Annotated in this window: 114 protein-coding genes (1 of these 114 only partly in view); 52 read left to right on the top strand and 62 right to left on the bottom strand. The window is 63.7% G+C overall.

Translation table 11 applies throughout. The features are described 5' to 3' along the window. From FJV43_RS06940 to xoxF5, 3 genes are all read right to left on the bottom strand, one after another. Positions 1-663, bottom strand: the 5' portion of a protein-coding gene (locus FJV43_RS06940; protein ID WP_239625648.1) for an S-(hydroxymethyl)glutathione dehydrogenase/class III alcohol dehydrogenase. It extends 447 nt beyond the left edge of the window; only the first 663 of its 1110 coding nucleotides appear in the window; the start codon lies at positions 661-663; its stop codon lies beyond the left edge, outside the window. Between the two features lie 61 nt (positions 664-724). Continuing rightward, complete coding sequence (locus tag FJV43_RS06935; protein ID WP_028177982.1) at positions 725-1216, bottom strand: c-type cytochrome, methanol metabolism-related; 492 nt, start codon at positions 1214-1216, stop codon at positions 725-727. A gap of 122 nt (positions 1217-1338) precedes the next feature. Continuing rightward, on the bottom strand, positions 1339-3144 hold the full coding sequence (gene xoxF5 / locus FJV43_RS06930) for a lanthanide-dependent methanol dehydrogenase XoxF5 (protein ID WP_239629342.1): 1806 nt from the start codon (positions 3142-3144) through the stop codon (positions 1339-1341). A 513-nt stretch (positions 3145-3657) separates the two neighbouring features. On the opposite strand from xoxF5, the gene FJV43_RS06925 reads away from it, so the two are divergent. Continuing rightward, entirely contained in the window at positions 3658-4626 is a 969-nt protein-coding gene (locus tag FJV43_RS06925) for a helix-turn-helix domain-containing protein (protein ID WP_239625646.1), read from the top strand. A gap of 110 nt (positions 4627-4736) precedes the next feature. On the opposite strand, the gene FJV43_RS06920 is transcribed toward FJV43_RS06925, so the two are convergent. The 4 genes from FJV43_RS06920 to FJV43_RS06905 form a co-directional block, all read right to left on the bottom strand. Further along, entirely contained in the window at positions 4737-5726 is a 990-nt protein-coding gene (locus tag FJV43_RS06920; protein WP_239625645.1) for a tripartite tricarboxylate transporter substrate binding protein, read from the bottom strand. A 171-nt stretch (positions 5727-5897) separates the two neighbouring features. Beyond that, on the bottom strand, positions 5898-6833 hold the full coding sequence (locus FJV43_RS06915) for a transporter substrate-binding domain-containing protein (protein WP_239625643.1): 936 nt from the start codon (positions 6831-6833) through the stop codon (positions 5898-5900). Further along, positions 6830-7186: a cytochrome c gene (locus FJV43_RS06910; RefSeq protein ID WP_239625641.1), complete on the bottom strand. Its 357-nt coding sequence runs from the start codon at positions 7184-7186 to the stop codon at positions 6830-6832. The genes FJV43_RS06915 and FJV43_RS06910 overlap by 4 nt, the downstream gene beginning before the upstream one ends. A gap of 11 nt (positions 7187-7197) precedes the next feature. After that, positions 7198-8862 carry a methanol/ethanol family PQQ-dependent dehydrogenase gene (locus FJV43_RS06905; RefSeq protein ID WP_239625639.1) on the bottom strand — a complete coding sequence of 555 codons (1665 nt, stop codon included), beginning with the start codon at positions 8860-8862 and terminating at the stop codon, positions 7198-7200. Between the two features lie 348 nt (positions 8863-9210). Between FJV43_RS06905 and FJV43_RS06900 the strand changes: the two genes are divergently transcribed. The 5 genes from FJV43_RS06900 to FJV43_RS06880 all read left to right on the top strand — a co-directional run bounded on the left by FJV43_RS06900 (position 9211) and on the right by FJV43_RS06880 (position 11863). Beyond that, positions 9211-9609 (top strand): calcium-binding protein, encoded by a 399-nt coding sequence (locus FJV43_RS06900; RefSeq protein WP_239625637.1) that lies wholly within the window; start codon positions 9211-9213, stop codon positions 9607-9609. Between the two features lie 145 nt (positions 9610-9754). Next, positions 9755-10084 (top strand): hypothetical protein, encoded by a 330-nt coding sequence (locus tag FJV43_RS06895; RefSeq protein WP_239625635.1) that lies wholly within the window; start codon positions 9755-9757, stop codon positions 10082-10084. Positions 10085-10303: 219 nt separating this feature from the next. Beyond that, positions 10304-10384, top strand: coding sequence for a pyrroloquinoline quinone precursor peptide PqqA (gene pqqA, locus FJV43_RS06890; protein WP_008562446.1), 81 nt, complete (start codon positions 10304-10306; stop codon positions 10382-10384). Between the two features lie 221 nt (positions 10385-10605). Next, positions 10606-11475: a hypothetical protein gene (locus FJV43_RS06885; RefSeq protein WP_239625633.1), complete on the top strand. Its 870-nt coding sequence runs from the start codon at positions 10606-10608 to the stop codon at positions 11473-11475. A gap of 178 nt (positions 11476-11653) precedes the next feature. Continuing rightward, the gene (locus tag FJV43_RS06880) at positions 11654-11863 is read left to right on the top strand and encodes a hypothetical protein (RefSeq protein ID WP_239625632.1); all 210 of its coding nucleotides are present in this window, start codon (positions 11654-11656) and stop codon (positions 11861-11863) included. An 11-nt stretch (positions 11864-11874) separates the two neighbouring features. Here the strand turns inward: FJV43_RS06880 and FJV43_RS06875 are convergent, their stop codons facing one another. The 5 genes from FJV43_RS06875 to FJV43_RS06855 are packed head-to-tail and all read right to left on the bottom strand — an operon-like array spanning position 11875 to position 15559. Further along, positions 11875-12222, bottom strand: coding sequence for a hypothetical protein (locus tag FJV43_RS06875; RefSeq protein WP_239629340.1), 348 nt, complete (start codon positions 12220-12222; stop codon positions 11875-11877). 26 nt (positions 12223-12248) lie between these two features. After that, positions 12249-13043, bottom strand: coding sequence for a pentapeptide repeat-containing protein (locus FJV43_RS06870; RefSeq protein ID WP_239625630.1), 795 nt, complete (start codon positions 13041-13043; stop codon positions 12249-12251). A 48-nt stretch (positions 13044-13091) separates the two neighbouring features. After that, positions 13092-13832: an ABC transporter ATP-binding protein gene (locus FJV43_RS06865; RefSeq protein WP_239625628.1), complete on the bottom strand. Its 741-nt coding sequence runs from the start codon at positions 13830-13832 to the stop codon at positions 13092-13094. Beyond that, positions 13822-14559 (bottom strand): ABC transporter permease subunit, encoded by a 738-nt coding sequence (locus FJV43_RS06860; protein ID WP_028181811.1) that lies wholly within the window; start codon positions 14557-14559, stop codon positions 13822-13824. The genes FJV43_RS06865 and FJV43_RS06860 overlap by 11 nt, the downstream gene beginning before the upstream one ends. Position 14560: 1 nt before the next feature. Continuing rightward, complete coding sequence (locus tag FJV43_RS06855; protein ID WP_239625626.1) at positions 14561-15559, bottom strand: ABC transporter substrate-binding protein; 999 nt, start codon at positions 15557-15559, stop codon at positions 14561-14563. An 87-nt stretch (positions 15560-15646) separates the two neighbouring features. Here FJV43_RS06855 and FJV43_RS06850 point away from each other — a divergent pair, with 87 nt between their 5' ends. After that, positions 15647-16006: a hypothetical protein gene (locus FJV43_RS06850; protein WP_239625624.1), complete on the top strand. Its 360-nt coding sequence runs from the start codon at positions 15647-15649 to the stop codon at positions 16004-16006. Positions 16007-16123: 117 nt separating this feature from the next. On the opposite strand, the gene FJV43_RS06845 is transcribed toward FJV43_RS06850, so the two are convergent. Next, the gene (locus tag FJV43_RS06845; protein ID WP_239625622.1) at positions 16124-16942 is read right to left on the bottom strand and encodes a quinoprotein dehydrogenase-associated SoxYZ-like carrier; all 819 of its coding nucleotides are present in this window, start codon (positions 16940-16942) and stop codon (positions 16124-16126) included. 53 nt (positions 16943-16995) lie between these two features. Beyond that, the gene (locus FJV43_RS06840) at positions 16996-17919 is read right to left on the bottom strand and encodes a quinoprotein relay system zinc metallohydrolase 2 (protein WP_239625620.1); all 924 of its coding nucleotides are present in this window, start codon (positions 17917-17919) and stop codon (positions 16996-16998) included. A gap of 124 nt (positions 17920-18043) precedes the next feature. Here FJV43_RS06840 and FJV43_RS06835 point away from each other — a divergent pair, with 124 nt between their 5' ends. Both FJV43_RS06835 and FJV43_RS06830 read left to right on the top strand, forming a co-directional pair. Beyond that, positions 18044-18928 carry a substrate-binding domain-containing protein gene (locus tag FJV43_RS06835; RefSeq protein ID WP_239625618.1) on the top strand — a complete coding sequence of 295 codons (885 nt, stop codon included), beginning with the start codon at positions 18044-18046 and terminating at the stop codon, positions 18926-18928. Next, positions 18925-19485 carry a PQQ-dependent catabolism-associated CXXCW motif protein gene (locus FJV43_RS06830; protein WP_239625616.1) on the top strand — a complete coding sequence of 187 codons (561 nt, stop codon included), beginning with the start codon at positions 18925-18927 and terminating at the stop codon, positions 19483-19485. Before FJV43_RS06835 ends, FJV43_RS06830 begins: the two co-directional genes overlap by 4 nt. A 56-nt stretch (positions 19486-19541) precedes the next feature. On the opposite strand, the gene FJV43_RS06825 is transcribed toward FJV43_RS06830, so the two are convergent. The 6 genes from FJV43_RS06825 to FJV43_RS06800 form a co-directional block, all read right to left on the bottom strand. Beyond that, positions 19542-19844 carry a copper-binding protein gene (locus FJV43_RS06825; RefSeq protein ID WP_061883464.1) on the bottom strand — a complete coding sequence of 101 codons (303 nt, stop codon included), beginning with the start codon at positions 19842-19844 and terminating at the stop codon, positions 19542-19544. Between the two features lie 125 nt (positions 19845-19969). After that, positions 19970-20578, bottom strand: a complete 609-nt coding sequence (locus tag FJV43_RS06820; RefSeq protein ID WP_239625614.1) for a hypothetical protein — start codon at positions 20576-20578, stop codon at positions 19970-19972. Next, the gene (locus FJV43_RS06815; RefSeq protein WP_239625612.1) at positions 20575-21423 is read right to left on the bottom strand and encodes an ABC transporter permease; all 849 of its coding nucleotides are present in this window, start codon (positions 21421-21423) and stop codon (positions 20575-20577) included. Before FJV43_RS06815 ends, FJV43_RS06820 begins: the two co-directional genes overlap by 4 nt. Beyond that, positions 21420-22229 carry an ABC transporter ATP-binding protein gene (locus tag FJV43_RS06810; RefSeq protein WP_239625610.1) on the bottom strand — a complete coding sequence of 270 codons (810 nt, stop codon included), beginning with the start codon at positions 22227-22229 and terminating at the stop codon, positions 21420-21422. Before FJV43_RS06810 ends, FJV43_RS06815 begins: the two co-directional genes overlap by 4 nt. After that, complete coding sequence (locus FJV43_RS06805; RefSeq protein WP_239625609.1) at positions 22226-23164, bottom strand: YVTN family beta-propeller repeat protein; 939 nt, start codon at positions 23162-23164, stop codon at positions 22226-22228. The genes FJV43_RS06810 and FJV43_RS06805 overlap by 4 nt, the downstream gene beginning before the upstream one ends. A 218-nt stretch (positions 23165-23382) precedes the next feature. Further along, positions 23383-24564 (bottom strand): ABC transporter substrate-binding protein, encoded by a 1182-nt coding sequence (locus FJV43_RS06800; RefSeq protein ID WP_239625607.1) that lies wholly within the window; start codon positions 24562-24564, stop codon positions 23383-23385. 60 nt (positions 24565-24624) lie between these two features. On the opposite strand from FJV43_RS06800, the gene FJV43_RS06795 reads away from it, so the two are divergent. Beyond that, entirely contained in the window at positions 24625-25197 is a 573-nt protein-coding gene (locus FJV43_RS06795; protein WP_239625604.1) for a DUF3280 domain-containing protein, read from the top strand. A gap of 145 nt (positions 25198-25342) precedes the next feature. On the opposite strand, the gene fghA is transcribed toward FJV43_RS06795, so the two are convergent. Next, positions 25343-26188, bottom strand: coding sequence for an S-formylglutathione hydrolase (gene fghA / locus FJV43_RS06790; protein ID WP_239625602.1), 846 nt, complete (start codon positions 26186-26188; stop codon positions 25343-25345). A 69-nt stretch (positions 26189-26257) separates the two neighbouring features. Beyond that, positions 26258-26878: a response regulator transcription factor gene (locus FJV43_RS06785; protein WP_239625600.1), complete on the bottom strand. Its 621-nt coding sequence runs from the start codon at positions 26876-26878 to the stop codon at positions 26258-26260. Positions 26879-27085: 207 nt separating this feature from the next. Here FJV43_RS06785 and FJV43_RS06780 point away from each other — a divergent pair, with 207 nt between their 5' ends. Both FJV43_RS06780 and FJV43_RS06775 read left to right on the top strand, forming a co-directional pair. Beyond that, complete coding sequence (locus tag FJV43_RS06780) at positions 27086-28444, top strand: histidine kinase (RefSeq protein WP_239625598.1); 1359 nt, start codon at positions 27086-27088, stop codon at positions 28442-28444. A gap of 38 nt (positions 28445-28482) precedes the next feature. After that, positions 28483-28881, top strand: a complete 399-nt coding sequence (locus tag FJV43_RS06775; protein ID WP_239625597.1) for a calcium-binding protein — start codon at positions 28483-28485, stop codon at positions 28879-28881. Between the two features lie 16 nt (positions 28882-28897). On the opposite strand, the gene FJV43_RS06770 is transcribed toward FJV43_RS06775, so the two are convergent. Together FJV43_RS06770 and FJV43_RS06765 are read right to left on the bottom strand one after the other, a co-directional pair. Next, the gene (locus tag FJV43_RS06770) at positions 28898-29590 is read right to left on the bottom strand and encodes a response regulator transcription factor (RefSeq protein WP_239625595.1); all 693 of its coding nucleotides are present in this window, start codon (positions 29588-29590) and stop codon (positions 28898-28900) included. Positions 29591-29636: 46 nt separating this feature from the next. Beyond that, positions 29637-31802, bottom strand: a complete 2166-nt coding sequence (locus FJV43_RS06765; RefSeq protein WP_239629338.1) for a PQQ-dependent dehydrogenase, methanol/ethanol family — start codon at positions 31800-31802, stop codon at positions 29637-29639. Positions 31803-32157: 355 nt separating this feature from the next. Between FJV43_RS06765 and FJV43_RS06760 the strand changes: the two genes are divergently transcribed. After that, positions 32158-34596 (top strand): TonB-dependent receptor, encoded by a 2439-nt coding sequence (locus FJV43_RS06760; RefSeq protein ID WP_239625593.1) that lies wholly within the window; start codon positions 32158-32160, stop codon positions 34594-34596. 143 nt (positions 34597-34739) lie between these two features. Here FJV43_RS06760 and FJV43_RS06755 read toward each other — a convergent pair whose 3' ends face one another. From FJV43_RS06755 to FJV43_RS06735, 5 genes are all read right to left on the bottom strand, one after another. Continuing rightward, positions 34740-35630 carry an SDR family oxidoreductase gene (locus FJV43_RS06755; protein WP_239625591.1) on the bottom strand — a complete coding sequence of 297 codons (891 nt, stop codon included), beginning with the start codon at positions 35628-35630 and terminating at the stop codon, positions 34740-34742. Between the two features lie 4 nt (positions 35631-35634). Then, positions 35635-36552, bottom strand: a complete 918-nt coding sequence (locus tag FJV43_RS06750; protein ID WP_239625590.1) for an MBL fold metallo-hydrolase — start codon at positions 36550-36552, stop codon at positions 35635-35637. Between the two features lie 91 nt (positions 36553-36643). Next, positions 36644-37849, bottom strand: a complete 1206-nt coding sequence (locus tag FJV43_RS06745; RefSeq protein WP_239625588.1) for an NAD(P)/FAD-dependent oxidoreductase — start codon at positions 37847-37849, stop codon at positions 36644-36646. Between the two features lie 121 nt (positions 37850-37970). Continuing rightward, the gene (locus FJV43_RS06740) at positions 37971-38240 is read right to left on the bottom strand and encodes a hypothetical protein (RefSeq protein WP_239625586.1); all 270 of its coding nucleotides are present in this window, start codon (positions 38238-38240) and stop codon (positions 37971-37973) included. 97 nt (positions 38241-38337) lie between these two features. Next, positions 38338-39297, bottom strand: a complete 960-nt coding sequence (locus FJV43_RS06735) for an AraC family transcriptional regulator (protein ID WP_239625584.1) — start codon at positions 39295-39297, stop codon at positions 38338-38340. 298 nt (positions 39298-39595) lie between these two features. Between FJV43_RS06735 and FJV43_RS06730 the strand changes: the two genes are divergently transcribed. From FJV43_RS06730 to FJV43_RS06705, 6 genes are all read left to right on the top strand, one after another. Beyond that, entirely contained in the window at positions 39596-39763 is a 168-nt protein-coding gene (locus FJV43_RS06730) for a hypothetical protein (protein WP_162832023.1), read from the top strand. 62 nt (positions 39764-39825) lie between these two features. Next, positions 39826-40233 (top strand): hypothetical protein, encoded by a 408-nt coding sequence (locus FJV43_RS06725; RefSeq protein WP_239625582.1) that lies wholly within the window; start codon positions 39826-39828, stop codon positions 40231-40233. Between the two features lie 271 nt (positions 40234-40504). Further along, the gene (locus FJV43_RS06720) at positions 40505-42076 is read left to right on the top strand and encodes a hypothetical protein (RefSeq protein WP_239625581.1); all 1572 of its coding nucleotides are present in this window, start codon (positions 40505-40507) and stop codon (positions 42074-42076) included. 171 nt (positions 42077-42247) lie between these two features. Beyond that, complete coding sequence (locus tag FJV43_RS06715) at positions 42248-43711, top strand: GH1 family beta-glucosidase (protein ID WP_239625579.1); 1464 nt, start codon at positions 42248-42250, stop codon at positions 43709-43711. A 263-nt stretch (positions 43712-43974) separates the two neighbouring features. Further along, on the top strand, positions 43975-45207 hold the full coding sequence (locus FJV43_RS06710; RefSeq protein WP_239625577.1) for an acetyl-CoA C-acetyltransferase: 1233 nt from the start codon (positions 43975-43977) through the stop codon (positions 45205-45207). A gap of 343 nt (positions 45208-45550) precedes the next feature. After that, entirely contained in the window at positions 45551-45853 is a 303-nt protein-coding gene (locus FJV43_RS06705) for an HU family DNA-binding protein (protein ID WP_035705209.1), read from the top strand. Positions 45854-45923: 70 nt separating this feature from the next. Here FJV43_RS06705 and FJV43_RS06700 read toward each other — a convergent pair whose 3' ends face one another. The 5 genes from FJV43_RS06700 to FJV43_RS06680 all read right to left on the bottom strand — a co-directional run bounded on the left by FJV43_RS06700 (position 45924) and on the right by FJV43_RS06680 (position 49907). Continuing rightward, positions 45924-46079, bottom strand: coding sequence for a hypothetical protein (locus FJV43_RS06700; protein ID WP_162832024.1), 156 nt, complete (start codon positions 46077-46079; stop codon positions 45924-45926). Positions 46080-46084: 5 nt separating this feature from the next. Continuing rightward, positions 46085-48466, bottom strand: a complete 2382-nt coding sequence (lon, locus tag FJV43_RS06695) for an endopeptidase La (protein WP_239625576.1) — start codon at positions 48464-48466, stop codon at positions 46085-46087. Between the two features lie 8 nt (positions 48467-48474). After that, a complete protein-coding gene (locus tag FJV43_RS06690) occupies positions 48475-48858 on the bottom strand; it encodes an Hsp20/alpha crystallin family protein (RefSeq protein WP_027574581.1) in 384 nt (127 codons plus the stop codon). A 165-nt stretch (positions 48859-49023) separates the two neighbouring features. Continuing rightward, positions 49024-49590 (bottom strand): ferritin-like domain-containing protein, encoded by a 567-nt coding sequence (locus tag FJV43_RS06685; protein ID WP_239625574.1) that lies wholly within the window; start codon positions 49588-49590, stop codon positions 49024-49026. A 110-nt stretch (positions 49591-49700) separates the two neighbouring features. Next, positions 49701-49907, bottom strand: a complete 207-nt coding sequence (locus FJV43_RS06680) for a hypothetical protein (protein WP_131870947.1) — start codon at positions 49905-49907, stop codon at positions 49701-49703. 281 nt (positions 49908-50188) lie between these two features. Here FJV43_RS06680 and FJV43_RS06675 point away from each other — a divergent pair, with 281 nt between their 5' ends. Together FJV43_RS06675 and FJV43_RS06670 are read left to right on the top strand one after the other, a co-directional pair. Continuing rightward, positions 50189-50842, top strand: a complete 654-nt coding sequence (locus tag FJV43_RS06675) for a class II aldolase/adducin family protein (RefSeq protein WP_239625572.1) — start codon at positions 50189-50191, stop codon at positions 50840-50842. Between the two features lie 12 nt (positions 50843-50854). Then, positions 50855-52642: a chloride channel protein gene (locus FJV43_RS06670; RefSeq protein WP_239625571.1), complete on the top strand. Its 1788-nt coding sequence runs from the start codon at positions 50855-50857 to the stop codon at positions 52640-52642. 7 nt (positions 52643-52649) lie between these two features. On the opposite strand, the gene FJV43_RS06665 is transcribed toward FJV43_RS06670, so the two are convergent. Next, a complete protein-coding gene (locus FJV43_RS06665) occupies positions 52650-52901 on the bottom strand; it encodes a DUF2798 domain-containing protein (RefSeq protein WP_008565736.1) in 252 nt (83 codons plus the stop codon). A 291-nt stretch (positions 52902-53192) separates the two neighbouring features. Here FJV43_RS06665 and FJV43_RS06660 point away from each other — a divergent pair, with 291 nt between their 5' ends. The 4 genes from FJV43_RS06660 (at position 53193) to uraD (ending at position 57112) form a co-directional block, all read left to right on the top strand. After that, positions 53193-53609, top strand: coding sequence for a hypothetical protein (locus FJV43_RS06660; protein ID WP_239625569.1), 417 nt, complete (start codon positions 53193-53195; stop codon positions 53607-53609). Between the two features lie 1258 nt (positions 53610-54867). Beyond that, positions 54868-55281 (top strand): DUF3830 family protein, encoded by a 414-nt coding sequence (locus FJV43_RS06655; RefSeq protein ID WP_131870951.1) that lies wholly within the window; start codon positions 54868-54870, stop codon positions 55279-55281. Then, positions 55282-56217, top strand: coding sequence for an allantoinase PuuE (gene puuE / locus FJV43_RS06650; protein WP_239625567.1), 936 nt, complete (start codon positions 55282-55284; stop codon positions 56215-56217). A gap of 7 nt (positions 56218-56224) precedes the next feature. Continuing rightward, the gene (uraD, locus tag FJV43_RS06645; RefSeq protein WP_239625566.1) at positions 56225-57112 is read left to right on the top strand and encodes a 2-oxo-4-hydroxy-4-carboxy-5-ureidoimidazoline decarboxylase; all 888 of its coding nucleotides are present in this window, start codon (positions 56225-56227) and stop codon (positions 57110-57112) included. A 162-nt stretch (positions 57113-57274) separates the two neighbouring features. On the opposite strand, the gene FJV43_RS06640 is transcribed toward uraD, so the two are convergent. Both FJV43_RS06640 and FJV43_RS06635 read right to left on the bottom strand, forming a co-directional pair. Beyond that, positions 57275-60001: a molybdopterin cofactor-binding domain-containing protein gene (locus FJV43_RS06640; RefSeq protein WP_239625564.1), complete on the bottom strand. Its 2727-nt coding sequence runs from the start codon at positions 59999-60001 to the stop codon at positions 57275-57277. Beyond that, positions 59998-60825 carry an FAD binding domain-containing protein gene (locus FJV43_RS06635; RefSeq protein WP_239625563.1) on the bottom strand — a complete coding sequence of 276 codons (828 nt, stop codon included), beginning with the start codon at positions 60823-60825 and terminating at the stop codon, positions 59998-60000. The genes FJV43_RS06640 and FJV43_RS06635 overlap by 4 nt, the downstream gene beginning before the upstream one ends. Before the next feature lie 153 nt (positions 60826-60978). On the opposite strand from FJV43_RS06635, the gene FJV43_RS06630 reads away from it, so the two are divergent. Beyond that, entirely contained in the window at positions 60979-62328 is a 1350-nt protein-coding gene (locus tag FJV43_RS06630) for an 8-oxoguanine deaminase (RefSeq protein ID WP_239625561.1), read from the top strand. Between the two features lie 109 nt (positions 62329-62437). Here the strand turns inward: FJV43_RS06630 and FJV43_RS06625 are convergent, their stop codons facing one another. The 5 genes from FJV43_RS06625 to FJV43_RS06605 form a co-directional block, all read right to left on the bottom strand. Further along, a complete protein-coding gene (locus tag FJV43_RS06625) occupies positions 62438-63514 on the bottom strand; it encodes a BMP family ABC transporter substrate-binding protein (RefSeq protein ID WP_239629337.1) in 1077 nt (358 codons plus the stop codon). A 78-nt stretch (positions 63515-63592) separates the two neighbouring features. Next, a complete protein-coding gene (locus tag FJV43_RS06620; RefSeq protein WP_239625560.1) occupies positions 63593-64510 on the bottom strand; it encodes an ABC transporter permease in 918 nt (305 codons plus the stop codon). Further along, positions 64497-65588, bottom strand: coding sequence for an ABC transporter permease (locus tag FJV43_RS06615; RefSeq protein WP_239625558.1), 1092 nt, complete (start codon positions 65586-65588; stop codon positions 64497-64499). The genes FJV43_RS06620 and FJV43_RS06615 overlap by 14 nt, the downstream gene beginning before the upstream one ends. Further along, positions 65572-67161, bottom strand: coding sequence for an ABC transporter ATP-binding protein (locus FJV43_RS06610; RefSeq protein WP_239625557.1), 1590 nt, complete (start codon positions 67159-67161; stop codon positions 65572-65574). The genes FJV43_RS06615 and FJV43_RS06610 overlap by 17 nt, the downstream gene beginning before the upstream one ends. A gap of 204 nt (positions 67162-67365) precedes the next feature. Continuing rightward, on the bottom strand, positions 67366-67851 hold the full coding sequence (locus FJV43_RS06605; RefSeq protein ID WP_239629335.1) for a nucleoside deaminase: 486 nt from the start codon (positions 67849-67851) through the stop codon (positions 67366-67368). Positions 67852-68238: 387 nt separating this feature from the next. Here FJV43_RS06605 and FJV43_RS06600 point away from each other — a divergent pair, with 387 nt between their 5' ends. Continuing rightward, entirely contained in the window at positions 68239-69513 is a 1275-nt protein-coding gene (locus FJV43_RS06600; protein ID WP_239625555.1) for an allantoate amidohydrolase, read from the top strand. Between the two features lie 97 nt (positions 69514-69610). Further along, a complete protein-coding gene (locus FJV43_RS06595) occupies positions 69611-70996 on the top strand; it encodes a hypothetical protein (protein ID WP_239629333.1) in 1386 nt (461 codons plus the stop codon). Between the two features lie 8 nt (positions 70997-71004). On the opposite strand, the gene FJV43_RS06590 is transcribed toward FJV43_RS06595, so the two are convergent. Next, positions 71005-71223, bottom strand: coding sequence for a hypothetical protein (locus FJV43_RS06590; RefSeq protein ID WP_035678447.1), 219 nt, complete (start codon positions 71221-71223; stop codon positions 71005-71007). Positions 71224-71574: 351 nt separating this feature from the next. Here FJV43_RS06590 and FJV43_RS06585 point away from each other — a divergent pair, with 351 nt between their 5' ends. Next, positions 71575-71757: a hypothetical protein gene (locus FJV43_RS06585; protein WP_131870963.1), complete on the top strand. Its 183-nt coding sequence runs from the start codon at positions 71575-71577 to the stop codon at positions 71755-71757. A gap of 19 nt (positions 71758-71776) precedes the next feature. Here FJV43_RS06585 and FJV43_RS06580 read toward each other — a convergent pair whose 3' ends face one another. From FJV43_RS06580 to FJV43_RS06570, 3 genes are all read right to left on the bottom strand, one after another. Continuing rightward, the gene (locus FJV43_RS06580; RefSeq protein WP_239625553.1) at positions 71777-73153 is read right to left on the bottom strand and encodes a VWA domain-containing protein; all 1377 of its coding nucleotides are present in this window, start codon (positions 73151-73153) and stop codon (positions 71777-71779) included. A 5-nt stretch (positions 73154-73158) separates the two neighbouring features. Then, positions 73159-74106, bottom strand: a complete 948-nt coding sequence (locus FJV43_RS06575; protein ID WP_035678446.1) for a MoxR family ATPase — start codon at positions 74104-74106, stop codon at positions 73159-73161. Positions 74107-74254: 148 nt separating this feature from the next. Then, positions 74255-74455, bottom strand: a complete 201-nt coding sequence (locus FJV43_RS06570; protein ID WP_212375101.1) for a hypothetical protein — start codon at positions 74453-74455, stop codon at positions 74255-74257. A gap of 223 nt (positions 74456-74678) precedes the next feature. Between FJV43_RS06570 and FJV43_RS06565 the strand changes: the two genes are divergently transcribed. Beyond that, positions 74679-75653, top strand: coding sequence for a quinone oxidoreductase (locus FJV43_RS06565; RefSeq protein WP_239625551.1), 975 nt, complete (start codon positions 74679-74681; stop codon positions 75651-75653). Positions 75654-75691: 38 nt separating this feature from the next. On the opposite strand, the gene FJV43_RS06560 is transcribed toward FJV43_RS06565, so the two are convergent. Further along, entirely contained in the window at positions 75692-75967 is a 276-nt protein-coding gene (locus tag FJV43_RS06560; RefSeq protein ID WP_239625550.1) for a hypothetical protein, read from the bottom strand. Positions 75968-76077: 110 nt separating this feature from the next. Beyond that, on the bottom strand, positions 76078-76686 hold the full coding sequence (locus FJV43_RS06555) for a S24 family peptidase (RefSeq protein ID WP_027576185.1): 609 nt from the start codon (positions 76684-76686) through the stop codon (positions 76078-76080). Positions 76687-76848: 162 nt separating this feature from the next. On the opposite strand from FJV43_RS06555, the gene FJV43_RS06550 reads away from it, so the two are divergent. Further along, positions 76849-77382 (top strand): GcrA family cell cycle regulator, encoded by a 534-nt coding sequence (locus FJV43_RS06550; protein WP_239625548.1) that lies wholly within the window; start codon positions 76849-76851, stop codon positions 77380-77382. Positions 77383-77427: 45 nt separating this feature from the next. Then, positions 77428-78003: a hypothetical protein gene (locus tag FJV43_RS06545; protein ID WP_239625546.1), complete on the top strand. Its 576-nt coding sequence runs from the start codon at positions 77428-77430 to the stop codon at positions 78001-78003. A gap of 45 nt (positions 78004-78048) precedes the next feature. Here FJV43_RS06545 and FJV43_RS06540 read toward each other — a convergent pair whose 3' ends face one another. Further along, positions 78049-78405 (bottom strand): hypothetical protein, encoded by a 357-nt coding sequence (locus tag FJV43_RS06540; RefSeq protein WP_239625544.1) that lies wholly within the window; start codon positions 78403-78405, stop codon positions 78049-78051. A 617-nt stretch (positions 78406-79022) separates the two neighbouring features. On the opposite strand from FJV43_RS06540, the gene FJV43_RS06535 reads away from it, so the two are divergent. Together FJV43_RS06535 and FJV43_RS06530 are read left to right on the top strand one after the other, a co-directional pair. Next, on the top strand, positions 79023-79208 hold the full coding sequence (locus tag FJV43_RS06535) for a hypothetical protein (protein WP_239625543.1): 186 nt from the start codon (positions 79023-79025) through the stop codon (positions 79206-79208). 132 nt (positions 79209-79340) lie between these two features. Further along, positions 79341-79682, top strand: coding sequence for a phasin (locus FJV43_RS06530; protein WP_028178910.1), 342 nt, complete (start codon positions 79341-79343; stop codon positions 79680-79682). A gap of 190 nt (positions 79683-79872) precedes the next feature. Here FJV43_RS06530 and FJV43_RS06525 read toward each other — a convergent pair whose 3' ends face one another. The 3 genes from FJV43_RS06525 to FJV43_RS06515 form a co-directional block, all read right to left on the bottom strand. Continuing rightward, positions 79873-80190 (bottom strand): cytochrome c, encoded by a 318-nt coding sequence (locus tag FJV43_RS06525; RefSeq protein WP_239625541.1) that lies wholly within the window; start codon positions 80188-80190, stop codon positions 79873-79875. Between the two features lie 291 nt (positions 80191-80481). Further along, a complete protein-coding gene (locus FJV43_RS06520) occupies positions 80482-81312 on the bottom strand; it encodes an alpha/beta hydrolase (protein ID WP_239625539.1) in 831 nt (276 codons plus the stop codon). 149 nt (positions 81313-81461) lie between these two features. Further along, positions 81462-83258: a POTRA domain-containing protein gene (locus FJV43_RS06515; protein WP_239625538.1), complete on the bottom strand. Its 1797-nt coding sequence runs from the start codon at positions 83256-83258 to the stop codon at positions 81462-81464. 130 nt (positions 83259-83388) lie between these two features. Between FJV43_RS06515 and FJV43_RS06510 the strand changes: the two genes are divergently transcribed. Then, complete coding sequence (locus FJV43_RS06510) at positions 83389-84639, top strand: FecR family protein (protein ID WP_239625536.1); 1251 nt, start codon at positions 83389-83391, stop codon at positions 84637-84639. A 60-nt stretch (positions 84640-84699) separates the two neighbouring features. Further along, on the top strand, positions 84700-87441 hold the full coding sequence (locus FJV43_RS06505) for an EAL domain-containing protein (RefSeq protein WP_239625535.1): 2742 nt from the start codon (positions 84700-84702) through the stop codon (positions 87439-87441). A gap of 15 nt (positions 87442-87456) precedes the next feature. Here FJV43_RS06505 and FJV43_RS06500 read toward each other — a convergent pair whose 3' ends face one another. Then, positions 87457-87717: a hypothetical protein gene (locus FJV43_RS06500; RefSeq protein ID WP_239625533.1), complete on the bottom strand. Its 261-nt coding sequence runs from the start codon at positions 87715-87717 to the stop codon at positions 87457-87459. A gap of 208 nt (positions 87718-87925) precedes the next feature. On the opposite strand from FJV43_RS06500, the gene rocF reads away from it, so the two are divergent. Then, on the top strand, positions 87926-88903 hold the full coding sequence (rocF, locus tag FJV43_RS06495; RefSeq protein WP_239625532.1) for an arginase: 978 nt from the start codon (positions 87926-87928) through the stop codon (positions 88901-88903). A gap of 176 nt (positions 88904-89079) precedes the next feature. Beyond that, entirely contained in the window at positions 89080-89364 is a 285-nt protein-coding gene (locus FJV43_RS06490) for a hypothetical protein (RefSeq protein WP_035676369.1), read from the top strand. A gap of 3 nt (positions 89365-89367) precedes the next feature. On the opposite strand, the gene FJV43_RS06485 is transcribed toward FJV43_RS06490, so the two are convergent. The 5 genes from FJV43_RS06485 to FJV43_RS06465 all read right to left on the bottom strand — a co-directional run bounded on the left by FJV43_RS06485 (position 89368) and on the right by FJV43_RS06465 (position 93634). Beyond that, complete coding sequence (locus tag FJV43_RS06485) at positions 89368-90582, bottom strand: mandelate racemase/muconate lactonizing enzyme family protein (RefSeq protein ID WP_239625530.1); 1215 nt, start codon at positions 90580-90582, stop codon at positions 89368-89370. A gap of 137 nt (positions 90583-90719) precedes the next feature. Next, positions 90720-92006 (bottom strand): divalent metal cation transporter, encoded by a 1287-nt coding sequence (locus FJV43_RS06480; RefSeq protein WP_239625528.1) that lies wholly within the window; start codon positions 92004-92006, stop codon positions 90720-90722. A 229-nt stretch (positions 92007-92235) separates the two neighbouring features. Then, complete coding sequence (locus FJV43_RS06475; RefSeq protein ID WP_035676373.1) at positions 92236-92421, bottom strand: hypothetical protein; 186 nt, start codon at positions 92419-92421, stop codon at positions 92236-92238. A 229-nt stretch (positions 92422-92650) separates the two neighbouring features. After that, positions 92651-93301: a hypothetical protein gene (locus FJV43_RS06470; protein ID WP_239625527.1), complete on the bottom strand. Its 651-nt coding sequence runs from the start codon at positions 93299-93301 to the stop codon at positions 92651-92653. Between the two features lie 12 nt (positions 93302-93313). Beyond that, on the bottom strand, positions 93314-93634 hold the full coding sequence (locus tag FJV43_RS06465) for a hypothetical protein (RefSeq protein WP_239625525.1): 321 nt from the start codon (positions 93632-93634) through the stop codon (positions 93314-93316). 482 nt (positions 93635-94116) lie between these two features. Between FJV43_RS06465 and FJV43_RS06460 the strand changes: the two genes are divergently transcribed. From FJV43_RS06460 to FJV43_RS06450, 3 genes are all read left to right on the top strand, one after another. Next, entirely contained in the window at positions 94117-94344 is a 228-nt protein-coding gene (locus tag FJV43_RS06460) for a hypothetical protein (RefSeq protein WP_239625523.1), read from the top strand. A 432-nt stretch (positions 94345-94776) separates the two neighbouring features. Then, complete coding sequence (locus tag FJV43_RS06455) at positions 94777-95025, top strand: hypothetical protein (protein ID WP_239625521.1); 249 nt, start codon at positions 94777-94779, stop codon at positions 95023-95025. 144 nt (positions 95026-95169) lie between these two features. Continuing rightward, the gene (locus FJV43_RS06450; protein WP_239625520.1) at positions 95170-95439 is read left to right on the top strand and encodes a hypothetical protein; all 270 of its coding nucleotides are present in this window, start codon (positions 95170-95172) and stop codon (positions 95437-95439) included. On the opposite strand, the gene FJV43_RS06445 is transcribed toward FJV43_RS06450, so the two are convergent. Next, complete coding sequence (locus FJV43_RS06445; RefSeq protein WP_239625519.1) at positions 95433-95693, bottom strand: hypothetical protein; 261 nt, start codon at positions 95691-95693, stop codon at positions 95433-95435. The genes FJV43_RS06450 and FJV43_RS06445 overlap by 7 nt on opposite strands. Next, positions 95657-95857 (bottom strand): hypothetical protein, encoded by a 201-nt coding sequence (locus FJV43_RS06440; protein WP_239625517.1) that lies wholly within the window; start codon positions 95855-95857, stop codon positions 95657-95659. The genes FJV43_RS06445 and FJV43_RS06440 overlap by 37 nt, the downstream gene beginning before the upstream one ends. 799 nt (positions 95858-96656) lie before the next feature. On the opposite strand from FJV43_RS06440, the gene FJV43_RS06435 reads away from it, so the two are divergent. The 3 genes from FJV43_RS06435 to FJV43_RS06425 all read left to right on the top strand — a co-directional run bounded on the left by FJV43_RS06435 (position 96657) and on the right by FJV43_RS06425 (position 100249). Continuing rightward, on the top strand, positions 96657-97442 hold the full coding sequence (locus tag FJV43_RS06435) for a DUF4261 domain-containing protein (RefSeq protein ID WP_239625515.1): 786 nt from the start codon (positions 96657-96659) through the stop codon (positions 97440-97442). Positions 97443-97666: 224 nt separating this feature from the next. Further along, positions 97667-98302, top strand: a complete 636-nt coding sequence (locus FJV43_RS06430; protein ID WP_239625514.1) for a DUF1629 domain-containing protein — start codon at positions 97667-97669, stop codon at positions 98300-98302. 327 nt (positions 98303-98629) lie between these two features. Continuing rightward, positions 98630-100249, top strand: a complete 1620-nt coding sequence (locus FJV43_RS06425; RefSeq protein WP_239625512.1) for an AHH domain-containing protein — start codon at positions 98630-98632, stop codon at positions 100247-100249. Positions 100250-100387: 138 nt separating this feature from the next. Here FJV43_RS06425 and FJV43_RS06420 read toward each other — a convergent pair whose 3' ends face one another. Then, positions 100388-101911 (bottom strand): FAD-dependent monooxygenase, encoded by a 1524-nt coding sequence (locus FJV43_RS06420; protein ID WP_239625510.1) that lies wholly within the window; start codon positions 101909-101911, stop codon positions 100388-100390. 701 nt (positions 101912-102612) lie between these two features. Between FJV43_RS06420 and FJV43_RS06415 the strand changes: the two genes are divergently transcribed. From FJV43_RS06415 to FJV43_RS06390, 6 genes are all read left to right on the top strand, one after another. Further along, positions 102613-102951: a hypothetical protein gene (locus FJV43_RS06415; RefSeq protein WP_239629331.1), complete on the top strand. Its 339-nt coding sequence runs from the start codon at positions 102613-102615 to the stop codon at positions 102949-102951. Between the two features lie 491 nt (positions 102952-103442). After that, positions 103443-103823, top strand: coding sequence for a hypothetical protein (locus FJV43_RS06410; RefSeq protein WP_239625508.1), 381 nt, complete (start codon positions 103443-103445; stop codon positions 103821-103823). 210 nt (positions 103824-104033) lie between these two features. After that, positions 104034-104933, top strand: a complete 900-nt coding sequence (locus FJV43_RS06405) for a hypothetical protein (protein ID WP_239625506.1) — start codon at positions 104034-104036, stop codon at positions 104931-104933. 18 nt (positions 104934-104951) lie between these two features. Continuing rightward, positions 104952-106238 (top strand): phage terminase large subunit, encoded by a 1287-nt coding sequence (locus FJV43_RS06400; protein ID WP_239625505.1) that lies wholly within the window; start codon positions 104952-104954, stop codon positions 106236-106238. A 588-nt stretch (positions 106239-106826) separates the two neighbouring features. Then, positions 106827-107603, top strand: a complete 777-nt coding sequence (locus FJV43_RS06395; RefSeq protein WP_239625503.1) for an Ivy family c-type lysozyme inhibitor — start codon at positions 106827-106829, stop codon at positions 107601-107603. 192 nt (positions 107604-107795) lie between these two features. After that, complete coding sequence (locus FJV43_RS06390) at positions 107796-108797, top strand: hypothetical protein (RefSeq protein ID WP_239625501.1); 1002 nt, start codon at positions 107796-107798, stop codon at positions 108795-108797. Positions 108798-108948: 151 nt separating this feature from the next. On the opposite strand, the gene FJV43_RS06385 is transcribed toward FJV43_RS06390, so the two are convergent. Continuing rightward, positions 108949-109158 carry a hypothetical protein gene (locus FJV43_RS06385; protein WP_239625500.1) on the bottom strand — a complete coding sequence of 70 codons (210 nt, stop codon included), beginning with the start codon at positions 109156-109158 and terminating at the stop codon, positions 108949-108951. A gap of 38 nt (positions 109159-109196) precedes the next feature. Here FJV43_RS06385 and FJV43_RS06380 point away from each other — a divergent pair, with 38 nt between their 5' ends. Both FJV43_RS06380 and FJV43_RS06375 read left to right on the top strand, forming a co-directional pair. Continuing rightward, complete coding sequence (locus FJV43_RS06380; protein ID WP_239625498.1) at positions 109197-110000, top strand: complement resistance protein TraT; 804 nt, start codon at positions 109197-109199, stop codon at positions 109998-110000. Positions 110001-110046: 46 nt separating this feature from the next. Continuing rightward, complete coding sequence (locus FJV43_RS06375; RefSeq protein ID WP_239625496.1) at positions 110047-110622, top strand: hypothetical protein; 576 nt, start codon at positions 110047-110049, stop codon at positions 110620-110622. The last annotated feature ends 771 nt before the right edge of the window (positions 110623-111393 follow it).

Genomic DNA, 111393 nt, shown 5'->3' with positions numbered 1-111393 from the left:
GTCGTTGATGTCGACGCCGATGATCTTGTCGGCGCCGGCCATCTTGGCGCCCTGGATCACGTTGAGGCCGATGCCACCGAGGCCGAACACGACCACGTTGGAGCCCGGCGTGACCTTCGCGGTGTTGACGACGGCGCCGACGCCGGTGGTGACGCCGCAGCCGATGTAGCAGCTCTTGTCGAAGGGGGCGTCCTCGCGGATCTTGGCGACCGCGATCTCGGGCAGCACGGTGAAGTTCGAGAAGGTCGAGCAGCCCATGTAGTGGTAGACCGGCTTGCCCTTGTAGGAAAAGCGGCTGGTGCCGTCGGGCATCACACCCTTGCCCTGCGTCGCGCGGATCGCGGTGCAGAGATTGGTCTTCTGGCTGAGGCAGCTTTTGCACTGCCGGCATTCCGGCGTGTAGAGCGGGATGACGTGGTCGCCCGGCTTCACCGAGGTCACGCCAGGGCCGATCTCGCGGATGATGCCCGCACCCTCATGCCCCAGGATCGACGGGAAGATGCCCTCGCTGTCGAAGCCGTCGAGCGTGTAGGCGTCGGTATGGCAGATGCCAGTGGCCTTGATCTCGACTAGGACCTCGCCGGCCTTTGGGCCTTCCAGATCGACTTCGACGATTTCGAGCGGCTTCTTGGCCTCGAAGGCGACGGCGGCGCGTGTTTTCATAGTAAGACTCCTCAGATTCTCATAGGACGCCAAGAGGTGGTCTCGGCAGTCCTCGTAACGTTCATTTGTTGCCCATGCAGGCGTCTTCCGCCTTTTTGTACGCCTCTGTCTTCTCCTCCTTCTTGGCGGGACGCTGCCGGCCCCATGCTTCGGTGGAGCGGGCGCGCAGATAGACGTACAGGTCGTCCATGTAGCAGGCGACGTTCGGGTTGTCGCCGAAAGCAGGCATGACGTTTTCCTGCGCGGTCGAGATGTTCTTGCGGCCGGAGGCGACCACGCCGAGGAAGTCGCCGTAGCTCATGGACTTGACCGAATCCTTGAGCGCCGGCGCGTAGGTGGAGCCCATGCCGTCGGGGCCATGACAGACGTGGCAGTCGGAATGATAGCGGCGGTATCCGGAATAGGTGAACCAGTCCACGGTGCCGTCGGCCGAAATCTTGTAGGTCGGAACCCCTTCCTTATCGAGCCACTTTCCGTCGTCTTCCTTTTTCACTGCGGTGGGGTCGCCCGGACCGTCCGCGACCGCAATTCCTCCGGACGCAACCAAGATCATCGCAGCAATGACAGAGCAGATTTTACGCAAGAGATTTTTCCTCGAGGAGCCCGGTGGGACCCGGTGGGAGACGAGCCGGCGCGTGGAGTTGATCCACGCGCCGGAGCGATGCAGAGCGAGGCCTAGTTCGGCAGCGAGAACACGGTCAGCGTACCGCCGAGTGCCGTGTAGTTGCTGAGGGCCGCGTAGCCGCCGACTGCGCCGAGACCTGCGGTCGGATCGGTCAGACCTGCCGCCAGGCCGATGCCGGCCCAGCCACCGACGCCGGAGAGCACGGCAACGTACTGCTTGCCGTTGTTCTCATAGGTGGTGACGTTGCCGATGATGCCCGAGGGAGTCTTGAACTTGTAGAGCTCCTTGCCGGACTTGGCGTCGACCGCCTTCAGGTAGCCTTCGAGCGTGCCGTAGAACACCACGCCGCCTGCCGTTGCGAGCGCACCCGACCAGACCGAGAACTGCTCCTTGTTCGACCAGACGATCTTGCCGGTCTTGTTGTCCCAGGCGATGAAGTTGCCCATGTGGCTTTCACCCGGGGGCGGGTACATCGAGAGCGTCGCGCCCACATAGGGCTGGCCCGCGGTGTAGCTCACCTTGAACGGCTCGTAGTCCATGCAGACGTGGTTGGTCGGGACGTAGAACAGCTGCGTGTCCGGCGAGTAGGCTGCCGGCTGCTCGTCCTTGGTGCCGAGCGCGGCCGGGCAGATGCCCTTGGTGTTCTTGTCCTCGCCGCCGTGCTCGGTCGAGTATTGCGCGACGACCTTTGGACGGCCGTAGGTCGGCGAGTTCTTGTCCATGTCGACGCCGCTGGTCCAGTTCACCTTCGGGTCGTACTTCTCGGCGACCAGCAGTTCGCCGCTCTCGCGGTCCAAGGTGTAGGCGAGGCCGTTGCGGTCGAAGTGCGTCAGCAGCTTGCGGGGCTGACCGTTGATCTGCTGATCGGTGAGGATCATTTCGTTGACGCCGTCATAGTCCCACTCGTCGTGCGGCGTCATCTGGTAGACCCACTTCGCCATACCGGTGTCGGCATCGCGCGCGAAGATCGTCATCGACCACTTGTTGTCGCCGGGACGCTGCTTCGGGTTCCAGGTCGAGGGATTGCCCGACCCGTAGTAGACGAGGTTCAGAGCGGGATCGTAGGAGATCCAGCCCCAGGTGCAGCCGCCGCCGATCTTCCACTGGTCGCCCTGCCAGGTCTTTAGCGAGGAATCCGCGCCGACCGGCTTGCCGAGCGACATTGTCTTGGCGGGATCGAGCTTGATCTGATCGTCCGGACCCTCGGAATAGGCGCGCCAGGCCTGCTTGCCGGACTTGAGGTCGTATGCGGTGAGGTGGCACTGCACGCCGAACTCGCCGCCGGAGATGCCGACCATGACCTTGTCCTTGACGACCAGAGCCGCCGAAGTGCCGGTCTCGCCCTTCGCCGGATTGCCGTTGGTTGCCGACCACGCGACCTGACCGGTCTTGGCGTCGAGCGCGACGAGGTTGGTGTCGGCCTGATGCAGGATGATCTTGCCGTCCCCGTAGGACAGGCCGCGATTGACCGTGTCGCAGCACATCACCGGGATGACGTTCGGATCCTGCTTCGGTTCGTACCTCCAGACGATCTTGTTCTCGTTGGAAAGGTCAATGGCGTAGACCTTGTTCGGGAACGGCGTGTGGACGTACATCATGTTGCCGATGATCAGCGGGCCGCCTTCATGGCCGCGCAGCACGCCGGTCGAGAAGGTCCAGGCGACCTGGAGCTTGCCGACGTTCTGAGCGTTGATCTGGTTCAGTTTGGAATAGCGGGTGTTGGCATAGTCACCCGCCGGCATCACCCAGTCCTTCGGGTTCTGCGACATCTTGATCAGCTCGTCGTTGGCTGAAGCGCTGCCGACGGCGAGAGCCGCCGCGGAGCCGAGATAGGTCGCCAGTAGCACCTTGCGCATAGTCATTCCTCCGTTGGTCTCGTTTATTGTTTCCGAAGCATTGCTCGACCGCCGGGCTTCTCGTCCGGCGTTTGCTCGTGCAGGGCGGTCACGATTGGGACCAGAAACGATGCTGTGCTGTTTCCTCCTCCTGATGAGAGCCACGGGTCCACGTGCAGGAGCGGCCCGTTTTTATTGTTCCTGCCGCAATCCCTAACGACTTAGCCATCGGGAAACTTGCCCGAGAGGGAAGCCAGTTTGCTCGACAGCGCACGGGGGCAAAGATTTTGATTTTGCAGTAGCGAATTCAGTCGTTTCCGCGCCGCGACGGGCCGCGCTCAACGCTCAGGTTCCCCTTGACGGCGCTGCAACTAAGGCGGAGGATTAAGTTTCAAGAGTGGCAATGGAACGGTGGCGCTTGTTCCACAAGATCGCTCAAATTCGAGGTAAACGTCACGCAATCACGGCTGAGGGCTCCGGCAGCGCTGGTCGCGATTCGCGTCGAATCTCCGGATCAAACCAGTGGCTGGATTAATGTCCGACACAATTCACACGCTCTCGACGACCGGAATGACGCCGAAGCGGCAGATCCAGAGCTGGATCGACGGGTTGACGAGCCTGTGCGGGCATTTCGACGTCGATCCGCTGGAGGCGTCCTCGCTGGAAGGTCGCATCGACTACACCAGCGTCTCGCGTCTGAAGCTCTGCCAGATCGAGGTGAGCCAGCATCGCATCGCGCACACGCTTGCGCGCGCCAAGGCCAATGAACACCCATACATCAAGATCCACTTCCAGACCTACGGGGTGTCTTATTTCGAGCAGGAAGGCCGTCACATCGAAATCAACCCCGGCGACATCATCGCCTACGATGTCTCCTGCCCGCATTCGATCATCAGCCCAGCCTTCACGCGTCATGACGTGGTGATCGTGCCGAAGGCCCTGCTTCGCGACCGCGGCTTCCCATCGCAGCGGATGCCCGCCTGCAAGCTGTCCTCAAAAACAGGCACGGGGCGGATCGCCCATGATTTCGTCCACGCAACCTTTGACGAGGCGGCAAAGCTGTCGGCCAACAGCGCGGTCGGCGTCGCTGATTCCCTGATAGACCTGCTGTTGCTGCCGCTGCGCGAGGCCGACACGATGTTCGATCGTGTCGGGCCCGAAGCGATGTATGTGCGCGCGCAGTTCTTCATCCGCGAGCACTTGCGCGATCCGGATCTGTGCATCGACCAGATCTCGGCCGAGCTCGGCTGCTCCAAGCGCTACCTGCACATGCTGTTCTCGGAGCGCGGCACCACGGTCAGCGACTACATCTGGCAGGCGCGGTTGCAGAACTGCCGCCAGGAGCTCGAGGCCCACGCCGGCAAGACCATCACCGACGTCGCGTTCTCGTGGGGCTTCTCCAGCTCATCGCATTTCAGCCGCGTGTTCCGGAAATATTTCGGCGTGGTGCCGTCCTCGATCCACAAGGCGCAGCAGGGCGCGGCGGCCTCGGGCGAGCACTAGGCGTTGTCGAGCGAATGCTCCAAAGCATGATCGGGAAAAGTGCGCCGCGGTTTTGCGGAAAGATCATGCCCAAACTGCAACCTGAAGCGCGACGGCAATGGTCCTGAGGTTCAGGCCGGCTCGAGGCCGAGCGACCGTGCGCTCTCGATCCAGATCGGCAGCTCGCGCTGGTACAGCGCGTTGGTTTCCTTGAAGCCGATTGCAGGTTCGAGCACGAAAGTCGCGAGAACCTCCTTCACCTTCGAATCGCCGTTGGCGGCGACACAGAGCTCGGCGAGGCGATCGACCACGGGCTGCGGCGTCGCCTTCGGCACGGCCCAGCCGGTGAACCCGCTCACGGTGAAGAATTTCGACGTCGCGCCCTGTTCGGGCAACGTCTTCACGTTCGGGATCGCGTCGACCTTCTTCGAATGCACGGCGAAGACGGTGCCGCGGTCGCTTTGCAGGACCGACTGCGCGGCCGTGTAGCTGCCCATGGCGGCATCGAGCGTGCCTTCGAGCATGCCCGTCCACATCGGCGCTTCGCCGCGATAATGGACCGGCTCGATATTGAGGCCGTACTGCTTGTTGAGCTCGTTGATCGTCATGTGGGGGGCTGAGCCCGCGCTGTAGGTGCCGAAGTTCACCTTGCCGCTCTTGCGCGCGAAGGCGACGAAATCCTCCAGCGTCTTGACGCCGGTTTTCGGGTTCGCCACCAGCAGCAGGCCGGCGCCGGGAATGACGCTGACGAGCGCCAGATCCTTGTCCATGTCGTAGCCGGGATTTTTCATCACCACCCGGTTCATGATGTAGGTGGTCGAGATCGAGCACAGGATGGTGTGCCCGTCGGGCTCGGCGCGGGCGACCTCGGCCGTGCCGATCGCGCCGGAGGCGCCGGGCTTGTTCTCGACGACGACGGTCTTGCCGACCTGCTTGGAGATGAATTCGCCATAGGCGCGCGCGAGCAGGTCGGTCTGTCCGCCGGCGGGATAGCTGCAAATCATGCGAATCTGCCGCGCCGGCCACGTGCCTTGCGCCGAGGCGCCGCGTATGACGAATGGCATCGCCAGTGCAGTGGTACCGGCGGCGATGAAGTGGCGGCGATCGAGTTTGGCGGACATGATTCTCTCCCAGATTTTTGCGGAACCTACTGCATCAAGCTGGCGCCGGGCATGGCCGGCAGGCGAGACAGATTGGCGCATGATGCGTGCGCAGCGCGCAGGGAGTACGTGCCCGGGCGCAGGCTCTGCGGGGCGTCACTGCGTGCCGTCCGGACATCAGCGCGCTTGCAATCACCGCTGAATGATTTGCGTCCAGACGTCGCCCAGAATCGCTGGCTCCCGCGGCGGCAGATAGGTGAGGCCGGCCTGCTTGCCGAATTCGGCGATCTTGCCTTCGGCGGCAAGCTGGCCGAGCGCCTTGTTGACGGCCTCGATCAGCGCGCCATCGCTGGCGAGCCCGACATAGCCGCGATTGGCCCCGATCGGGTAGTAGTAGCCGGACGCCGTGATCGCCGTGTCGGGATGCGCGGCGCGATGGGCGTCGAAGCGGGCAAGATCGATCAGAGTCGCGTCATGGTCGCCGCGCTGGAGCGCGCCGAGGAGGTCGTCGCGACCGGGGACGAGATGGGTGATGCTGTCGATCAGTCGGCCCTTGTCGAAGGTCATCAGGATGGCGTCGCCGAGCGACCCGCTTTCGATGACGAGACGAAGGCCGGCGAGGTCGCCGATGTCGGCGATCTTGCGGCCGCGGGCCTTCGGCCCGAGCACCACCGTCATCGGCGAATAGACGTAAGGCCGGCTCGGCGCGAGCACGCCCAGCGGGACGCGGCGCCGCCGATCGTCGCGTGTGGCCCCGGCGAAATCCGGCAAGCGCGCCGTCTTCATCCCGGGCACGACGAGCGAATCCTGCGTCAGCGCGTAGCTGCCGACGAGGGAGCACCGCCCATCCGAGAGCAGCGCATTGGCCTCGAGCTGCGGGCTGGAATCCTCATCCAGCCTGCTCTCGAACCATTGGATCACGAGCGGCCGTCGCAGGCGTTCGGCCACGGCCTGCGCCAGCAGCACGTCGAAGCCGGCATCCGGCTTGCCCTTTCGATGCATCGACAGCGGCGGCCGGTCTTCATCGAGACATATCTTGAGCGGATCCTCGGCGGCGGCCGCGCTCGCACCGAGAGGCGCTGCCAAGAGGATCGCCGCGACGCTCCAGATGGAGAGGCATCGTCTCATGGCTTTCTCCGGCTGGAGACGAACGCCCAGAGATTCCCGATCTCGTCGTCGGAGAGGATGTCGCCCCAGGGCGGCATCTTGTTGTTCTTGCCGTTCTTCACCGTGGTGACGAAGCGCACCTTGTCGTCGGGAATGGCGCGCAGGTCCGGCGTGATGGTACCAGAGTTCATCAGATTGGGGCCGTGGCAGTGCGAGCATTTCGAGGCATAGGTCGACTTGCCATGGTCGATCTGAGCCTGCAATGGATTGCCGTTCGCGTCGTCAGCGGCACGAACGGTCGCCGCAAGCGCGACCGTCAGCACCGCGACGGTGGCGAGGTTCGCCACCGTCTTGTGAGAGAACAGTTTCAGCATTGCACCCGTGGTTACTGCTTGACTGCAAAGACCCAGAGCGAACCGCCGGGCGGCACCTGAGCCAACCGCTCGTCGCCGGAGAACAGCGAGTAGACGCCGCCATAGCCGCTCGTCACGGCGACATACTGCACGCCATCCTGCTGCCAGGTCACGGGCTGTCCCTCGATGCCGGAGCCGGTCTGGAACTGCCAGAGCTTCTTGCCGGTGTCGGCGTCGAAGGCCTCGAACTCGCCGGTCAGTGCGCCTGAGAACACGACGCCTCCGGCCGTCGACAGCACGCCCGAGAAGCGCGGAATGTCGCTCGGCGCTTCCCACTTCGATTTGCCGGTCATGGGGTCGATGGCCTTGAGATGACCGCGCGGCCCGTCCCCGTACTCCCAGAGGTCGGTCAGATCCATGCCGAGATACCATTCACCCTGCTTGTAGGTGACGGGCTCGGTCTTGTACCTGCCGCCGAAGGCGAGCGTATTGGCATACGCAAGGCCGGTCTGCGGATTGAACGACATCGGCTCCCAGTTCTTGCCGCCGAGGATGGACGGATAGACGGTGACCTTCTTGCCCTCGCGGGCGTCCTTGGAAATGTCGGTCTCGATCGGACGTCCGGTCTTCATGTCGATCCCGGTCGCCCAGTTGACCTTCACGTACGGGTTGGCCGCGAGCAGCTTCCCGTTGGTGCGGTCGAGCACGTAGAAGAAGCCGTTGCGGTTGGCATTCATCAGCGTCTTGGTCGGCTTGCCCTCGACGTTCACATCGGCGAGCACCATCTCGGCCACGGCGTCGTAATCGAATGGATTGTTCGGCGAGAACTGGTAGTGCCACTTGATCTTGCCGGTCTTCGGATCGAGCGCCAGCACCGAGCAGGTGTAGAGATTGTCGCCGGGCCGGACCGCAGAATTGAACGGGCCGGGATTGCCGATGCCCCAATAGATCGTGTTCAGTTCCGGATCGTAAGAGCCCGTGATCCAGGTCGAGCCGCCGCCGAGCTTCCAGGTGTCGCCCTTCCAGGTGTCGCCACCGGGCTCATCCGGCGAGGGGATCGAATGGGTACGCCAGAGATGCTTGCCCGTCGCAGGATCCCAGCCGTCGATGAAGCCCCTGGTGCCGAATTCCGCGCCGGAGATGCCGGTGATGACGACGCCGTCGGCAACCAGCGGGGCCACCGTCATCGAATAGCCTTCCTTGATGTCGGCCGCCTTCTGCCGCCACAGCTCCTTGCCGTTCTTCGCGTCGATTGCAATCACGTTGGCATCGAGGGTCGTACGGAACAGCTTACCTTCATGGATCGCGACGCCACGGTTGATGATGCCGCAGCAGACGATTCTCGGCGTCTCGGCGGGATACTCGATCTTGCTCTTCCAGATCTGCTTGCCGGTCTTGGCATCGACTGCCATGGTGGCATTGTGCGAGGTCACATAGATGACGCCCTGATAGACGATGGGCTGGGATTCCTCGCTACGATCGTCATTGAAGCTGTAATTCCAGATCGGGACGAGGTTCTTGACCGTATCCTTGTTGATCTGGTTCAGCGTTGAGAACCGCTGGAGATTGTAGCCCATTCCATAATTGAGAACGTTCGACGTGTCGGTCGCACCCTTGACCAGCTGCTCGGTGGTTTGTGCATTTGCACAGCTTGACGCAAGCATGACGAGGCCTGCGGCCATCGCAAAGCGTTTCATCCGTTCCTCCCAATATGCGCGCCTTTTGACGCTGCGATTGCAACATTCCGCCTGAAAGCAAAACACGTCAATACGAAAGTCGTAAGTGCCGTGCCGATATCGTCGGACGCGGGGTGTCGGTCACCTTACGGAAACCTTACGAAAGCAACTTCCACTTGTGCGGAGACGCTGAGAAAATTCCGCGCTACGAAGCGGTCCCGGGGTGCAGGCACGCCGGCGGCGCGGCCGGGTCCTCCCGGGTTGTGGCGCGCGCAAGTTGCAAGTCCGGACTTGAACCAAGGCCTGCTTGCGGATTTAAGTCGTTTCTGTCCCCGTCGATTTGGGGGGCTCATCGTCAGGGAGGTCTAGATGATTTCGCGTCGTTCAATTGCCCTTGCCCTTGCGCTTACGATTGCATTGTCAGCCGGTCCGGCGTGGTCGGCCTCTGGCAACGCGGTCAAGATGTTCGACACCGACAATGACGGCACGCTCGATCTTGCCGAGGTGAAGAAGGTGGCCGCCGCAATGTTCGCAAAGCTTGATCCCGATCGTGACGGCACGCTTGATGCGCGCGAATTGCGCGGACGGTTGTCGGCGAAAGAGCTCGCCGCCGCCGATCCTGACCGTGACGGGACGCTTACGCTGGACGAATATCTGTCCGTGGTCGAACAACGCTTCAACGCGGCGAATCCCGACAAGGACGGAACGCTGGATGCGAAGGAGCTGAACTCGCGCGCCGGCCGCAGCCTGCTGCGATTGTTACGGTGAGCGGGGCAATCGGAACTGACGTGACGAGGGCCGTGTTTGCGATCATTCCGGCCTGACGCCCGGGAACATCGGGCTGCCCAGCCTGTTTTCTCCGCAACGTCCTGCCTGGCGCCGGGGCTGCGCGGCAGGCGAAGAGGAGATGCAGATGAACACAAAACGTTCCGTTCTTGCTGCCTGCGCCATCCTGACATTGAGCGCCGGCGTTGCCGTCGCCGGCCCGTGCAACACCGGTAGCGCCAGCACCGACAAGGATGCCGGTTCTGGTCCGGTCACCGTGGGCTCCGCTCAATCGCACTCGCCCAGTTCAACGAGTGATACCAGCCAGCATCCGCCGACCAGCACGATGAATCGTGCAAGCGGTGAAACGCCGGCTTCGTCCGAGGATGCGCAGCGGCAAATGCAGAGTGAGCCGACCGCCGCCCAGCGCGCCGAAGGCGCCAAGCCGAATACCGAAATAGCCGACAAGGGCTGCTGACGGCGCCGCTGTCGACCAGACGCGCGGTGCGTTGCACAAGTTGTTGTCTCGCTGGTCGTGCTTGACCAAGAGAGAACTGGTTTTGTCCGAGAGAGAAATGCAGTGGCGAAGAATCGACACAGACGCGCTCGGCAGTCCAATCGAGGCTTGAACTGCACCTGACGCAGCCCTACGTTTTGCGCCGCGCGATGTCGCGCTCAATACCTTGGGAGACCCCGAATGGCTTGGAAAGCTCCGAAGATCGTGGAAGTGCCGGTCGGCATGGAAATCAACATGTACGCCTGCGCTTCGCGCAAGTAAGACTGACGACCTGCCGCGGCCTCGATGGCGAGCGCCGTCGAAGCCGCGGCAGTGTCGGATTTCGGCCTGGTCTCATCGTGCTTTGCGATGGACGCCAAGCGGCACGTGCGCAGGCTTCGACCTCTCCACCAAAATCTCGACCTTGCTCTGCCGCAGTGTGCTACGCTGATGCTCGGTGAGCGTTGCTGCTGCATCATAGCGGCGCGCCTTCGGGGCACGGGATGGGCGGCAGAGCCTGTAAGTTCTGGCTGGTGATCGGGTGCGCGATCGTGCTGGCGCCGGCACGCAGCAGCGCTGAGGAAGGCTTTGATACCGAGCACATTTTCGGCTTCATGATCGGCACCGATGTCGGCAATGTCGGCGAGCGCGAATTCCAGACCCAAACGACAGGGCGCTTCGGCAAAGGCGGGGCGGCGTATCGCGCGCTCGAGCACGAGGTCGAGATCGAGGTGGTGCCACTGCCGAACTTTCGTATCGAGGTCGGCGGCACCGCCAGCTTGCACGACATCACCGGCGTCCCTGATATCGACGACCGCCGCCAGTTCAACTTCCAGGGCGCCTCGCTCGACCTGCGTTATCGCCTGCTCGATCGCGACCGCGCACCGTTCGGCTTCACCATCGCTGCCGAGCTGCACGGCGACCGCATTGACGAGACCAGCGGCGCGAAAGGGCGAATGTACGGCACCGAGTTCACGCTGGCCTTCGATCGCGAACTGATCCCGAACTTCGCCATCGGCGCCCTCAACCTGATCTATCAACCGGAATGGGCGCGCCTCGAGGTTGGAGGAATATCCGAGAAGAGCTCAACGATCGGCGCTGCGTTTGCCGGCCTGGTGCGCGTGCGGCCGAATGTGCTGCTCGGTGGCGAGTTGCGCTATTTCCGGCAATATGAGGGGATCGGCCTCGGAGAATTTGCAGGCCAGGCCCTGTTCGTCGGCCCCACCGCATATTTCCAGCTATCCGAGCGCTCGCGGCTGACCTTGAGTTGGAGCATGCAGGCCTGGGGACGTCCGGCCGGATCGGGCGGCAATCTGGACCTCGTCAATTTCGAGCGGCACCAGGCCCGGATGGTGTTCGGGATCAACTTCTAGCTGCGAGACCGTCGTGGCGGGGACAAGCACGGGCACCTCTGGGGAATTCGGCGTTTTGCGTCGCAAAAGGGATGAGGCGGTTCCCATCGCCATTCCTCACCTCCGCTTGAAACTTTCCCCCTCCTTGCAACGTAATCTTTCGTGCTAATCTCCAGCGCCCCTTGCGAGAGGATCCGGCATGAACCCGATTGACCTGGTGGTGACTGTGTGTGCGGTACTCTCGCCTGCGACCTGCGAGGAACAGCATCTGATGTTCAACTATTCCGGGTCGCCCCGCCAATGCGTGATGGCCGCGCCGCCCTATATCGCGCAATGGGTCAGCGAGCATCCGAAGTGGCAGGCGGTGCGTTGGCGCTGCGAATATCCACACCCGAACGACAGGGCATAGGGCGCCCCGCGCTACTTCGTGCAGTCCTTCAGATCCTTGTCGGCGATCGAGAACACGGCGTCCGCCTTGATCTCGATGTCGCGGACGATGCACTGCCGCGCGTCGGGATAGCTGACCTTGGCGTCATAGCGGCCGGGCTCGACACCGGTGATGCGCAGCCGCTCGTCGTGGTCGACCTCCTTGTCCTTGTCGTTCAAGCACTGGTTCGGACCCCAGTCGGTCTTGCCGGCCGGCGCGAGCTGGAAGCCGGAGATCGTCTCCGTCGTCAGGTTCCAGAGCCTTACGCCCTTGCCCTTGGTCTGCGCGGCGGCGTCGCCGGCAAGCGTCGACAACGCGATCAATGCCAGTACCCAACGCATCAAGCAGTCCTCCCACAGGCGCGCCGTCATTCCCTGATCAGGCGTTCGCGGTTCTTTGCCTTGTCGAAATTTTTGGCGCGGTCAAGGCCGATCGGCGCGATCAGCTTCGTCGAGGCGAGATCGGCGCCGTCGAAATCGGCGTCGATGACGATGGCGCCGGTCAGATCGGCTCCGCCGAGTTGGGCGTTTTTCAGCGATGCACCGCTCAGGTCGGCGCCCCTGAGGATCGCGAATTCAAGGTCGACGCGCGACAAATCAGCGTTGCGCGCGTTCAGCCGTTCCATATTGGCGGATCTCAGCACCGCGCGCATCAGCCCCATCGACTGGTTGCGCATGTCGGCACCGAGATGCGCATCCGCGATCGACGTGCCGACCATGCTCGCGCCGGTGAGATCTGCCGTGATGCGCGCACCAGTCAGATCGGCGCCGTCGAGGCGAGCACGTGCCATCTGTGAAGCGAACAAATTGGCGCCCTTCAGACTCGCGCCCGTGAGATCTGCGTCCAGCAGCCACGCCTGATCGAGGATCGCCCCATCAAGCCGGGCACCGGCGAGTTTCGTCTTGTTGAGCCGTGCCGCACGGAGAATTGCGTTGGCGAGGTCGAGACCACTGAGATCGAGCCCCGATAACCGCTTGCCGGTCAAATCGGCGGGGGCGCCGGCGCTCGCTTTGGCCAGCGCGGCCTCGACCTCCTGCCGGCTCATTTCGGCGGAGACCATGGCGGGTGACGTCAGATCGAGATCGCGCATCATGTCCTGCGCGCGCGTCGTTGTCGCGAGCAGAGCAAGGCCAAGTGCCGTCAGGGCGATCCTTCGCTTCATCAGCAGACTCCGCTGCGACCCAATTTAGCACGGGCCTCGCGCGGTTGCCTATGAGACATCCCGCCCGGCGTGAACGCCGCCTTGTTCCGGCTGGATGCGCCGTGCAAGCTCGGTCCTGATCGCCGCAATCTCGGCTTCGCTGCGCGCGGCGCGCGGGATGGCGATCGGAAGCTCCTGTACGATCCGTGCGGGACGCGGCGACAAGAAGAACAGCCGGTCGCCGAGCCGGATCGCATCGTCGAGACTGTGGGTGACAAGCAGCGTCATCATCGGACGGCTCGCGACCAGCGTTGCGATCTCGTCGCGCAAACGGCCGGCGAGCGCATCGTCGAGCGAGGCGAGGGGCTCGTCGAGCACCAGGAGATCGGGCTCGACCGCGAAGGCACGGGCGAGTGCGACGCGGCGGGCAAGGCCGAGCGACAATTCGCCGGGAAAGTGGCTGCGATGCGCTTCCAGCTCCAGGATCCGGAACAGCTCCGACAGCTTCGCGTCGGAAACCTCCGGGGCTGCAAGCCGTACATTCTGCTCGACCGAGCGCCACGGCAGCAGCCGCGGCTCCTGGAACACCATGCCGATCCGCGCCTCCGGCGGTCGCGCGACGCGGCCTGCAAAGTCGTGGTCCAATCCGAGGATGATGCGCAGCATCGTGCTCTTGCCGCAGCCGGACGGGCCGATCAGCACGCCGACCTCGCCGGATTGAAGCGCGAACTGGACCGGCGCCAGCACCTCGTGCGTTCCGCCCGCGGCACTCCTGAAGGTCTTTCCTGTGATCTCGACCTCAAGCCGCACGGGGCCGCCACCGGTTTGCGCGGGCTTCGAACGGCTGCACCAGCAAGGTTTCGATGACGAGCACGACGGCGGCGAAGGTCAGGGAATAGGCCAGCAGCCGCGGCGTGTCGAACAGCTGGAAGGCGACGCCGATCTCGAAGCCGACGCCGTTCGGACGACCCAGGAGCTCGGCGACCAGCACGATTTTCCACACCAGGGACAGCCCGGAGCGCGCGGAGGCCGCGATATAGGGCGCAAGCTGCGGCAGCACGACGTGGCGGAAGGCGCGCCAGCGCGGCATCGCGAACACGCTCGCCATCTCGTCGAGCGAGCGGTCGAGCGCGCGCGCGCCCTCGCGCAAGGTGACGATGGCGGTCGGCAGCTTGTTGATGGCGATCGCCGCGATCGCGGCGGCCTCGGTGAGCCCGGCCCAGATATAGGCCAGTACGATCACGACCAGCGCCGGCAAATTGAGCAGCAGGATCAGCCAGGGATCGCCGAGCCGGTCGGCGAGCTTCACCCGGCCCATCAGGTAACCGATCGCGCTGCCGAGCGACATCGCCAGCACGAAGGCGAGCGTGACGCGTGCCAGCGTGGCGCCGAGATGCAGGAACAGCGCGCCGGATGAGGCTTCCGCGATCATGACCTGGAGCACGGCCGACGGTGAGGGCAACTTCGCGCCGCCGACGAACAGCGCGGCGGTCCACCAGATTGCGAGGAACAGGGCGAACGAGAGAAGACGCAGCACCTCAGTCTCCGGGGACTGCGTGATAGAACGTGCCGGGGTCGAGCTCGGCTGCAGGGCCAACGAGTTCGCGGCCGCCGATCTCGGCCAGCACGCGGTAGAGCACGCGTGCGTCCTTCTCCTCGTCGTCGATGCTCCGACGCGGGATGCCGTCGCGGTAGCGGTCGCGGTAGGTCTTGAGGACGGCCGGATCGGTGGTGCCGGTGAGCGGCGCGACCTTGTCCCAGGCCGCATCCGAGGTCGCCAGCAGCTCTTTGGCCTTGCGGGTCATCGCGATGAAGCGCGCCACGGCGTCGCGATGGCTCGCGGCCCAGCTCTCGTCGAAGACATAGCCGACGGCGGAGACAGCACCCTTGGCGCCGAGCTTCGGCAGGATGTCCTCGATACCCGCGAGGCGACGAAAACCTTTGGCTTCGAGCTGGGCGCAGAAATTCCAGAAATTGAGGCTCGCATCCATCTCGCCGTCGAGCGCCTTCGCGGCGATCAAGGGCGGGGCGCCATAGACGATGGTTGCCTCCGACCTCAGGTCGATGCCGTCCTGTTTCATGCGCGCCTGGAGCAGCAACCAGCTCTTGTCGATCGCCCCGCCGGCGACGGCGAGCTTGCGGCCCTTGAGGTCGGCGAGCGTCTTGATTGGAGAAGCCGCCGGAACCATCACTGCGCCCAACGCGCTCGAATAGGGATAGAAAGTGAGCTTGGCGCCCAGCGCACGCTCGCGCGACACCCACAGCCAGTCCGACAGGATGATGTCGGCGCTGCCGGCGCGCATCGCGATCTTGCCGGCCTCGGTGCTCGCGAGCTCGGTGACCTCCAGCGACAGGCCGGCCTCCTTGTCGAGGCCGCTCGCACGGATTGCGGCCAGCTCCCAGGAGAATGTTCCGGTCTTCTGCACCGCAAGGCGGATCGCATCCGCGGCGCGGCCGGGCGCGGCGAGCGCCAGCGCCAGCGTCGTTGCGAGCGCCAATGTTCGACCAAATGCCCTTGTCACACCGAGTGCTCTCATCACCTTGTGAGCCGTTTCCTCTGACGGAGTGCTTTTCAGGACAATACGCATAGCATAGCCTTGGTCGCAACCAGCGGGAGGATGCGCATGAATCTGGCGGGACAGCTACGACCGATTGTCGCCGCATTGGTGATGCTGGCTGCGAGCGCGTGCGTGGCACGGGCCGAGGAGGTCAATGACTATCCCACCTCGGCGCGCGCGGAGTATGTCTATGGCTGCATGAAGGCCACCGGCGAGACGCGGGCTGCGATCGAGCAATGTTCCTGCTCGATCGACGTGGTGGCTTCGATCATGCCCTACGAGCGCTATGTTACCGCCGAGACCGCGCTCAGCATGTCGCAAGTGCGCGGCAATCTCGGCGTCCAGTTCCGGACCTCGGAGCAGGCGAACTCGGCGGTGAACGATTTGAGGCGCGCGCAGGCGGAAGCCGAGGTGAGGTGTTTCTAGTTTGCTGCCGTCATTCCGGGGCGCGCGAAGCGCGAACCCGGAATCTCGAGATTCTCTGGTGCGCAATTGCGCACCAGAGTTCGGTCCTGCGGACCGCCCCGGAATGACGGCTCGCTATCACGTCCCCGGCTTCTCCACATCCCACTCGTTGCGGAACACGTGCCCGTCCGTGTCCTTTGCTTCCGCGCGGAAACGCTTGGCGCCGTTGGAGACATACGTGAAGCGCAGATTGGGATCCTCCGAGATCGAGATGCCGCCTTCCATCGACAGCACGGGGCTGTCGTCCTGCGTCAGCTTCAACTGGTTGATGAAGAACGCGGGAATGTAGAGCTGCGTGACCTGGTCCATCTGGAGCCCGGAATTGTTGGGATGGCCGATCATGACCTGCGCCTCGCGCACGCGGCTCGCCGGCGCATCCTCGCGCGCGAACTGGCGATAGCGCATCTGGCCGAGCCGGTTCCTGGCTTCCTCGACGTTCTTGCCCGCCGGTGCCGAGCAGCCGCCGGACGCTTTCACGTAGGTCTTGGACACATAGAGCTGACCGTCGCTGAGCTCGGCGACCGCGTGGACATCGGTGTAATTATTGACGCGCACGCGTGTCGAGATCTCCGTGACATTGGCGTCGGGCCCGAGTTCGAACTTCGCCGCCATCGGCGCCGGATTGCGGTCGATCACCAGCGTGATCGAACGGATGCGCCGCGCATCGCCGGGCGACAGCTTGCTGCGCAAGGTCACCGGCACGATGGCCGCGTCTTCGGCGCGATACGGCATCTCGATGCCGATGACGGCGCTGCCGTCATTCATCGGACGGTTGCTGAAGATGTCCTGCACCAGGCCGGGCCAGGGATCATAGGCCTCTTCCGCCTGTGCCGGCATCGCGAAAGCGAGGCCGAGCAGGAGGGCGGTGAGGGTCAGGCGGCGTGTGCATCCCGTCATGGTCGTCATCCCGCGCGGCCGAAACAGTCGTCAGGTGCAGCCTAGCGCGCCCGCTACTCCCATTCAATTTCAGAGAATGCTGCAGTTGCGTTGCGGGCGTTGTAGTCGTCGAACAGCTGCCAATGCGGCCGTTCCGACGCGGCCGCCTTGTCTGCGGCGGCTCGGATCGGCTCGCCGTTCTTGTTCAGCGTGCGGACGTCGGACAGCAGCGTTGACAGGTAGCGCCGTTCATCGATCAGCGCCGCGGGCCAGTCGCTCACGGGGCCGTGACCGGGAACGACGCGGAGCGCCGGGATGGCCTCAAGCCGCTTCAATGTCTCGAGCCAGCCGCGGATGCTGCCGTCCATGACCGGAATGTGGCGGAGAAAGACCAGGTCGCCAGCAAACAGGGTCCTGGTCGTCTCGTCGTACACGATCAAGTCGCTGTCGCTGTGTCCGGCCGGCCAGGCGCGCAAGCTCAGGCGGCGCGAACCGAGATCGAGGGTCATCGTGTCGGTCACGAGCAGGGTCGGGGCAATGATCTTGACGGGATCGATCAGTTCGCTGCCCATGATGCGACGGAAATTGTCGAGATAGAACGGCCCCCGCGTCGCAAATGCCTGCGGCAGCTTGCTGTGCCCGACGAAGCTCGCCCCCTCCGCAACGAAGGCGGCATTGCCGAAGACATGGTCGGGATGGCCGTGGGTGTTGATGACATAGCGGATCGGCTTGGGCGTGCGGGCCCGCACGGCGGCCAGCAGCGCCTCGCCTTCGCGAAGGCTGCCGCCGGTGTCGATCACGGCCACGGCCTCATCGCCGACGATGAAGCCGACATTGGCGATGTCGCCTTCGTTCTCGCGGGTCATCAGGGCGACGGTCCCGGAGTGTACGAAGATTCCCGGTGCGACTTCGCTCACAGGCAATTCGGCGGCCCAGGCGCATGCTAGCGTGGCCCGGAACAGGGACAAGGCTGCGATCATCAGAGCGACGCGAGACACTTTTCTGCCTCAGTTCAAAGGGTTCTCATTGCACTGCAACAAAGCAAAGCCAGCACAAAGTTGGCACACGTGGCGCATCATGCGTTGCATGGATAACATCCAATCAAAACGAGGAGGAAGCGCGATGACGGAGGCCGGACGACATCGTCGCTGGTTGTTTTCACTGTGGGTCGTGGTCGCATCCTGTGCGTTCGGCGATGTCGCCGTCGCGCAGACCAGCGAGACCGGCGATCTCTCATTCGAGTTGGTCGATCCCAAGGTGTTGCGCGTCTGCGCCGATCCGCGCAATCTGCCGTTCTCCAACGAGAAGGGCGAGGGGTTTGAGAACAAGCTCGCCGAATTTCTTGCGGACAAGCTCCAGAAGAAGCTCGACTACGTCTTCTTTCCGCAGGCCACCGGTTTCGTGCGGATGACGCTGGGTGCGCATCGCTGCGACGTTATCATGGGCTTCCCGCAAGGCGACGACCTCGTGCAGGGCACCAATCCCTACTACCGCACGAGCTATGCGCTTGTCTCGAAGGCCGGCAGCGGGCTTGAGGACGTCGACACGCTCGAGGACCCCAAGTTGAAGGGCAAGCATGTCGGCATCGTCGCCGGCACACCGCCGGCGACCAACATGGCGCTGGCCGGCCTGATGGGCGATGCAAAGCCCTATCCACTGATGATCGACACGCGCTTCGACAATTCGGCACAGGCGATGATCAATGACCTCGCCGCCGGAAAGATCGACGCCGGCGTGTTGTGGGGGCCGATGGCCGGCTACCATGCGAAGAAGGCCGGCTCTTCGCTCCATGTCACGCCGCTGGTGAAGGAGACCAGCGGGCCGAAGCTGGTCTATCGCATCGGCATGGGCGTGCGCCCTGCCGACCAGAACTGGAAGCGGCAGCTCAACAAGCTGATCCAGGACAACCAGGGCGAGATCAACAAGATCCTGCTCGATTTCGGCGTACCGCTGCTGGACGAGAGCGACCGGCCGCTCGGCGCGGAGGCGGCCAAGAAAACGCCATGAGACGACCGCTTGCCGCTGTGGTCGTCGTTGCTCTGCTCATGGCACCGGCGTCGGCGCAGCAGCAGGAGCCGTTCGAGCCCGAAGGCTATCGCACCGACAATTATCGCGCGCCGGTGCCGGCGACGCTTGCCGGCGCGCGCGTGCTGACGACCGAGGAGGCGGAGGCGATATGGCGCGCGAACAGCGGCGCGTTCGTCGACGTGATGCCGCGCCCGCCGAAACCGAAGAACCTTCCCGAGGGCACGGTGTGGCGCGATGCGCCGCGCCGGAACATTCCGGGCAGCATCTGGCTGCCTGACACCGGCTACGGCACGCTGCCGCCCGCCATGGATGATTATCTCCAGCGCGGCCTCGCGCGCGCCTCGCGCGGCAACAAGGCCGCATTGCTCGTGATCTATTGCCTCGCCGATTGCTGGATGTCCTGGAACGCCGCCAAGCGTGCGCTGGCCTACGGCTATTCCAACGTCGCCTGGTACCCCGACGGCACCGACGGCTGGGAGCGCGCGAAGCTTCCGACCGATGACGCGCAGCCGGAGCCGCGGCCCGAGCAATATTGATCAGCGAAGATGCGCTTCCTCTCTCCGCAAGCAGAGAGAGGGTAAGCGCAGTGCTGCTACTTCTGCTTCTGCAGCTTCGTCAGCGTTCCCGTGCCGTTCGTCTCGGTGGCCGTATAGTTCACCCTGTCGCCGGCATGAACGGCATCCAGCATCGCGGCATCCTTGGTTTTGTACTCCTGGAGTGCGCCGGCGCTGCCAGCGCTGGCGCCGACCGTCCCTTTCTGCGTCTGCTGGATCGAAATCGTGCCGTTGAGACGGTCGATCCGCGTGATCGTTCCGGTCATGTCTTCGGCAAATGCGCTGGATGCGAGCAAGCTAAGGGCCGCAGCGCCCGCGAAGATGAATCTTGTTGTTCCCATCGAGGCCTCCCGACGTATGGGGTTCACTTCGACAAGGCATCCTGGATCGATTTGGTTCCGGCAGATAGCTCGGCAAAAGGTTAACGATTGCGGAACTTTCGCGAAAGCCGTCAGCGAGGCTGCCGCTATTCCATTTCCTGCTGGATCACGCGGCCGAGCGCGAACAGGCGCTGGTCGATCGTGGTTGGAACCTCGCAAACGAAGCGCACCACCTTGGTGCGGTCCTCGAAGATACGGGTCTTCCAGATCAGCTCGTTGCTGAGCGCCTCGACCTTGGTCTCGTCGCGGGGTGTCGCGCCTTGCAGGGTGTGGAGTTGGAGCGTTTCCTCGCGAATCTTGTCGGCCGCCTCGCGCTGCTTCCGGCTGACGCGTTCGAGCCCGTTCATGACCTGCGAGCGCTGAGCATTGAGCGTGTCGAACAGGCCGGCAAATAGCAGCTTCGCATTCGCCGCCTTGTCGGAACCGGAGGCGGCCAGAAACTCCTTCACCGATTTCTCGGCCTCGTCCAGCGGCGTCTTGCGCGCCGCCAATTTTGCGACCAGCGCGCTGACCTTGGCGTCGTCCTTCCATTTGTTCTGGACATCGTCGAGCGGCGGACCGGCCCACACGGCGGCCAGGGAGATCTCCGGCACCTTGGCCTGGGTACAGGGCCAGTCCGGATAGCGCGGATCGGCCGCGCGCGCGGTCGTGCCGGACAGCGCGACTACCAGGGCAGCCAGGAGCCAAACCTTCATCCTTCGCCTCCCGCAGGCCCGCGTCGCGCCAGCCCGCGCGAGGGATCATAGGCCAAAATCGCTCCGACCATGAAGACGATTGTGCAGCTTGCCACCACCGCCAGCGAGATCCAGTTGATCTGCCCGTATAGCGCGAAGCGGATCAACTCGACCGCATGGGTGAACGGATTGGCCTCGCAGAGATAGTACAGATAAGGGCTGCCCTCCTGCACCCGCCAGAGCGGGTAGAGCGCGGAGGAGGCGAAGAACATCGGGAAGATCACGAAGTTCATCACCCCGGCGAAGTTCTCCAGCTGCTTGATGCCCGAGGAGATCAGCATGCCGAGCGAGCCCAGCATCAGCCCGGACAGGATCAGCGCCGGCAGCACGGTGAGGTAACCCCAAGGCGGCGGGGTGATGTCCCAGAGCCAGGCGATCAGCAGAAATGCGTAGACCTGGAGCAGCGACACCGCGGTGCCCGCGAGCAGCTTGCAGAACAACAGGAATCCGCGCGGCAGCGGGCTCACCAGGAGCGTGCGCATGTTGCCCATCTCGCGGTCATAGACCATCGAGAGCGAGGATTGCATGCCGTTGAAGAGCTGGATCATCGCCATCAGCCCAGGCGCGATATAGACCTCGTAGAGGATGTAGGTCTCGTAGGGCGGGATGATGGAGATGCCGAGCACCTGGCGGAAGCCGGCGGCAAAGATGAACAGCCACACCAGTGGGCGCACCAGCGCCGAGACGAACCGCTCGCGCTGATGCAGGAAGCGCAGCCCCTCGCGCCAGACGATGCCGGTGAGGCAGGTCAGGTACTCCTGGACGGAGAAGCCGCGCGGGGTGTCGCGCGTGGTGATGCTGCTCATGCGCCGCCTCCCGGCATCACCTGCGCGCCGGTCAGGCGCATGAAGGCGGTGTTGACGTCCTGCGCGCCGGCCTCCGCGATGACGCGGCTCATCGGCCCCTTCGCCAGCACCTTGCCCTGGTGCAGCACCACGAGATCGTCGCCGGGATTGATCTCGTCGAACAGGTGCGTGGCCCAGAGCACCCCGATGCCCTGATCGGTCACGAGCTGGCGGACATGGTTGATGATGTCGGCGCGCGCCTTGACGTCCAGGCCGACCGTAGGCTCGTCCAGCAACAGCAGCCGCGGCCGGTGCAGCAGCGCCCGCGCAATCTCCAGCCGCCGCATCTGGCCGCCTGAGAGATCGCGGACCTTGCTGCCGGCGCGCTCTTCGAGCCCGATGCGGCCGAGCAGTTCGGCGCTGCGCGCGGCGGCCTCGCGGCGGCTGATACCGTGCAGCGCGGCGTGATAGAGCAGGTTCTGCGTCAGCGACAAATCGAGATCGAGCGTACGCGGCTGGAACACGACGCCGAGCAGCCGGAGCGCCTCGCCGGGGCTCTTGCTGATGTCATGACCGAAGATGGCGACACGGCCGGACTGGATGCCGAACAGGCGCGTGACGAGCGAGAACAGCGTGCTCTTGCCCGCGCCGTTCAGCCCAAGCAGCGCAGTGAAGCTCGCGGGCTGGACATTGAAGGAGACGTCCATCAGCGCGCGGCGCGGCCCATAGGCGTGGCCGACGCCGTCGATCGCCAGCGCCGGCACGGCGGCGGGATCGGGCCCTGGTGCGGCGTCGTGTGGTTCGGCGATCGGGGCAGGGCTGGTCATGGCGCGATCGTGACGCCCCAGGGCAGTTCGCCCACCTGAATGGTCTTGATCACTTTCTGTGCGGCCACGTCGATGACCGAGACGTCGTTCGACACGCCATTGGTGGTGAGCAGGTACTTTTCGTCCGGCGTGAACGCCACGTGCCAGACGCGCTGCCCGACCAGCAGGTATTTCGTCACCTTGCGCGAGGCGACATCGACCACGGCGATGCGATTGGCGGGGCCGAGCGCGATGAAGGCGGTCCTGTCGTCCTTGGTCATGCCGATGCCGACGGGCTGGATCGCTTCTTTCCGCAGGCCCGGGATCTCGAAGGTGACCTTGCCGATCACCTCGTGCTTCCTGGGATCGATGATCGACACGGTCCCGCCGATCTCCGAAGATACCCACACTTCCGAACTGTCATGCTTGAACTCGGCGAAGCGCGGGCGGGCGTCGACCAGCACGTTGGCGACGATCTGGCGCGAGGCGGTGTCGATGAAGTGCGCCATGTTGGTCGTCTCGGACGTGTTGATCAGCGTCTTGCCGTCGGGGCTGATGGTCATGCCCTCGGGCTCGACGCCGACCTGGATATCGCCGAGGCGTGCGCGCTTCTCGAGATCGATCACGGTTACCGTGTTGTCGTTCTCGTTGGCGACATAGAGGATCTTGCCGGCGGCATCCTGCGCGAACAGCTCGGGATCGGGCCCGGAGGGCAAGCTGTCCACCACGCTTTGCGTCTTGGCGTCGATCACCTGGATGGTGTCGTCGTCGCCGACCGCGACCAGCACGAACTTGCCGTCGCGCGTGAAATCGATGCCGCGCGGGCGTTGGCCGACCTTGATGGTCTTGGTCACGGTCCAGGTGTCGGTGTCGATCACTGAGACCGTGTTGCTCTTCTCGTTCGAGACATAGGCGATGAAGGCGTGTGCGGGCGCTGCGGCGGTCGCCAGAACCATCAGCAACGCTGCTCTTAGCAGGTGCGATCTCCGTCCGCGGGCGGTCCTCACCTCCCCCGCTTGCGGGGGAGGTCGTATCGCATCGACAGATGCGATACGGGAGAGGGCTCTCTCCTCTTGGGGGTTCTCGCGAGCGGAGAGATCCTCTCCCCAACCCTCTCCCGCACGCGGGAGAGGGAGCGCACCATCTCTGCGGAGGCTCCGTCGCATCACTTCGCTCACTTCAGCTTGCATTTGCTCTCCGGACGATCGTAGCCGAGCGTGTCGAGCTCGGAGACCTGGTGCAGGAATCCCTCCTGCGGCGACACCGACACCACCATGCGGCCGTCGACCAGCAGGATCGGCTGGCGCAGCTGCAAGTTCCAGTCGCGCAAGGTAAGCCGCGTGCCCTTGAACGCGGCGACGGAGAAGTCCGGGCCCTTGATGAAATCGGTCACCTTCTTGACGTCGCCGGAATTGGTGCGCGAGGTGGCTTCGCCGATCATGCGCACCGCGGTCCAGGCCTGCATGTCGAGCGCGGTCATGCGCCGCGAATTCAGCTTGAAGAAGCGGTTCTGCATCTGGATCGCGCCCCACTGGTCCTGCGCGGCGTCCCAGCTGCGCGGCACCAGTCCGGCCGAGCCCGCGACGGGCCGCGCATCCCAGGTGCGATAGGGCAAATAGGCGCCGAACACCTCGCTCTCGTCGGCGGCGACCAGCACGTCATAGGCCGGCGCCTGCTGAGTGAAGACAGGCATCTGGCGCTGGATCAGTGTCACGCCGCTATCGGTACGGCGTGCGCCGCCTTTGTCTTCGAAGGTGCGCTCCTGCACGATCTTGGCGCCGAACCGCGTGGCGGTGCGCCGGAGCGCATCGGCGAACAGCTTGTCCTCGTCATGGGAGCCGACCACGAGCAGCCAGCGCTTCCACTGCTTCCACACCAGGTATTGCCCGAGCGCGTCGGCGAGCATTGCCCGGGTCGGGGCGGTATGGATGACGTTGGCGCGGCAATCGGCCTCGCGCAGCCGTTCGTCGATGGCGCCGACGTTGAACAGCAGCGTGCCGCGGTCGCGTAAGGCGTCCGAGACCTTTAGCAGCGCATCGGCCGGCAGGTCGGTGACGATGAAGCCGTTCTTTTCGGCGAGCGCGGACGCCGCCTGCACAACGTCCTCGCCTTCCTTGATGCGGCGCTCCTCCAGCGTAAAGCGCTGGTTGAGGAATTTCCCGGTGGTGTTGTTGTCTTCGATGGCGAGGCGGGCGCCGGCAACGCCGTCATTCTCGGCGGGCTGCTCGACCAGGGACAGCGTCGATCTGGTGCCGGCGATGCCGAGATAGCCGACGCCGATCGTGACGGGGTCGGCCGCGAGCGCGCTCGTTGCGGCAAGACTCCAGCCGATCAGGCCGGCCAACCATCGGATCATGTTTCCTCCAGGTGTTCTCCCCGGCTTGACCGCCGGTGGAGAATTGTTTCTGCTTCAAGCATGACCGATTTGGCCCGCCTTGCAACCCCGCATTTCGTCCTCGCGCGCGCGAGACCGGGAATCACGATTATGCGAGCACTGATCTGTTTCTCGGCTTTGCTGTTGACGGGCTCGGTCGCGCTCGCAGATCCGCCGAAACTCGCGGTGTTCGATTTCGAGCTGATCGACACCAGCCTGCCCGGCGAGTTCTACGGCTCGAAGCCCGAGCAGGCGCGGCTCGAGCGCATCAGCGAGCAGCTCCGCAAGGAACTGGCGGATTCAGGCAAGTTCCAGATGCTCGACATCGCGCCGGTTCGGGATGCCGCCCGTCACGCGAATCTGCAGGCCTGCGGCGGCTGCGACCTCAAGCTTGCCGGACAGCTCGGCGCCGACCTGGAGATCACTGGCCTGGTGCAGAAGGTCTCGAACCTGATCATCAATCTCAACATCTATTTGCGCGACGTGAAGACCGGCGACATGATCACCGTCGCCAGCGCCGACATGCGCGGCAACACCGACGAATCCTGGTCACGCACGTTGAGCTATCTGGTCCGCAACCGCCTGCTGGCGCCGAATTACGGGAGGCCGGAGTAGAGGCTCGGCGAGCGCCGCTGCACCCACTTCGCTTGCGGGAGGTGGCTCGCCGCGCAGCGGCGAGGCGAGCGAGGGGCCTCCATGCGCGCGCCACCTTCTCCCACAAGAAGGGAAGGAAGCAGCGTGCGCGTGTGGCGCGCAGAGATCACGCCGTCAATCTCGCCGCATGCCAGTGCAGATGATCGCTCATGAACGTCGAGATGAAGTAATAGCTGTGGTCGTAGCCCACCTGCCGGCGCAGCGTCAGCGGGATATTGGTCTTGGTGCAGGCCTCCTGCAGCAGTTCCGGCTTGAGCTGCTCCTTCAAGAAATTGTCGGCATCGCCATAGTCGACCAGGAAGCCCGAGAATTTCGCACCGTCCTCGATCAGTGCCACCGTATCATGGTTGCGCCAGGTATCCCTGTTCGGCCCGAGATAGCCGGTCAGGGCCTTGATGCCCCAGGGCACCTGCGAAGGCGCCACGATTGGCGCGAAAGCGCTTGCCGCGCGAAACCGGTGCGGGTTGCGCAGCGCAACCGTCAGCGCACCGTGACCGCCCATCGAGTGACCCATCACCGATTGCCGCTTGACGTCGACTGGAAAGTGTTCCGCGATCAGCTTGGGCAACTCGTCGGTGACATAGCTCCACATCCGATAGTTGCGCGCGAACGGCTCTTGCGTCGCGTCGACGTAGAAACCGGCCCCTAAGCCGAAATCATAGGCGTTGTTGGCATCGCCAGGCACGTCCGGCCCGCGCGGTGAGGTGTCCGGCGCGACGAAGATCAGGCCAAGCTCGGCGCAGGCTTTGCGGAATTCGCCCTTCTCCGTGACATTGGCATGCGTGCAGGTGAGCCCGGAGAGGTACCAGACCACGGGTAGTTTGGCGTCGCTCGCGTGCGGGGGAACGTAGACCGAGAACACCATGTCGGTTCCGGTCGCCTGGCTTGCATGGCGGTAGACGCCCTGCACACCGCCATAGGATTTATTCGTCGAGACGGTCTGGATCGTCATGCCTGAAACTCCGTGGCATCTCACCACATCAACATTGCAACGCTTGTGTGACCGAAATTTGTGGCGTCGTCAGGCGACGCCACTGTCGATCGCCAGCCGCACCAGCTCGACGGAGGTTTTCACCCCGAGCTTCTGGCGCATGATGGACGAGGTATTGGCAACCGTCTTGTAGGACGATTGCACCAGCCAGGCGATCTCGGACAGGCTCTTGCCGGCGCTGAGCAGCCGCAGGATCTCCATCTCGCGCGCATTCAGCTTCGACAGCGGGCTTTGCGCCAGCGTCGGCCCTGCAAAGGCGATGCTGCGCGCGATCGCGGTCGGAAGGTACGTGCCGCCACCGCCGACGGCGCGGATCGCCTCGACGAGATCGTCGGGATCGCCGGTCTTGGAGACATAGCCTTTGGCGCCGCACTCGATCGCCCGCGCGGCGAACGCAGGATCGTCATTCATGCTGAACATGATGATGCGGGCGTCGGGCGCGCGCTCGAGGATGCGGCGCGCGAGCTCGAATCCGGAGACGGTCGGCAGGTTGATGTCGATGATGCAGAGCTCGGGGCGCTCGACGATGAAGACGCACTCGCCGTCTTCGGCGTCGGCGGCCTCCAAAATCTCGATCTCGCCCTCGTCCGCCAGCACGGCACGGCAGCCGGAGGCGACAATGGGATGATCGTCGACGATCAGAATGCGCATAGGCGTTCCCCGCGACAGCGCGTTTCCCGTGTTGGAATTTGCCTGTTTTGCGCCGCACGCTGCCGGCATGAGGAGCTGCGCGTCTCATGTGGCCTCATGCAACCCGGCTGGGATTGCTGTACGCTTCCGATTAGATATCCGGCGCTTCGCCTCTGTCAACGTCATCGGACAGGCGCGGGCATCCTTCGCGAGGCACAGGCGATACCAATGTGGCGAAATTTATCCTTGCGCGGGCGCATCAACCTCTTGCTGGCGCTGCTGCTGGCGCTGGGGCTCGCCGTCAATATCGGCCGGCAGGTCGCGGAGGCCGGGCCGCGCGTGCAGGCCGAGGACCAGAGCGTGATCCGCCTTGCCCGAGAGTTCATCGAGATGATCGTGGCGGATCTCAACGAGGCCCCCGATCCGGATGCCAGGCTCAACCAGATCGCGCGCGATCTCAGCCGCCTGCGCCACGTCAGCATCACGCTTCGGGACGCCGGCGGCCATCCGCTGACGCCCCCCCGGGCCGATGCCGACGCCGACACGCGCGCGCCGCCGACCTGGTTCGTCGCCCTGGTTCATCCCGAGCAGACCGCGGTCAGCGTGCCGGTCTCGATCCAGGGCAAGCCCGGCTCGCTATTGATCACCTCGCATCCCGACGACGAGATCGCCGAGATCTGGGACGGGATCGTGACCCAGCTCGAGGTCGGCTCGGTGATCGCGCTCGCGCTGTTCTTCCTGATGATGAACGTGGTCGGCCGGGCACTGGCACCGCTCCAGTCTCTGGCGGAGGCAATGGGGAAGCTCGAAGGCGGACATTACGATGCCCGTGTCGCGCCGGGCGGCGCGCCGGAGCTCGCCGCGATCTGCACCAAGCTCAACCACCTTGCTGCGACGCTTGGTGAGGCGGTCGAGGACAAGCGGCGTCTTGCCGAGCGTGCGGTGTCGCTTCAGGATGTCGAGCGCAAGGAGATCGCGCGCGAGCTCCATGACGAGTTCGGGCCTTACCTGTTCTCGCTGCGCGCGCATGCGAGCGCGCTGGCGAAGCTGGCGGACGGACGCGACCCGAGTGCGGATGCCGTGCGAAAACATGGCAGCGCCATGCTGGAGCAGATCAATGCACTCCAGCAATTCAACCGCCGCGTGCTGGAGCGCCTTCGGCCCGTGGGCCTTGCCGAGCTCGGCTTGCGCAAGGCGCTCGAATCCCTGTCGCGGCTATGGCGGCAGTCGCATCCCGACGTCGCGATCGAGACCGTGATCTCGCCGGCGCTCGGCCCGACCGGCGAGACGGCCGATCTCACCATCTATCGTATCGTGCAGGAGGCGCTCACCAATGTATTCCGCCACGCCGGTGCGACCGCGGTCAATGTCGTCATCGAGCCGGTGGAGCAGATGACTCACGACGGCCGCGGCTGCGCCCGGGTGCGGGTCAGCGACAACGGGCGCGGCATGGAGCCGGGGCAGAAGCTCGGCTTCGGCCTCGTCGGCATGCGCGAGCGGATCCTGGCGCTGGGCGGCACGCTCAACGTCGTCTCCGGCGATGCCGGCCTGACCGTGGAGGCCTTGATTCCGACTGCCTCGTCCTGATCTGAATGTGACGTCTACGACCTCCGGGAGAGCTCGAAATGCCGAAATTTGGCCGGTGGATGGTCCCGGTTCTGGCTGTCGTGATGGTGTCGGGATCTGCGCTGGCGGCTTCTCGCGGTGATCCCGTCAAGAAGTTCGATACCGACAGCGACGGGACGCTGGACCATATCGAGGTCAGGAAGGCGGCGACGGCGCTTTTCGCCAGGCTCGACCCGGATCACGACGGCACGCTGGACGTGCGGGAGTTGCGGGGCAGATTATCCGCCAAAGAGATCGCGGCCGCAGATCCCGACCACGATGGAACGCTCTCGGTGAATGAATATCTCGCCATCGTCTCTCAGCGCTTCGACGCAGCCGATCCGGATCACGATGGAACGCTGGATGGGAGAGAATCGATGACGCCTGCCGGACGCGCGCTGCTTCAGCTCCTGCAATAAACCGGCGGCTCGCGCGTCAGTTCGAGCTATCTGCGCCGCCCGCAAGCTCGCGCGCCCGGCGGAGCAGGTCGCTCGTGCGACGGATACCGAGCTTGGTCCTCGCCTGCTTGATCAGCCGGGCGACGGCCCGGGGCGTGATGACCAGCTCTTCGGCGATCGCAGAATATGAATTTCCCTGGCCAAGCAGGCTGAGCGCCTCTCGTTCTCTGCGCGTGAGTATGGCGACGTTGCCGGAGTCGACGTGATCGGGCAGGGGCACGCCGCGCAAATTGATCCGCTCGTCGACATAGCGATGGCCGAGCCGGACCTGACGCACCGCCTTTGGCAGTTCGTCCGGCGGAGAGTCCTTCAGCAAATATCCGATGGCTCCCGCCTTGATCGCGGACGCGACGATATTCGCGTCCGCATGCATGCTGAAAACCAGGATGCGGGCGAGCGGCGCATCCGAGGAGATGCGGTGCAGCAAGTCGACGCCGCCGAGTGCTTCTCCCGGAAAAGTCAAATCGAGGATGACGACCCCGGGCCGGTACTCCAGAAATGCTGCATAGCCGCTCGGCACATCGCGCGCAGCGACCACGTCCTCGACGTCCCCCAGCACGATGCGACAGGCTTCGGCAATGATGGGATGGTCGTCGACGACGAGTATGGGACTCAAGGGGTCTCTCTGAAAGGCATGATGTTTCAAAGGATTGAGGCGTGTCGCGAGCATCGGGTGAGCCGGCTGCGGCAATGCCTGCCGCAGCCGTATCGCCGCGTCACTTCTTCGGCCGTATTGCGTCGGCGGTGCCCTGGATGAAGGCCTGAATCTTCACGACATCGGCTTCCGTCAGCTTGCCCGTGAAGTCCGGCATGCCCTTGTCGCGGAACGGTCCCTTGAACACGATGTTCTTGAGGTTGGCGATCTCCTCCGCCGGCACGTAGCCGAGGTTGCGGACGTTGCCGCCCCTGTCGACGCCGGGCACGCCATGGCAGGTGGCGCAGGCGGCGACATAGAGCGCCGTGCCTTCGGGCACGTCCTTCGGATCATACTTCACGCCCTGGAGAAGGCCTTCGGTCTGGTACTTCACGAATTCCGGCAGCGGCGCCTTGCCGTTGAGCGCGAACGTGTAGACCGTCCCGGGACTTTGCCGCTCGGTCGCCCGCTGCGCCATGCCATAGACTCCGCCCCAGCCGACGGCGATCGAGACATACTGCACGCCATCGAGCATGTAGGTCGAGGCTGCAGCGACCACGCCGGTGCCGGTCGGCGTTTCCCACAGCGTCTTGCCCGTCGTGGCGTCATAGGCGACGAAACGACCATCCGCGGTGCCCTGGAACACCAGGTTTCCGGCCGTGGTCAGCGTGCCGCCGTTCCATGGCGAGGGGTATTCGACGCGCCAGGCTTCCTTCTGCCTGACCGGATCCCATGCGACGAGGCGTCCGAACGGAAGACTCTTGGGCGGCTCTCCGTTGAGCACGAAGCCGACATTCCAGCCGGTGGCGCCGCCGAATTTGCCCGGCGTTGCGGCATTCTGCTTGAACTTCTTTTCCGGAATGAGGTTCAGCGGCACGTTCTGGGCCGGCAGATAGACCAGCCCGGTTTGCGGGTTGAACGACATCGGATGCCAGTTGTGGGCGCCGTAGGGTCCCGGGATCGAGTCGTAGGCCGCGTCGCCGCGCGCGGCCGGCACCTCGATCGGGCGGCCGTTGGCGTCGTAGCCGGTGGCCCAGTTCACATCGACGAAATTCTTCGCCGAGATGAATTTGCCGTTGGTGCGGTCGATCACGAAGAAGAAGCCGTTCTTGGGCGCGTGCAGGATGACCTTGCGCGGCGCGCCGTCGATGCTGATGTCGGCGAGGATCATCGGCTGGGTCGAGGTGTAGTCCCAGTGATCGCCGGGCGTCTCCTGATAGTGCCAGGCGTATTTGCCGGTGTCGGCGTTCAGCGCCACGATCGAGGCGAGATAGAGATTGTCGCCTCCGGCGGGGCTGCGCACGTTCCGGTTCCAGGGCGAGCCGTTGCCGGTGCCGATGTAGACGAGGTTGAGATCGGGATCGAAGGTGATGGTGTCCCACGGCGTGCCGCCGCCGCCGTTGAGCCAATACTGGCCGGCGGGATCCCAGGTCTTGGCCGCCTTCTCCATCGACTCGTCCTCGAACGGCTTCGACGGATCGCCGGGGACGGTGAACCAGCGCCAGAGCTGGTTTCCGCTCTCGGCATCGTAGGCGGTGACGTAGCCGCGCGCGCCATATTCGGCGCCGCCTTGTCCGATCACGACCTTGCCGTTGAAGACGCGCGGCGCGCCGGTGATGGTGTAGGAATGCTCGTGGTCGATCAGCGTGTCCTTTTCCCAGACCTTCTTGCCGGTTGCCGCGTCGAGCGCGATCAGGCGGCCATCATAGGCGGCCACGAACACCTTGCCCTTGTAGAGGGCAACGCCGCGGTTGACGACGTCGCAGCAGCCCTTGTAGCCGAGCTCGCGGTTGACTTCCGGATCGAAGGTCCAGATGCGCTTGCCGGTTCGCGCATCGATAGCATGCACGACGCTCCACGAGGCGGTCTGGTACATGATGCCGTCGACGACGACCGGCGTCGCCTCGACGCCGCGCGAGGATTCGAGATTGTAGGACCAGACCAGGCCGAGGCCTTTGACGTTGTCGCTCGTGATCTGATTGAGCTTCGAAAAGCGGGTCTCGGCGTAGTCGAGACCGATCGTCGGCCAGTTGTTGGACGTTGCGGTATTGGCCTCGATGTAGGCGCCGTCGACCTGCGAGGTGATGGCCTTGATGCTCTCCGGCGTCGGGGTCTTCGCGGAATCCTGCGCAGACGCGGCGGTGATGGATGCGGCGAGGCCCAAGCCTGCGAGAAGACCTACGACAAGATTGCTGCGGACTGGCCGAGCCGATGAATATCGAGCGGAAAAGCGGTCCCCCCACGTCATCATTTTCCTCCTGTATTCTTGATTGCCGTAAAGGCACCCCGCCCGCGAGGGCGGGGTGAGTCTACGGATGAATGACTCGCGATCGGATCGCGATGTCGAGCCAAGGATTGCACGAAGGTCTTTCGCGAGGTTCGGCAAAAAGTCTCGCGGCGGCCGGGAATAGTTCCCGGTCGCGCCCGATGAGGCTCGCGCAGCCGTTGGACGGACCGGGAATAATTCCCGATTTGGTCGGGAATTCGTGCGCCGGACCGGGCGGACCTTTTACGGCTGGTGCTCTTCGGCTGTTGGCCTGTATCGTTCGCCTAACCGGCGGGGAACCGAGAGAGCCGGACGATACGGGTGGAGGCGGGCAGGAATGGGCGTTCGTGGTCTGGTCATCATTTCAGTTTCCACGGGAATGGTCTTTGCGACTGATGCTGTTGCCGCTCAGGACGAGGAGACCAACGTCCAGAACCTGCCGCCGGTCGAGGTGGCGGCGCCGCCGCCTTCGGCGGCGAGGCGCGTCGCACCGGCGCGACCGGTCGCGCGCGTGGGGACGCCGGGCTCCGCCGCCCCGAGGACACGGCTTTATGTCTATCCGACCTCGCCGGGCACGGGCAGGGGTCTCGATGTCGACAAGGTCCCGTCGGCGATCAATGCCGTCGATGCCAGTCAGATCAAGCGCACCAATTCGCCGAATATCGCCGATGCCCTGCAGCAGTACGTGCCCGGCGTCAGCATCAACGAAGTGACCGGTAATCCTTTTCAGCCCGATATTCAGTTTCGCGGTTACGTTGCTTCACCTCTGGCCGGGACGCCGCAAGGGCTCGCCGTCTATCAGAATGGCGTGCGCATCAACGAGGCCTTCTCCGATATCGTCAATTGGGATCTGATTCCGACGGCTGCGATCCGGTCAGCGGTCGTGGTGACCAACAACCCGGCGTACGGCCTGAATGCCCTCGGCGGCGCCATCGATCTGCAGATGAAGAACGGTTTCAACTATCAGGGTGCCGAAATCGACATCATGGGCGGCTCGTTCGGTCGCATTCAGGGTTCTGCGCAATGGGGCAAGCAGGTCGATGGAAACTGGTCTGTCTATGGTGCACTCGAAGGCATTCACGACAACGGCTTCCGCAATTTCTCGTCATCGGACGTCCGGCGCTTCTACGGCGACGTCGGCTATCGCTTTGAAGGGAACGAATTTCACCTCAATGGTGGCGTCGCCAACAATTCGCTGGCTGGTCCCAGTACTGTTCCGGCCGAATTGCTCCAGCAATATTGGGGGGCCACCTACACGACGCCACAGACCATCTCCAACAAGGTCGCTTACCTCAACTTGACCGGCAAGGTGGAGGCGACGCCGACCTGGACCTTTGAGGGCACGGCACGCTTGCGGCGCTTCAAACAAAGTACGGTCGACGGTAACCCGACCGATACCCTGCCTTGCGACGATCCAACCCTGTTGTGCTTTGACGATGATGACGTCCCAGCATTCGGCCTGAATGGCGTGCAGCTCGCCAACACCTTTGGGCCTGGTGCCATTCTCAGCCAGATCGATCGCACCAGCACAAGGTCAACCTCGTTTGGCGTGTCCGGACAGGCGACCAACACAGATCAGGTGTTCGGTCATGACAACCGTTTCGTCATTGGCGCAAGCTACGACCTCAGCAACACGCAATTCAACGGCAGCACGGAACTGGGAACAATAGGCACGAACTACGTCGTCACGGGCAGCGGGATATTCCTGGGCCAGTCAGGCGAGCCGACATCAATCGGCCCGGTATCGCTGCGCACCGTCAACCAGTATCAGGGACTTTATGCGCTGGACACGTTCAACGTGACGGATCGCTTTGCGGTTTCCGGAGGTGGGCGGTTCAATGCGGCCCATATCTCGCTGATGGACCAGCTCGGCACCGCGCTCAACGGCGAGCACGATTTTTATCGCTTCAATCCCATCATCGGGGGCACCTTCAAGATTACGCCCGAAATAACAGCCTATGCCGGCTACTCCGAAGCCAACAGAGTGCCGACACCGCTCGAGCTCGGCTGCGCCGATCCGGCGCGGCCGTGTATCATCGGACAATTCCTGGTCGCCGACCCTCCACTAAAGCAAGTGGTATCCAAGACGGTGGAAGCGGGCTTCCGCGGTACGAAGGAGCTGATGATCGGTTCGCTCGGATGGAAGATCGGCGCCTTCCGGGCCACCAACTACGATGACATCGTCGCGACCCCGATCCCGGGCTTGACCGGTTTCGGCTTCTTCCAGAACGTTGGTCGCACGCGCAGGCAGGGGCTCGAAGCCGAGGTGAGCCTGAAGTCGAACGTGCTGCAGTTCCAGGCGAGCTATGCATTCCTCGATGCGCGCTTCCTCGATGCGCTAACGCTGGGCTCGGATAGCCCGTTCGCAGACGCCGACGGCAATATCCAGGTCTTGCCGGGCAATCAGATTCCGCGCCTGCCGCGCCATCTCATCAAGGCCAGCGTCGAATACGCAGTTACCGATGTCTGGAAAGTCGGTGGCGACGCGCTCTTTGTCTCAAGCCAGTTTTTCGTTGGCGACGAATCCAACCAGTTTCCGCAGTTGCCGTCCTACGCGGTTTTCAATCTGCACACGTCCTATCAGGTCACGAAGAACGTTCAGCTCTATGGTCGCGTCAACAATATCTTCGACCACCGCTACTCGACACTCGGCACCTTCTTCGATCGCGACGCCCTGCCCAACTTCACCAATGGCGGCGCGGAGTTCGTCGACCCGCGCTCGCTGAGCCCGGCGAGGCCGCGCGCGTTCTATGCGGGCATGCGCGTGACGTTCTAGGCGTATACGAAGCGCAGCGGATTCAATGCTGGCGCAGGTCTCAAAGCGCGAGGCGATTGGGATGATTCGTTGTCGCGCTTTGGGTTATTCTTCGGGCATGATCGTTTCGGCAAGCCGCACACTTTTCCGGATCGGGGTCTGAACTAGGCCAGTCCCAGGCCACCATCGACTGCGAGAACTTGGCCCGTCATCCATTGTGAGGCGGGACCTGCAAGCTGCACGATCCATCGCGCGATGTCATCGGGAACGCCGCGCCGCCCGAGCGGAATTCGCGTGCGCTCTTCGTTCTTGACGGCTTCTGCCGCTTCCGCGGACAATCCCATCATTCCGGTCAAGGCGCCGGATTCGGTCGGGCCGGCCGCGATCGCGTTCACCCTTACTCCAAGTGGCGCGAGTTCGAGCGCCCAGCAGCGTGTCAGGTGTTCCAGCGCCGCCTTGCTTGCGGCGTAGTGGGACAGTCCCGCGGCCGGCCGGTGACCAAACGTCGAGGAGATGTTGATGATGGTGCCCCGCGTTGCCTGCAGGTGAGGAAGGGCGGCGCGGGCCAGCAGGCTCGGACCGACCACATTGACGGAAAAGATGGCCGTGATCCGCTCGGCCGCGGCATCCGACAACGGAAGGATGGCTCCCGCGCCGGCGTTGTTGACGAGCGTGTCCAGCCGGCCCCATCTGCCGATCGCCTCGGCGATGGTCCGCCCGGCGTCTTCTGCGGAAGCGGTATCTGCAATCAGGCCCGCGATGTTCTGATGCTCCGCCATCGTCTTCTCAATAGGCCCGGCACGACGGCCGGTGATGAGCACTTTGTCGCCTTGGTTGGCGAGGCGGAGAGCTGCGGCTCGACCGATGCCGGAACTGCCGCCGGTGATGATCACGACTTTGTTTTCTTGCATGTTCGTTCGCGTGGTTGCGCCGTTCGAAATCGCCGGAGCGATCGTAGACCAACGCTTCGGCTTCGACGGCTCAGGGCATGTGGAGTCCCCGGGGCGCAAACGCATCGCGATGAGCGCGCGCCCCGGTTTGGATTCGTCCGGCAAGCGCTCAATAGTCCCAGGACACGGGCACCCAGCGGAAAGCGTCGCCGGCAACAGCGACATGACCAACGGACGGGAACGGCATATGCGTGGCCACCAGCAGTTCGCGGTTCGCCGCAAGCTCCCGCAAAAGGTTCACTCTGACGCGGGCGGCTTCCTCGGGATCGTGTTCGAAGCCGTTGTGCCAGTCAGGATGTTCGAATCCGACGGTGAACACGAGGTCGCCGGCGAATGTCAGTCGCTCGCCGCCGGAGGTCAGGCGGACCACGCTGTGCCCGGGGGTGTGACCGCCGGTGCGGCAGACCACCACCCCCGGCGCGACCTCGAACTCGGCGTCAAACGTCCGGAGCTGGTTGTGGTATTCGTGCGCGAACCGCTTGGCCGTCTGTCGAAGTGCGTCCGGGAAGCCCGGCGGCATGGAGACGCGGGAGAAATCGGGCGACTCCCAGAACTTGACTTCGGCGGCTGCCACATGGATTCGCAGGTCCGGACGCAGCCGGTCTTTCACGCCCTCGACGAGCAACCCGCCGACATGGTCCATGTGCATGTGGGTCAGAACCACGTCGGTCACGGATGCCAGATCGATGCCGGCGGCCTCCAGTCGCCTGACCAGCTGCCCGGCTCGCGGGAGGTGCAGGTCCGGGTCCAATCCGAGCCCGGCGTCGATCAGAATGGTCTGCTCTCCGCTGCGCACCACGACCACGTTCAACGCCCAGTCGAACGCGTCCGGCGGCAGGAACATGTCGTCCAGCCAGGCCGCGCGGACCGCGGGGTCGGCATTATGCGCCAACATCTTGGCGGGTAGCGGCAGCACGCCGTCGCTCACCACCAGCACGTCGATGTCGCCGACCTTCAGCGCGTAGCGCGACGGGACAAGCTCTTCGGGCTTCGATGTCGCGGGGTAGGAGGTGTTGTGCAGGTTCATGTTGGTCTCCTGTTGCGGTTCTTGTTCTGGCTGGTCTCTGTTTGAGCAGGCCGCGCCGCCAGGGGAGCGCCGCCTGCCATCGCGTCGCGCGTTAGAGGCTGGTCACGCGTTCCGGATCGGCAGACGCGAGCGCGGCGGCGCGTTCGGCCTTCGGCGGGTAGATCCAGACCGTGTTGATCTCCTGTTTCGTCTTCTTGGCGACATCACCGACCATCTCGACCTCGCGATCCCAGCCGCGGGTGAACAGTGCGCCGGCTTCGCCGAGATCGAGACAGGTGACGTAGGCCTTCTGGTGGTAGGGCCTGGTCGGAACGCCGAGCAGCTCGGCGGCGGCATTGTTGCCCGCAAAGGCGCCCATGCGCGTGGCGTGCTGGCAGGACATCAGTGCGTAATTGCCCTCGTCGTCGCAGGCGGCACGGGCCGCATCGCCGGTCGCGAAGACGCCCTCGACGCCTGGCACCCGCAAGCAGCGATCGACCAGCAGCCGGCCGAAATTGTCGCGCTCGGCGGGGATTTGCGCCGTCAGAGGGGCGGCACGGATACCCGCCGCCCAGATCACGGTTTCGGTTTCGATGTGTTCGCCGCTGGACAGGGTGACACCGGACTCGTCGAGCGAGGCGACGCCGGCGCCGAGGCGGGTCTCCACGCCGAGCTTGTGGAGGGCGCTCTCGATGACCGGCCGCGGACCTGCGCCCATGTCGGGTGCGATCGCGCTGTTGCGCTCGACGATGATGACGCGAGTCCTGGCATTCGGGCCGAGGATTGCGCGGAGCCGCGCCGGCATTTCGGTGGCCGCCTCGATGCCGGTGAAGCCGCCGCCGGCGACGACGACCGTGTCGCGTCCGTTCACGGCCGGTCGCCTGGCAAGGCCATGCAGGTGCCGGTCGAGCGCGATCGCATCGTCGAGCGAGTCGACGCTGAACCCGTGCTCGGCAAGTCCCGGGATGTTCGGGCGGAACAGCCGGCTGCCGGTGGCGACCACGAGGCGATCGTAGGAGAGCGTCTTCTTGGTGCCCTCCGCCGTGGCGATCCTCACCATGCGGGATTGGGTTTCAACCGTCTCGACGCTGCCCCGAACATAGGCGACGTCGATCGCCTCGAGCACATCGAGGAGCGGTGCCGTCAAGGTCTCCGGATTCTTCTCGTAGAGCCGCGGGCGGACGACCAGCGTCGGCTCGGGTGCGACCAGCGCGATCTCGAGTTCGTCGGGCGAGACGCCCTGGATCTCGCGCAGGCGGGCTGCGGAAAGGGCGGCATACATGCCGGCGAAGCCGGCGCCGATGATGACTAGTCGCATTGACGGTCTCCTTTGGTTGATCTTCCTGGGCACAGGCGCGTTGCCGCTGCCGCGGCGGGTTTGCGGCGAATCCTGTCGCGGTCAGCGACGACGCGAATGAGTGAAGCGAGCTTGCTGGCGCTTATTGGAGCGGGCAGCCGGTCGGCCAGCCTTGACGAAAGACGATCGACGGCGCGAACTTGCGGCTCCAGTCCTGATAGGGAAGGCGGGAGCTGTCGCCCGTCATCACTGAAATCACCGGGTGAGCGCGTTGTGCGGATTGCGGCGGGATGTCATCACCTGTTGCTGAAGTGAAGCGAACAGTCAGCGTAAGTCCGTACACGACCGCGGTGGCGAGACCCTTGCGTGATGAGGTGATGGCCAACCGGTGGACAAAGTCTTTCCCGATCATCATTTGCCTCCGTCATGGGATTGGACATGGTGGTGGTCTAACCGATCAGGCGCGGCGCTGCCCCAGCGCGATTGCTGTCGCTATCGAGCGATTGCTGCTAACGCATGCGCCTGCGCCATTCGCTCGGCGTTTCGCCGGTGAGCTTCCTGAAGGCCGCGGCGAACGCCGTCTGCGAGGAATAGCCAAGCGCCGCAGCGATCGAGACGACGGGGTCGTCGCTCTCCCGCAGCATGCTCATGGCCTGCTCGAGCCGGTGTTGGCGCAGCCAGGCATGCGGCGAGAGCCCGGTGCTCTCCTTGAAGGCGCGGCAGAAGTGAAAGCGCGAGAGGTCGGCATCGGACGCCAGCGCATCGAGGGAGACGTCCGCATCGCTGTCCGAGCGCAACCGTTCGATCGCGCGGAGCAGGACCTTCGGCGACAGCCCGCCCATGGTCGGTTGGAACGTGGCCGGTGAACCCGTGTGCGCCGCCAGGACGCGCGTGGCAAGAAGATCCGTCACCTGGTGCCGGAACAGCGTGTCGAGGACCCCATTGCCTTCGAGCGCATCCGCTGCGCTCAACAGCAGTCGGGACGTAATGGGGTCAGGGTGCGCGGTCCGCTCCAGCAGGTCGGTCGCTCCTGCGATCCCGGCTTCGCCGGCAACGCGCTTCAGTGTCGTATTCGGAAGGTAGAGCTGAACGACATCAACGGGCTTCGGAATGTCCCATCGGGAGCTCGATCCTTCCGGGATGATGATCACGACTCCAGGACGAAACGTGCCGATCGAAACCGATTTTCCCGATCGGCGCTCCATGCGCTGCATCACGCCGTTATAGGCCATGATCACGTGGTGGCTCATGGGCTCGACGACGTCATGCAATGGATCGTGTTTCCAGTGCGCGATCCCGGCGCCGGAGGAGTCCAGCGCCATGCGGGTCGGTTCGGTCCTGAGCACCCGCGCCATCTCCGCCTCGGCGTTGCGTCGCTCGGACATGGCGATGTCGACGGGTTGTGCGCTGGGCAGGGGTGGCTGGCCCCTGGACGGGGGATTGCGCATGAGTGCGGTGCTCCCGGTCATGGCGTGGCTCCTTCTGATCGCTTGCTGCCTCAGATCAGGTGTCCGTGCTTTTACGGGTCGGCGCGAGTTCTATGCGGCGCAGAGGCTCCGGGTCTTGCCTGGAACGGTTCTGTTTTGCCCGATCCTGCTCCGGGCAATCGTGCGGGTTTCACGAACGCACGATGAGCGACTTGAGCTGCCGCCCCGGCGCCGCAGGCTTGCGTCGCCCTTAACCGATCAGAAACCATGGAAAATGATCTGAAAATTTTAATGAAACTGCTCGGTCTTCTGCGCGTCGGTTTGTCGGAGGGCCCGTCTGATGACAGAACGCCAGTTGAGAGAGCAGGAATTCCTGATCGCGCGTTATCGGCATTTGGAGCGCGAAGTCACCGACCCGCTTGCCGCGCATCTCCTTCACAGCATCATCGAGGAGCTCGAGGCCGAGCTGCGCAAGGAAAGACCGGATTGGCACGGGCACGGTCATTAACGATTTCTTGGCATTAAATCGTGCCAATGGTCCGCGTGGGAATACCAGGGGAGACTGCTCCCATGCTGAAGGACGGCACCTACGCGGCGTGGTACAGGACGCCCCTCGACCAGGGTACCGGGATCGTCCATGTCGCAGACGGCCAGATTTGGGGCCGTGACAGCCTGATGACGTATCACGGCTCCTGCTCGGTCGATGGCGAGCGCTTCACCGCGACCGTATCGACCAAGCGTCATACCGATGGCCGTTCGACGGTCTTTGGCGTTGAGGATGAGCTCACGCTGGACATCGAGGGACGCTGCCCCGGCAAGATCGCGACTTACACCGCGACGGCACAACAGGTGCCGGGAATGATCCTTCATGGCACGCTTATCCTGACGGAACAGCAGCCGCCTGCACGCGAACGAGCCGAGCAACTGCCGGCGTTCAATCCCGACAAGCTGCGAAAATTGCCGAAGCGCTCGCGCTGATCGCGGCCACGGCGCCAGTCGCCTGATCGTCTTGAACTGACATCCTGCCGGCGACAAACCCGGCGAGCGACCGAGGACTTCTGCTCCGCGGCAGCCTCACAACGTGGTCGATCCTGACCCCCCAGTTGAACTTACCAACAGGCCAATGCTCTTCTTCGGGTAGAAGGTGCTCGGTAACTCAACCGATTAACGCATTATTAGAAGGCTCTATCGAAAATGGCTCGAGAAGAAAATAACAACCCTGCCGGGTTGCAATACCCGGAGCATTTGCGTGAATGTACCTGCTCTCCTGGCCGCAGAAAATCTCATCGCTCGTGGCACTCGCTCCGATCGATCAGTCGCGACCGTCGTGTTCGCCCTGCTCGCCGTCGCCTCGCTTCTCCCCACGCTGCTTGCTCCCGTTCCGGCGATGGGGGACTACGTCAACCATCTCGCCCGAATGTATATTCTGAGCCAAATGGGCAGCGCCAATGCCAACCCATACTACCAGGCGGCCTGGGCTTTCTATCCTAACCTGGCGATGGACCTGGTGGTCCCGCAGATGGCGCGGCTGTTCGGCGCCGAGAATGCCGCCCGGCTGTTTCTTCTTTTCAGCCAGATCTTGGTCGTCGGCGGCGCGCTCGCGCTCGAATGGGCTGTGAAGCGGCGTGTTCACCTCGCCGGTTTCGCGGCGCTCATGTTCCTCTACTGCCTTCCGTTCTCCTGGGGGTTCATCAATTTCGAAGGCGCCCTCGGCATCGGTCTCTGCAGTATCGCCGCCTATCTGGTCGTTGCCGAGCAGTCAGCGCCTGTCCGTTTCGTTGTCAACGCAGCTTCCGTTATGGTGCTGTTTGCGGCGCATTTCTTTCCCTTGGGAGTCTATGGCGCGACGCTTGGGCTCTATGAGTTGTGGCGCGCCTTCGACCGGAAGTGTCCTGCGCGCGATGTCGCACTGCGGTTCGTCACGCTCGTGATACCGGTCGTAGCCCTGTTGGTCATCATGCGGCTGACCGCCGGCTCTGTCGGAAGCGAGGGTACCTTTTGGTATTTTAACTACAAGCTGCTCTGGCCGTTCTTCATCATGAACGGCTACAGCATGGCTGTCTCGGGAGCGAGTGCGATCCTGCTCATGGCAGCATTATATGTCGCCGCCAGGTGCAGCATGCTCAAGCTGAAGCCTGCCGGGATCTGGATCGCAACCGGCTTCGCGCTCCTCTATCTTGCTATGCCGCCGACGCTGTTTGGTACGGCGTTTGCGGATATCCGGGTTCTTCCCGCAGTCGCCTTGATCCTTCCGGCCTTCTGCTCGCTGTCATTGCCCAGTCGGCGATGGACGATGGCTGCGCTCGCCGTGGTCGGGGGCATAACGCTCGCCAATCTGGGCGTCGTGCTCGAGACCTGGCTGTCCTACCGTTCAGAGTATTCAGCCGTCATCGAGTCTTTTCAGCATATCGATCGCGGTTCGAAGATACTGATTGCGACCACCGGAGAGAGCGAGGATCCACCATTCAAGGACCTCACCCAATATCCGATGTATTATGCGCCGACGCTCGCGGTGCATTACGCGAATGCTTTCGTGTCGAACGTATTCACCGAGACCGGCAAGCAGCCGATTCAGGCGCGCGCCGAGGTCCGGCGTCTCGTCATCTCGAATGGGGGGCTTGTGCCGATACGCCGCCTGAGTGCAATTGCCACAGGAGAGACGGCGGCTTCCGATGACACCGGCGTCGTCCGCACCTGGTATCGAGATTTCGACTATCTTTATCTGGTGGGCCCGACCATCGCGAACCCGCTGCCAGAGCTGCTGAAGGAGTTGGACAGGTCCGGGCGCTTCGTTCTCTATAAGATCCGCCGTACACCTTAAAGGAGGGCCGAGGGCGCTTCTCCCAGCTTTGCGATCGATCCAACCAGGCAAAGGGGAGGGCAATCTGCCAGGTCAGCAATTCTGCACCCTCATCCCGCGTTCGCCCGCTTCTCAAACCGCCCTGGACACGCCATTGTGCGCCCGCAACAGTTCGGAAGCGGAGAGGCATCAATGTCGAACATGGTCTCGCGTCGCCGGTTCGCGAAAATCGCGGGGCTGTCCGCAGCCGGGATGACTGGCGCGCTCGACGCCGCCGAAGCCAAGCCTGCACGGCCGCTGCGCGGTGGAAGCAGCTTTCCGTCGGGCTTCGTCTGGGGCACGGCGACCTCGTCCTACCAGGTGGAAGGCGCGGTCGACGAGGACGGGCGAGGGCCGTCGATCTGGGATAAGTTCGTGCGCATTCCCGGCAAGATCGAGGACGGCACCACGGGCGACCGCGCCAATGAGCACTATCACCGCTACAAGGAGGACATCGCGCTCATCAAGGAGCTCGGCTGCAGGGCCTATCGCTTCTCGGTGGCCTGGCCGCGGCTATTTCCGGACGGCGACGGCAAGCCCAACCCGAAGGGGCTCGACTTCTACAATCGTCTCGTCGACGAGCTCCTGAAGAACGGCATCGAGCCGTGGCTGACGCTCTATCATTGGGACCTGCCCCAATCGCTCCAGGACCGTTTCGGCGGCTGGCGTTCGACGGATACCTGCAAGATCTTTGGTGATTACGCGGCCTATGTCGCCGAGCGACTGACCGACCGGGTCAGGAACGTGTTCACGCTGAACGAGAGCGGCCGCTTCGTCTATTTCGGTTACGGCATCGGGATCGACGCGCCGGGCCTGACGCTGCCGCAGGCCGATGTCAACCAGATCAGGCACAACAGCGCGCTGGCGCACGGGCTCGCGGTGCAGGCGGTGCGCGCCCATGGCCGCCGCGGCACCCGTGTGGGACCGGCCGAGAACGTCGATGCCTGCGCCCCCGCGATCGACACGCCGGAGAACGTTCGCGCCGCGGAGATCGCGCTGCGCGAGATGAATGCCGGCTATCTCAACGTCATCATGACGGGGCGCTATACGGACGCCTTCCTGAAATTCGCCGGGCCCAACGCGCCGAAATTCACCGATGCGGAGCTCAAGATCATCTCCTCGCCGGTCGACTTCCTCGGCCTCAACATCTACGCGCCACAGAATTACGTCGTGGCCTCCGACCAGGGCGCGGGCTTCATGCCGCTGCCGATCCCGAAATCGTTTCCGCACATGAATTCGGATTGGCTGCGCGTCGGGCCCGAGACGATCTACTGGGTGCCGAAGCTGGCGGCAAAGATCTGGAAGACGGATGCGATCTATATCAGCGAGAACGGTGCATCCGGCGACGACGCGGTGACGCCCGACGGCAAGATCTACGACACCGACCGCATCATGTACTTGCGCAACTATCTCGCCCAGCTCCAGCGCGCCACCAGCGAGGGCGTGCCGGTGCGCGGTTATTTCCTCTGGAGCCTGATGGACAATTTCGAGTGGGTGTATGGCCTCAACAAGCGTTTCGGGCTCTACCACGTCAATTTCGACACCCAGGTTCGCACGCCCAAACTCAGCGCCAGCTTCTATCGCAACGTGATCGCGAAGAACGCGGCAGGGGTGTAGCGGCGGTCTAGGTCTCTTCGCCTCTCCCCGCCTGCGGGGAGAGGCCGGAATTTGCGATAGCAAATTCCGGGTGAGGGGGACTCTCCGCGAGTCCGTCTGCCACCGAGTTTGCGGAAGCTCCCCCCTCACCCGGATTTTCCGCTGCGCGTAAAATCCGGCCTCTCCCCGCACGCGGGGAGAGGCGAAGAAGCCCGTCCAGATTGACTCTCCTCTCCCCGTTATTCAGAACTGTCCTCAACACTCATAACAAGAGGACAGCGCCCATGACCGACGCACTCATCATCGATGCCTGCCGGACCCCACGAGGCATCGGCAAGGCCGGCAAGGGAGCGCTCTCCGGCATTCATCCGCAGCAACTGGGCGCAACCGTGCTGCGCGCGCTTGCCGATCGCACCGGCATCGATACGGCCGACGTCGACGACATCGTCTGGGGCTGCAGCGCGCAGGTCGCAACCCAAAGCGGCGATCTCGGCCGCATGTCCGCGCTCGATGCCGGCTACGACGTGCGCGCCAGCGCGGTGACGCTCGACCGCTTCTGCGGCTCCGGCATCACCAGCGTCAACATGGCCGCAAGCTCGATCATGGCCGGCGCCGAAGACCTCGTCATCGCCGGCGGCTGCGAAATGATGTCGATGGACGGACGCCGCGGCGGCGGTCCGATGATGATGGACGGCGGCAATCTCCGTCTGCGCGCGCGGCATCCGCAGTCGCATCAGGGCGTCTGCGCCGATGCGATCGCGACCATGGAAGGCATCACGCGAAGGGATGTCGACGCGCTCGGGCTGGAGAGCCAGAAGCGCGCCGCGCATGCGATCGCGAACGGCCACTTCAAGAAGAGCCTCGTGCCGGTCCACCGCGAAGACGGCAGCCTCGCGCTCGACCACGAGGAGTATCCGCGGCCGCAGACCACGATGGAAGGCCTGAGCAGCCTGAAGCCAGCATTCCCCGCGATCGCGGACTACGCGCTCGATGACAAGGGCACGACCTATCGCGGCCTGATCCTGCAAGAATATCCCGATCTGAACATCGACTTCGTGCATCACGCCGGCAATTCCTCCGGCGTCGTCGACGGCGCCGCCGCGATCCTTCTGGCTTCGCCCGCCTACGCCAAGGCGCATGGCCTCAAGCCGCGCGCCCGCGTGGTCGCGATGGCCAACATGGGGGACTCGCCGACCTTGATGCTGAACGCGCCGGTGCCGGCGACGCGCAAGGTGCTGGCGAAGGCGGGCCTCACCATCGACGACATCGACCTGTTCGAGATCAACGAGGCCTTTGCGGTGGTGGCGGAGAAATATATCCGCGACCTCCAGCTCGACCGCGCCAAGGTCAACGTCAATGGCGGCTCGATCGCCCTCGGCCATCCCATCGGCGCCACCGGCTCGATCCTGATCGGCACCGTGCTCGACGAACTCGAGCGGCGCGATCTCAAGCGTGGTCTCGTCACCATGTGCGCCGCAGGCGGCATGGCGCCCGCCATCATCATCGAGCGCGTCTAGCCGATCGCCCCTTACTTTCTCCCTGTTTTTGCGGGGCGTAAGACCGGCGACATGTGATCCGACCCTTATTTTTCAGGGTGAAACACGACCGGCCTTTCACAAAGAGGCCGGTCTTCGCTTGTCGAAAGCGGCGAATCAGTTCTAGCAAGATGTCGTGCGGGCCTTTGAAACAAGGCAAAATCCGCTGCTCAAGGCTCCTTCCGCACTGGAAGTGGCTAAAATGCAGGGTTTTTTGCCACAGAGGGCCAAAAAAGCCCGTAAAATCGCGACAAAACTGTGCAGAAGGCTATAGGCCTTCGCCGGTTGGTCTAATATGCAGCCGTCACGAATCAGAGGAGACACGATGGCAACCCAAATGTCCAAATCGCAGTTGATCGAAAAGATTGCGACCGCCACAGAGCTTTCCAAGCGCGACGTCAAGAACGTCATGGAGACGCTGACCGACGTCGGCCACAAGGAGCTCAAGAAGAACGGCCTGTTCCTGGTGCCGGGCTTCGCCAAGTTCGTGGTCATCAAGAAGCCCGCGACCAAGGCGCGCAAGGGCACCAACCCGTTCACGGGTGAAGAGATGATGTTCAAGGCCAAGCCGGCCCGGAAGATCGTCCGCGCCCGCCCGGTCAAGGCCGCCAAGGACGCCGTGTCCTAGGAACGCAAAGACCCCCTTGAAGGAGGGGGCCTTTTGTTTGGGGCAGCCGCGAGGGCTTGAGACGGAGGGCTCAACCCTTGCGGCGCTTCACCCGGACCGGGACCGGCTGAAGCCGCGGCTCAGGCGCCGCAAGCGCATCGCGAACCCGGTCGATCGCGCGATCGAGCAACTGGCGCAGCCGCTGCGTCTTGCGCGATCTCTTCGCTTTCTCCAGCAGTTTCTTCATCGCATTCACTCCGCAGCTTCGACCTTGACCTCGGTCGGCTCGAGCGCCGCGGCGATGGCCTCGTCGACGCGCTCCAGCCAGATGAATTCAAGGTTGTCCCGCGCGCTCTTCGGGATGTCGTCATAGTCCCGCTTGTTGCGCGCCGGCAGCATCACCCGCTTCAATCCGGCGGCTGCCGCAGCCACCACCTTCTCCTTGATGCCGCCGACCGGCAGCACCAGGCCGCGCAGCGAGATCTCGCCGGTCATGGCGGTGTCGCTGCGCACGGTGCGGTTGGTGAGCAGGGACGTCAGCGCCGTGAACATCGCAACGCCCGCGCTGGGCCCGTCCTTCGGGGTTGCTCCCGCGGGCACGTGAACGTGGATGTCGCTCTTCTCGAACGCTTGCGGATCGATGCCGAGCTGCGAGGCACGGCTCTTCACCAGCGTCATCGCAGCCTGCACGCTCTCGCGCATAACGTCGCCGAGCTGACCGGTCAGGATCATGCCGCCCTTGCCGGGCACCTTTGATGCCTCGATGAACAGGATGTCGCCGCCGACCGGCGTCCAGGCAAGGCCGGTGGCCACGCCCGGAACGCTGGTGCGCTGGGCGATCTCGCCTTCGAACCGCGGCTGGCCGAGCACGGTGGCGATGTCCTTCGGCGCGATCACGACCTTCGTGGCCGTGCCTTCGGCGACCTGCACCGCGGCGTGACGGAACAGCTTGCCGATCTCGCGCTCGAGGTTGCGCACGCCGGCCTCGCGGGTATAGCCCTTGACCACCAGCTTCAGTGCCTCCGGCTCGATCTCGGCCTGCTCGGCCGAGAGGCCATTGGCCTCGAGCTGCCGCCGCACCAGATAGCGCTGCGCGATCTCGAGCTTCTCGTCCTCGGTGTAGCCGGCGAGGCTGATCAGCTCCATGCGGTCCAGCAGCGGACCCGGGATCTGGTCCAGCATGTTGGCGGTCGCGATGAACACCACGCGCGACAGGTCGAAGGGCACGCCCAGGTAATTGTCCCGGAACGTCCCGTTCTGCTCGGGGTCGAGCACCTCCAGCATGGCGGCGGAAGGGTCGCCCTGCACGCCACGGCCCATCTTGTCGATCTCGTCCAGCATCATGACGCAGTTCCGGCTGCCTGCCTTCTTGATGGCCTGGATGATGTTGCCGGGCAGCGCGCCGATATAGGTGCGCCGGTGCCCGCGGATCTCGGCCTCGTCATGCACGCCGCCCAGGCTGACGCGCACGAAGGGACGATTCATCGCCCGGGCGATGGACTGGCCGAGCGAAGTCTTGCCGACGCCGGGCGGGCCGACGAAGCACAGGATCGGAGCCTTGCCCTGCGGGGCGAGCTTGCGCACCGCCAGATATTCGATGATCCGGCTCTTGATCTTCTCCAGGCCGAAATGGTCGGCGTCCAGGATGCGGCGCGCCTCCTTGATGTCGATCGGCTTCTCCTCGGGCAGCGCCCAGGGCAGCTCGATCAGCCAGTCGAGATAGGTGCGGACCATGCCGGCTTCGCCGGCGGCTTCCGGCATGCGCTCGTAGCGGCGCAGCTCCTTCTTGGCGTGCGCCTCCGCCTCCGGGGGCATGTTGGCCTTGGCGATCGCCGCCGTCAGCTCGGTGACCTCGGCCGCCTTGCCGTCGCCTTCGCCGAGCTGGCGCTGGATGGTCGCCATCTGCTCGCGCAGGATCGCCTCGCGCTGCCGCTCGTCGAAGGAGGCCTTGGTCTGCTGGCCGATCTCCTTGCTGATGCGCAGCACCTCCAGCCGCTCGGCCAGGTGCTTCGACACCTTCTCCACGCGGAGAGCGAGGTCGATGGTCTCCAGCACCTCCTGCTTGTCCTGTGGCTTGATGTCCATGAACGAGGTTGCCAAATCCGCCAGCGCGCCGGGCGCGCTGGTGCCCTGGAACATCGCCGCCAGCTCGGGCGGCGCCTGCGGCAACAGCTCGATCGCCTCGATCGCCTGGCGCTGCAGGTTCAAAGCCCGCGCCTCGATCTCCGGCGAGGTCGTGGTCGGCTCGGGGATCTGCTGGATGCGCGCAGCCGGGAACGGCGTCCCCGGCAGGAAGTCGAGGATGCGCGCGCGCTGCACGCCCTGGCAGACGATGTGGTGGGTGCCGTCGGGCGCGGTGATGTAGCGCACGATGTTGGCGATGGTGGCGACCCTGTAGAGGTCGTCCGGCCCGGGCTCCTCGGTCTCGGGGCTGCGCTGCAGGACGATGCCGATCGGGCGCTGCTCGCGCAGCGCCTGCTGCGCGGCGGCGATGGACTTCGCCCGGCCGATCGTGATCGGCGCGATGGCGCCCGGAAACAGCACCATCTCGCGCACGGGGATGATGATCAGCGCGTCCTCGGGGATCTTCACGTCGTTATTGGTCTGTTCGTTGTTCATCTGTTCGTTGGCCATGATCGACCTCAGGATTTGGCGAGGCGCAGCGCGACGCAGCCGTCCATCACGAAGCGGCTGATGGCGTAGCGGCCGAGGGGCAATGCAATGCGGCGCTCAAAACGCCCCTGCGGCAGCTCGAGCCGATGGATGCGGGCGTTGCGAAGCTCCGGCGGAAGGGTGCGCTGACCGGAGATGATGAGAACGCCGTCATGGATGACCGTCTCGACATTGTCCGGATTGACGCCGGGAAGCGCCACCAGGATCAGGAGCTCGCGCTCGGTTTCGAGCACGTCGATCGGCGGCTCCCAGCAGGCTTCCTGGCGGCCGAACTGCTGGCGCAGCCGGTCGGCGCGGGTCAGCGAGTCCAGGGCTTCGGACAGCATCCAGTCGAGGGGATTTTTGGGTTGCATGATGCGGGCTCGGGGGTGGGAAAGCCTGCATATGGGGCTGGTTCCCGGGAAATCCAGTGCGGTGGCGCCGGTGTGCCATGCGCCGTCGTGCCATCGAACAAGAAGGCGTCGAACGAGAAAACGCCGCAGCACGGGCCGCGGCGTTTCGTCATTGGCCGGCGCGGGTCAGGCCGCGGCGCGGTACTCTTCTTCCGCTTCCAGGTTGATCACGGAGGTGGCGAGCTCCGTCAGGGTGTGATCGGTCGCCTCTTCCTCGTCCAGCGTCTCCTGGAGCAGCCTTGCTGCGTCCTGCATGCCGAGCTCCTCGGCCCAGGTGCGGAGCGTGCCGTAGCGGGAGATCTCGTAATGCTCGACAGCCTGGGCGGCCGCGAGCAGTCCCGCATCGAGCGCCGGCGCGCCCTTGAACTCCTTCATGATCTCGGCGCCCTCGTCGGTAATGCCGTTGATGGCCTCGCAGGGCTTGCCGCGTGCGGGCTTGCCCAGCATCTTGAAGATCTGGTCCAGCCGCTTGACCTGGCCCTGGGTCTCGCGCAGGTGCTTGTTGAAGGCGGCGGTCAGCTCTTTCGACTGCGCTGCCTTCGCCATCTTGGGCAAGGTCTTGATGATCTTGTTCTCGGCGAAATAGATGTCCTTCAGCGTCTCCAGAAACAGGTCGCTGAGCATCTTCGGGGCCTGACGCGGTCGCCGCGCCGCTGTCTTCCTGGTCGCGCGCTTCTTTGCTCGTTTAGCCATACGTCCTCCTCTTGAGGTGACACGGGAAGGCGTCGCCTTCCTCGATCCTCGGGCGATCAAAACCCTCGGAGAACGAAAGTTCCAAACTGCAACCCGCGTTCGCGGATCGCTCAGGTCGGGCGCTTGTACGGGTCTTCTTGGCGCTGCCGCTCTTCCGTCGCGCGATCGAGGCGTGCCCGCTCGCTGCGGCGCAGGTGGCCGGCCTTCATCACCCCGTAAACGAGGGCCCCGCCGAGCACGAACGCGCCGATGAACCAGAGCCAAAGCATCTGAGCCGAGGCGTGGCCCAAGAGCATGCCAACTCCGCTGTCACTCATGATGGTCTCCACCGATCTCCGTTGCGGTCATGCTGAGCTAAGTCGGCTGTCGAAACCTCGTTCCATGCGCCTGCGGCGTCGGACCAGATCGGCAAGCGGTGGCCGGACCGGCGCACCCTTTGGGCTCGCTGCCCCGGGAGGTGAAGTCACCGGCTTCGGCAGAAGTCCGCCGCCATTTCGCCACGTCGCCGAGACGGAGAAGATCCGGGACTCTTTCGCTTGCGCTGCCATATTGCTTTGACGTACTTCCGGTCTAACAAGCCCTTCGTCAGGAAATCGCAATGTCGATGAGAGCGGACGAACTCGCCAAGAGACAGGCCATTGTCGACGCCTGCCGGCGCATGAACGCGCTCGGCATCAACCAGGGCACCTCGGGCAATATCAGTGTCCGGCATGTGGACGGGCTCCTGGTCACGCCGACCAGCGTGCCCTATGACGCCATGTCGCCGGACCAGATCGTCTTCATGGCCATGGACGGCACACACGCGCCCGAGCAGAAACCGTCCAGCGAATGGCGCTTCCATCGCGACATCCTGAAGTCGCGGCCCGACGTCAATGCCGTGGTGCACGCCCATCCGACCTATTGCACCATCCTGGCGATCATGGGCATGGAGATCCCGCCCGTGCACTACATGATCGCGGCGGCCGGCGGCGACACCATCCGCTGCGCGCCCTATGCGACGTTCGGAACGGCGGAGTTGTCCGAACATGCGGTGCGGGCGCTGGAGGGCCGGCTTGCCTGCCTGCTCGACCACCACGGCATGATCGCGATCGGCAAGACGCTGGACAAGGCGATGTGGCTCGCCGTCGAGGTCGAGACGCTGGCGCGGCAATATCACGGCTGCCTCCAGATCGGACGGCCGCCGCTGCTCTCCGGCGACGAGATCGAGCGGGTCCGCCAGCGCATGGCCGGCTACGGACTGGCGGAAGGGTAGGGCGGGCAGAAGGTGTTCGTGCGGATCAGGCATCTCGTCGATCGCAAGGGGACGAACCGCACCATGGTTCGGCTGCGCGCCCTGCTGCGCAGCAACGAGTTCTACCTGATCCCGCTTGCGCTCGTGATCGGCACGCTCGCGGGCTCGGTCGTGACGTTGATGGCCCAGATTGCCCAGCTCGCGCATGTGGTGATCTACGGCATTCCCATTGATGTTCACCTGTCGGCTCACGAGCGCGTCAGCCCGTGGGCGGCGCTGATCGCACCTGCTCTCGGAGGGCTCTCGCTCGGCATCATGGAATGGTCGCGGCGGCGCATGAAGATCTCGAACGCGGTGGACCCGATCGAGGCGAACGCGCTGCGCGGCGGCAATCTGTCGATGCGCGACAGCGTGGTGGTGTCGAGCCAGACGCTGATCTCCAACGGCTGCGGCGCCTCGGTCGGCCTCGAGGCCGGCTATACCCAGATCGGTTCGGGAATCGCTTCGCTGCTCGGCAAGTTCTTCAATCTTCGCCGCAACGATCTGCGTCTGATGGTCGGTTGCGGCGCGGCGGCCGCGATCGCGGCGGCGTTCGGCGCGCCGATCACCGGCGCCTTCTACGCCTGCGAGCTGATCGTCGGCGTCTATTCGGTCGGCAGCGCCGCGCCGATCCTGGCGGCCTCGCTGGCGGGCGCCCTGACCGCGCAATGGCTGGGCGGTGCACCCTATTCGCTGGAGATCCCCAAGGTCAGCGCCGTCGGCGTCGAGCAGTACCTGGCACTGATCGGGCTCGCCCTCATCACTAGCGGCGTCGGCATCGCCGTGATGCGCTCCTCGCCGATGTTCGAGCGCCTGTTCGCCTGGATGCCGGTCTGGCTGCGTCCGGTGATCGGCGGCCTCATCGTCGGCGGTTTCGCGATCATCACGCCGCAGGTGCTGGCAGCCGGCCACGGTGCCATGGTGCTCGATCTCTTTCACGAGATGACGATCGGCCTGATCGCGCTGGTCATCGCCTTGAAGGTGACGGCCTGCCTGATCTCGCTCGCCTCGGGTTTCCGTGGCGGCCTGTTCTTCGCCTCGTTGTTCGTCGGCAGCCTGATCGGAAAGTTCTTTGCCGCGGTGCTGCTCCTGATCAGCCCGAACTTCGCGATCGATCCGCTGGTGGCGATGCTGACGGGCATGGCGACGCTCGGTGTCGCCATCGTCGGCGGCCCCCTGACGATGTCGTTCCTCGTGCTCGAGATGACCCGCAATGTCGACGTCACCGCCGTAGTGCTCGCCGGCTGCATCGTCACCTCGATCTGCGTCCGCTTCATGTTCGGGCACTCCTTCTCGACCTGGCGGCTGCATCTGCGCGGCGAGACCATCCGCAGCGCCAACGACGTCGGCTGGCTGCGCAACCTCACGGTCGAACGGCTGATGCGCTCCGACGTCGGCAAGGTGCCGTCGACCACGACGATCGCCGCGGTCCGCCGCGAGTTCGCGCTGGGCTCGCGGCCCGGAATCGTGATCGTCAACAATGCGGACGAATATGTCGGGCTGGTCATGCTGCCCGACCTGTTCTCCAATGATCTCGACAGCATCGCCGACGACATCCAGGTGATCGAGCTCGCCCGCCTGATCGACATCGTGCTGATCCCGGAAATGAACGTGAAATCGGCGATGGCGGTGTTCGACGAGGCCGAGGCCGAGATGCTGGCGGTGGTCGATTCCACCGACAGCCGCAAGGTGGTCGGCTTCCTCACCGAGAGCTTCGCCCGCCGCCGCTATGTCGAGGAGATCGACAAGGCGACGAGGGGCGTGCTTGGGGCGCTCTCGTAAGGATCGGCTATCGGCCGGGTGGCGCTGCGACGAGGCAGGCCACGATCCGGCGGACCAATGGCAGGACCATGAGCAGCGTCGGAAACGCGACGAGCCAGGACAGCGCCCAGGCGCCTGGCCAGGTCGCCAGGAACGCCGGTGTTGCGCCGAGGCTTCGTAGCGTCGATATGACCGATACCACCGCGGTCATGAGGATGGACAGCACGAATGGCATGACGATCGGCGCATAGCGCGCCGGCAGTTTGCGAACCGCAATCATCTGACTTCTTTCGAGGAAAAGGACGCGTCGATCACGTTGAACCCTTGAAAATGGCATCGATCCCGACGGCGTCGGTTGATGCGTTGGTTCACGTGAAACGCTTACGGCGACCGAGAAGCGGCGCGGCTGTTCATTAACCGCTCAGGTTGGATGGTTCAAGCTTGACCTGATCGTTCGGTTTACAATCGTTCAAAGCGTGGCAGATCGCCGCGATCATGAAACTATTTCAATGGTTTGCGCGTTATAGGAGGTTTGCTTATGTCTTTTTGGCGAGAACAGAGGAAGGTCGAAATGAGTATTGGACCGATGATTTGCGCAGCCGGCCGCAACACGGTCGTGGCCGCGTTCGCAAGCCTCGCCCTGATTGCGGCCTCCGCATCACCGTCCACGGCCGCCTCGGCCGGGACACCGGCCGCCAAGGCGGCCGTCGCCGGCCAGGCCGCGTCCGACGTCACCGATTTCAGCGCGGCCCGGCGTCGCCATTACCACCGAGGCGGGTCGAACGCCGCAGGTCTCGCCTTCATGGGCATGGCGGCAGGTCTGATCGGAGGCGCGATCGCCGAGAGCCGCCGCCGCGAGTACTACGAGAACCGCTATTATTATGGCCCGCGTCCTTACTATGGCGGCCCGGGCTATTACGGCGGTCCGGGTTACTACGGCGGCGGTCCCAATTATTACGGTCCGGGCTATGGTTACGCGCCGTATTGAGCGGGCCAGCTGACGGATTGAGTTGCCCAGAAGAGGGCGGCGCTTCGTGCCGCCCTCTTTGATGTATCGGTACCCTTGTAGCCCGGGTGAGCGCAGCGATACCCGGGACCCTGCTTGTGAAAACCCGGATGTCGCTCCGCTCATCCGGGCTACGGCACCTTGCTGTGTCGTCGTCTGTCAATCCGGCGCCGTGAAAATATTCCACTTTACCGAAATTCGGATTTGCCGTATGTGTCGCCCATCCCGGCTCATCCTTGAGGGGCGATCATGTGGTCGTCATTGTCGCGAGCCGGGCTTGCGGTGGACGCGGCAGCGTCGTGCACGAGAGTCAGGGCAGGGCGGATTGCTCTCCGTGAGCCCCAAGCTGCGTGCGGATGAGCGGCGCTGCTAGGCTTCGTCTCGCCTGTAAGTTTCCGGCTCCGTCGACAGGGCTGGGAAAACTGCGGCGAAATGGCGGGCCGTGCGTACGGCAAAACCGTGTGGTCCTGGCCGTCGTTGCCACGGTCAAGCTCTTGCGGATGCGGCAGTCGCGTCAACCGGCGCGGCGCCGGTGAATTCCGCGGGAGTGAGGGAGGCCAGAACGAACTCGGCTCCCGGGAGAGCACGGCATAAGCCGTCCGACCATCGCGCAGGGAAGGCCGAGTGATTGGCACCACCTGTATGCTGCTGTGCGGTCTCTTTGCGCTACATTTTCGCGCAGCGGACCGCGGGTGCGAGGTCAGCACCTGGTCTTCCCTGCGCCCTCTTGGCTCGAGAGGGTGAGCGACGAAGCAAAACTCGGGCGGAATGAGCTGCGAGAACGCGAGGGCGCGTCTGCAGCCACATCCACCGTCATTGCGAGGAGCGTAGCGACGAAGCAATCCAGAATCCCTCCGCGGAAAGACTCTGGATTGCTTCGCTTCGCTCGCAATGACGAGGAGGAGAGAGCCTGCGCCATACTCAACTGTCTTGCCCCGGACGCAGCGCAGCGTCCCTTCGACGGTGCGCTGCTGAGCCGGGGCCCATGTTGCGGCATCGTGCCGTGTGGCCCCTGGGGCCCGGCCAACTATTCGGCAATTCCGCCGGCGGCGCCGGTGGACTTGCCCGCCACAATCCGGTTCAATGAACCGGTTGAGGTTTCAGGCGACAAGGGTGTCGAGACGTCTTCTGGTCCCGGCGCTGCCGGGCTTCACCCCACCCCACTTGCGTGAAACTGTCGGGAATGCTCTTTGCTTGAGCGTTATCCGTGGGGCCACCGGCCCCGATCCAGAGAGATGAGATGAGCAAACTCGTTATCAGCGCCGGCGATTTCACCTTCGATGCCCGCTTCGAAGAGCAATTGGCGCCCAAGACCGTCGCAGCGTTTCGCAAGGCACTGCCGTTCGAAAGCCACATCATCCATGTGCGCTGGAGCGGTGAGGGCGTATGGATGCCGCTCGGCGACCTCGATTTCGGCGTCGGCTACGAGAACCACACCAGCTATCCCGCGCCCGGCCAGATCATCCTTTACCCGGGCGGCATCAGCGAGACCGAGATCCTGCTCGCCTATGGCGGCGTGCATTTCGCGAGCAAGATGGGCCAGCTCGCCGGCAACCATTTCATCACGCTGACCTCGGGCCTGGAGAATCTGGCGACACTGGGCAAGAGCGTGCTGTGGAAGGGCGCCCTGCCGATCCGCTTCGAGGAAGTCTGAGTGACTGACACGAGCTACCCTCGCGATCTCCGCGGTTACGGCCGCAATCCGCCGCATCCGCAATGGCCCGACAACGCGCGGATCGCGGTGCAGTTCGTCGTCAATTTCGAGGAGGGCGGCGAGAACAACATTCTGCACGGCGACCCCGCCTCGGAGGCGTTTCTGTCGGACGTGCTCGGCGCGCAGCCCTGGCCGGGCCAGCGCCACGCCAATATCGAATCGATGTTCGAATATGGCTCGCGCGCCGGCTTCTGGCGGCTGTGGCGGATGTTCACCGCGCGCAACTGGCCGACCACCGTGTTCGGCGTTGCCACTGCGCTCAAGCGCAATCCCGAGATCGTCGCGGCGATGAAGGAGGCCGGCTGGGACATCGCGAGCCACAGTCTGAAATGGATCGAGCACAAGGACATGACCGAGGCGCGGGAGCGCGCCGAGATCGCGGAAGCGATCCGCGTCCACCTCGAGGCGACCGGCTCGCGGCCGCTCGGCTGGTACACCGGGCGCTCCTCGATCAACACCAACCGGCTGTTGATGGAGGAAGGCGGCTTCCTCTATCTCTGCGACTCCTATGCCGACGATCTGCCCTATTGGGTGAAGGGTCCGGGCGGCAAGCAGCTCATCATTCCCTATACGCTGGATGCCAACGACATGCGCTTCATCAACCCACAGGGGTTCGCGGAAGGCGAGCAGTTCTTCACCTATCTGAAGGACGCCTTCGACGTGCTCTACGCCGAGGGCGAGACCGCGCCGAAGATGATGTCGGTCGGTCTGCACTGCCGCCTTGCCGGCCGGCCCGGCCGTGCGGCGGGGCTGATGCGCTTCCTCGACTATGTCGGCAAGCATGAGCGCGTCTGGGTGCCGACGCGGTTGCAGATTGCGCAGCATTGGCACGACAGGCACGCTCATCTCGCCGCCGACGCATTCGAGATCGGGTGAACGGACGATGTCGCAGATCTCGCTCGCCGACCTCAACGCCGCAAGCAGGGCCGACTTCGTCGCCGCGCTCGCCAATGTCGTCGAATATTCGCCATGGATCGCCGAGCAGCTCGCGGCAAGGCGGCCGTTTGCCGGCATCAATCAGCTGCACACAGCGCTGATGGCGGCGATCCAGAGCGCCGAGCCTGATGTCCAGTTGGCGCTGATCCGGGCGCATCCCGATCTCGCCGACAAGACGCGGCGTGCCGCCGGCCTCACCGCGGAATCGACCGACGAGCAGAACAGCGCCGGGCTCGACCGCCTGTCGGAGGCCGAATACGCGGCGTTCGAGCGTGCCAACAACGCCTACCGCGACAAGTTCGGCTTTCCCTATATCGTCTGCGTGCGCCGTCACACCAGGGATTCCGTGCTGCGCGACTTCGAGACGCGACTGCTCAATATCGCCAAGACCGAGACGCGACGTGCGATCGAGGAAATTGGCCGCATCTCCGCGCTGCGGCTGGATCAGCTCGTCATTGCCGATGACAGGCTGAAGGTGCAGGGCCGGCTCTCGACCCATGTGCTGGACAATCATATTGGCAAGCCTGCGCCGGGCGTTGCGATCGAGCTCATGGAGCTCGCGAGCCTTGGCGAGAGCCGCGTCATCGCGCGCGCGGTGACCAATGCCGACGGGCGCACCGACCAGCCGGTGATCGGCGGTCGCCCGCTGCCGATCGGCCGCTACGAGCTCAGATTCCGCGTTGCCCAATACTACGCGGAGCGCAATGTGCCGCTGTCCGATCCGCCGTTTCTCGACGAGATCCCGCTGCGCTTTGCGATCAGCGAGCCGGAAAGCCATTACCACGTGCCGCTGCTGGTCACGCCCTGGAGCTATTCGACCTATCGCGGCAGCTAAAGCACGTAGGTCGGGCTGGTTCACCTCTCCCCGACGGGGAGAGGTCGGATTGCGCAGCAATCCGGGTGAGGGGCTGCGGCGCTCGGTGAGACCTAGACCCCTCACCCGGATCGCATCTTCGATGCGCTCCGACCTCTCCCTACGGGAGAGGTGAAACCCACTCTAGTCGCCAAACTTGTCGTGCAGCGCCGGAAACAGCCGATCCGGTTTGAAGGGCGGTGCGGTGAAGCGAATGCCGGTGGCATCGGCAATTGCGTTGCCGAGTGCAGCGGCGACCGGATTGTACGGGCTCTCGCTCATCGACTTTGCGCCGAGCGGTCCGATCGTATCGGACGTCTCGGCGAAGTGCACCTCCGTGCGTGGAACATCGGCGAAGGAGGGCAGGTGGTAGTCGCGAAATTTCGGGTTGATGACGCGGCCGTTCGCATCGATCACCATCTCCTCGTAGAGCGCAGCGCCGAGCGCCTGCGCCACGCCGCCTTCGACCTGACCGCGGCATTGCGTGGGATTGGCGACGACGCCCGCGTCCGCGGCGTGCACGCTCCTGAGAATCCTGAGCTCGCCGGTGCCCTTGTTCACGGCGACACGAAAACCCTGCACGTTGAAGCCGACCGAACGCGGCGTGCCGGTGGAATTGCCGCTGCCTGTGATCGGCCGTCCGCGGTCGTGCGCGAGCTTTGCAAGTTCCGTATAGGGCATGCGCCGTACGCCGCTGACGACGGCGTCCCCATCGAGCACGCAGGTTTTCACGTCGCACAGCCACGCGCCGGCGGCCGCCGCCTTCAGCTCGGTCGCAAGCTGCACGGCCGCCGCATGCGTCGCCTTGCCCGCAACGAAGGTGCCGGCGCTGCCATAGGCGCCGGTGTCGTGGCCGCCATGGGCCGTATCGGACTGGCGCAGGCGGATTCTCCCGACCGTGGTCGCCAGCGTGGTCGCGGCGATCTGGAGGTGCACGGTGCTGGTGCCGTTGCCGAACTCGGCTGTGCCGACGGTGAGGTCGAAGCCGCCGTCGTTGTTGAGCGCGATCGTCGCGTCGGCGATGTGGCCGGCCGGTGGCGCCGTATCGATCATGGCCAACGCGATGCCGTCGCCGATCAGCCATCCCGGCGACAGGTCCGGCTGCGGGCCATCTGCCTGCATCGCGCGCTCGACGAGGTCGAGGCACTGGTCGAGCCCATAGGAGCCGTAGAGCACATCGTGATATTCGGACGGCGGCGGCGACAGCATGGGATCGCCAGGCTTGACGATATTGCGCCGGCGCATCTCGTAGGGGCTGATGCCGAGTTGCCTGGCCAGCTCGTCGATTGCGGCCTCCACCGCGATCAGTGTCTGCGGCAGGCCATAGCCGCGAAACGCGCCCGCCGGCACGGTGTTGGTATAGACGGCGCCGCCGTCCACCCGCTTGTTCGGGCAATTGTAGACGCTGATGGACTCGCCCAGAGCGTGGAACATCACGGGGCCGGCATGATTGCCGTAGGCGCCGGTGTTGGAGAGCACGTCGAGCTGGAGCGCGGTGAGCTTGCCGTCGGCATCGGCGCCCGCCTTGATGTGGACCCGCATCGGATGCCGCGTCGAGGTCGCGATGAACTGCTCCTCGCGGGTGAGCTCCAGTTTCACGGGCCGCCCGGTCCTCAGTGCAGCAAGCGCCAGGATGTCCTCGACGAACATCTCCTGCTTGCCGCCGAAGCCGCCGCCGACGCGCTCGCAGAATACGCGGACCTTGTCCATGGGAAGCTGGAAGATGTCCGACAGCGCACGCCGGGTCAGGAACGGGACCTGCGTCGAGGTGCGGACATTGAGCACGCCTGCGTCATCGAGCCAGGCGAGGCCGCCATGCGTCTCCAGTGCCGCATGCTGCACACGGTGACTGTGGAACGTGGCCTCGTAGGTCACGGCGGACGTGGCGAGCGCGTCCGCGACGTCGCCGAACTCGCCATGCGTTTCCGCGACGAGATTGCGCTGCGCGTCCGCGACGCGGTTCGCAATGGTGCGGTCAGGATGAATGATGGGCGCGCCCGGCGCCATCGCCTGCTCCGGATCGATCAGCGCAGGCAGGATCTCGTAGCTGACTTTCAGTCTGCGGCATGCCTCCTCGGCGGCGGCTTCGGTCTCGGCGACGACGGCGGCGACCTTCTGGCCGATGAAACGGACGACGTCGTCGAGGATTCGGGTGTCCTCAGGGTCCATCCAGTCCTTCTCGTGCCGCGCGGTCGACATCAGCACGGATGGCGCATCCTCATGCGTCAGCACCGCATGCACGCCGGCTACGCGAAGGGCTTCCGACCTGTCGATCGCGACGATCCTGGCGTGAGCATGCGGCGAACGCAGCAGCTTGATGTGCAGCAGCCCGTCGATGGCGGTATCGAAGGTGTAGCGCGCCTTGCCGCGCACGATGTCGGGACCCGCCGGCGCGGGCAGGCTACGGCCGAACGCGGCGCCGGCCTCGACGCTCGCCTCGACATTGGTCTTGCCGAGGATCGCATCCTCGATCGAACGATAACCGGTGCAGCGGCAGATATTGCCCTTCAGCGCTGCGCCGAGATCGGTCCGCTGGGCCTGGTTCAGCGAGGCACAGGTCAGGATCATGCCGGCGGTGCAGAAGCCGCATTGAAAGCCCTGCGCATCGAGGAAGGCCTGCTGCATCGGATGCGTGCCGTCATCTCCGCCAAGACCTTCGATCGTGGTGACGGCGTGCCCCTCGGCACGGAACGCCGGGATCAGGCAGCTGTGCACCGGCTCCCCGTCGAGCAGCACGGTGCAGGCGCCGCAATCGCCGGCATCGCAGCCCTTTTTGACGCCGAAATGGCCGAGCTCGCGCAGGAACGTGCGCAGGCACTGGCCGGCGCGCGGCTCCTGAGAAAATGCCTTGCCGTTGACCTCGAAGCTCATGGTCGCGTTGCTCCCAGGAGTTCACCGCGAATTTCCTCGGCGAGCCGCAGCGTCATCTGCTTGCGCCAGAGCGGCTTGCCGTGGATGTCGGTGTTGTACAACTCCTCGGTGACGCCTTCCGAGACGGCGGCGCGGAGCGTAGCGGCGTCCGGCGCCTTGGCAAACGAGAGCTGGACCGGCCGCACCGTCGATGCGGTGATCGTCAATGTCAGTTTGCCATCCGGATCGAGGCTGCCGATCAGAAGCGCTGCCGAGCGGCCGACGGGGGCCAGCGAAATCTGGCGAAAGGCCGCGCGGCGGCGCAACGCCGCAATCGGGATATCGATCTGGCGCAGCAGGTCGCCGGGCATGAGACGGTTGCTCTGGTTGCCGGTGACGAAATCGACGACGGGAATGTTCTGCTCGCCGCCGCCGGCCTTCCAGATGGTGCAGACGCCGTCGAGCGCCGATGTGAGCGAGATCATCGGCCCCGCCGGCAGCGACATGCAGAGATTGCCGCCGACCGTGGCTGTCTTCCAGATCTTGAACGAGGCGAGGAAGGCCCGGCAACACTGGCCGATCAATGGCGCTGCGAGCCAGTCGGGCGGGCAGGACAGTCCGTCCAGCTGTGCAACCGTGCAGGTGGCGGCAATGGAGAGATGGCTGTCCGTGATCGTCAGCGCCGGCCATCTCAGATCGGTGAGATCGATCAGTCGCCTCAGGTGGACCTGCGGCTCCGAGTACAACCAGGTGCCGCCTGCAAGCCAGGCATCACCCGTCGTCCAGGCAGGCAGTTGCGCGCGCGTTTGCGGGTGGGCCACCGTCGTGATGGTATTCAAATCCATGGCTGCGCCAGCGCTTCCGCCCGGGTGAATCGTGCAGACGAGTCTTGCAAGACCGGAGCCAAGCCGCAACAAACAAGTCGCAGCAATATCGTGTTTCGGGCTGGCGTTCCCCTTGCAGGCTGGTCGTCATTCGGTGTGTGGAGAAGCAGGATCATGAGCGATGTGAAGCCCATCTGGATCAGGGATCCCCTCGCCATCCTTGCCGATGGTGCCGAACGTGGCATCGTGGTGAAGGACGGCCTGATCGTCGAGCTGGTGCCGGCCGGCGGTGCGCCTGCAACCGCGGAGGTCGCAGTGTTCGATGCGGGCGAGCATGTCGTGCTGCCGGGCCTGATCAATACCCATCATCATTTCTACCAGACGCTGACGCGAGCGCTGCCGGCTGCAATGGACCGGGAGCTGTTTCCCTGGCTCCAGGCGCTCTATCCGGTCTGGGCGAGGCTGACGCCTGAGGCGCTCGAGCTCGGCGTCACAGTGGCGATGTCGGAGCTGCTGCTCTCCGGCTGCACCACCACGACCGATCACCACTATGTTTTCCCGGCAGGGCTCGAGGACGCCGTCGATATCGAGGTGGCGGTGGCACAGCGACTGGGTGTGCGGGTGCTGCTGACCCGGGGCTCGATGAACCTGTCGCAGCGCGACGGCGGCCTGCCGCCTGACAGCGTCGTGCAGGACGAGGATACGATCCTCGCGGACAGCGCGCGCGTGGTCGCAAAGCATCACCAGCGCGGTGCGGATGCGATGGTGCAGATCGCGCTCGCACCGTGTTCGCCGTTCTCGGTGACGACCTCGCTGATGCGCGCGACCGCCGATCTCGCCGACAAGCTCGACGTGCGCCTGCACACCCACCTCGCCGAGACCGAGGACGAGAACAAATTCTGTCAGCAGATGTATGGCTGCCGCCCGCTCGACTATCTCGAGCAATGCGGCTGGCTCAATGCGCGAACCTGGCTCGCCCATGGCATCTTTTTCAACGACGACGAGATCAAGCGCCTCGGCAAGGCGAAGACGACCATCAGCCATTGCGCCTGCAGCAACCAGCTGCTGGCGTCCGGCTGCTGTCCCGTCTGCGAGATGGAGGAGGCCGGCGTCGGGATCGGGATCGGCGTCGACGGCTCGGCGTCGAACGACGGCTCAAACCTGATGCAGGAGGTACGCGCCGCTTTCCTGCTGCAACGGGCCCGCTACGGGGTGACGAAAGTCAGTCACAAGGACGCGCTGCGCTGGGTCACCAAGGGCTCGGCGGCCTGTATCGGGCGGCCGGAACTCGGCGCGATCGCCGTCGGCAAGGCAGCCGATCTCGCGCTGTTCAGGCTCGACGAGCTGCGCTTCTCCGGTCACAGCGATCCGCTGGCTGCCCTGGTGCTGTGCGGGGCGCATCGGGCCGACCGGGTGATGGTGGCCGGAAAATGGACGGTGATCGACGGCGCGATTCCGGGCCTGGATGTGGCAGACCTCATCCGCCGCCACAGTTCCGCGGCACGGGCCATGCGGGCGGGATAAGCCAGGCAAAATGGAAAGAGGGGGCAGCCACAAGTGCCGGGTGCTTCTGACCACCCCCTCCGAACCTCCTCCGGGAGGAGCAGGTGTATTGGGGAATGCAAGAAGCGTGCTACTTGCCCGGCAGCTTGTCGTCGATGCCTTTCACGTAGAAATTCATGCCAAGGATCTGGCCGTCGTCGAGGTGATCGCCGCCCTTGCACTCGACAGGCTTGCCGTCCTGCCCAACGATCGGGCATTTGAACGGATGCAGCTTGCCCGTAGTGATCGCGGCCTGGGCATCCTCGGCCATCTTTTTCACATCGTCCGGCATGTTGGTGTAGGGCGCCATCGCGAACATGTGGCTGTCGAGGCCGCCCCAGGTGTTTTCGGACTTCCAGGTGCCGGCGAGCTCGGCCTTGACGCGCTCGATGTAGTAGGGGCCCCAGGTATCCAGGATCGAGGTGAGCTGGGTCTTGGGCCCGAACTTGATCATCTCGGAATCCTGGCCGAAGGCGAGCTTGCCGCGTTCGCTGGCGATCTGCATGGCGGCGGGCGAATCCGTGTGCTGCATGATGACGTCGGCGCCCTGGTCGATCAGTGCCTTGGCGGCGTCGGCTTCCTTGCCGGGGTCGAACCAGGTGTTGGCCCAGATGATCTTGACCTTGATGTTCGGGTTGATGGTCTGCGCCGCCAGCATCGTCGCGTTGATGCCGGAGACGACCTCCGGAATCGGGAACGAGCCGATGTAGCCGAGCACGCCCGACTTCGACATCTTCGCTGCGATCAGGCCTTGAATGTAGCGGCCCTGATACCATTTCGCCGAATAGGTCGACATGTTCGGGTTGCGCTTGTAACCGGTGGCGTGCTCGAAATGCACGTTCGGGTATTTCTTGGCGACCTTCAGCGTCGAGTCCATGTAGCCGAAGGACGTCGTGAAGATCAGCTTGTTGCCGGCGCGGACCAGCTGCTCGATCGAGCGCTCGGCGTCGGGGCCTTCGGGCACGTTCTCGAGGTAGGTGGTCTCGATCTTGTCGCCCAGTTCCTTCACTAGCGCCTGACGGCCGAGGTCGTGCTGATAGGTCCAGCCGAGGTCTCCGATCGGACCCACATAGACGAAGCCGACCTTCAGCTTGTCGGCGGCGGAGGCTGCACTGACGTTCCCGGCAAGCAAAAGCCCGGCAGTCAGCGCAAGAAGTGATTTCCACATCATCGATCTCCAAACGTCAGGGGAAAGCCATGATCGGCAACATGCGCGCCCCATCGCGCATGCCGCGGAAGCGAGAATTCAGCGGTCGGGCACGAACACGGTGCCAAGCGCCGCTGGCGCTGTCGAGCCGCCGGTCCGCGCGCGGGAGAGCAGGACGAGCACGATGATGGTCGCGAGATAAGGCAGCGCCGACATGAATTGCGAGGGAATGCCGACGCCCCAGCCTTGCGCGTGCAGTTGCAGGATCGTCACCGCGCCGAACAGATAGGCGCCGGCCACGAGCCGGCTTGGCCGCCAGGACGAGAACACCACCAGCGCCAGCGCGATCCAGCCGCGGCCGGCGGTCATGCCTGGAACGAAGAACGGCGTATAGGCGAGCGGCAGATAAGCACCGGCAAGGCCGGCGCAGGCACCGCCGAACATCACGGCGAAGGTGCGGATGCGCAGCACGGGATAGCCGAGCGCATGTGCGGAGACATGATTGTCGCCGCAGGCGCGCAGGATCAAGCCCGCCCGCGTACGGTACAGGAACCACCAGACGCCGACGATGAGTGCAATGGAGAAATAGACGAAGCCGTCCTCGCCGAACAGCACGCGGCCGATCAGCGGAATGTCCGTCAGGACGGGAATATAGAGGTGCATTGCCGGCGTGATGCGCTCACCCACGAAGCCGGCGCCGATCAGGCCTGACAGCCCAATGCCGAGGATGGTCAGCGCGAGCCCGGTCGCAACCTGGTTAACGGCAAGCCCGAGCGCCATCAGCGCGAAGATGAGCGACATCAGCGTGCCCGCGACCATGCCGAACAGCGCGCCGATGAAGACCGATCCAGTCAGCCAGGCGCCGGCAAAGCCGCAGGCCGCACCGACGATCATCATGCCCTCGACGCCGAGATTGAGCACGCCGGAGCGCTCGGTGACGAGCTCGCCGGTCGCCGCGATCAGCAGCGGCGTCGACGCGGCGAGCACCGCGAGGATGATGGCTTCAACCAGCTCCACGAGTCACCTGTCGGTTCGGGAAGACCAGCTTGAAGCGGTAGAGGATCAGGGAATCGCAGGCGAGCACGTAGAACAGCAGAATGCCCTGAAAGACCTTGGTGACGTCCAACGGGATCTTCATCGCGATCTGCGCCTGCTCGCCGCCGATAAAGGTCAATGCCAGGAAAAGGCCTGCAATGAGTATTCCAACTGGGTTCAGACGGCCGAGGAATGCCACGATGATCGCGGTAAAGCCGTAACCAGGCGAGATGCCGGGCTGGAGATGCCCGACCGGACCTGCAACCTCGATGATTCCGGCGAGGCCCGCCAGTGCGCCTGATACCGCGAAGGTCAGGATGATCAGCTGATTGGCATTGAAGCCGCCGAACTGCGCGGCACGGGGCGCAGCTCCAACCACGCGAATCTCAAAGCCTTTCATGGTGCGCCCGAGCAGGATCGCCGCTGCTGCGACGACGAGCAGGGCAATGATCGAGCCGAGATGCAGCCGGCCGCCTTCGATCAGCAGGGGGACGGTCGCCACTGGATCGAATTCCGCCGTGGTCGGGAAATTGAAGCCCTGCGGGTCGCGCCATGGCCCGCGCACGAGATAGTCGAGGAAGAGGTCGGCGACATAAACCAGCATCAGGCTGGTCAGGATCTCGCTGGCGCCGAACTTGACTTTGCAGATCGCCGGGATCAGCGCATAGAGCGCGCCCGCTGCGGCGGCGAGGACGAGCATGGCCGGCAGCACCCAGGCGCCGGCGTCGGTGCCTTGCGTCCTCACCGCGACCCAGCTTCCGGCCACTGCGCCGATCAGGAATTGTCCCTCGGCGCCGATGTTCCAGGCATTGGCGAGATAGCAGAGCGACAGCCCGATCGCGATCATCACCAGCGGCGTTGCCTTCACCGCGATCTCCTGGAGCGAATAGCCGTCGGTCAATGGCGCGATGAAATAGGCGTGCAGGGCGAGCAGTGGATTCTTGCCCAGTATAGCGAACAGGATGACCATTGTCAGGATCGTGAGGCCAATCGCGATCAGTGGGGACACCAGCGCGATCGTGCCGGAGCGCTCGGCGCGCTTCTCAAGCACCAGCTGCATGCGCGATCTCCTTCGGTTCCAGGCTGCTGCCGCCCATCAGGAGGCCGAGCTTTTCGCGGCTCGCTGCGCTTGCTGCGAGCGGAGCGGAAAGCTTGCCGTGGAACATCACGGCGATGCGGTCGGCGATCTCCGCGAGTTCGTCGAGATCCTGGCTGGTCACGAGGACGGCGGCGCCTGCGGTTGCGAGATCGAGCAGCGCCTGCCGGATGACGGCGGCGGCGCCGGCATCGACGCCCCAGGTCGGCTGGCTCACCACCAGCACCGCGGGGGAGCGCAGGATCTCGCGTCCCACGATGAACTTCTGCAGATTGCCGCCCGACAGGCTGGCGGCTTCCGGATCGCGTTTGGCCTTGCGGACGTCGAATGTCTCGGTCGCACGGTCGACCACTTTCAGCGTGGCAGCGGTATCGATGAAGCCACGACGGACCATGCCGCTGGCGGCATGGCCGGTGAGCAGCGCGTTCTCCGACAGCTTCATGCGCGGCGCGGTGCCGTGGCCGAGCCGCTCCTCGGGTACGAAAGCGGCGCCCAGCTTGCGCCGCTGGGTGATCGAGAGACGGCCGGCGGCGATGCCTTCGATCACCACCGTGCTGGGGTCCTTCGAGAGGCGCTCGCCGGAGAGCGCGGCGAACAGTTCGTCCTGACCGTTGCCGGCGACGCCGGCGATGCCGAGGATCTCGCCGCCCTTCAGCTCGAACGAGATGTGCTCGAGCCGCACGCCATGCGCGTCTGCAGGGGCCAGCGAGAGATCGTCGACGACGAGCCGCGGCACGGTGGTCTTGCGGCCGGATGCGGCCTTCACTTCCTTGATCTCTCCGCCGACCATCATCCGTGCGAGCGAGGCTGCGGTCTCGAGCCGCGGGTTGCAGGTCTCGACCTTCCTGCCGCCGCGCAGGATCGTCGCGGTGTCACAGAGGCGCTTCACCTCCTCCAGCTTGTGGCTGATATAGAGGATCGCGCGGCCTTCGGCCTTGAGCCGCTCCAGCACGATGAACAGCTGATCTGCCTCCTGCGGCGTCAGCACCGCGGTGGGCTCGTCCAGGATCAGGAATTTCGGATCCTGCATCAAGGCGCGGACGATCTCGATGCGCTGGCGCTCGCCGACGGACAGTTGCCAGACTTCGCGCTTGGGATCGAGCGGCAGTCCATAGGTCTTCGACACCTGCTCCAGCCGCGCCGACATGTCCATGAAGGACTCTTTGCCGTCGAGACCGAGCGCGACGTTCTCGGCGACGGTAAGATTGTCGAACAGCGAGAAATGCTGGAATACCATACCGATGCCACGGCAGCGTGCTTCCGAGGGACCGGAAAGCACGAGTCGTTGGCCCTGCCAGCGAATCTCGCCGGCGCTGGGCTGGATCAGACCGTAGATGGCTTTGACCAGCGTCGACTTGCCGGCGCCGTTCTCGCCGAGCAGGGCGTGAATTTCACTCGGCCAGATGTCGATGTCGATGGAGTCGTTGGCGAGGAAATCGCCATAACGCTTGGTGAGGCCGATCGTCCTCAGGAGCGGGGAATCGCCGGAATGCTGGCCGTTGGGCATCGGATCTAACATTCGCTGATGCGCTTGCATGCGTGACGTGTCTCGATAGTGGGCCAGTTTGAACTGCGCTGTAAGATGTGAAAAAGCATCATCCCTTGCTCAACGTTTCGGCGGGCCATCGGCCCAGCGGGTCGTCAACCGTGCTGAGCGACCAGGTCGCGACAACTGCTCCAACTCGGCATCACATCGGGCGCGATCAGAAAAAAACGGCGTCATCTCCCTTTGGATGTGCTGCTACTTCCTCCAAGCGCCGTCGTGCAGCGCTTCAGCCTCCTTTTCGAGCAGGGGGCCGATGACCTCTGTCGGGCGCTGACCGCGGGCAAAGACCTCGCGGCACGGCAGGTCGAGGGTCGGGTTCTCCGGATGGTTGCCGGTGATGCCGCGCAGGCGATGCTCGCTGAGGCCAAAGACGACGCGGCCGATGCCGGCCCAGTAGATCGCACCGGCACACATCGCGCAGGGCTCGGCCGACGAATAGAGCGTGGCCTTCGCCAGCACGTCGCGCCCGAGCGTGCGGCAGGCCTGGGTGGCCGCGAGACGTTCGGCATGCGCGGTGCCGTCATGATCCGGCATGTAGCCGTTCTCGCTCTCGATGAGAACCTTGCCGTCGGCCGCAACAACGATGCAGCCGAAGGGATGATTGCCATGGCTAAGCGAGCGGCGGGCGACCGCGAACGACAGGCGCAGGAAGTGTTCGTCACGTTCGGGCGCGGCGTCCATCGCTACTCCGCGGTCAATGCCCGCCATGCGCCGGCCGACCACGATGAATGTCGGCTTCGCTGATCCGTGCTTCATACACAATTTGCCGTGAAACATCACCAGCCAGCCGGACGGTTGTTGATGACGGCATTTTCCGGATAACCGATTGAAAAATATCGGTAATGCGGCCCGTCAGATCCCTGACTAGGAAGAAATGCCAGACGCAATTGCAGGCGTTGGGGCTCCCGCGCGCATGACCGGCGCGAGGCAGCGTGGCGCGTACTCGCATTCATGCTAATCACGCGCTTGTTGGGGCAGGCGCTGGTACGTGATTTTTGCTGGCACCGAGCTCGTGCCAGTCGCCAGGACGGCCGTCGCCGCGGTCCAGAGAAGAGGAAGTTTGTCGAGATGGGGTCCGTTAACGCCGTTCAAAATGCATCGCTCGGCGAAGTGATCGTGGGTCGGATCAACGATCTGGCCGCGATCTCGGAAGAGGGTGACAAACTTACCCGCATCTATCTCACCAAGGAGTTGCGCGAGGCGGCGGACCTCGTCCTGGGCTGGATGCGCGAAGCCGGCATGAGCGCGCGCCTCGATGCGATCGGTAACGTCTGTGGCCGCTATGAAGGCGACCGGCCGGGTGCTCCCTGCCTGATGCTCGGCTCGCACTACGACACTGTGCGCGATGCCGGCAAATGGGATGGACCGCTGGGTGTGATCACGGCGATCTCTTGCGTCGCTGATCTCAACCGCCGCGGCAAGCGCCTGCCGTTTGCGATCGAGGTGGTCGGTTTTGCCGATGAGGAGGGGGTGCGCTTCGCTTCGACCTTGCTCGGCAGCCGTGCGGTGGCCGGCACCTTTGACGAGAATGTGCTGAACACGCGCGACCGCGATGGCGTATCGATGCGTGATGCGCTCGTGCAGTTCGGGCTCGACCCCGACCAGATCGGCGCTGCCGCGCGAGCGCGGCGTGAGCTGCTCGCCTACCTCGAATTGCACATCGAGCAGGGGCCGGTGCTGGAAGCGCAGAACCTGCCTGTAGGTGTCGTCACCGCGATTGCCGGCGCCACACGGCTTGCCGCACGGCTGACGGGCATGGCCGGTCACGCCGGCACCGTACCGATGGAGCTTCGGCGCGACGCGCTCGCCGGGGCGGCCGAATGCATCGGTGCGATCGAACAATTTTGCCGCACCGACGAGGGCGGCCTGGTCGGCACCGTCGGCTACATCCAGGCGAGGCCCGGCGCGACCAATGTCATTCCGGGCGAAGTATCCTTCACCATCGATATGCGCGCCCCCACCGACATGCACCGCAAGCGTGCGGTGGCCGATATCGTCCGCCGGATCGAGGCGATCGCCAAGCGCCGGCAGCTGGCCCTTCAGCTTGACGTCACCCACGAGAACCGCACTGCGCCTTGCGCGCCGTGGCTCAAGGAGCAGATCGCGCAGGCGATCGAGGCCGAAGGCGTCTCCGTGTTCGAGCTGCCGAGCGGGGCAGGGCACGACGGCATGGCGATGATCGACATTGCCGATGTCGGCATGATCTTCGTTCGCTGCCGCGGCGGCATCAGCCACCACCCGGATGAACATGTCGAGCTCGCCGATGCCGATGCCGGCGCGCGGGTGCTGCTGCGGGTGATCGAGAATTTTCAGACGCGGGAGAGCCGCGCCACCGCGAGCTGAACAGCCGGCTCCCCGCTCGTCATCGTGGCGAGACACGAATCGGTCACACTTGGAATGATGACCGGCCATCGCCGGGATTGCGAGACACTCGGTGCACATGAAGAGCGACATTCCCCTGCCGTCACATCGCGGAAACCGGTTCTACCAGGGCGGGGTTGCGACCCTTGTCGCCAACGCTCTTCAGGCCGTCAATTTTCTCGGTGATCGGTTCCTGAGAAAGTCGCATCATTCGTTGTCGGCTATCGAGGACCTCTATCGGCACTCGATGGACAGCGCATTCTCGGTGACCGAGGCTTTCCTCGTCACAGGCGCCCCGCACGCCTCCGCGTATTATCCCCGAGACTTCGCGTGGTTCTATCCCGACGTTCTCGACCCCGAAACCATCATGGATTCGCAGGACGCGGTGCGGCGGGTTCGGTTGCTCGAAAAGAGCGTCCGTTTGTTGCTGGAGGCGGTTCGCGCCGGCGTCGTCACGACGACCATCGTTCCGGCGGGACGCGGTCGCTACCTCGGCGTGAACTATTTCTCGCGCCCGTCGGACACGCTGCTCGGCATTCTCGCCGGTCTCCAGCAGATGATCTCTGCCGAAGACAGGACGGCCGCCTATCTGGCAATGTCACAATGCGCGCATGCAGGCCGCCTGTTGCTGGCCGAATATGGCGGTGACCTGAAGCGAGCGATCCTCCAGCTCGCAAGCGAGCTCGAACCGTTCAATGATGATGGTACCAGGTATTTGCTTTGCGATGTCCACGCGCCGCGCTCCGCCGCGACAGACACCCGCGCCGAACGCAGGCGCTTCGTGACCAATGCTTCCGTCTACACGACCTTCGTGTGGGGCGTGCAGCTCGGGGTCGTCGGCGAGAACGAGCTGAAGCGGCTGCTCGGGCGTGATTTTGCGCAGTACAAGACGGACCTGCTCCGCCTGTTCGGCAAAGACGGCCATATCAGGCATTCCCTGGAAGGTCCGGCGAGTTCGCCAGCCTCATCGGTCGCACTGGACTTCGTCAGCGTGCATCGTGGATTCTGGAATATGAGCGATGCGAGCGAGCGGGCGCTGTTCGCGGCCACGACGGATCTGATCATAGCGGAGCCGCGGTTTCGTATCCCCAGCACGTTTCATTTCCTGGTCTCAGCCGACAATCCCAGGAACAAGATGATCCACAGGATTGCGGCACCGGCCTATCAGGGGCGTTCCTGCTGGCCGACGTTCAACGTCGAGTTCGCGGATCGCATGCTGGACTATGACGAATTCACTGGCGGCGAGACCTATCGGACCTGCGCCCAAGGAATATTGAAGGATATTCGGACGGCGACCGAGGTTCACGGCGGCTATCAGGAGCTGATCTCAGAACAGGGTCTGAAGTATCGCACCTGGGCCTATAAGGGCGCCGTGGCTCATTCCTGGTTTCCGCGCTTCCTGTCCGTCTGGAGGCGGGCGTATGGAACGCCGCTCCTCCGGTGGATTGACGGATCCACTCGGTGACGTATCGCTCATGCTACGAGATCCAGCAGCCGGCACGATCCGCGCACGAGCACCTTGCGTCCGGTCGGCGTCATGGCAGGCACGCCGTCGTTGATGACGACGAGGCCGAGTGCGACGAGGCTTTCGACGAGATGGGCCTTGAGACGGCCGTTCGACAACGGGTTGCGAAGTGAGCGCAGGGCCGCCCATTGGTCCGGCGAAAGCTCAAAGTCGAAATCGTCGTTCATGTTGCCTCAGGCGGTCGTAACGTTCACGCGCCCCTGTTATCGGCGCTGCATGAAGACCATGCGACGACAATAAGTCCGGAATTCGATGAGATGTTTAGAACGTCTCTTCACAAATTGCCGCACTTCGTTGCGCCACAAGAGTTAAGATCGTTTGCCTGCGAATACCGTCTCAATTTCCGATCACTAATTGATGATCTGCGCTTGATGTTGCAGTGCGAATGCCGCGCTGCACGGGAAACGTCGCTGTCCTATTCTGCGTCGCGATATGCACAGAAATGGCGAGACGAGTTGTTCCGGGCTCTGCTAAGTTATTCCGTGGGGAATGGCTTCACACGACAGGAGTGTGAGTGCATGAAGCGGCTGGTTGAAATCCGTAGTCAGGAATTTTTATGCCGCGAGCGCGCGGCGCGCGATTCGGAACGTCGGGTATTCTGGCTCGCGCAGGCCGAGGAATGGGAGCAGCGCGCGCTCGACGAAATCGCCTATCACTTCCGGGAGTGCAATCTCGCGCAGGGCGAGCGGAATGCCGCCTGACGCGGCTGGCTGATATTGCTCACTGATAAGTCGCCACGATATCGGACACGGCGCGCTCGAGCTGGTGCGCAGTGGCGCATTGGCGCACGACGGTGCAAAAGGTCGCGTAGCGCGGCATCTCGGAATCGCCAAAGCCCCAGGCGAGCCGCCCCTCGGGATTGAGCCAGACCAGTCGCTTCGAGCGATCGGAGATCCGGCGCAAAATGTCGGCGCGCGGGTCGAGATTGTTGCTGCGGGCATCGCCGAGCACGATCACCGTGGTCTGCGGCGTCAGCGTACTCATGAACTCCGTCTCGAAATCGACCAGCGAAGAGCCGTAATCCGACGAGCCGAAGCCGACCTTGGACATGATCTCGGACATCGCCTCCTCCGGCGACTTCGATTCCAGGATCTCGCTGACTTCGATCAGGTGCGAGGAGAAGGCGAAGGAGCGGACATCGTCGACCACCTCGTGCAGCGAGTGGATGAGCAGTAGAAAGAAGTCGGACACTTGCGCAACGGAGCCCGAGACGTCGCACAGCGCTACGATCTTCGGCCGGTCGCGATGCTTGCGCTTCCATGCCGTGAGGAAGGGCACGCCGCCCCAGGCCGCATTCCGGCGGAGCGTGCGACGGACGTCGAGATGGCCGCGGCGCTGGCGTTTGCGCGGCTTCGAGTAGCGCTCGCGCAGCCGGCGCGCGATCTGACGGATGAGGGCGCGCATCTCGGCGACCTGGCGCCGCTCGATGCGGGCAAGCGGCGCATTGCGCAGGATCTCGTTGCGGAGGTTTTCGGCCTCCTCGCGGGCATAGAGTGCAAGCCCCTGAGAGACCGTATCGCGCACGGCCTCGCGCAAGGCGTCCAGCGCGGCGCGCAGACGCTCGGCCAGTGCCGGGTTGGTCGCGGTCAGCCCGTCGAGATCGTCGCGCAGGCGCTGGAGGCCCATGGCGTCGAGGATGCGGCTGGAGAAGATGCCGCGCTGAGTGGAGTAGCGGATGTCGGACAGGGAGGCCGCTCCGGAGGCGCTGGCAATCGCAGCCGCAATCGTATTGCGGTCCTGCGACAGCAGCATCTGAGCGAGCGGGCCTAGACCTTCGGGAGGCTGACCTTCGCCGGCATCGCTGGGAGCGCCGGAGGAGGGCGGCTGATCTGCGTCCTGCGGAGCGTCGTCGTTGTCGGCCTCAGGCTGGTCCTGCCGCGGCTCCGGCTGACTGAAGAACAGATCAAAGCAGTCACCGAGCGCGAGCTTCTCGTCCTGCGACTTGGCAAGTGTCAGGAGCAGCGCGTCGCGCAGGACGGCGCGGTCGGAGATGCCGACCTGCGCGACTGCGCGCATCGCATCGATGCTTTCGGCAGGCGAGACGTGAACGCCGACGCCCCGCGCCGCTCGAAAGAAACGATGGAGGTTCTCGCGCATCGGCGTCAACCGAAGACGTTGGACCGTGCCGCCTTGGCAATGAAGGTCGTCACCTGCGGCGCCGCTGCCTCTATGTCCGTCTCGTATTTCAGGAGAACGTTGAGTGTGTCCTTGACGATCTCGGTGTCGAGCTCGGAAGCCTGGAGCAGCACCAGCACGCGCGCCCAGTCGATGGTCTCGCTGACCGACGGCAGCTTCTTCAGATCCAGCGAGCGGATCTCGTGGATGAAGCCGACCATCTGCCGGCGCAGCGTCTGGGAGATGCCGGGCACGCGGCTTTCGACGATGCGTTCCTCGAGGCGCTGCTCGGGGAAGCCGATATGAAGATGCAGGCAGCGCCGTTTCAGGGCGTCGCCGAGATCGCGCTCGCTGTTGGAGGTGAGGATCACGGTCGGTGGCGTGATGGCCGACACGGTTCCCAGCTCGGGGATCGTGACCTGGAAGTCCGAGAGGATTTCCAGCAGCAGCGATTCAAACTCCGCATCCGACTTGTCGATCTCGTCGATCAGGAGCACGCAGCCGCCCGGCTGCTCCAGTGCCTGCAGCAGGGGACGCGGCTCGACGAACTCCTTGGAGAAGAACACGTCGCCGAAATCGTGGAGCTGATCCAGCGCCGCATGCAGCGTCTGCGCGCCGCCGAGAACTTCGCCGAGCTTGTCCTTCAGGATCTGCGTATAGAGTAGCTGCTTGGCGTACTTCCATTCGTAGAGAGCCTTGGCCTCGTCGAGGCCCTCGTAGCATTGCAGGCGGATCATCTTCATGCCGCGCCAGGCCGCGATCGCCTTGGCGAGCTCGGTCTTGCCGACGCCCGCGGGGCCCTCGACCAGGATCGGCTTCTCGATCTGCTGCGACAAATAGACGGCGGTCGCGATCTGCCGGCTCGCGATATAGCCTTGCGCGGCAAGGCCGCTCTCCACTGCCTCGATCGAGGTCGAGGCCTTCTGATCAGCCACGAATGGGCGCTCCCAAAGGTCTTGGTTGAGGCTTGTTCTGCCTGCGTTCCCGGCAAAGAACAAGCCTCGTTTGGGAGACATCAGACCCGCGTGAACGGCAATTTTTTCCGCTTAGCGCAAATAGTTAAGCGGTTCGCCGTTCGCGCGATCAGTGCCGCAGCAACTCTGGCTTTCGGATCGTCTGTCTGAGCTCGGCGCCGCAATCGGCGCATTCATAGACGAAGTCGATCTTGGCAAGGCTCCAATGCGGCTCGACTTCGCGCACATACATCGGCAGGAACCCCATGCAGGTGGGGCAGTTCACAGGCGCGATCTCGATGTCCTGATGATGCTGAACGTAAGCTGGCATCTCGGCTCTCCTTCGCAGGCGACCACCAACCCCGCGCGAAAGCTACTGCCGGTTACCCCCGGAGCGCTCATCAACTCTTTCGAACAGAGGCGGAACGCCGGGCGTTTGTCGTTCGCTGTGACATTCTTGTTACGGATGGTACTGTAAGGGGCGGACCAAATGCCTGTTTCGCAGGCCGGCCGGGTTCACTGGATTTCACTGCAACGATAAGGGAGTAACGCCCATGACGCATGCCATTCGTTTTCACAAGACCGGCGGTCCGGAAGTCCTGGTCTGGGAGGAGGTCAATGTCGGCACACCTGGACCCGGCGAAGCGCGCATCCGCCACACGGCTGTCGGCCTCAATTTCGTCGACATCTACAACCGTTCGGGTCTCTATCCGGCGCAATTGCCGAGCGGGCTCGGCAGCGAGGCGGCTGGTGTCGTCGAGGAGGTCGGGCCCGGTGTCACCGATCTGAAGCCGGGCGATCGCGTCGCTTATGGCGCCTCGCCGCTCGGGGCTTATTCCGAGGCGCGGCTGATCCCCGCCGACCGGCTGTTGAAATTGCCCGACGGCGTCGATGACAAGACTGCGGCGGCAATGATGCTCAAGGGGCTCACCACGCAATACCTGATCCGGCAGACCTATCGGGTGAAGGCCGGCGATACCATCCTGCTTCACGCCGCGGCCGGCGGCGTCGGCCTGATCTTGAGCCAGTGGGCCAAGCATCTCGGCGCGACCGTGATCGGTACTGTCAGCACCGACGAGAAGGCAAAACTCGCCAAGGCACATGGCTGCGACCATGTGATCATCTACACGCGGGAAGATTTCGTAAAGCGGGTCGACGAAATCACCGGCGGCAAGAAGGTGCCGGTGGTCTACGATTCCGTCGGCAAGGACACGTTCCTCAAATCGCTGGATTGCCTCGCGCCGCTCGGTGTCGCGGCTCTGTTCGGCCAGTCTTCGGGGGCCGTCGAGCCGCTCAATCTCGGCCTGCTGGCACAGAAGGGGTCGCTCTACGTCACGCGTCCAACGCTGTTCACCTACGCCGCCAAGCGCGAAAATCTGGTCGCGATGGCGAACGAACTGTTCGACGTCGTCAAGTCCGGCGCGGTCAAGATCGAAGTGCACCAGACCTATCCGCTGAAGGACGCCGCCAAGGCGCATACCGATCTTGCGGCTCGCAAGACCACGGGATCGACCGTTCTTCTGGTCTGATGCTCGGCCGGGCCGTGACGCAAGCTGCTTGGCCTGCGTCACGTCCGCTCGTGCTTGCGCAGATCGCGGATGTGATCAAGGCGGATTGCCTGGAGGTCGACATCCTCGGGCGCAATCCGGGGCAGGGCGGCCTCGGTCAGCATGGCCTCGGTTACGTCCTCGACGGTATTCTCCACGATTTCGTGGATGAACGAGATGTTCCGGTATTCGCCCGAGGCAATGCGGGAGACGACCTCTCGCCTCGTGATTTCGGGATCGACGACGGCCTCTCGGCCGCGCCGCCCGTAGTCGATCATCACGACGAAGTATTGCATGAAACGATCCTGCCGCGCCCCGTGGTCGGGGACGCGGCAGAGTATTTCCGAAAAACGGAACTTTGTCAACCGCGATTTCTATAAATCAGAAATCGCTGACCGTATGGTCCTTACTTGCCTTTCTTGCGAGGACGCGCCGATTTCGCACGCAGCCGCTCGAGCTGCCCCTTGGGCATGGACAGGCAGATCTCACCCACCCAGTCGAGCTTGACGCCGACGATCGGCTTGGCATTGAAGCTCGTGAGATTGACGACGGAGGGGGATTTTCCCCGCTCGATGGTCTTCAGATAGCGCTCGCCGGTCTTGAGGCGGACCACCGCCTCTTCGCCGTAGAAGCTCGACAGCGGATGGCGCTGGTCTTTGTAGACCACGATCACGTCGCCGCTCTCGTATTTGGGCAGCATCGAATCGCCCACGATCTCGAATGCGATCGTCTCTTCCATGATCGGAAAGGGCAATGTGATGTCGCCGAGACCTTCCGGGGGAACCTGTTCATAGTCCGGCTCGATCACCGCGCCGGCTCCGACGCGGCCCATGATCGGCGCGAGATTGAGCTCGAGATATTCCATGATCGGAATGATTTCCGATGCCTTCACCAGACGCTCGCCGCCGAGGATCTCCGAGACCGCGCCGGGCCGCACGCCCATGGCTGCTGCCAGGCCGCCCTTGCTCTTGCCCGTCTTCTCCAAGCCTCGTTCGATCATTGCAACGTCCAACATGGTGATTCCCTCGATTGCGCCGTCTCGCCTCTTGTAATCCGAAATTCGGAATTGATGCAATTATGAATATCAGAATTGTCGCTTGACATCGTATTCGGAATAACGGAATGTGTGTGCCGCTTCCCGGTCGCCTGATCGGAAGGCGCATCACAGGACAGCATCATGGAACCGGGCCAATGGCCGTCGGAGCACTCCGACGCGCTTCGCGACTATTTTCTCAAAGGCATGTCTTACGCGGAGATCGGAAGACAGATTAACGCAAGGTTTGGAACGGCTTATACGCGCAGCGCGGTGGTCGGCCGCGCCAAGCGGCTCGGGCTCGTCGTGCCGGAATGGATGACGAGCCCGTCGATCGTGCCAACTTTGCCGGGAGAGCCCAGTCTCATTTCGCCGCGCCGGTCGGCGTTGCCGAACCTGAGCCTGCCGCCGAAGTCCGCCATGAAGCCTGCGGCGCGGGTGAAGTTGCGTTGTGTCGGCGTCCAGCCGCGCCTGATCCAACTGGTCGAACTCGAGCCGGCCGACTGCCGCTATCCCTATGGTGGCGACAAGGACGGGGAGGAGATCACCTTCTGCGGCCACCCGCGCCAGCCGGGCTCCAGCTATTGCGCGCCGCATGCCCGCCTGGCGCGCCGTTCCGAGGCTGCGTCCGCCCGTGCCGCAGGCCCCGTCGTGCTGAAGCTGATCTCGGCCGACTGAAGCGGCAGCCGTCCGTTCAATCGCAGTCTTGCAAGGAGTATCCGAGTGGCTCGTGCCCGACGTAACAAGTCCTACAAATTGGCGCAGATCTACGACCGGCGGTCGCGGGAGGTGCCGTTCAATGCCGAGGTGGCGGAGGTGGAGGTCGACAATCCGCTCGCGCTCGATTCAGGCGAGAAGATCCTGGCCATCCGCTCAATCCGCAACGATCCGCTCGGCCGGCTGCACGCACACCACCAGATCGACGAGGCGCAATACCGGGGCGGGCGCGCCTTCCAGGATGACTGGGAGCGGGCGGAGCGGGGCCCTCAGGCGGTGGATACGACACGCGAATATGTCGATGGTACGGGCACGCGCGAGCCGGTCACCGAGAGCCAGCGACAGGCGGTGCTGCGGCTGAACCAGGTCGAGCGCGAGCTCGGCACCGATGGCGCCGCCCTGGTGCACGACGTGCTGGTGCTGGGCCTGACGATGGATCAGATCGGGCAGCGTCGGGCCGTCCGGACGCAGCGCTGGAACGATTATTTCGGGCGGCGCTTTCGCGAATGCCTGGATCGGCTGGCGCTGGTCTATGGCTTCGCGACGGAGGCCGGGACACGGCGTGCGGACCGGCGCAGGTGATTGCGGCACGCCTGTGGCATCGGCCGCAGGCGTGCCGGCCTGCCGCTACGGATGAGGTACAATCCGGTAAGGCGTCGTGTAGGGCTCGACGCGGAGCGAGGCGTTGGCCAGAAGCCCGATCTTGGCGGTCGGCGCCTGCTGCAGTTCGCCGTTCGGGCCACGATGCACGTTGTATTGCCAGACAGTGAGGTCGCCCTTCTGTGCCAGCGCGTGTGCAACGGCGCTCGCATCATTGCCGCCGAGCGCCTGAAGCTCCTCTTGCGACAATCCGACGACGATCTCGTCCTTGATGGTGACGATCTTGAACAGGTTCATCCTGGTCTCCTGCGCCCATGCGCCTTGTATCGAGAGGGTGAGAAGCGCGACCGCGGCGCCCTTGATGAGATCGCAGCGAGAAAGCATGCCGTTGTCCTTTGGTGCTGACGCGCGCCCAAATCGATGAGTCTTCAGCCATGGCGCCCGTATCTGCGTGGCCGTTCCGCAACGGCTTGGTCGCTCGCTCACGGACAGCGGTTCACGGCGGAGTTGTACCCGGACCGACGGTTCCGGCTGCGAACAGTCGCGTCAAGATCAGGGCCGGCTGCAAGATCGACCTCTCATGCCGGCGATACAACCGCCGAAGTCGGGCTCAACAATTACGTGTGCATGCTGAAGCATCGCCAATCCGTGTGCATTCACATCGGAAACAAGCTGAAACGTTGTGCGGATTGATCGCGATCAGGGCTGTGTGCGTGATTGATGCAACTTCTTGACGCAGGTGGGTGACGGCGGTCGATATTCCTGTTATCCGGAAATCGCGGTGATGCGATGCAGACGAAGCGTCGCTACACCCACGGTTGGGCTTGCCGGACGGGTTGTTCCTTGTCATAGTTACAACCAAACGGTTGAGGCCATTTGTTCGGATGCAGTTCAGTGGGTGAACTCGGCGGCCCCCGGCCGAGGCTTCGTCGCGATTGGTTCTGGTGCGGCGTTCGGTTCTTGGGCGGATCACGAAGGCCGGTGCTTGTCATAGGTGCGAGATGAAAAACCTCGATTTCGCGACTGAGTTGCATCTCAAGCTCGGTGTGCCCGCAAGCAGCACGGTCGAAAGTCTGCGTCTGCTCCGCGCGTTCCTGAAGCTCGCGCCTCGACAGCGTTTCGAAGTGATCAAGCTGGTCGAAGATCTCGCCGCGGAAGAAGCTTTTCCCGAGCACCCCTTGTCCTAAAGTCCGGCCCTGTGCCGTTCCCCTCCTTTTTCTGCCTGGGCCGCCGCGCCGGCGCCGTTCCCCCGAGGCTGGCCGCTGGAAGGCGGTCGGGCAAGTGTGGTATTCAGTTGAAGAAAAGGGAGGAGTGCGACCATGATCGAACCGAAGCTCGAAGTTCCGGCCGAACTGCGCGACCTGGCTGAGAAGACGATTGACCAGGCGGAAAAGGCATTCGGCATGTTTTTTGACGCCGCCACCAAGTCGATGTCGTCCGTTCCGGGCGCGGGGACGGAGGTGTCGAAGCAGGCGCTGGCTTTCACCGAGCAGAACATGAAGTCGGCGTTTGAGCATGCACGCAAGCTGGTACATGCCACCGATCTCCAGGAAGCGATGCGAATCCAGTCGGATTTCCTGCGCAGTCAGTTCACCAGCGCCGGAGATCACATGCGCGAGATGACCGGCACTCTCATGCAACAAGGCAAGGGCAAGTCCTGATCCTCGGTGTGTGCACAGGGTGCCCACAAATTGACCTTGTGCGGCATGGAGATCCGCGCTTCCATACCGGCGCAGGTCCATGATGGGCCACCGAATGACCTCATTCGCCGTCCGTCATCCTTTCTGCTGATCCCTGCCGGCCTCCGGCAGGGATTTGCGTTTGCACCGGGTCGTGATCGTCCGGCGGCTGCTAACGCAGCGATGAGATATAGGCCGCGATATCGGCGGCTTCGCTCCGGCTCAAGGGAAAATTCGGCATCTTCGGGTGCGGATCGAGCAGGAAGAAGGCGAGCCTTTCCGGGCTGAAGTCCGGCCTGCGCGCAACAGATGCAAAGGATGGGACGTCGGCGCTCGCCTGGGTTTGCCCGTTCGCCACGACATGGCAGCTCGCGCACCAGCGCTTGGCGAGATCGGCACCGTGATCCGCGTCAGCGGCGAGGGCGGGCGACATGCCGACGCCAGAGATTACGCCAAGCAGCAGGCAAATCCGTCTCACATGCCGGGACATAGGGCAATCTTTCTGCGTTCGCACGCGGTCGCCGCGCTCATCCGCAGCATGATCCTGGAAACTGCGAGAGGTCAATCCGGGCGATGATCGACCGCAGCAGCTTGCGGGTCGAACGATAGAGATGCCGTACGAATGCCGGCATTCTTGCCGCGGGCAGGCCAAGGCCTTTCGTATGAAGGCTTTTCGTATCAAGAGTTTCGGTATAGTGCGACACGTGTCTCTCCGAGGCCATATGGCTCTTCTATCGTGCCGCTTTGGAGCCGCCTTTGATCTGCCGCAAAGCATTCCCGGCTAATAGTCACCTGGGTTCATGATCATTGGGCTCTTCGTATCCGCCGGTGCAAGCGCGCTGCTGGCGCTGTCACGCAGGAAGCGGTCGAGCGTCTCCTGGATCTTCTCCTTGACCGAGTTCGGACCGCGATCGCTCATCTCCGTATGCTGCGCGCCGGTATGGATGATATCGATACCGCGCGCCTTGGCCTCTTCCGGTGTCGGCAGCACGCCGGGATCGGTCACGAAATGCGGGTCCTTCGATCGGAACGACAGGATCTTCATGTGGTCGCTGAGCACGAAAGGCACCCGCAGATTGTCGAGCGTGATCACCTTCGACACCAGCTCCGGGTGCTGATGGGCGACGTACATGGAGACATCGCCGCCGTTGGAGTGGCCGACGAGGGTGATGTGGTCGTATTCGACGTTCTCCTGCCGCCTCTTCAGTTCGCTCAATACGAAGAGAATGTTGGCTTCGCAGCGGATGTAGACTTCACGCCGGCCGACATATGGCTGACCGACATGGGTCATCAGCGGCGGATCGCTCGGCAAGTCCTGCTGGATGCTGGCGACCAGATAGCCTCGTGCGGCGAGGACGTTGGCGAGGAAGGAATATTCGGTGGCCTTGACGGTGTTGCCGTTACTGATGATGGCGAGCGGGAGCTTCCACAGGCCGAGATTGGCCTTGGTCTCGTCGTCGCGCCGCACGGCAATCTCCACCGAGATCGGCCGCTGGCGCGAGGCGTCGAATAGGGTCAGGGTCTCATGGCGGATTGCGAACTGGCTGACGACAAAATACTGCCCGACACCAAGGACGCAGAGCAAAGCCAGGATAGCAAACACCTTCCTCATGGTTCTGTCTCAAAATCACCTTTGACTGAAGATGGGTGATCGGGAACTCCCGGTCGAGCGATCGTGAGAAGGTTACGGGATTAAATTTAGGCAAGTCTGTGACGTGGCCGCAAAAGGGCCGCACGCCGGCTCGATCGACGGAAGGACAGCTAGAGACAGTAGGCCCTGCCGCGCTCGGGGCAGACCCGGAACGTGCTCGAAAGTGTGAAGAGGAAGCGTGGGCTGCGGCGCTCGTTGTCCGGCGCCCGGTAGCTCAAGGGGACAGCCACCCCGAGATCCGCCTGGAGATCGTACGGCAAGAAGAACCGCACACCGGCCCCGGCTGATGTCAGCGACAGGCCGTCGCTCAGTCGGTAACCGTCGTTCCAGACTGCGCCGGCGTCGCCGAAGACGTAGAGCTGATAGCCGGTCCAAAAGTGGAAATTGAGCGTCTGATCGAAGCGCAGTTCGAGCGAGCCGGCAAGGCCGTTATCGCCGCTGATCTCGGCTGCGCCATAGCCCCGGCCGAAGGCCGCGCCGCCAAGATAGAACTGCTGCGAGGTGAACAATGGCCGCGATGCCGTCTGGCTCGCAGCCGAGAGCTTGAGCGACCAGGCGCCGTTGAGTGTCTGGTAGCGCGTGAACCAGAAGTTCAAGACCGAGAAATTCGACGAGGCGCCGTCGCGCGACAACAGATCGTCGTCGAAATGCGATGCGCCAAAGATGTCGAGACCCTGGCGGTAGGTCAGCGTCGCAAGATTGGTGCCGCCGAAGCGATCCTGGAGCCGGTAGTCGGCGGTCAGGCTGGCGGTCCTGATGTGGTCGTTGTACCAGGGGCCGTAAATGTCGTGCTCGGACACGTTGCTGAAGCTCCCAGCCGCGGTAAGCGTCAGCCCCGAGGATTGCGACATGAAGGGCACTGTGCTTGCCCGCACCTCGAAAGCTTCGGTCGTGGTGATGTCGCTGTCGAGACGGCGTGCGTCGCCGGGGCGGACTGCGCTGTAGAGGACGGAAGCGCCGAGGCGCACACCGTCAACGCCGATTGGTGCGTCATAGGACAGGCGTGCGAAGCCGAGCTCGCGGGGGTCGTTGGCAATGGTCGACAGGTTGACCGCCAGCACGTCGCCGGGTGTGAGGTAGGAGTTGAATGCGCCGGTCGCGTAGGTTTGCCAGGGGCCGACCGACGACGATCCGAGATTGTCCAGGGCGAATGAGGAGAAGACGTGCCAGGTCTTCAAATAGATGGTCAGGCGGAAGCGGCCGGTCGTACCGCCGATCTCCTCCAGCGCGGTGTCGACGATCCGGACGCCCGGCCTGCCGTTGATCAGGAAGAGCTGGCGTTCGAGCGTTGCCAGCCGTGACGGTTGTTCGGCAAGAACCGGCCCGAGCATCGGCCTCACGCCGAACTGCTCGGCGCCGTCGCCCTTCAGCTCGGCCTGCACGATGGCGCCTTCGATGACCTGGATCCGGACTCGGCCGTCGACAATGTCCTGCGGCGGCACGATAGCGCGGCTCAAGTGGAATCCAGCTTCGCGGTAGAGGTCGCTGATCGCGCTGGCGATCGCGGCGAGATCCGACTGCGCGACCTTCTTGGCGAGATAAGGCTGATACACCGCGGTGATGCGCTCGCGGGAGACAGCGTGAGCGCCGATGACGCTGATTCCGCGCAGCACGAACTGCAGCTTGGCATCACCGCCGGTGCTGGGCCGGTCGACTGTCGGCAGCTCGATCGGAGGTCGGCTCTGCGATTCCCGTTCGGCTTGGTTCTCGAAATATTTCTCGGGCTGACGCGGATCGAAACCCGGCTGGTTCGCCTGTTGTGCGAATGCCTGCGGAACTCCCGTGAAAATAGGTGCCAACAACGCCAATACGGTAATGAAATGCCGCTTCCCGCCGCGCGCAGCAAAGCCGTCTCCGTAGTCTGACGGAGGGATTGCCCCGTGGCGGTAAAGGTTCGTTAGCTGCATGATTTTTCTTAGGTTTTTATGGTCAACGATTGGTTAATGAGGCCGCGCCACTGGCTTCTTCCCGCTAATCCTCTCTTGAGTGATTTCGGATACGCCTCAGATCCGGCTGTAACGCGGACTGAGGATCGTCATGCTCGGCAAAGTTGGAATGCGGTGCGCCTTCGTAATGGCGCTGGCCCTGGCAACGGCTTCCGGTGCATTCGCTGCGGATGACGGTGTCTGGTCTGTCAGCAAGTCCTCCGGCGAGGTCTGGCTTGCCACGAGCGGCGCGCAGCAGGTGTCGTTGAGCCAGGATGGGACGCTGAAGCCGGGCGATACCATTCGTACCGGGCGCAACGGACGCGTTCTGCTTGTCCGCGGCGAGGAGACGATTCTGATCTCTCCCAATTCGGTGGTGGGCTTGCCGGCCGAGAAGAAGGAGGGGCTCTCGACCACCATCATCCAGCAGGCGGGTTCGATCCTGCTCGAGGTCGAGAAGCGCAACGTCAAGCATTTCGAGGTCGAGACGCCCTATCTCGCCGCCGTGGTCAAGGGAACGCAGTTCAGCGTCACGGTGGGTGCCGGCAGCACCAAGGTCGGTGTGCTCCGCGGGCAGGTCGAAGTCTCCGATTTCAAGACGGGCCAGATTGCCCAGCTCATGCCGGGACAAGCGGCCGCCGTCTTTGAGCACGGCAAGCCCGGTCTCAGCCTAAGCGGTGCCGGGACTTTCAATCCGATCGAGCACGGCAGGCCGCGCGCTCCCACGATCGAACGAATTCCCGTGCCGAAATCAGGCCTGTCGGCGCCGCGCAATGCGGCGAACGGCCATGCAATCCACGCGCTCGGCCCGATCGACAAGGGCACGAAGGCGGCCGGCGCACAGAAGCCATCGCATCAGGCGGCTGGAGCCCATGCCTCCAAGGCCGGCGTCGTGCGCATTTCGAGTTCGCTCGGCGAGGTCAAGCTGAATTTCCACAAGGTGACGCGCGGACTCGCCCACGGCGTCGTTGCTCCCGGCCAAGTGCGCAACGCGAACGCCAGCACCGGGGCCGAGACAGTCTGGAGCGACAGCAAGACCGGTACGACAGTATCCAACAGCTCAGTCCAGACTGCGGCGACGACGAGCGGTGCTGCAACAGCTGGCGGCAGCAGCTCAGCCGGTGCAAGTGCGGTGATCGCCGCAGCAACAGCCGGAGCATCTAACGACGGCCCCGGTGCCAACAACGGAAACGCCGGCGGCAATGGCAACAGCGGCAACAATGGTAGCGGCAACAACGGCAATGGCCACGGCAATGTTGGGGCCGCTGGCAATGGCCGAGGCAACAACGGCAATGGTAACGGGAATGGCGGGGGGAACGGCAGCAACGGCCATGGCAATGGGTATGGCCACAACCGACACTGAGGCAATTCCGCAAGGGGATGAGGGGGCGCACCCGATGAAGCGGGTGCTCGGGAGGATCGGGTGAAACGCTATCGGCCGCATATTCTGGTTGTGATCGCGCTTGCGATCGTGCTGTCCACGGGATGGCATGGCTCGCTTCGCAACGCGCTCACCGACCTGCGGTTCGCGTGGCAGTCGCGTGACGCCAGCGGCAATGTCGTCGTAGTGGCCATCGATGCGCCGTCGATCGATCAGATCGGGGTCTGGCCCTGGCCACGCCGGTTGCATGCGGAGCTGCTGCGCAGGCTCGATGCGGCGGGAGCGCATGACGTCGCTTTCGATGTCGATTTCAGCACACCGTCCGACCCGGCCTCCGACGAAGCCTTCGTCGGGGCGCTGCGGGAGGTCGGCGGCTCGACGATCCTTCCGTCCTTCAAGCAGCCGGCGACGAATGGTGGCGCGGCTCACATCAACCGCCCCCTGAAGCAGTTCAGCAACCAATCGTGGCCGGCCGTCGTCAATGTCGCGGTCGAATCCGACGGGCTCGTTCGCCGCTATCCGTTTGGCGAGAAGCTCGGCGACGCCTTGATGCCGTCGATGGCCGTCGTGCTGGCGGGACAGGACGTCAATCGGCGGCCGCCCTTTCTGTTGGACTTCAGTATTCGTGCGGCCTCCATTCCCGCTGTCTCCTATGTTGATGTGCTGCGCGGCGATACCGTCACGCTCGGCAAGCTGAAGGACAAGAAGATCGTCATCGGTGCTACGGCGCTCGAGCTCGGAGACCGGTTCAGTGTTCCGAACGGCAAGATCATCTCAGGGCCGATCCTCCAGGCGCTGGCCGCTGAATCGATCCTGCAGAACCGGATGCTGCGCTGGACGTCCGATATCGGCATGATCCTGAGCCTGGGTGCGATCTGCCTGCTGATGATGTATTCGTGGCGCCGCTTCGCTCCAGGAATTCGCGTCGCAATCCTCGTCGCAGCCGGGGTGGCGGCCGAACTGGTCGCAGCCCTCGTGCAGGCGACATGGCCCCTCGTCATCGACACATCGCTGTTCCACATCGCGATCATCGCTTATCTGACGGCAATTGCGCTGGACGAAATCGATTTCCGCAGTCTGCTCGGACGCATCGCCGAGAGCCGCTTCCATCGCATCGCGATGTCGCTCGGCGACGGGCTCGTCTGCACCGACGAGGAGCGCCGGATCACGGTCTGGAATCCCGGCGCGAGTGCGATCTTCGGCTACATGCCGGTCGAGATCATCGGCCGTCCGTTCGAAACGCTGTGCGCTTTACCCGCGGACGGCGGTGCAAGGCCGTCGATGCACGACGCCGCGCGTCAGGCGCTTCTTGTTCCGGGTGGAGCGGTCGTGGTCGAGTTCGAGGGCCGGCGCAAGAACGGGGAAACCTTCCCGGTCGAAGCGAGCTTCTCGGGCTGGCAGGGAACGGATGGCTTTCAATACGGAGCGATCCTGCGCGATATTTCGGTCCGCAAACGTGAAGCCGAACGTATTCGCTACCTGGCAGAACACGACGCGCTGACGGGGCTTGCCAACCGGAACATGCTGCATGCGGGCCTCGCTGACCTGATCAGTGCGGCGGAGCGGCGGTCTTCCGGCGTCGCATTGCTCGTGCTCGGGCTCGACGGATTCCAAGAGATCAACGACATGCTCGGACACTCGGCCGGCGACCTCGTGCTGCGCGCGGTCGCCGAGCGTCTCCGGCGCGAAGTCGATGGTCAGGCGGTCGTCGCCCGGCTCAGCGGCGACGAATTCGCCATCGCGATCGATTGCGCGGAAGTCGGCGAGTCGATCGCGACGTTTTCCGAGCGGATCGCGCATGCGTTCGAGGCGCCGCTCGCGGCGGGGACGCGGCAGCACCGCGTCGGGATCAGCGTTGGCGTTGCCGTCTATCCGGAAGGCGGGCAGACGGCTGACGATCTCCTGAGCAACGGCCATCTGGCGCTGAGCCGCGCGAAGGCGACGCGGCGCGGCAGCCATGTGATCTTCGAAAGTGCGATCAGGCAGGAGCTCGAGAACCGGCTGACGCTGGAGAGCGAGCTGGCACTTGCCGTGGAGCGTGGCGAGTTCGAACTGTTCTATCAGCCGCAGGTTCGTCTGATCGACGGCGGTCTTGTCGGGGCCGAAGCACTCATCCGCTGGCGACATCCGGTGCGCGGCTACGTCTCGCCCGGAGAGTTCATGCCTGTGGTCAATACTTCGGCCCTGTCGGAGCGGATCGCAAACTGGGTTATGGAAACCGCCTGCCGCCAGGCGCGAGCCTGGGAACTGTCCGGCAACAACGTGCGCGTCGCGATCAACCTCTCACCCTCGCAGCTCCAATCCGGCGATCTCGCGCATTCGGTTGCAGCGCTGCTCGAGGCCACGGGGTTGACACCATCGCTTCTCGAAATCGAAGTTACCGAAGACATCCTGCTCCATGACGAACGCCGCGTGCTCGCCATGTTCAAGCGAATTCAGGAGCTCGGCGTCCGAGTCCTGTTCGATGATTTCGGCACCGGCTATGCGAGCCTGAGCTATCTCAAGAAGTTTCCGCTCGACGGGCTGAAGATCGACCGGTCGTTCGTATTTGGTCTTCTCGCGAATTCCGACGATGCTGCAATCGTCGGCTCGACAATCGGTCTCAGCAAGCAGCTCGGTCTGACAGTCGTGGCTGAAGGCATCGAGGACAAGGCAACTGCCGACTTCCTGGTCAGCATGGGATGCGAGGAAGGGCAGGGATATTTCTTCGGCCGTCCGATGCCGGCAGAAGCATTCGATCGGCAGTTCCTCGCGGCTGGGCACGAGGCTGCCACCGCTGCCTGAGCGGGGGCTTCGCTTCTACCTCCGGCGCGCCACCGCCATGCCAAAAAGGAACGCAACGAACAGGCTGGCAAGCGGCGCTTCGCGGGTGACCGCTGCGACCGTCGCGAGAGCCCCGCCAGGCCTTCGCGATTCCTCGACGGCAGAGGTCAGGCGGTCGACGGCTGCGTGCAGTCCTCCGGCGACTTCACCGATCGTGCGGGAGACGTCCGCCGCCGTATCGATGGCACGCTCGGCCATGCCGGGTTGGGACGTGGGTTGCGGTATCTCCGTGCTCAAGGGGCGACCTCCGGCCTGATGATGGAAGCCGACACCACTGGCTATCCGCGACAGGCGCGTGGTTTACGGCGAGTGCCGGCTTTGGATGGGCAATTCAGCGCACGGGATTTTGTTCCGGGATACGTCGATGGTGGCTGCCTTCTCCGGGAAACGTCGGGCGCGAATCTCTGTTAGGCTGGGTCAACTTTGCTGATGTCAGGAGACAGCCGTGACCGATCGGACCGTGACGGATCGAGCCCGGCGCATCGCCTTGCTCGGCGCTCCCATCGACATGGGAGCTTCGCAGCGTGGCACCTTGATGGGGCCTGCGGCGCTGCGCACTGCGGGCCTGGCGACGCTGCTCGAAAGCCTGGATTTTGAGGTTGTCGACTATGGCGATCTTTCCGTAGCCGAAGTCCGGGACCTCACCGACTCGCCGCCCGAAAATGCCAATCACTACCGCGAAATCCAGCGCTGGACACGAGTCCTGAGCCGCAGAGGCTATGAAATCGCGACAACCGGTGCGCTGCCGATCTTCCTTGGCGGCGATCACACGCTGTCAATGGGGTCGGTCAACGCGATGGCGCGTCACTGGCAGGAGCGTGGACGCGAACTCTTCGTGCTCTGGCTCGATGCCCATGCCGACTACAACACCCCGGAGACGACGATCACCGCGAACATGCACGGCATGTCAGCTGCGTTCCTGTGCGGCGAGCCCGGCCTCGACGGCCTGCTCGGCGACGATCCGCGCGCGTCGATCGACCCGGACAGGCTGGACCTGTTCGGTGCGCGTTCGATCGACAAGCTCGAAAAGGAGTTGATGCGCTTGCGTCGGATCAGGATCGTCGACATGCGCCAGATCGACGAGTTCGGCGTCGCCGTCATGATCCGGCGCGTCATCGAGCGGGTCAAGGCGAGCAATGGCGTGCTGCATGTCAGCTTCGACGTCGATTTCCTCGACCCCTGCGTGGCGCCGGGCGTCGGCACCACGGTGCCGGGTGGCGCCACCTATCGCGAGGCGCACCTGATCATGGAGCTGTTGCATGATTCCGGCCTGGTAGGATCGGTCGATATCGTCGAGCTCAACCCCTTCCTGGATGAACGTGGACGGACGGCGCGTGCTGCAGTCGAGCTGATCGGCAGCCTGTTCGGCCAGCAGATTACAGACCGGCCGACGCCGAGCAACGCAATCGCTCCGGGTGAGTGAAACGGCGGTCGGCGTTCGTGCGCTGAAGGCGCGGCGGGCGGAAGCGTGATTCTAGCTGGGATTCGGCTGCCGCAGCAGGAACGGACGTGCTGGCCTGGAACTTGCTTGATGGGGCGGGGGGAACCGGGTGGGGCGCAATCGAGTTAACCTGCGACAGGAAAATAGCGGATCCTTCAATGACGAGTGGTCGTTTCGCAAACTCCATCTCCACCGCCCTTCGGCATCCCGGTGTGATCGCGCTGATCGTGGCGGGTGTGACGATTGCGGCAATGCTGATCGTCGACCACGGGCCGTGGAGCCGCGCCAAGACCCAGCCCGCCCATGTCGCGATGTACGCGACCACGGGAGAAGCGGCGCGCGCCGCGGGCGCCGCCGTGCTTCCGACCGAACCGAAGTCACCGGTCGAGCCGGCACGCCCGGGGCCGAAGACGTCCCCGACCGTCAATCCCGTGACGCCGTAGCTCTCAGCTCCTGCGGCCGTAGTTGAGGAGCCCCCCGCTCGTCTTCGGCGGGTGCGCGCGCAAGGCGTCCTCGTTGGGTTCGGTGCCCCAGCCGGGCCGGTCCGGGACGATCAGATGGCCGTCCTGAATCTCCGGCTCATGCGTGAACAGCTCGCGGTCCCAGGACAGACGATCGATGTCGATCTCCATGATGCGCAGGTTCGGCACCGCGGCACAGAAATGTGCGTTCATCATCGAGCAGAGATGGCCGTAGAAATTGTGCGGGGCGACGTTGACCTCGAAGGCTTCCGCAGCGCTCGCGATCTTCATCGATTGCCAGACGCCGTTCCAGGGGGTGTCGACGATCGCGACGTCCATCGCCTGCTCGTGGAAATAGGGCAGGAATTCCCGCAGGCCCAGCAGCGTCTCGCAGGATGAGATCGGGTGCGGGCTCTGCCGGCGGATATAGCCGAGTGCCTGCGGATTGAAGCTGTCGATCTCGACCCAGAACATGTCGAGGTCGGCAATGGCGCGCAGGATCTTCAGATAGCCTTCGGTCCTGGCGTTGAAGTTGCAGTCGAGCAGGATGTCGACGTCAGGACCCGCGCCGTCGCGGATCGCCTCCAGATGCGTGTGCAGGTCGCGCAGGATCTTGCGGTCGACGTTGATCTCGGGCGCGAAGGGTGAGCCGAAACCGGGACGCCAGCCGGTCGGCTTGCCGTCGTCATAGGAAAAGATGTTGGTCTTGAGCGCGGTGAACTTCTTCTCGCGGACCTCGCGCCCCATGGCCTTGACGCCGTCGAGACTTTCGATCGGCGGCTTGTACCAGGATGGGTGATTGATGCGCCATGTGGCGCAATGCGACCAGTAGACCCGAATACGGTCGCGGATCTTGCCGCCGAGCAGCTCGTAGCAGGGGACGCCGAGAGACTTCGCCTTGGCATCGAGCAGCGCATTCTCGATCGCACCGAGGGCTTGCGCCACCACGCCGCCGGCGGCGGGACGCGTCGCCGCGAACAATTCGGCAAAGATGCGCTCGTGCTGGAAGACGTTCTGCCCGATGACACGGGCGGAGAGGCGCTGGATGGCAGCCCCAACGCCGGGCGAGCCAAAACCCTCGTCGAATTCGCTCCAGCCGACGATGCCGTCCTCGGTCGTCAGCTTGACGAAATGATAGTTTCTCCAGCCGGCATCGCAGGCAAGGATCTCGAGGCTTGTTGCTTTTGATGATTTGCTCATGTCGCTCCCTGTCGCCCGGGCTTCTTCTTGGGGCTCGATCCCGGCCCGGACCGCATTGTTAGGCCAACCGAGGACCGGCGTGAAGGGCGCAGCGATGCGGCTGCGAGCGCGTCCCGGCGGCGCTTTCGCCGGTCTCGTCAGCCAATCACCGAAGAGACGAGCAAAGCGAGGACGGCCAGCGCCATCAGCGCAGTGCCGAGCCAGCCCAGCGCGATCAGCCATGAGCGGGCCCTGAAGCGGCCCATGATCACGCGGCTCGAGACGATCAGCATCATCATGGCCATGATGGGGACGGCGACGATGCCGTTGAGCACTGCGCTCCACACCAGCATGTGGATCGAGTCGATCCCGGTGAAGCCGAGGCCGAAGCCGATGAGGGTTGCCGCCGCGATGATGGTGTAGAAGCCGACCGCTTGGTCCGGCTTGGCCTCCAGCGTGGCACGCCAGCCGAAGATCTCCGCAACGCCGTAGGCGGCCGAGCCCGCCAGCACCGGGATGGCGAGCAGGCCCGTGCCGATGATGCCGATCGCAAACAGGGCGAAGGTGAAATCCCCGGCGAGCGGCCGCAGCGCTTCGGCCGCTTCGGTCGCCGAATTGATGTGGGTGATGCCGTTGGCATGCAGGACCGAGGCCGTGGTGAGGATGATGAAGAAGGCGATGCCGTTGGACAGCAGCATGCCGGAGATGGTGTCGGCCCTGATGCGCGCGAGCTCCGGATCGCCGCCGCGCTTGAGCTCGCGAAGCGGCTTGTCGCGCTGGCCCTGGTTCATCTCCTCCACCTCCTGCGAGGCCTGCCAGAAGAACAGATAGGGGCTGATCGTGGTGCCGAGCACGGCGACAACCATCATGAGATAGTCGCCGCTGACATTCGCCTCCGGCCACACCGCGGCGAGCAGCGCCGTGCTCCACGGGATATTGACGGTGAAGGCGGTCGCGACATAGGCGAACAGCGCCAGGGTGAGGAATTTCAGCACGGGCGAATAGCGCCGATACGGCAGGAACACCTGGAGCAGGGTCGAGCCGGCCGCGAAGATCAGCGCGTGCTCGTGGTTGAGGCCGCCGATGACGAGCGAGAGCGCCTCGGCCATCGCGGCGATGTCGGCGGCGATGTTGAACGTGTTCGCGGCAACCAGCATCGCGACGAGCGCCAGCACCGCCCAGCGCGGCGCGATCTGCATGACGTTGGCGGCGAGCCCCTTGCCGGTGACGCGGCCGATCCGCGCGCTGACGAGCTGGATCGCGATCATGAACGGCGTGGTCAGGAATACGGTCCAGAGCAGCCCGTAGCCGAATTGCGCGCCGGCCTGCGAATAGGTGGCGATGCCGGACGGGTCGTCGTCGGCAGCTCCGGTGACGAGGCCCGGTCCCAGCCTTTGCATCAGCGTCGGCGCGGATTTCGTCGGCGTGAGGGCGCTGTCGCGCATGTACGGGGACCTCGCAGGAGTGCTGGCGTGTCCCTAGCAAATGCGAATGCGGGAACATAGGTTCCTGCCGCGCGAGCGTTGGCATTTCTGATAATGCTAAATTCGCTTGCTCCGTCGGGCAAAACAGGGGTAGATTGCCAGCATCGCAAGACGTCTCGAAACCGCGGCGGTCCGCGGTTCTCGACCGGCGCCGGAAACTCAGTCCGGGATGAAGCTGCCCCGGGTCGTCCTACTTCACGCTGACGAACATGCCCCAGGCGGCGGCCAGCGCCGCGCCGGTGAAGAGAACCACCGGATTGTCGCAGAACGTGCCGCCATAGCTGCACACGTCCGCTCCGAATTGGCCGAGCTCATGACGGCTCGCGGAATAGAACAGTCCCGACAGCACCAGCAATGCAGCGGCGACGTAGTACATTGACGATCTCCCGGCTTGCCCCGTCCAGGCGACATGTCCCAGCATGACGCGAAGAGATTTCGTTTCGCCGAATCCGCTTTGCTGCATTTAAGATAAAGTTTGACCCGTCAGGCAAAACACTGGCAAGATGAGACCATGGGCGAGTGCCGGCGTCGCCATGATGTCCGGCGTTCGGCATGAAAAAGGCCCCGCATCGCGGGGCCTTTGTCGTGTTGGGCCTGCTGCCGGCTTATCGCCGCGAGCCCGCGCCGTACATCTCGCGTTCGCGCCGGATATCGTCGGGCGCAAGTGGCGGGCTGGCGGCATCGAAGTCGGTCCAGCCGGACTTCTTCCAGGCTGAGCTGCGATCCTGCAGATTCACGGACCTCTCGTGCAGAAGCGCTTCGAGGCGTGCGCGATCCTGGTCCGGCACCCTGGCTGTGACGAGCGTGCCGCCACGGCGAACGCCCTCGGCATAGAGCGATGCATCCTCCTTGGAGACACCGGCTTCGGTGAGGGCACCAACGATGCCTCCGGTTGCTGCGCCGGCGGCCGCACCGACAGCGGTCGCAGCGAGCCATCCGGCAGCGACGACCGGCCCGAGGCCGGGAACGGCCAGCAGGCCGAGGCCGGCGAGCAGGCCTGCCGCGCCGCCGATGCCGGCGCCGATGCCCGCACCCGTTCCGGCGCCTTCGGCGCGATCGTCGGTGCCGTCGCGATCACGATCGACCTTGCCGCCCGATGCGAGGCCGGCCTTGCCGGACGACGAGTCGTACCAATTGTCCGAGTTGTTGGCGACGATGCTGATATCGGAGTGCGGTACGCCGGCGTTTTCGAGCCGCGTGACAGCCTGCTCCGCGTCGGAATAATTGTCGTACAGACGAGAAATGGTGGTCGTCATGTTAATTCCTCCTTACTTGGCGGGATTGACGTTGCCTTGGAAGTCAACGCTGACATCGGTCTTGGTGCCGGCCTTGTCGGCCTTGCCGCGCCAGACGCCTTCGTTGTCCTTCTGCAGGCCGGAGACGTTGGAAAATCCCGCGTCCTCGATCCGCGATTTCGCCTGTCCCTCGGTGAAGCTGTTGCGGCCGGCGACCGGAGCATTTGAGTTGTTCTGGTCGGAGCTGTTGACGGCGTTGTTTCCGGGCCCGCTTTGCGCCGGCTGCGACTGGGCGCCCGCGGGCACCGCGCCGAGCAGCAACAAGGTTGCTGCCAGCAGAGTTAGACGTGACATGTTTTTGTCTCCTGCAAGTGATTGTGCCGGCGACAACATGCGAGATTCGAATTGGTTGCTAATGCGCTGGTGGAGTTTGCGGCGGCGGTTTGCTCGGCAACGTCGAGCGAGCCGTGCCGTCGCTCGTCCGCCGCAGGGGCGTTCGCCAGCAGCCTGCTATTTTGAAGACTTCACAGGTTCGCCTTGGCTCCTCGTGGCCTCCCAGGGCGCTGGAAGTATGACGCGGATGGGGCGGGCTTCGGCGGAGCTTTGAACGACAGGAGCAGCCTGGTCCTTGACGGGCTCAGCTGCTGCTACGGCCAGCAGCGCGACCAGCATCGCCAGAGAAGTTGTCACGAGCCGCACGTCCAGCATCGAAGCCTCCTGTTGGCGCACCAACGCAGTCCGTGCCGGTTGGTTCGAATCCCGGCTCGGGAACAAGTGGCAATATGTCCTGTTTGTAGATGACAGGCCTGATGACCGGGCTGCTGGAGGAGGACACGATGAACATCAAAGCGATCATTGCAGCCGCTGTGCTGACGTCAATTGCGGCTCCCGCGTTTGCGCAATCGTTCTACGTGGTGCAGGACGTCAAGACCAAGAAGTGCACCATCACCGAATCCAAGCCGACGACCACGGAAACGACGGTTGTCAGCGGCGACACCGTGTACAAGACCAGGTCTGAAGCCGAGGCCGGCATGAAGACGGTGAAGATCTGCACCTCGCACTGAGGAAATGCCTGTGCTTTTGCTTCGGGCCATCCCGCTGTGATCCTTCTTGGCGGCGCGCCTACCTGATCGGTCACATGCACTGAGACGGAAGGCGCGGCCGCCGTGGTCCCGCCAGGGCTTCGGCGCCTCCCGAGGCAACAGCGCGATCGATGAAAGCCCGCGCGGAGCAATCCGTCGCGGGCTTTGATTTTGAGGACGCAAACTGGCGGGGCCGTGCGGATGACCTCGACGAAACACGCCTGAAACAGTGCTGAAACCCGATTGTCCTGAACGACTCGGCTCCGGGCCTCGACCAACGAAGCGAACGGGAGAGACAATCATGATCCAGATCGGTTCGAAGGAAGAAGTCGCGTTCTTGCTGGCGCTGTTCGGCACCCATACCCAGCCGGTCAGGCGGCCGAAGCCGAAATCGCAGCAAAGGTGAGAGAAGCCATGCCGGGCCTTGCCGAATGCCAGAGCCTGTTGCGGCTCCTGATCGCAAAGGGCGATCCCAAGGCCATTCCGCTTGCCAGGGGCGCCATCGATCAGTTCCTGAACACGGCGCCGGCGAGCGCCCGCGGGCGCGGCCTGCGCGTGCTCCAGCGCGACGCGCTCGACCAGCACGATGCCGCGCTCGGCGTGCAGCGCTCGTTCGCCGAGACGGTGGACGCCTATATCGAGCGCAAGCTTGCGGAGGAGTGAGAGGCGGGTGCGCGAGCTGGCGCACTCCGGTCCCGGCTGAGCCTGCGCGCTCCGTTCCCGAAACCCTTTGATCCCAAGAGAATTTTTTCGTCCCGCTGGAAACCTTTGTCCGCCGCTCGACCTATTACGGCGGAGGATGCGGACATGCCCCGATATTACTTCGACCTTCGCGACGAGAACGGAATTGCGCTGGACGAGGAGGGGCTGGAATTGTCCGGCCCGCGCGCGGTTCAGGCCGAGGCCGCCAAGTCGGTCGCCGACATGGCGCGCGATGCGGTGCTCTCCGCGCAGTTCTCGGGCGGCCGGCAGGAGATGGCGATCGGCGTTCGCGACGCAGGCGGCCCCGTCATGCAGGTGAAGTTCTGCTTCGAGATCGAAGATCTCACGTCGCGATCCCGGTCACGCGATCATTGACGCGTCAGTGTCGGTCGGGATGGCTCGGGCAGTGGCGGCCGAGACTGCTCGGATTCCAGCACGGCGACCTTGCGGCCGAGCTGCCAGACTTCGACCTTGCCCAGCCGCGTGTACTGCTTCGCAAAGACCAGGGCGGAGGAATCGGACGGGGCTTCGAACGCTTCGGCGGAGCGGAAGACGCCGTTCTCGCCGACGAGATAAGCGCGATATTGCTGCATCATGTCGGCGCCCTCAGGCCGGGCGAGCGCAGCCACGCCTCGATCTGCATGGCGGTCTCGTCCTGACGCGCCCGGCGCAGCAGCATCTCGCGGCGCCGCCCCGGCGCCAGCGCGCGCGCTTCGTCGCGGCAGCGAGCGGCCTCGTCCGCGAGTCTATCGTTCAGAGTTCTGGTCTGTTTGAACCGACGCCGTGTCAGCATGGCGCTGCTCCTCCTTGGAGGTCGGGCGGGAACGCAATTGGCGTTCTCATCACCGATCGATGCCTCGGGCCTTGCGGTGATGGCTCAAGGTTACGCTTCCGGCGAAAGCGAGTCACATCATATGATATGTCGCGCGGATTAAATTCGCAGGTGCAGGTTCAGCCGCTTGAGCCGCTTACTCATCTTGCGGCGTCGCGATTTCCGTGTTCACTTTTGAACAAAGGCGACGTTGCACGACATCGCCGGCCAAGGCTCTCGTCCGTGGACGCGGTGACTGAGAGAGCGGGCGCGCTCTTGCCTGCAAGCGAAGCGAGCGCAGGTGCGCATCCATCGGCCGTTGCCCGCCGGGCGCGAGCGGGCCGAACACATGCTGCGGATCGTGCGCGACTGCCGCGAGCTGTCGAAGCAACCACGATCCAACCTGTTTCTCGGATGGAAGACAATGGACGCGCCTCCGAAGGAGGAGGATGGCGGTGACGGGGGATGCGGTGCGTTGGCTGGAGCATTGAAAGCCCCTTGGACAGTCATCGACGAAACAATGTGTCATATGGGACCGAACTCTAAAGGATGCGTGGAGATCGGCGAGCTTCAGGGGCATGTTGTTCGAAGACGTGTCGGATCTCCCTCTGATCGTCCCCCGAAGAGCTTAAAGGTGGTGCTCTCTTCCGAGTGTTGTTGAGCTCGCTGCGGATGGAGGAGTGCAAGATGTTTATTGACATTGTTCTCTGTTTGTTCTATTGAAGAAATCAACCTCTGGGCGAAACGTGCGTCTCGCCGGAAGGGTTCAGCGGGGCAGTTCATGAGTAACTCGTTTATTACCTTTGTCTTGTTGGACCGACCGGTCACGCCCGACATGTCTGTTGTCGCCAAGATCCTTCGCGCGCGACATCCGGATTTGATGACGGAGCCGAACGATCCTGGCGAGCGACAGGTCAAAGCAAGCTCGCCGCTCCTTCGCTGCGGCAACCAGCTTGTTGCCGTCATGCCGATGCCGTCCCCGATACCGGACGATGCCGCTCTGTGGGCACGCGCTGCCACGATATGGCCGGAGGGCAAGGCCGTGGCCGCCCGGCATCGCGGTCACCTGGTCGTCTCGGCGCTGGCAAAGAACGAGAAGCCTCTCGTCGCCGCGCGCGTCACCACCGCGGTGGTCGGCGCGTTGATCGCCGCCATGCCGGAATGTTGCGGTGTTGTTTGGGACGGCCGGGTGGCGCGACCGTCCGCCCTTTGGCTAGAAGAGTCGAGCCGCTCCTTTGCACCGTTTCCCGGCTATCCCTTTACACTGTGGGTCGACATTCTTCCCTTCCAGTCGGATAGGAAGATCGGCGCGATCACTATCGGGTTGTCCACCTTCGCAGGGCGCGAGATCGAGTTCGAGACCGCCAAGCTGACACTGTCCGAACTGATCGACAAGGTGGCCGGACTTTCCGTCTATCTGGTCGAGCACGGCAACGTGGTGAAGGACGGCGACACGATCGGTGCAAGCACGACCGAGCGGATCGCGGTTCAGTATCGGAATTCCCAGGTCTTCAGTGGAGTGCCCGTGTTTTCATGTACCGATGACGTCGCAGACTCTCGTCAATGATAGCTCAGAATTTGCATCCCGCATGGTGCGCCTCGCGAGCCCATCATTTGACACGTCGGGCAAAACACTGGCAGAATGGTAACATCGAAAGATTTTATGGATCGAGCCCGCGGGATTCCGCGGGCTTTATTTTTGAGCGCCCATCGTCGTGAGGAACGAAGACGAAATTTCTGCTGCGAGAATGGAAATCGAAATGATGAGCGATGCGAACGGAGAGATCGTCTATGGCTACGCCTTCTGATGGCAGCCGAAAGAGAAAGACGCCCAGGCTCTATCGCATCACACTGAATTTCAGGATTAGCAGGCGCCCTGGGTGGGAATTGGAAAATCTTGCCGCCTTGGGCGCCGGCCGCGTGCTCAGGTCGCCGAGAGGCGAGCGACGATTCCCTGCGCTAGCTGAAACGCCAAGGCTGCTGATCGACAAATCGCTTGGGCGGCCGCCGGTCGATTGGGAGATGTTTCACGATTTTTGGCTCGTATCCGATCGGATGAAGGGCGTTCTCGAGGCCGTGGATCGAGAGGGGGTCGCGTTTCTGAAGTGCGAAACGCGGTCGCTGAAGGGAGGTGCGCCCGTTTATTGGCTTTGCGATATCATACGCCGGCTCGACGTCATTGACGAAGAAAAGTCCATCGTCCAAGTCCTGGACGAGGGAACAGATTTCAGGCGATACGATGGTACGACAATTTCCCGCTATGTCTTCCGAGAGGAGGCCATCGGTTCGGCTCATATCTTCCGGCCGCGCTTTTTGGAGCAGTGGGTTCTTTGTGATCAGACAATGAAGGACGCCTGTAAGGCTGCCGGTGTCAAAGGCCTGAGTTTCGGATATGCCTACGGCAATTACGAAGGCCTCAATCCCTAGGGTCCGCGCCTTGAGACCAGTAGAGATCTGACTTGCCCGTTCTTGGGCTCGTCTGAAGATCGCTCTTTTACCGAAGAGATTTGCACGACACCAGGGGCGGATGCCCCTGTTGCCCTCGCAGTATGCGAAATGCTGCCGCCGTTACCCAAACGGCCTGTAGGCGCCCTGCACCGACCGCGATGTCGGCCCGGTGACCGCATCAGTATCTAGCGCGCGCGAAGAGGCCGGCCCTCGCTGCTGGCCATCCACCAAGCATTTCAGATCAGACCAGCCGGCTGCGATCACCAGCAGCTCGAATGCCGGCCTGCGTCAGAAAGTAGCCGTCGCATGTTTCAAGATCATCACGTTTTGCCGCAGCAATTTGCAAATCATCCGGTCATCCGGCTCTTGGGAAAACGATTTAATATCAATGGAATTCGAAATTTGGTGACGTTGCCGTCCAGACAGAATCTGGCGACGGAGCTTGGTTCGAGCCCGCATACGGGGGGACATCTCGGAACGTACCACGAGGGATTTTCCGAGTATCTTGAAACTCTCAAGGTGTCTCCAAAGTACGACCTTGCTGATGCGGGCGATGAGCGTGCGCTGGACGAGATAGCCTCCGATGTGAACGCACTTGTAGCCGCTGCCAAGTACGCGGTAGCAAACGGCCATTTGCTTCCCAACACTCCAGAAGGACTAACGGCGGAGGAAGGAAATGGTGAGAACCGCAAATGGTTCTCAAATCGCGGGACATACGCCGCGGAGCAAGCAGAGCAAATCCGGCAGATGCAGGAAACGGTCGATCAGCTGTACGATGCCGGTCGGCGAGATGCGGCCTTGGCTTTTCCGCTTTTGTCGCCGACGAGTGGTCTCAGCATGACAGAGAGGATCGAAATATTAAGGCGCGCTAACAAAGGCAATCCGATTTCACTGCAATTCACCGGCGTCGCCCCTGTCCCTGATGCGCCGGGGCTCGTCCCCTCTCTGATCGACACTCGCTTGCGGGGCCTCTCTCCACCCGCTCGTTCCGACCTAGACAAAAACGAAGGATTCACGCGGGGTGATCCACGATTCATGGGCGGGCTGCCAGCCTTTCCAGCGCCAAGTCCCAATGAACAACGGCTCGGCCAGTTGCCCCCGACAACGGCCACGCCATCAGACCCGCTGGTGCTCCAATCCGACCCGCACTCCGGAGTGACGTATCAATATTACGACAATCCGCTGGCCGGCGGCACACCTGTGGTGCGCAATGCACTTCCTTGGCTGGCCGGAGCGGCGGCGGCCGGTGCAGCTGCTCCCTTCATTCCCGGCTGGCTGCTTGCTCTGGGAGCCATCTTGGCCGGTACGCGCGCTGCCAATGCACAGGAAGGTAGTTCCGGCGCGACGATGGTCGCTGCCGCTCCTGGCGGAGGAGTGTTCTCGACAGGAGCACCTGCGCCGAGCACATCGAACAATGGACTCAGCGTTGACAACGCGGCCAGCACCAGGGGCGTTTTGGCATCAACCTTCAGGCCGCAGCTGAGCGGAGCTTCCTCGTTTGATCCCGAGGCGCCCGCTGGCACTTTTGCCGATCGCTTCGGGGGATGGGCCACCGTCCCGGCTGGCACCATGCCCGCGAAAGATCTCGCGGTCGCGCCCGCATCCGCCGCAGGATCAGTCGCGCCCGAGGATGTTCGGCGTCTCACCCGCGTGAATGAGACGAACGCGGGCAACGTGTTCACATCGGGCAGTGCGCCCGTCCCGTATCTACCATCTACCGAATTTGACGAGCGGTTTGGCAGTTGGACTGTCCCGGCCGCTGGCAGCCAGCAGCCGCAACCGAGCAAGCCGATCGGCGTGTTTGCGGACGAGCCGAGCTACCTTATTCCTCCACCCATCTTCGGAGTGGACGGCCCCGTCAATCCGCAGACTGACAGTGAGGAATGGTTCTCGCGCTGGATACGACCTTTGCTTCGGTCCGAATGACGTCTGTGGTGAAGCGAGAGCCGTCATTTGACACGTCGGGCAAAACACTGGCAGAATGGCATCATCGAAAAGTTCGCAACGAGCCCGCGGGTCTGTCGCGGGGTTGTTTGTTTTGGCGGCGCATGAGACGTTCGTGCTCTACGTGCCACCCGGCCCGAACCACCTCGTCAACGCCTTCGCAAGTCCGCGCTGGCTCTCGTCTCCCACCCAGGCCACATGACCATCGGGCCGCACCAGCACCGCGTCGGGAGCGGCGACCTCTCCGATGGCCGGAAGCCGCCAGGGGCCGTCGCAAACGGCATCGACGATCTCGATGCGTTTCCCCCAGAACGTGATGTCGATGCTGCCGCGCTTGCCGAAATTGAGCAGCACGCCGCGCGCGCCGTGCAGCAGCGTGAACAATCGTTGCGGCCGGCCTTCGACCGTCAGATCGAGATCCGGTATGCGGCGCCCGAGCAGCGCGTGGCCTTCGCCGAGATCATAGCGGATGTCGAGCCCGCTCATCATCGCGCCGAAGCGCCGGCGCGGCGCCTCCATGGCGAGCAGCTCCGACACCACGTCGCGCGCGGCCTTGCGGCCGTCGTCGCCGCGGCGGAGCAGGGCGATCTGCGCCATGGTGTTGCGCAGGACGCGCGCGGCGACGGGATGTCGCTCGGCGTGGTAGGTGTCGAGCAGGCTGTCGGGTGAAATGCCCTTGACGACCTGCGCCAGCTTCCAGCCGAGATTGACCGCGTCCTGCAGGCCGGTGTTGAGGCCCTGGCCGCCCACGGAATGATGGATGTGCGCGGCATCGCCGGCGAGCAGCACGCGTCCCCTGCGATAGGATGCAGCCTGCCGCGCCGCGTCGGTGAAGCGGGAGATCCAGCTGGGGCTGTGCAGACCGAAGTCGGCGCCGTACACGGCGACGAGGGCCTCGCTGAGATCGCGCAAGGTGGGTTGGCCGCTCCGATCGAGCGTCGCCTCCGTCACGACGACAAGCACGCGCCCGCTCTCCGTCTTGCTGAGGCCGTGAAAGCCCAGCGCGTCGTGACGCAGGCCCCATGCCGGCTCCTCGCGCATCTCGACTTCGGCCATGAGATTGCTGAGCGTCGGATCGAAACCGGCGAAATCGATGCCGGCGGTCTTGCGCACCACGCTGCGGCCGCCGTCGCAGCCGACGAGATAGTTTGCGCGCAACGTCTCGCCGCCGGAGAGCGTGACGTCGACGCCGGCCGCGTCCTGCGCGAAGCTCGTCACCTCGGCGTTGCGATAGACCGGGACCGCGAGCTCCGCGACCCAGTCGGCCAGGAGGCGCTCGATGTGGTTCTGCCGCAGCGCGAGCCCGTAAGGATGGCGAGTGGGAAGGTCGCTGATGTCGAGCCGCGTCCATGCAAAGCCCGCAAGCTGAGTGATCTGTCCTTCGCGCAGGAACCGCTCGGCGATGCCGCGCTGATCGAGGATCTCGATGCTGCGCGCGTGCAGTCCGCCGGCGCGCGTGCCGACGAGGTCCTGGTTCGCGCGCCGCTCGACCACGGCGACGTCGACATGTGCCAGCGCGAGCTCTGCGGCCAGCATCAGCCCGGTCGGGCCGCCGCCGGCGATGATGACCGCATGGCCGCTGGCTGCCGCGCGTCTTGCGTGCGTTCGGCGGCGCGACCGGGATGTCGGAAGCGATACAGGCATGTCGTGACCCCTCGGCTCGTTGTTGGGTCGAGGCTTCTACGCGATCATCGGGGGCTTGAAGCAAGCCCCTTGCGAACCACATATTGAGCCGGGAGGAGGGGCTTCCGCTTTAGCGCCCGCCGCGTTGACACGTCGGGCAAAACACTGGCAGAATGGCATCATCGAAACGAGTGTGGTTGGCCCGCGCGGAGCAATCTGCAGCGGGCTTTTTCATGTCCGCTTCGTGCGACGGCAATCGCGCACAACACAGGGTTTGACACGTCGGGCAAAACACCGGCATAGTGACATCATCGAGACGAGTTTGGTTGACCCGCGCGGAGAAATCCGCCGCGGGTTTTTTCGTTCTCGATTTCGCAATCGGACGGCGGCGGCGCATTGCGGCCACGCACTCGTCAAACCTGGAGCGCCGATCGGCGCGCCGCCGTCCGAACCATTGCTGGCCGTGCACGCGCGAACGTGCCGGCCCGCGGCGCCGGGCCCGCTGCCCGCGCCGCTGCGGTCTCCGGGACGGAGATAGGGTTCGCGCCCGAAACGATCGCGCCTCGCCTGTGCGATCTGCCGCGCATTTTCTTACTGGGAGGAACGATGACCGCTTACCTGATATCGCTCGCACTCGCGGGCCTCATCGCAATCGTGCTCTGGGAGACGTTCTCGTGAGCGAGGACACCATCGAATGCGAGCCCGAGCTTGCACCAGCCCGCTTGCCCGCGCGGGGGAAGACGCCGAGGGCGCGCACCCTGACCGAGATTCGTTCGCTTGCGCGCAGCCACACCAGGACGGCCATCAGGGTGCTCGTCGGCGTGATGCGCAGCGAGGATGCAACGCCGGCGGCCCGCGTCTCGGCGGCCAATGCCATCCTCGATCGCGGCTGGGGCAAGGCCGCACAGCCCGTCGAGAACGGCCAAGACGGAATGCTGGAATTGATTCACCGGATCGAGCGCATCATCGTGCATCCGGCGAGTTCGAACAGCGGCGATGCCGTCACGACGCTCGAGACGGCGGAGATCCCGATCTGCAATCGCGGCTCGATTGCCGGTTGACCCGTCGGGCAAAACACTGGCAGAATGGCATCATCGAATTCGAGTTGGTTCAGCCCGCGCCGAGAAATTGGCCGCGGGTTTTTCGTTTCGATGATCCCTATGAGTGAGGAACGATCGCCAACAGAAGCCAGTATGGTTCTTTCCTGAAATTCTGCACATTCGTGGCCTTGAAGCGTCGGGATCTGCCGTGGTTCAAAGGAGGCCGTCCGATTCCGAGAAAGGGCGCCCTATGTGGACGAAGGCGAGCTGCGGTCGCTGCGACCTGCCGCCGACACGTCCATCCCGTCGATTCGACGGATGCGGAATGGGCTTCGGCGAAGCGGCTGATTGCGCCAGCAAGGTGGGGCAGCAACAAGCGCGCCGACGATGCGTGCGAGGTGTCGATAGCCTGATGTATGGTCTGAGCACTGGTTGGAGCGATGACGAAGTCGCGATCTGCCTCTGCTGGGAGCGGGCCGTCGCTTCTCACTATCAGTCCGCGGAGGCGGGACATGGACACTAAGCAACTCGTGGACGCGATCCCCGAGATCAATGACTTCTCGACTGTCGCTTCGATCGTATGCGTCCTTCCAACCTACTTTCTTCGTCTTCAATCTACGACTTACAGGATAGTCCTGTCGCTGAGCATGGTTTTCGGTCTTTCGATATTGGCAGTTGCGATGACAACGATCGTTGGGCCGCTTCCGCCTCACCGTTCTCGGGGCGATATCATCATTCCGGTCGTTCTGTTTTCGCCGCTCGTCGTTGTCCTCATCGCGATCCTTGCGTGCATCAAGCGCGTAACCCGTGTCGGCTTATGGAGCACGGTAGTTATGGTTTGCGTCATCATCGACTGGGTTGGAATTTCTTTGCTCATCCTGGCTCTTTCGTAGCGCGTTTTGGTTGGCTCTGCCGTTCTCGCGCGCGAATTTCTTGACAGGGCGTTCATTGACGGGAGGGTGAGGAACCCATCTCATCCCATGCAGGGAGCCTCGGATATTATTCTGGCAAGTATAACGCCGATCCAAATGCGACGACGGTCGGACGGGATATTGAAAAGAAACTTAGCAACCTTTTGCTTGTCGACTATGGTCCGGCTGGAAATGAAATTCCAGAATGCCATTCGGGCAATTCTCAATAATCCCGATGACCCAGCCTTCGCGCCGTATGTAAAGGACTTGTATTTGGCCGGTGTCGCTTTGCAGAAGGGCAGCGACCGGGCTCTCATGGCGTCAACCATCGCCGCATATTTGCGTGATGGCGTTCGAAATTATCAATCGAACATGAGCGTCCAGGGTGATCTAACGACCGGGATTGACGCTTGGAACCGTTTGGGTCCGTCGACCCGAAATGCACTGCTTGTTCAATTTTATAAGCAAGGTCCGACCCCAACGCGCGCGCTGAGAAACGCGATGATCGCTGCGCAGAACGGTGTCCCTTATGTTCCCCGCGTGGGGATGGATGGCGCTGGTGCAACCTATCTTGCAAACGAATCGGCAATCATTCAGGCGTTGGCTGATGGGCCCGCCAGCTTTTCCGATCGGTGGAATGCAGCCAACCATCGTGCAGGACTTGCCGCCAACCAGCGGTCGGTCAGCCGTTTCACAAGCGGTCTCTCCGATCCTGTAGCCCATGCCGATGCGCAAGGACCACTTGACCTCAATCCTGGCTCGCCGACCTACATCCCGGAGCATTTGCGGTATCTGCAAGAGGCGGATCGCTTGCCTCGAACCCGTCGCGAAGACGTGCGGGTCTTGAGGAGGATGCCAACCAGGGAATCGGATCGATCAGTGCTCAATTCGAGCGGTGGTGTTTCGGTGCCTTTTGTTCCTCCTGAAGCGTCGTTTCCGCTCTCGCCGCAAAGCGACTTCGAGAGGCGATTCGGATCGTGGCCGACGTCTTCCGGCGTGCTTGCTGGTTTCAGTCACCCTCCGAAGGGGCAACCCGACACTGACAACGAAGGCTGGTCCGCGATGTGGCGCAGGCGCATCGGCCTGCCCTGAGCCGAGCGAGCATATCCATTGTCGATCCTGAAAATCCCGACCGCCAAGATCTTCGAGCCGCTGCTCAAGCCTGCGCGCTACAAGGGCGTCTACGGGGGACGCGGCTCGGGCAAATCGCATTTCTTCGGCGAGCTTCTGGTCGAGACCTGCCAGACCGAGCGCGGCACGCTCGCGGTCTGCATTCGCGAGGCGCAGCGCACGCTGGCGCAATCCTCGAAGCGTCTGATCGAAGGCAAGATCGCAAGCCTGCGCCTCGGTCACGGCTTCAAGCTGTTCAGCGACAAGATCGAGACACCCGGAGATGGATTGATCATCTTCCGTGGGCTTCAGGATCACACGGCCGACTCGATCAAATCATTGGAGGGGTTTCGCATCGCCTGGATCGACGAGGCGCAATCCTTGAGCGCACGCAGCCTCGCGCTGCTGCGGCCGACGATCCGCGCCAAGGACTCCGAGCTCTGGGCGAGCTGGAATCCGCGGCGCAAGAGCGATGCGATCGACGATTTTCTGCGCGGGCGCAAGCCCGAGGGATCCGTGGTGGTCAAGGCGAACTGGCGCGACAATCCCTGGTTTCCGGACGTGCTCGGGGAGGAGCGGCTCTTGGATCAAAAGCTCTACCCGGAGCGCTACGACCACATCTGGGAGGGCGAGTATGCGCGTGCCTTCGAGGGCGCCTATTTCGCCTCGCTGCTGTCGGAAGCGCGTGCGCAGGGACGGATCGGAAAGGTTGCCGCTGATCCGCTGTTGCCGCTGCGCGCCTTCATCGACATCGGCGGGGCCGGTGCTGCGGCGGATGCGTTCACGATGTGGATCGTACAGTGGGTCGGCAGCGAGATTCGTGTTCTGGATTATTACGAGAGCGTCGGCCAGGTGCTGGCGTTTCACGTCAACTGGCTGCGTTCGCGCGGCTATGACAACGCCGTGCTTTATCTGCCGCACGACGGCATGGCCGCCAACAACGTCACCGGCAAGCGCTATGAGGATCATTTGCGCGAGGCCGGCTTCAAGGTTGAGCCGCCGGTCAAGAACCAGGGGCCGGGCGCGGCCATGATGCGGATCGAGGCGCTGCGCCGGCTCGGCCCGCAGCTCTGGTTCAACGCGGAGACGACCGAGCCCGGCCGCGAAGCGCTCGGCTTCTATCACGAGCGCAAGGACGAGACGCGCAACATCGGTCTCGGCCCCGAGCACGACTGGTCGAGCCACGCTGCCGACGCGCTGGGATTGATGGCGATCTGCTACGAGCAGCCGGGCAGGGTGGCGGCGTTCAATCGGCCGATCCGGTATGCGGAGCATGGATGGATGTGAGGAGATCAGTGCCCTGCGGTTGACATATGTTCCCGTTACGTTCTAGTTTACCCAGACTCTACCACTGCGTGAGTTTTGCGATGTCGGCCTTGCGAATGCTGGTTGAGCTGATCGGGTACGCGATCGCGCGAACTGCTTTGACCTTCCTTTCATTTGGAAAGATCTATGTCGAGCCGTTCAGTGCATCGGCGCCGTCATCGCTCCGACCGTGTTTCCGTCGTGACGCAGATGGACGGATCGAATTGCGACAGGAAGCCACCGCCCGGTGCGGGCTCGGGATTGGCTTCCTGGTGCTGCTCGCGAGCGCGGCCATAGTTCACGGCCTGTCATTCCGAGGATAGACCTCTCGGCAGATGGAATATTTGTTGTACTGGCTCTTCTTCGAATTCACCGGATGTTCTGCTGCGTGGCTTCCCTTCATCAGAGAGACGAACCCGCAGGAGGTTACGTCGAGCGTATCAAGAAGGATTTTCGAACCTGCGACTATCGCGATACCTGGCAGCTCTTCAGATCCCGCCTAATGGGTACATTTGTGGCGCCACCTGTGGTAGTGGGCTGGTCATAGCTGGTTTATTCGAAGGAGTGCTTATGGGACGGCAGGTTCGTTGGACGGCGATCGGTTTGGTCATGTTGTGCATGGCCTGTCCGCCGGCGAGGGCCATTGGTTATCTGTCCGGGGTCTTGCAAAAGCCTGCCTATGTTCAATCCCTGGGGACCCTGCTGGGTAATGCTCCAAGCTGGACCAAGGAAATTCTCAAGAAGAACGGCCGTTATGTGAGCGGCTTGCGATTCCACGAGGAAATCGCCGGAACCAGATACGAGCTCTTTGACATGTGCGTGCGTGTCGCAAAGTGCATCGACACCTCAATTGTCGTCATGTTCGCGCCGAACGGCACGCAGGCGTGGGCTGGCCTCAGCGAAAAAGGAGTTATATCCTTCCTGGGAGCTCCAAGCGATGCGCAGCAGGCGGCGCTGAAAAGGCAGCTCTATGTCCCGGAGCCGCCGCCAAAGACCGGACCTTATCTGTCCCAGATGATGAAGACGAATCCGGCCTATGCGCGAGCGTTGAATGCATTGCTCGATCATGCTGACGCGCTGCCTGAGTGGGCTCAGGGAATGGGGAGAGGAAAAGGTTGGAGCGTCGAGTCGCCCGTCACCAATGTCACGATCGATGGCACAGGCTACGAGTTGTTTGACACCTGCGAGTCTCAGAATTGTAACCGCAGCCAGCTGATTGTCATGTTTGCTCCCAACGCGACCCAGGCATGGGGAGCTCTGTCTCATGAAGGGACCATTTCCTACTTCGGCGGGCCAAGCGCTGCCCAGCAGAAGGCTCTGAGAGAAACGCTGGGCAGCGGCAAATGATGCGGTTAAGTCGCAGCGCGAAGCAACTCCTGCTGGTGTGTGGCTGCTCTTGTGTTGATCGCTGATTGACGATTGCCGACAAGGTCGAGCCTTAATGGGGGCACGCTCTCCCGACGCCGGCGCACCGAAAACATCAATCTCTGAACTGAACAGCGGTCCTGGTGGGCCGCTGTTCTCATTTGTGGTGGCAAGATGGACATTCTTGACAAGATCATTTCGGCCGAGAGCAGCGGCAATCCGGACAAGGCAAACAAGCCGAACAAAACGTCGAGTGCGCTCGGGCTCGGGCAGTTCATCAATGGGACCTGGCTCGACATGGTCAAGCGCTACAAGCCCAAGTTGGCGGAAGGTAAATCGGATGCCGAGATTCTCGAGCTTCGCAAGAATTCCGATATTTCGAAAGAAATGACGGCCAGGTATGCGGAGGAGAACCAAGCAAGGCTTCGCCGAGCCGGCGTCCCCGTCACGCCGACCTCGACCTATCTCATGCACTTCGCCGGCCCGGGCGGCGGCGTCAAATTGATGAAGGCGGATCCGAATACGCCGGTGGAGTCGATTCTCGACGACAACGCCATCAAGGCCAATGCCTTCCTTCGCGGCAAGACAGCCAGCTGGGTCATCGCTTGGGCAAACAAGAAGATGGAAAGCGCCGCGGCGTCTCGGCCTGCCGCAGCGCCCCGCCGCGTGCCGTGGGACGCCGGCAGCCAACCCATTCCTTCTCTCCTGCAGACTCAGGCAGTGGAGCCGGCGTTCGGCGCCACGAGCTGGCCGCAACGTCCCGCTTCGCCCAACGTGTTGTCGCCCGATGCGGCCCGTCGCATTGCCGGAGCACCGAGAGCCGCGCCGATACCCTTCCTGGACGGAACGATGCGGGCCCAACAGGCGCTCGACAATTCGCTTCCCGCGCCAGGAGCCGCGCCCTGGGACCTTGCCGATCGCTTCGGACGTTGGAGCAGCCTCGGTGGCGTGTTAGGGCCGGCGAGCGCAAGCTATGCGTCCCTCCAGGGTGGATACGACAAGCCGTCGCCTCCAGGCGCGAGCGCGCTGGCTCCGAACGCACCCGAAGAGACCATCGTCGATGCACCCGCCGTCCGTCGCAGCGACATTCGCTGGCTGACCCGGCGTGATGTTTCGAACGAGGCGGATGTGTCTACGTCAGGTGCCCCGCCCGTACCGTACTTGCCATACAGGTGAAGCTTAGCCCGCCGGATGTCGCGGTGAACCAGTTCTGACCAAAAAGTATTTCACCGCATAGATGTCGATCAGCGAAGTGAAGGCGATGCTCGCCACAGAGAAAGCCATCGCGCTCGTCGAATGACGTTACATCCAGGCGTCGCACCAGTCGCTACTTCTTCTCGACGCGCCCGAAAATCCTGAGGAATGCGAGGCCCGAGAGCCCCGCCACGTAGGAGAGGAGGACCAGTCCGGGCCCCTCGGGTCCAAGAATGAGGTACCAGAAGAATCCGAAGAAGCCGAGTATGAGGGAGTGTACAAGGGCGGTCTTCAAACAACCCGCGCTTTCTCGTTCCGGAGGAGGCGGCATCTTCAATCTCACTGATGTCTCCTCTGGAGTCGTAACATGGGTGGAATGGAATGGCTTTCGAAAATTTGCTGGTTCGCCTGATTGCAATGTTCGGAAAAGGAGAGTTATCGAACAGGCTTTCGCAGTTTGATCCGCCGTCCCGCGGCGATATTCTCCACGACGGGCTCGTTGGAGCAGGCAAGACCTGGGGCGGTGTCCTCGGGGCCGCGGCGGGGATAACCGGCGGCCAGGCTGTTGGTGGTCCGTATGGGGCAATCGCGGGCGGAGCGGTGCTGGCACCCACGGGGAGTCTCGCAGGAGGATGGGCCGCGCACGGTGCCTATCTTCAAGGTTTGCTCATCAACGACATTCTCACGCACCCCGAGAACTGGACCGTTGACGCGGCGGGCGCGATCATCCCGGCCGCGGCAAACATTGCGAACGATCCGCCGCGGCAGAATGCGAGCCGGTCGAGCGCCTTCGGTAGCGGAGCAACTCCGCTTCAGTATTCTCCCGCTCCGAATGCAGGAACGTACCGCATCCCCCTGCCGAGCTCCGGCGTGCTCGGCAGGAATCCATCGACATCGGTCCAGCCAGACGCGCCCTGGGACCTTTCCGTTCGCTTTGGCCGATGGAGCGGTCTCGGTGGGGTATTGAGTCCGGCGACCGCATATGCGTCCGCAGGAGATGGATACGACGCGCCGTCGCCTCAGGCCGCCAGCGCGCCAGCTCCGAGCATGCCCGAACAATGCGCCATCGATGTGCGCGCGGTCCGTCGCAGCGACATTCGCCGGTTGGCGCGGAGCGATGATCCGAACGAGGCCGATGTGTTTACGACAGGCGCCCGGCCGGTGCCGTACCTGTCGCGCTGGTGAAGCTGCGCCGCCACGCGATGTGGTGAATTTGATCAAAAGGTATTTCATGACAAAGATGTCGATTTCCGAAGTGAAGGCGATGCTCGCCTCCGAGAAAGCCAACGCGCTCGCCGCGATGTCGGCGGCGCGGCTCGCCGAGGAGCGGGCGGATGCGATGGACTATTATCTCGGCGACATGCGCAAGGACATGCCGGCGCAGGACGGCCGCTCGCGCGCGGTGTCGACCGACGTCGCCGACACCATCGAAGGCCTGATGCCGCAGCTGATGGACATCTTCGCCGGCTCCGACGAGGTCGTGCGCTTCGAGCCGGTCGGCCCCGAGGACGTCGCGGCCGCACAGCAGGAGACGGACTACGTCAACCACGTCTTCATGCAGCAGAACGGCGGCTTCATGGTGCTCTACTCCTTCATCAAGGACGCGCTGCTGTCGAAGGCCGGCATCGTCAAGGTCTGGTGGGAGGAGCGGGAGGAGGAGGGCCGCGAGACCTATTACGATCTCACGGACGACCAGTTCGCGCTGCTGGCCCAGGATGTGGCGGAATCGAACGGCGCGATGAAGATCGTCGCGCACACGGTGCACGATGGGACCGACGAGAGAGATACGTTGCAAGCAACGTCTTAGGATTCAGGTCGGGGCAAACCCAGGGCAATCGCATATGGAGGCGATTTCGCGTGTGGCCATTCTTCGAGGCGCCCGCCGTTGGCGGGCCCTCAGGGGATGAGGCTTGAGGGCGCGGCTGCATTTTCAACGAGCACCGATGCTTCTTAGCCTCATCCTGAGCCCCCAGCGCCGAAAGCGGACGCTGCACATGGAGAGGAGACCGCCAAGTGGTCGTCTCGAAGGATGAGGCGCGCGCCCAAGTCGCGCAAAATGCCATATGCGATTGACCAAGGGCGAACCGGGAAACCGCCGGCGCAATTGCGCGCGGTGCCGCATTGGATCGGAGGCCTCTTCGTCGCCGCGGCGAGAGGTGTCTCCATCTACACAAATTCGTTTCGTCGGCCCATCAAGCTCGGCCGCCTCTATCACTGGAAGCGATCGTAGGGACACCGACTGGGCGTCCCTGGTGGACTGCTCGGCATGATCCAAGACTACATGCGCAACATCGGCTACTACCATGGGCCAGGTACTGGATCATATATGAAAATCCGAAATTGGCTTTGACGCGTCGGGCAAAACACCTCTATAGTGGCATCATCGAAGAGTTTACGACAGTCGTTCTGCGCAATGACGACAAGGGCTGTATTAGGCCGGGAGCAGGCCGACCGGATTGAACTGTTGTCCGTGCTGCCAGTATGGCTGTACGATTTAGACTCAGAGACGTGTGATCGCCGACGACTTCTTGCTTTGTGTTGGAGCCGGTATCCGATGGTAGTCGGTTGGGTTCTGGAG

The organism is Bradyrhizobium sp. I71 (assembly GCF_022354745.1).
Taxonomy (GTDB): domain Bacteria; phylum Pseudomonadota; class Alphaproteobacteria; order Rhizobiales; family Xanthobacteraceae; genus Bradyrhizobium; species Bradyrhizobium liaoningense.
This window is presented reverse-complemented; position numbering and strand designations above follow the sequence as displayed.

Excerpts from the sequence above, each read along its gene's own strand:
- FJV43_RS06935 (WP_028177982.1), bottom strand. The coding sequence starts at position 1,216 with ATGATCTTGGTTGCGTCCGGAGGAATTGCGGTCGCGGACGGTCCGGGC.
- xoxF5 (WP_239629342.1), bottom strand. The coding sequence starts at position 3,144 with ATGCGCAAGGTGCTACTGGCGACCTATCTCGGCTCCGCGGCGGCTCTC.
- FJV43_RS06925 (WP_239625646.1), top strand. The coding sequence starts at position 3,658 with ATGTCCGACACAATTCACACGCTCTCGACGACCGGAATGACGCCGAAG.
- FJV43_RS06920 (WP_239625645.1), bottom strand. The coding sequence starts at position 5,726 with ATGTCCGCCAAACTCGATCGCCGCCACTTCATCGCCGCCGGTACCACT.
- FJV43_RS06915 (WP_239625643.1), bottom strand. The coding sequence starts at position 6,833 with ATGAGACGATGCCTCTCCATCTGGAGCGTCGCGGCGATCCTCTTGGCA.
- FJV43_RS06910 (WP_239625641.1), bottom strand. The coding sequence starts at position 7,186 with ATGCTGAAACTGTTCTCTCACAAGACGGTGGCGAACCTCGCCACCGTC.
- FJV43_RS06905 (WP_239625639.1), bottom strand. The coding sequence starts at position 8,862 with ATGAAACGCTTTGCGATGGCCGCAGGCCTCGTCATGCTTGCGTCAAGC.
- FJV43_RS06900 (WP_239625637.1), top strand. The coding sequence starts at position 9,211 with ATGATTTCGCGTCGTTCAATTGCCCTTGCCCTTGCGCTTACGATTGCA.
- FJV43_RS06895 (WP_239625635.1), top strand. The coding sequence starts at position 9,755 with ATGAACACAAAACGTTCCGTTCTTGCTGCCTGCGCCATCCTGACATTG.
- pqqA (WP_008562446.1), top strand. The coding sequence starts at position 10,304 with ATGGCTTGGAAAGCTCCGAAGATCGTGGAAGTGCCGGTCGGCATGGAA.
- FJV43_RS06885 (WP_239625633.1), top strand. The coding sequence starts at position 10,606 with ATGGGCGGCAGAGCCTGTAAGTTCTGGCTGGTGATCGGGTGCGCGATC.
- FJV43_RS06880 (WP_239625632.1), top strand. The coding sequence starts at position 11,654 with ATGAACCCGATTGACCTGGTGGTGACTGTGTGTGCGGTACTCTCGCCT.
- FJV43_RS06875 (WP_239629340.1), bottom strand. The coding sequence starts at position 12,222 with ATGCGTTGGGTACTGGCATTGATCGCGTTGTCGACGCTTGCCGGCGAC.
- FJV43_RS06870 (WP_239625630.1), bottom strand. The coding sequence starts at position 13,043 with ATGAAGCGAAGGATCGCCCTGACGGCACTTGGCCTTGCTCTGCTCGCG.
- FJV43_RS06855 (WP_239625626.1), bottom strand. The coding sequence starts at position 15,559 with ATGAGAGCACTCGGTGTGACAAGGGCATTTGGTCGAACATTGGCGCTC.
- FJV43_RS06850 (WP_239625624.1), top strand. The coding sequence starts at position 15,647 with ATGAATCTGGCGGGACAGCTACGACCGATTGTCGCCGCATTGGTGATG.
- FJV43_RS06845 (WP_239625622.1), bottom strand. The coding sequence starts at position 16,942 with ATGACGGGATGCACACGCCGCCTGACCCTCACCGCCCTCCTGCTCGGC.
- FJV43_RS06835 (WP_239625618.1), top strand. The coding sequence starts at position 18,044 with ATGACGGAGGCCGGACGACATCGTCGCTGGTTGTTTTCACTGTGGGTC.
- FJV43_RS06830 (WP_239625616.1), top strand. The coding sequence starts at position 18,925 with ATGAGACGACCGCTTGCCGCTGTGGTCGTCGTTGCTCTGCTCATGGCA.
- FJV43_RS06825 (WP_061883464.1), bottom strand. The coding sequence starts at position 19,844 with ATGGGAACAACAAGATTCATCTTCGCGGGCGCTGCGGCCCTTAGCTTG.
- FJV43_RS06820 (WP_239625614.1), bottom strand. The coding sequence starts at position 20,578 with ATGAAGGTTTGGCTCCTGGCTGCCCTGGTAGTCGCGCTGTCCGGCACG.
- FJV43_RS06815 (WP_239625612.1), bottom strand. The coding sequence starts at position 21,423 with ATGAGCAGCATCACCACGCGCGACACCCCGCGCGGCTTCTCCGTCCAG.
- FJV43_RS06810 (WP_239625610.1), bottom strand. The coding sequence starts at position 22,229 with ATGACCAGCCCTGCCCCGATCGCCGAACCACACGACGCCGCACCAGGG.
- FJV43_RS06805 (WP_239625609.1), bottom strand. The coding sequence starts at position 23,164 with ATGGTTCTGGCGACCGCCGCAGCGCCCGCACACGCCTTCATCGCCTAT.
- FJV43_RS06800 (WP_239625607.1), bottom strand. The coding sequence starts at position 24,564 with ATGATCCGATGGTTGGCCGGCCTGATCGGCTGGAGTCTTGCCGCAACG.
- FJV43_RS06795 (WP_239625604.1), top strand. The coding sequence starts at position 24,625 with ATGACCGATTTGGCCCGCCTTGCAACCCCGCATTTCGTCCTCGCGCGC.
- fghA (WP_239625602.1), bottom strand. The coding sequence starts at position 26,188 with ATGACGATCCAGACCGTCTCGACGAATAAATCCTATGGCGGTGTGCAG.
- FJV43_RS06785 (WP_239625600.1), bottom strand. The coding sequence starts at position 26,878 with ATGCGCATTCTGATCGTCGACGATCATCCCATTGTCGCCTCCGGCTGC.
- FJV43_RS06780 (WP_239625598.1), top strand. The coding sequence starts at position 27,086 with ATGTGGCGAAATTTATCCTTGCGCGGGCGCATCAACCTCTTGCTGGCG.
- FJV43_RS06775 (WP_239625597.1), top strand. The coding sequence starts at position 28,483 with ATGCCGAAATTTGGCCGGTGGATGGTCCCGGTTCTGGCTGTCGTGATG.
- FJV43_RS06770 (WP_239625595.1), bottom strand. The coding sequence starts at position 29,590 with ATGCTCGCGACACGCCTCAATCCTTTGAAACATCATGCCTTTCAGAGA.
- FJV43_RS06765 (WP_239629338.1), bottom strand. The coding sequence starts at position 31,802 with ATGACGTGGGGGGACCGCTTTTCCGCTCGATATTCATCGGCTCGGCCA.
- FJV43_RS06760 (WP_239625593.1), top strand. The coding sequence starts at position 32,158 with ATGGGCGTTCGTGGTCTGGTCATCATTTCAGTTTCCACGGGAATGGTC.
- FJV43_RS06750 (WP_239625590.1), bottom strand. The coding sequence starts at position 36,552 with ATGAACCTGCACAACACCTCCTACCCCGCGACATCGAAGCCCGAAGAG.
- FJV43_RS06745 (WP_239625588.1), bottom strand. The coding sequence starts at position 37,849 with ATGCGACTAGTCATCATCGGCGCCGGCTTCGCCGGCATGTATGCCGCC.
- FJV43_RS06740 (WP_239625586.1), bottom strand. The coding sequence starts at position 38,240 with ATGATCGGGAAAGACTTTGTCCACCGGTTGGCCATCACCTCATCACGC.
- FJV43_RS06735 (WP_239625584.1), bottom strand. The coding sequence starts at position 39,297 with ATGACCGGGAGCACCGCACTCATGCGCAATCCCCCGTCCAGGGGCCAG.
- FJV43_RS06730 (WP_162832023.1), top strand. The coding sequence starts at position 39,596 with ATGACAGAACGCCAGTTGAGAGAGCAGGAATTCCTGATCGCGCGTTAT.
- FJV43_RS06725 (WP_239625582.1), top strand. The coding sequence starts at position 39,826 with ATGCTGAAGGACGGCACCTACGCGGCGTGGTACAGGACGCCCCTCGAC.
- FJV43_RS06715 (WP_239625579.1), top strand. The coding sequence starts at position 42,248 with ATGTCGAACATGGTCTCGCGTCGCCGGTTCGCGAAAATCGCGGGGCTG.
- FJV43_RS06710 (WP_239625577.1), top strand. The coding sequence starts at position 43,975 with ATGACCGACGCACTCATCATCGATGCCTGCCGGACCCCACGAGGCATC.
- FJV43_RS06705 (WP_035705209.1), top strand. The coding sequence starts at position 45,551 with ATGGCAACCCAAATGTCCAAATCGCAGTTGATCGAAAAGATTGCGACC.
- FJV43_RS06700 (WP_162832024.1), bottom strand. The coding sequence starts at position 46,079 with ATGAAGAAACTGCTGGAGAAAGCGAAGAGATCGCGCAAGACGCAGCGG.
- lon (WP_239625576.1), bottom strand. The coding sequence starts at position 48,466 with ATGGCCAACGAACAGATGAACAACGAACAGACCAATAACGACGTGAAG.
- FJV43_RS06690 (WP_027574581.1), bottom strand. The coding sequence starts at position 48,858 with ATGCAACCCAAAAATCCCCTCGACTGGATGCTGTCCGAAGCCCTGGAC.
- FJV43_RS06685 (WP_239625574.1), bottom strand. The coding sequence starts at position 49,590 with ATGGCTAAACGAGCAAAGAAGCGCGCGACCAGGAAGACAGCGGCGCGG.
- FJV43_RS06680 (WP_131870947.1), bottom strand. The coding sequence starts at position 49,907 with ATGAGTGACAGCGGAGTTGGCATGCTCTTGGGCCACGCCTCGGCTCAG.
- FJV43_RS06675 (WP_239625572.1), top strand. The coding sequence starts at position 50,189 with ATGTCGATGAGAGCGGACGAACTCGCCAAGAGACAGGCCATTGTCGAC.
- FJV43_RS06665 (WP_008565736.1), bottom strand. The coding sequence starts at position 52,901 with ATGATTGCGGTTCGCAAACTGCCGGCGCGCTATGCGCCGATCGTCATG.
- FJV43_RS06660 (WP_239625569.1), top strand. The coding sequence starts at position 53,193 with ATGAGTATTGGACCGATGATTTGCGCAGCCGGCCGCAACACGGTCGTG.
- FJV43_RS06655 (WP_131870951.1), top strand. The coding sequence starts at position 54,868 with ATGAGCAAACTCGTTATCAGCGCCGGCGATTTCACCTTCGATGCCCGC.
- uraD (WP_239625566.1), top strand. The coding sequence starts at position 56,225 with ATGTCGCAGATCTCGCTCGCCGACCTCAACGCCGCAAGCAGGGCCGAC.
- FJV43_RS06640 (WP_239625564.1), bottom strand. The coding sequence starts at position 60,001 with ATGAGCTTCGAGGTCAACGGCAAGGCATTTTCTCAGGAGCCGCGCGCC.
- FJV43_RS06635 (WP_239625563.1), bottom strand. The coding sequence starts at position 60,825 with ATGGATTTGAATACCATCACGACGGTGGCCCACCCGCAAACGCGCGCG.
- FJV43_RS06630 (WP_239625561.1), top strand. The coding sequence starts at position 60,979 with ATGAGCGATGTGAAGCCCATCTGGATCAGGGATCCCCTCGCCATCCTT.
- FJV43_RS06625 (WP_239629337.1), bottom strand. The coding sequence starts at position 63,514 with ATGTGGAAATCACTTCTTGCGCTGACTGCCGGGCTTTTGCTTGCCGGG.
- FJV43_RS06615 (WP_239625558.1), bottom strand. The coding sequence starts at position 65,588 with ATGCAGCTGGTGCTTGAGAAGCGCGCCGAGCGCTCCGGCACGATCGCG.
- FJV43_RS06610 (WP_239625557.1), bottom strand. The coding sequence starts at position 67,161 with ATGCAAGCGCATCAGCGAATGTTAGATCCGATGCCCAACGGCCAGCAT.
- FJV43_RS06605 (WP_239629335.1), bottom strand. The coding sequence starts at position 67,851 with ATGGACGCCGCGCCCGAACGTGACGAACACTTCCTGCGCCTGTCGTTC.
- FJV43_RS06600 (WP_239625555.1), top strand. The coding sequence starts at position 68,239 with ATGGGGTCCGTTAACGCCGTTCAAAATGCATCGCTCGGCGAAGTGATC.
- FJV43_RS06595 (WP_239629333.1), top strand. The coding sequence starts at position 69,611 with ATGAAGAGCGACATTCCCCTGCCGTCACATCGCGGAAACCGGTTCTAC.
- FJV43_RS06590 (WP_035678447.1), bottom strand. The coding sequence starts at position 71,223 with ATGAACGACGATTTCGACTTTGAGCTTTCGCCGGACCAATGGGCGGCC.
- FJV43_RS06585 (WP_131870963.1), top strand. The coding sequence starts at position 71,575 with ATGAAGCGGCTGGTTGAAATCCGTAGTCAGGAATTTTTATGCCGCGAG.
- FJV43_RS06580 (WP_239625553.1), bottom strand. The coding sequence starts at position 73,153 with ATGCGCGAGAACCTCCATCGTTTCTTTCGAGCGGCGCGGGGCGTCGGC.
- FJV43_RS06570 (WP_212375101.1), bottom strand. The coding sequence starts at position 74,455 with ATGCCAGCTTACGTTCAGCATCATCAGGACATCGAGATCGCGCCTGTG.
- FJV43_RS06565 (WP_239625551.1), top strand. The coding sequence starts at position 74,679 with ATGACGCATGCCATTCGTTTTCACAAGACCGGCGGTCCGGAAGTCCTG.
- FJV43_RS06560 (WP_239625550.1), bottom strand. The coding sequence starts at position 75,967 with ATGCAATACTTCGTCGTGATGATCGACTACGGGCGGCGCGGCCGAGAG.
- FJV43_RS06555 (WP_027576185.1), bottom strand. The coding sequence starts at position 76,686 with ATGTTGGACGTTGCAATGATCGAACGAGGCTTGGAGAAGACGGGCAAG.
- FJV43_RS06550 (WP_239625548.1), top strand. The coding sequence starts at position 76,849 with ATGGAACCGGGCCAATGGCCGTCGGAGCACTCCGACGCGCTTCGCGAC.
- FJV43_RS06540 (WP_239625544.1), bottom strand. The coding sequence starts at position 78,405 with ATGCTTTCTCGCTGCGATCTCATCAAGGGCGCCGCGGTCGCGCTTCTC.
- FJV43_RS06535 (WP_239625543.1), top strand. The coding sequence starts at position 79,023 with ATGAAAAACCTCGATTTCGCGACTGAGTTGCATCTCAAGCTCGGTGTG.
- FJV43_RS06530 (WP_028178910.1), top strand. The coding sequence starts at position 79,341 with ATGATCGAACCGAAGCTCGAAGTTCCGGCCGAACTGCGCGACCTGGCT.
- FJV43_RS06525 (WP_239625541.1), bottom strand. The coding sequence starts at position 80,190 with ATGTCCCGGCATGTGAGACGGATTTGCCTGCTGCTTGGCGTAATCTCT.
- FJV43_RS06520 (WP_239625539.1), bottom strand. The coding sequence starts at position 81,312 with ATGAGGAAGGTGTTTGCTATCCTGGCTTTGCTCTGCGTCCTTGGTGTC.
- FJV43_RS06515 (WP_239625538.1), bottom strand. The coding sequence starts at position 83,258 with ATGCAGCTAACGAACCTTTACCGCCACGGGGCAATCCCTCCGTCAGAC.
- FJV43_RS06510 (WP_239625536.1), top strand. The coding sequence starts at position 83,389 with ATGCTCGGCAAAGTTGGAATGCGGTGCGCCTTCGTAATGGCGCTGGCC.
- FJV43_RS06490 (WP_035676369.1), top strand. The coding sequence starts at position 89,080 with ATGACGAGTGGTCGTTTCGCAAACTCCATCTCCACCGCCCTTCGGCAT.
- FJV43_RS06485 (WP_239625530.1), bottom strand. The coding sequence starts at position 90,582 with ATGAGCAAATCATCAAAAGCAACAAGCCTCGAGATCCTTGCCTGCGAT.
- FJV43_RS06480 (WP_239625528.1), bottom strand. The coding sequence starts at position 92,006 with ATGCGCGACAGCGCCCTCACGCCGACGAAATCCGCGCCGACGCTGATG.
- FJV43_RS06475 (WP_035676373.1), bottom strand. The coding sequence starts at position 92,421 with ATGTACTACGTCGCCGCTGCATTGCTGGTGCTGTCGGGACTGTTCTAT.
- FJV43_RS06470 (WP_239625527.1), bottom strand. The coding sequence starts at position 93,301 with ATGACGACCACCATTTCTCGTCTGTACGACAATTATTCCGACGCGGAG.
- FJV43_RS06465 (WP_239625525.1), bottom strand. The coding sequence starts at position 93,634 with ATGTCACGTCTAACTCTGCTGGCAGCAACCTTGTTGCTGCTCGGCGCG.
- FJV43_RS06460 (WP_239625523.1), top strand. The coding sequence starts at position 94,117 with ATGAACATCAAAGCGATCATTGCAGCCGCTGTGCTGACGTCAATTGCG.
- FJV43_RS06455 (WP_239625521.1), top strand. The coding sequence starts at position 94,777 with ATGCCGGGCCTTGCCGAATGCCAGAGCCTGTTGCGGCTCCTGATCGCA.
- FJV43_RS06450 (WP_239625520.1), top strand. The coding sequence starts at position 95,170 with ATGCCCCGATATTACTTCGACCTTCGCGACGAGAACGGAATTGCGCTG.
- FJV43_RS06440 (WP_239625517.1), bottom strand. The coding sequence starts at position 95,857 with ATGCTGACACGGCGTCGGTTCAAACAGACCAGAACTCTGAACGATAGA.
- FJV43_RS06435 (WP_239625515.1), top strand. The coding sequence starts at position 96,657 with ATGAGTAACTCGTTTATTACCTTTGTCTTGTTGGACCGACCGGTCACG.
- FJV43_RS06430 (WP_239625514.1), top strand. The coding sequence starts at position 97,667 with ATGGCTACGCCTTCTGATGGCAGCCGAAAGAGAAAGACGCCCAGGCTC.
- FJV43_RS06425 (WP_239625512.1), top strand. The coding sequence starts at position 98,630 with ATGTTTCAAGATCATCACGTTTTGCCGCAGCAATTTGCAAATCATCCG.
- FJV43_RS06420 (WP_239625510.1), bottom strand. The coding sequence starts at position 101,911 with ATGCCTGTATCGCTTCCGACATCCCGGTCGCGCCGCCGAACGCACGCA.
- FJV43_RS06410 (WP_239625508.1), top strand. The coding sequence starts at position 103,443 with ATGGACACTAAGCAACTCGTGGACGCGATCCCCGAGATCAATGACTTC.
- FJV43_RS06405 (WP_239625506.1), top strand. The coding sequence starts at position 104,034 with ATGAAATTCCAGAATGCCATTCGGGCAATTCTCAATAATCCCGATGAC.
- FJV43_RS06395 (WP_239625503.1), top strand. The coding sequence starts at position 106,827 with ATGGGACGGCAGGTTCGTTGGACGGCGATCGGTTTGGTCATGTTGTGC.
- FJV43_RS06390 (WP_239625501.1), top strand. The coding sequence starts at position 107,796 with ATGGACATTCTTGACAAGATCATTTCGGCCGAGAGCAGCGGCAATCCG.
- FJV43_RS06380 (WP_239625498.1), top strand. The coding sequence starts at position 109,197 with ATGGCTTTCGAAAATTTGCTGGTTCGCCTGATTGCAATGTTCGGAAAA.
- FJV43_RS06375 (WP_239625496.1), top strand. The coding sequence starts at position 110,047 with ATGACAAAGATGTCGATTTCCGAAGTGAAGGCGATGCTCGCCTCCGAG.